The organism is Mesorhizobium sp. LSJC285A00 (genome assembly GCF_000503155.1).
GTDB lineage: Bacteria > Pseudomonadota > Alphaproteobacteria > Rhizobiales > Rhizobiaceae > Mesorhizobium.
In genome coordinates this window covers 171,143-283,665 of record NZ_AYVK01000001.1, presented here as the reverse complement: position 1 = coordinate 283,665, position 112,523 = coordinate 171,143, and the positions used below count along the sequence as shown (strand labels likewise).

Genomic DNA, 112,523 nt, shown 5'->3' with positions numbered 1-112,523 from the left:
CCCAGGCGACGCTCGGCAATCTTCTGTTCCAGAGCGGCAAGATCGTGCGCGGGCTGGCCATGATGACCGCCGCGCTCGAACGCGCCTCGCCGAGCGACCAGCCGTGGATCCGCGGCATGCAGGAAGAGGCATTTGCCGCCGCCGGCGAAGCCGACCGTCGCACTGCCATTTCGCTTGCCGACGACATCCTGACCAAGGGCGGCGGCGACCAGTGAAATTGCCAATCTCCCCCCTTGAGGGGGAGATGCCCGGCAGGGCAGAGGGGTCGGTTCGACTAGGCGCGGCCTTCTCTCTTGCGACAGTGGAGGNGATGCCCGGCAGGGCAGAGGGGGGCGCTGTCCCGCTGGCATTTCAGTTGACTAAAGTTTGCCCGGGTTGGACTGAGAGGGTGAGCTTGTTTGACCGAAAGGTCGCGTTTCTTCGCGCCCCCCTCTGGCTTGCCGGCCATCTCCCCCTCAAGGGGGGAGATTAGCTCACATCCATCAGTTCTCGGTGAGTTCCGCCGGCGCCGCTCTGTGTACCGGCATCGAGATCGGCGTGACGTGCAGATGCGGCTTCATCGTGCTGTCGGGGCAGCTGTCGCCGATCTTGGTCCATGAGGTGTTGTTGAGCACCAGGTCGCAGCGGGCCATATGGCTCTTGTCTGAAACCGTCAGGCAGGTGACCTGGCCGACCTGGTAGGACTTGCCATTGGCCAGGCACTGCTGGTCGGCAAGTGCCGCTGCAGGGGAGGCCATGGCAAATGCCAGGCCGATTGGACAAAGGAGGAATCGTAGTGCCATGGAACCCCAGCCGCCATGCTGATCTCTGACTGAATGGCGCGATTGTGGCGACATCAGGGTTTCGGCTGATATCAAGCCGGCAGCAGCGCCAGATCGATCGCCACCGGCACGTGGTCGGAAGGCTTTTCCCAGGCGCGCACATGCTTTTCGATCGAGGCCGAGGAAAAGCGGTTGGCCGCTTCGGGTGACAACAGCAGATGGTCGATGCGGATGCCGTTGTTCTTCTGCCAGGCGCCGGCCTGGTAATCCCAGAAGGTGTAGACGTCGGCGGCATCGGTGACGGCGCGCACCGCCTCGGTAAAGCCGAGATTCTTCAGTCGCCGGAAGGCCTGCCGGGTCTGCGGCTGGAACAGCGCATCGCCAAGCCAGTTCTCGGGGAAGCGCGCATCGACCGGCTCGGGGATGACATTGTAGTCGCCGGCCAGCACCAGCGCCTCCTCCAGAAGCAGCCGCTGCTCGGCCCAGCGATGCAGCCGCTCCATCCAGGCCAGCTTGTAAGGAAATTTCTTCTCGTCATCGATGGGATTGCCGTTGGGCAGATAGAGCGAGGCGACGCGCAGCGCGCCCTGGTCGGTCGAGAACACGCCCTCGATGAAGCGCGCTTGCTCGTCGGCGTCATCACCGGGCAGGCCTCTGATAACCTCGTCGAACGGAAGTTTCGACAGTAGGGCGACGCCGTTAAAGCCCTTCTGGCCATGGGTTTCCACGTTGTAGCCAAGCGCCTCGATCTCGGCGCGCGGGAACTGCTCGTCGACCGACTTGATCTCCTGCAGGCAGACGATGTCGGGCTGGCTTTCGCTCAGCCAGTGGGTGAGGTTGCCGATGCGGGCGCGAATGCCGTTTATGTTCCAGGTAACGATTTTCATGGGCGGCCTCAGGGATGTTCGGGCGAAAGACGTTCGACAAGCCCGATCGTATTGCCTGCCGGGTCCTTTAGAAAGGCCATCCACTCGCTTTCCCCCGCCGTTCCGAACGTGCCTTCGGTGTCGTTGTGGACGAGCGCCGGCGGTGCGGTGAAGGGAACGCCGGACGCTTTCGCCTCGGCGTGGAAGGCTTCGAGCCCGGCTATATCGAGATAGACGGTGCCGGCCGGAACGCCATCGGTGAACAGCAACCTGATATCACCGGCCATGATGAAGGCGATGCCCGGCGGATCGTAGCGGGCGTGAACGTTGAGGCCGAGCACATCGCGCCAGAAGGCCAGCGTGACGTCGAGGTCGCGCCCGGCCGACAGTGCTACCTGACGGACCGGGCCGACGCCGGACATCTGCCTAGATGGAGAAACTGGTGCCGCAGCCGCAGGAGGCGACTGCATTGGGGTTGCGGATCTGGAACGATTGGCCCATCAGATCGTCGACGAAGTCGATCACCGAGCCGCCCATATAGACCAGCGACAAATCGTCGATCAGCACGGTGGCGCCGTCCTTTTCGATGGCGACGTCGTCGTCATTGCGCGTATCGACCAGGTCGAACTTGTAGGAAAAGCCGGAGCAGCCGCCGCCCTCTACGGAGACGCGCAGCGCCGTCTTGCCGGCCTCGCCAGAGACGATTTTCGCAATCCGCCTGGCGGCGGCGCCGGTCATCTCGACTTTCATGGCAGTCTTGGCATCAGCGCCCATGGGCGTCACCTTGCTTTCGGTTTCACATGATAGGTATGAAGCGGGAAGGGGCAAGTCAACTGCGGCGGCATCAGCCATGACAAATGAGCTTGGCGACATTGGGTTCGGCTATCGGCCGCGCGCGGCCTATGCCAGCGACCCAGCCAGGTCGCGCGGGCGGCTCTATGACGAGGTCGAGAGCCCGACTCGCACGCCATTCCAGCGCGACCGCGACCGTATCATTCATTCGACTGCCTTCCGCCGCCTGAAGCACAAGACGCAGGTGTTCGTCGCCCATGAAGGCGACCACTATCGCACCCGGCTGACGCATTCGATCGAGGTGGCGCAGATTGCGCGGGCTCTGGCGCGAGCGCTGCGCGGCGACGAGGATCTGGCCGAGGCGGTCGCCTTGGTGCACGATTTCGGTCACACGCCGTTCGGCCATACCGGCGAGGACGCGCTGAACGAGCGGATGGCCCAATGGGGCGGCTTCGACCACAATGCGCAGTCGCTGCGCGTGGTGACGCGGCTGGAGCGGCGTTATGCCGAGTTCGACGGGCTGAACCTGACCTGGGAAACGCTGGAAGGCCTGGTGAAGCACAATGGCCCGCTGACCGACGCCAAGGGAAAAGGGCTCAAAGGCCCGGTGCCGCAGGCGATCCGCGACTATTCCGAGCTGCACGACCTCGAACTCGACCATTTCGCCGGCATCGAGGCGCAATGTGCTGCGATCGCCGACGATATCGCCTACAACACCCATGACATCGACGACGGCCTGCGCTCCGGCTTCCTGACCTTGGACATGCTGGAAACGGTGGCGCTGCCGGGATCGATCCTGGCAAGCGTGCGCGCGCGCTATCCGGGCCTGGACGATGTGCGCACCGGCCATGAGCTGATGCGCCGGCAGATCACGATGATGGTCGAGGATGTCATTGTTTCCACCACCGCCAATCTTGAGCGCATCAAGCCTGACAGCGCCGAAGCGGTGCGGGCGGCGGGCGAAACGATGGTGACCTTTTCCGCTGACGTGGCGGCGACCGAGAAGGAATTGAAGACCTTTCTCTACAAGCACCTCTACCGGCATGACGAGGTGATGCGCGTTCGCACCCAGGCCGAGCAGATCGTGCGCGACCTGTTCGATGTCTATTTCGCCGATCCGCGCGCCATGCCGGACGGCTGGCGGGAGGGGCTCGACCGGGCGGAGGACCGCATCAGGGCGCGCAGCGTCGCCGATTTCCTGGCGGGGATGACGGATACCTACGCCTTGAAGGAACACCGCCGTCTGTTTGACCATACGCCCGATTTAAGCTAGGGCGGGCGCGATTTGCCGGCCAATGAGCCGGTTCCCCTGCACAGTCCGCCAGAGCAAGACCCATGAACATCTTCGCCGATTTCAGCGCGCGAATCACAAAAGCCGTCGAAGCGCTTGATTTGAAAGACAGTAATGGAGTTTCGCCCGACCTGTCGCGCATCGCCGTCGAGCCGCCGCGCGACGCCAGCCATGGCGATCTCGCCACCAATGCGGCGATGGTACTGGCCAAGCCGACAGGGCACAACCCGCGGGCGCTGGCCGAGCGGCTGGTGGAAGTGCTGCGCAGCGACGCCGATGTTGCCGAAGCCGACGTCGCCGGTCCCGGCTTCGTCAATCTCCGGCTCAAGGACGCTTTCTGGCAGGCACATCTGACCGCGGTGCTCGGCGAGGGGCAAAACTACGGCCGCTCGACCATTGGTGGCGGCAAGAAGACCAATGTCGAATATGTCTCGGCCAATCCGACCGGGCCGATGCATGTCGGCCATTGCCGGGGCGCGGTTGTCGGCGACACGCTCGCCAATCTGATGGCCTTCGCCGGCTATGACGTCACCAAGGAATACATCATCAACGACGCCGGCGCGCAGATCGACGTGCTCGGGCGTTCGGCCTTCCTGCGCTACCGCGAAGCGCTGGGCGACGACATTGGCGAGATACCGGCCGGCCTCTATCCCGGCGATTACCTTGTGCCGGTCGGTCAGGCGCTGGCTGCCGAATTTGGCCGCAAGCTCTTGCAGATGCCCGACGATGAGTCGCTGGCAATCGTCAAGGACCGCACGATCGACGCCATGATGGTGATGATCCGCGAGGATCTGGCGTTGCTCAATGTGCATCACGACGTTTTCTTCTCCGAGCGCACTCTGCATGCCGACAATGCCAAAAAAATCCGCTCGGCGATCAACGATCTGACGCTGAAAGGCCATATCTACAAGGGCAAGCTACCGCCGCCCAAGGGCGAGAAGCCGGACGACTGGGAAGACCGCGAGCAGACGCTGTTTCGCTCGACGGCGGTCGGCGACGACATGGACCGGGCGCTGGTCAAGTCCGACGGCTCGTTCACCTATTTCGCCGCCGACGTCGCCTATCTCAAGGACAAGGTCGACCGCGGTTTCGTCGGCCTGATCTATGTGCTGGGCGCCGACCATGGCGGCTACGTCAAGCGGCTGGAAGCGCTGGCGCGGGCGATTGCAGGCGATGATCTGAAGCTGCAACTCACGGTGCTGCTGTGCAATCTGGTGAAGCTGTTTCGCGATGGCGAACCGATTCGGATGTCGAAGCGGTCGGGCGACTTCGTGACCTTGCGCGAAGCGGTGGAGGAGGTGGGCCGCGATGCGATCCGCTTCATGATGCTCTACCGCAAGAGCGACGCGCCGCTCGACTTCGATTTCGCCAAGGTCACCGAACAGTCCAAGGACAATCCCGTGTTCTACGTGCAGTACGCTTCGGCGCGCTGTCATTCGGTGTTCCGGCAGGCGAGCGAGCAACTGGGCGAGGCCAATTTCGACCGCAACAGCCTGGCCGCGGCCTCGGCGTCGCTCACCGATGAGGGCGAGATCGGCCTGATCCGGAAGCTGGCTGAATATCCCCGGCTGGTCGAATCTGCGGCCCTTGCGCTGGAGCCGCACCGGCTGGCATTCTACCTCTACGATCTGGCTTCCAGCTTCCATGGACACTGGAATCGGGGCACCGAGAATGCCGACTTACGTTTTGTTAAGGTTAACGACCGACAATTGACTCATGCCAGACTAGGGCTGGTGCAGGCTGTTTCGGATGTTTTGACCTCCGGCCTGACGCTGATTGGGGCTGATGCGCCCACTGAGATGCGTTAGGTTTAACCAAAACACCTGTCACCATTTGCCCACATTGCGCTGGTAAGGGCCAACCCTACGCGACGTCCATGGCGTCCGAATGAGTGCGAGTTCGGGAACAATAATGGCAGACAGAACCCAGCTGAGAGTAGCCGACAACAACGACATCGCCGAAGATGATCCGTTCGCTGAACTGACCAGGATCATGGGTTTCGATCCGCGCCAGCCGGTCAAGCCGCAGGCGCCAGCCGTCGAGACGGCTGCGGACGAGGGCGATTTCGACATCGACCTCGAGAAGGAGTTGATGGGCGAATTCGGCGATGAAGTCGGTTCCATGGAGGCCAGCCAGCCAGCTCCCGAGGTTCACCAGCCTGCCGCTGAGCCCTACGAACCTGCTGCCGAGATTCGCGAGCCGGCTTTCGAAACCACCGATGCCGCGATGGACGATGCGCTGGCTGCTTCGCTGGAATATGATTTCGTCTTCGACGATGCCGCCGATCTGGATTTCGGCGCTGCCCCGCAGGCTGCGGCTGCTCGCGTTGAACCCTCGGTTGCCGAACCTTGGTTTGCCGAGCCCGCATTCGACGAAGCTGCATTCGATGACGATTTCGACAATGCCGTGGCCAGTTCACTGGAAAACGTATCGCCGCTCGAAGACGACCTGCCGATGGATGACGAGCTTGCCGCTTCGCTCGAGCAGGGGTTGCTGCTCGATGACGATGCGACCGTCGCCCATGCCGCAGATGTCGCGCAGGTTGCTGCTGCGCCTGCCGACGATCTCGCGTTCGACGATGATTTCGACAATGCCGTCTCGATGTCGCTGGAAGACGAGCTGACGCTGGACGGTCCTGCGCCGGCGCAGGACCAGTATGCCGCGCCAGTAGCCGAGGCGCCGATCCATACCTTCGACGCCGTCGGCTCCGCCGACCACGCTGTTGCCGACGAGGATTTTGCGGGTCATTTCGATGACGCGATGGCCGATGTCGACATGGACTTTGCGGCCCAGGATTTTGCAGCCCAGGATTTTGCAGCCCAGGATTTTGCGGCCGAGCATTTCGAGCCTCAGGCTTTCGAGGCTCAGCCTGTTGAGGCCGAGGATCCGGAAGAGCGCGATCTGGATGTCAGCGATCTGCAGGCCAGCGCGCCGGTTGAGATGGATGCGCCGGAAGTGGACGAGACGCCGGCCTGGACCGTGGAGGCCAGCCCCTCTCATGAGACTGCGCACGAAGCATTCGACGATTTCGATCTGAGCATCGATGATGCGCTTGCCGATCACGAGCCGGTGGCCGAGACCGCACCCGCTCCGGTTCAGCCAACTTCGGTCGCACCAACCTATGTGGCGCCTACCAATATGGCGACCCCGGCCGCTCCGGTCGCTGACGAACGGACGTTGGAAGATGAACTCAACGCGCTGCTTGGCGCCATGACCACACCACGCCCGGCGCCAGTCGCCCCGATTCCGGTGGTCACCGAGCCCACCAGGGCTGCCGCCATCGAGCCCACCAGGACTTATGAGCCGGTTGCCCCGGTGCAGCGGTCCGTCGCGACGCCGGTCGCTCCGGTCGATAATCTCGACTGGGACCTGGACGAACACGCGCCGGCTCCTCAGGAGGCCCAGGCGGACGATGCCGATTTCGACGATCTGCTTGCCGGCGAACTTGAAGGCCATGTGCCCGAGATCGAGTTCGATGATCACGCCTTCGACGCGGCGCTGGCCAAGGGCATCGATCTCGGTCATGACGATACGGCAGCACCGGTCGCTGGCGATTGGCGCTCGTCGCCGCCGGAGCCGGCGCGTTCGTGGAGCCGCGTGACTCCCACCCCGGCCCAGCCTTCCTTTGCAGCGCAGCCGCAACCTTCTTTTGCAGCGCAGCCGCAAGCTTCTTTTGCAGAAAAGCCGTCCATGCCGCCGGCGGCAGCGCCAAGCTATCGCGACCAGCCGGTTGCCGCTGCTGCCTATGTGGCGCCGACGCCATCGCGCCAGGCGCCGCCTCAGGCCTATGACGAGATGCCGGATGTCGAGACGGTCGATGTGCCGGAGCGTGTGGTGGCGATTGCCGACGACCTCGACATTCCAGAACTCAGCTTCGAGCAAGACGAGCCGGCCGCCTATGACGACATCGACGCCGAATTCGCCGGCATGCTCAACGACATGAACGCGGTGGAAGTGGCGCCGCCCACTGCCGCACGCAGTGCCGGCTATGATGACGATTCCTACAGTTCCAGCTTCAGTTCGGGCCACGAGCTCGACCAGCGCGCCTATGCGGCGCGGCCAGCCGAAGTGCTTGCAGCCACGCAAGCTCACCACGCCGATGCCGCCGGCGGCTTCGACATGGACGATCTGCCCGGCAGCCAGCCGGTTTCGCAGGCCGACGATTTCGCGGTCGACGAACTCGACTACGATCCGGATCTGGACGAGGCAATGGCGGTGCCGGGCCTCGCCGAGCAGGAAGCCGCACGGCCGCGCAGGAGCGGCCTGCTGGTCGCGGGGGTCGTTGCTGCGGTTGCGATTGCCGGCGGCCTTGGCGCCTTCGCCTTGTCGTTCGGCGGCAAGGGCGGCAGCGATGCGCCGGTCATTGTCAAAGCCGACAACAGGCCGATCAAGGTCAAGCCCGAAAATCCGGGCGGCGCCGTGGTGCCGAACCAGGACAACAAGGTTTATGATGCGGTCGCCAAGGGCACCAAGCCGGCCGAGCCGGTTCAGGAGAAGCTGGTCACCAACACCGAAGAGCCGGTCGATGTGAAGGCGCAGGAGCCTGAAAGCCGCGTCGTCGATCTGTCGCCCGACGATACTGCCCCAGGCCCCGACGCTGCCGGCAACCCCGAAGCTGCCGTCAACCCCGACGCTGCCGGCAACCCCGACGCGGCTGTCGCGCCGGCGCCAAAATCCGAGGACCGCATTGCGCAGGTGCTGCAGGAAGCCGAGAAGAACCCCGATACGGTCGCCGTTGCCCCGCGCAAGGTGCGGACCATGGTGGTCAAGCCCGACGGCTCGTTGGTGGCACGCGAGGACTCGACGCCGGCCGCGCCGCAGGTTGCGGCGACTGAGCCGCTTGACCCGGCGCCGCAGCACGTCGCCCCTTCGGCCGATGCCGAGCAGACCGGCACCGTGGCGCCTGCCGATCAGGCAAATAGCGACCAGGCAAGTGCCGAGACCGCCAAGCCGGTCAAGCCGGTGAAGCCGGCGGCTGCGCCGAAGGCTGAGACCCAGTCCGCCAACACGCCGCAGACGGTTGCCGTGGCGCCGCAGCGCCCGTCCGACCAGCCGGTCGACGTGGTCGGCGAGGTCAAGCCCGACCAGGTTGCCTCCATCCCGGCGACGGCTTCGACATCGGGCGGTTCGTGGTCGATGCAGATCGCTTCGCAGCCGACTGTCGAAAGCGCCCAGGCCAACTACGCCGACCTGCAGCGCCGCTATGGAAATGTGCTCGCTGGTCGCACCGCCAACATCGTCAAGGCGGAGATCGCCGGCAAGGGCACCTTCTACCGTGTCCGGGTGCCTGCGCAATCGCGCAACGATGCGATCAATCTGTGCACCAGCTACAAGGCTGCCGGCGGCAACTGCTTCGTGTCGCGGTAAGGCCGGATCCAATTATCAGAGCCGGTGCGTTCCCAAGGGTCGCGCCGGCTTTTTCATGTGGATGGGCGAGAGGTTGAGGCGCTTGCCGTCCGGGGAGATTCCCTTTGCCGGCGCGAAGCCCTAAACTGGTGGAATGACCGAATCAAAATCCATGATCCTCGGCTGTGCCGGGAAATCGCTGACCCGCGAAGAAATCCGTTTCTATCGCAATGAATGCCCGTGGGGCTTCATCCTGTTTGCGCGCAATATCGGCGAAACCGAGCAGATCCGCGATCTGGTCGCCGAAATGCGCGACTGTATCGGGCGGTCCGATGCGCTGGTGTTCATCGACCAGGAAGGTGGCCGGGTGCAGCGCCTGCGGCCGCCGCTGGCGCCGAACTATCCCGCCGGCGGCGCGCTCGGCGCATTGTGGCGCAAGGACCATGATGCCGGCACCCGCGCTGCCTGGCTGATGGCGCGGCTGCACGCGTTCGACCTGTTGCGCTACGGTATCTCGGCCGATTGCCTGCCGGTGCTGGACGTGCCGATCGAGGGCGCCAGCGACGTCATCGGCGCGCGCGCCTATGGCAAGGAGCCGCGCCCGGTCATCGAACTCGGCCGCGCGGCAGCGGAAGGGCTGATGTCGGGAGGCGTGCTGCCGGTCATGAAGCACATCCCGGGCCATGGACGCGCCTTTGCCGACACGCATTTCGAACTGCCTGTGGTCGATGCCTCCCTGAGCGACCTGCAGCGGCATGATTTCGCCCCTTTCCGCGAGCTTAGCCATCTGCCGATGGCGATGACGGCGCATGTCGTCTACAGCGCCATCGATCCGAACAACCCAGCGACCACCTCAGGCAAGGTCATCGACGAGATCATCCGCCGCGAGATCGGCTTCGACGGGCTGTTGATGAGCGATGACACCTCGATGAAGGCACTTTCTGGGGATTTCCCGACAAAGGCGGCCTCGATCCTTGCGGCGGGCTGCGATCTGGTCCTTCACTGCAATGGCGTTTTCGAGGAGATGGCGGGCATCGCATCGCGAACCACGGGACTTGAAGGGACGTCGCTGGAGCGCGCCAAGCGGGCGCTGACCTATATAAGGGATCGCGACCGGGCCGACGAAACCGAGATACGCGCCGAGTTTGCCACCTATTTCGATGCGGTAGCCTAGAGACGGATGATTTCAGGTCTGTTCGACCTGAAATCTGAATCCGTCTCTAAATTAGACGGAGAGAGCATGATGTCGTCCGAAAACCGCTTCACACTTTTCGGCATCATGCTCTAACCAGAGGTAAAGGAACAAGTGGCGGAGACATTGGACAGCAAGGCTGCGAAGGCCGCACCGATGGACCGTCTGTGGGCCGAGAACGACGATTCACGGGTCACCGGCGACCCGTCGCTTGTCGTCGACGTCGCCGGGTTCGAAGGTCCGCTCGACCTCTTGCTGCATCTCGCCCGCAACCAAAAGGTCGATCTGTCGCGGATTTCCATCTTGGCGCTGGTCGAGCAATATCTGACCTTCGTCGAGACGGCGAGGGCGCTGAGGCTTGAGCTTGCCGCCGACTACCTGGTGATGGCGGCGTGGCTGGCCTTCCTCAAGTCGAAGCTCCTCATCCCCAAGCAGCCCGGCGAGGAAGGCGAAAGCGGCGAGGAACTGGCCGCGGTGCTGCAGTTCCGGCTGAAGCGTCTGGAGGCCATGCGCGACGCCTCGGCAAGGCTGGTCAACCGCAACCGGCTCGGCCGCGACGTGTTTGCACGCGGCATGCCTGAAATGGTCATCGTCGAGAAGCGTAACGCCTATTCGGCCTCGCTCTACGATTTGCTCACCGCCTATGCGCAGCAGCGCCAGAAGCAGGCGATCACCAATGTGACAATTGCCCGGCGTGGCGTGTGGTCGCTCAAGGATGCGCGCGATATCCTGACCCGGCTGATCGGCTCGCTGCGCGACTGGACGGCGCTGGACAGCTATCTGATCAATTACCTGACCAGCCCGGACGAACGGCGTACCGCGATCGCCAGCTCGTTCGCGGCGTCGCTGGAACTGGTGCGCGAAGGCAGCATCGAAATGCGGCAGGACCAGGTGTTCGCGCCGCTCTATCTGCGCGGCCGCGCGCAGCCAATCAAGGCAGTCGAGGTGGCATCATGAGCGAACGCGCCAACGCTTCGGTCATTCCGTTCAAGGTTGAAGAAGAGACCGAGGAGGGCATTATCGCCCAGGACCCGACTGATACCCTGCTTCTGAATCCTGGCGAACGGCTGCACATGGCCGAAGCCATACGCATGGCCGAGGCGATCGTGTTCGCCAGCGCCGAGCCGGTCAGCGAAAAGCAGCTCGCAGCCAGATTGCCCGACGGCATCAGCATTGCCGCTGCCATGGCTGAGCTGCAGCAGATCTATGCGCGGCGCGGCGTCAATCTGGTCCGGGTCGGCGATGCCTGGGCTTTCCGTACCGCCGGCGATCTCGCCTTCCTGATGAGCCGCGACACGGTGCAGCAGCGCAAGCTGTCGCGCGCGGCGCTCGAAGTGCTGGCGATCATCGCCTACCACCAGCCGGTGACGCGCGCCGAGATCGAGGACATCAGAGGCGTCGAGACCTCGAAGGGCACGCTGGATACGCTGCTCGAAACGGAATGGGTGCGCATGCGCGGCCGCCGCCGCACGCCCGGCCGTCCCGTCACCTACGGCACGACAGACACTTTCCTCGACCATTTCGCACTGGAGGAGATCCGCGATCTTCCCGGCATGGACGAACTGAAGGGGGCAGGGCTGCTCTCCGGCCGCATGCCGTCGAATTTCGCCATCCCGTTGCCGCCGGCCGATCCGGACGCGCTGACCGAAGACGAGGATGCGTTGACCGACATCGATCTCGAGGAACTCGGCCTGCTGACGCCGCGCGTCACGGAAGATTGACCGCAAGCCGCTGTCAAAAAGCTGCATTGCTGCGGTAGATGCGCCGATTGGTAGCGGGCGGCTTTGCCGAAAATGCGTGACATAAGCCGCGCCTTCATAAACTTTGTCGCTGTTGTGTTTGAATCCCAACGCGAAAACGCATAGATCATCGCCAGGGAAAACATTCGAGAGAGAGTTACAATGGGTTCATTTTCGATTTGGCACTGGATGATCGTGCTGGTGATCGTGCTGCTGGTGTTCGGCCGCGGCAAGATTCCCGAGCTGATGGGCGACATGGCCAAGGGCATCAAGAGTTTCAAGAAGGGCATGGCCGACGACGACACCGCCGATGACAAGCGCACCGTCGAGCACCGCCCCGACGAGACCGTTTCGGCAGTGAAGGAAAAGGCCAGCAAGAGCTGAGCCGAAGGTTGTTGCTTTTGTGCAAGTCGTTGTCCCAAAACCGCTTCGCACTTTTGGGCGACAAGCACTAGTCGGAACTGATTGCCATGTTTGAAGTCGGCTGGACCGAAATGCTGGTGATCGCGATCGTCATGATCGTGGTCGTCGGACCCAAGGATTTGCCCAATATGCTGCGCACCTTCGGCCGCACGACGGCGAAGCTGCGTGCCATGGCCTCCGACTTCCAGAAGCAGTTCAACGAGGCGTTGAAGGAAGCCGAGCTCGACGACGTCAAGAAGTCTGTCGATACGCTGCGCGGCCTCAATCCGGCGGCCGAAATCCGCAAGCAGCTCAATCCGTTCGAACAGGCGGCAGCCGAGGTTCGCTCCGGCGTCGATGCGGTTATGAAGCCGAAGCCCGCCGTCGACCCCTCAACGCCGGCGGCAGAAACACCACAGGCGGCCGAGCCGCTCAAGAACGGCGCAACGGTGATGCCGGGTGTCAACGGACCGGAAACAGCGCCGGCGGCGCCGATCCTTCCGGCGATGACCGACGAGGCGGTGGTGACACCGGCTGCAGCAACGGCAGCGCCACGAAACGCGCGCGCCAAGGGGGCTGCGATATCAAAGGCCCCGGCAACCAAAACAGCGGCAGCCAAGGCAGCACCGGCAAAGCCGGCGCCTGCGGCGAAGGTTGCGGCCAAGCCGTCAGCGGCGCCCGCCAAGGCTGCACCTGGAAAAGCCGCCACCAAGCCCGCTGCTGCACCGAAGGCAGTCGCAAAGGCTGAGCCGAAGCCTGCGCCGGCCACGAAGCCCGCGTCCAAGAAGACGGCGGGGGCCGCCAAGTGAGCATTACGGACAGCGAAAAGGACGAGATCGAGAAGTCGTCGGCTCCGCTGATGGAGCATCTGATCGAACTGCGCCGGCGGCTGATCTGGTCGATAGGCGGTTTCTTCGTCGCCTTCCTCGTCTGCTTCTTCTTTGCCAAGAAGCTGTTCAATCTTTTGGTCGTTCCGTTCAAGTGGGCCACGCAGTGGGCCGGGCTCGATCCGCACAAGGTCGAGCTGATCTATACGGCGCCGCAGGAATTCTTCTTCACCCAGGTCAAGCTCGCCATGTTCGGCGGCATGGTCATCGCCTTTCCGCTGATCGCCACGCAGATCTACAAATTCATCGCGCCAGGCCTCTACAAGAACGAACGCAACGCGTTCCTGCCGTTCCTTATCGCATCGCCGATCCTGTTCCTGATGGGAGCGTCGCTGGTCTATTTCTTCTTCACGCCGATGGTGATGTGGTTCTTCCTCGCCATGCAGCAGGCCGGCACCGACGACCAGGTGCAGATTTCGCTGCTGCCGAAAGTGTCGGAATATCTCAGCCTGATCATGACGCTGATCTTCTCCTTCGGCCTGGTGTTCCAGCTGCCGGTGGTGACCAGCCTGATGACGCGCGTCGGCATGCTGTCGTCGAAGGCGCTGGCCGAGAAGCGCAAATGGGCGATCGTCATCGCCTTCGTCGTCGCGGCGGTGCTGACGCCGCCTGATCCGATGAGCCAGATCGGTTTGGCCATCCCGACCATCCTGCTCTACGAGGTGTCGATCTGGGCGGCCCGGCTGATCGAGCGCGATCAGGTCAAGCAGAAGCTGGCGCGCGAGAAGCAGGAAGCCGCCGAAGCCGTGGCCGAAAAGGCGGCGGACGCGTCCTCAAAGCAGGCTCGTTCATAGGCTGTCGCGTTCGGGTATCCGCGTTAGCGGAAAAACGCGACAGCCGCCATCTTGCATCGATGAAGGATGCGGTTTACGCCCTCAGGCCTTAGCTCGAGGACGACCAACTATGCTTGATATCAAATGGATTCGCGACAACCCGAAGGCCCTTGTCGAGGCGCTGGCCAAGCGCTCGTGGTCGGCTGACGAGGCGCAGTCCACGGTCGATGAGCTGATCAAGAAGGACGAAGCGCGGCGCGAGCACGTCACCGAGCTGCAGACCAAGCAGGAACGCCGCAACGCCGCCTCGAAGGAGATCGGCAACGCCATGCGTTCGGGCGACACGGCACTTGCCGAAAAGCTCAAGGCCGAAGTCGGCGATATCAAGACCTTCATCCAGAATGGCGAGGCGCGCGAGCGCGAGCTCGACAAGACGCTGAACGATGCGCTGGCGGTGCTGCCGAATGTGCCGCTCGACGACGTGCCGGTCGGCAAGGACGAGCACGACAATGTCGTCAAGCATATCGTCGGCGAGGTGCCGACCCGGCCGAACTGGGTGAAGGAGCATTTCGAGATCGGCGAAGCGCTCGGCATGATGGATTTCGAGCGGGCGGCAAAGCTGTCGGGATCACGCTTCACCGTGCTGAAGAGCGGGCTGGCGCGGATGGAGCGCGCCATCGGCCAGTTCATGCTCGATCTGCACACGACCGAGCATGGCTATGAAGAAGTCATCCCGCCACTGATGGTGCGCGACGAAGTGCTTTTCGGGACCAACCAGCTGCCGAAATTCGAGGACGACCTGTTCTTCGTGCAGCATGGCGATGGCCGGCTCGGGTTGATTCCAACCGCCGAGGTCCCGCTCACCAACCTGGTGCGCGAAGAAATCACGGCCCATGAAAAGCTGCCGCTGCGCTATACGGCGCTGACGCCGTGCTTCCGCTCGGAAGCGGGCTCCGCCGGCCGCGACACGCGCGGCATGTTGCGCCAGCACCAGTTCTACAAGGTCGAGCTGGTCTCGGTCACCGACCAGGAGTCTTCGCTCGCCGAGCACGAGCGGATGACGCAGTGCGCGGAAGAGGTGCTGAAGCGACTGGAGCTGCCGTTCCGCACCATGGTCCTGTGCACGGGCGACATGGGGTTTGGCGCGCGCAAGACCTACGACATCGAGGTCTGGCTGCCCGGCCAGAACGCCTATCGCGAAATCTCGTCCTGCTCGGTCTGCGGCGACTTCCAGGCCAGGCGCATGGATGCCCGCTACAAGGACCGGGATGGCAAGGGCAACCGCTTTGTGCACACGCTGAACGGTTCGGGCACCGCTGTCGGCCGTGCGCTGATTGCCGTCATCGAAAACTACCAGAATGAGGATGGCAGCGTAACCATTCCTGAAGTGCTGCGGCCTTATATGGGCGGTCTGGCGAAGATCGAATCGAAGTAATGCGCATCCTTCTGACCAATGATGACGGCATCCATGCCGAGGGCCTGGCGTCGCTCGAACGCATCGCCCGCACGCTGTCGGACGATGTCTGGGTCGTGGCGCCGGAGCAGGACCAGTCCGGCTACGCGCACTCGCTGTCGATCTCGGAGCCGCTCCGGCTGCGCAAGATCGGCGAGAAACACTACGCCGTGCGCGGCACGCCGACCGACTGCGTCATCATGGGCGTCAAGAAGATCCTGCCTGGCGCGCCGGACCTGATCCTGTCCGGTGTCAATTCCGGCGCCAACATCGCCGACGACGTCACCTATTCCGGCACCGTCGCCGGCGCCATGGAAGGCGCGCTGCTCGGCATCCGCTCGATCGCACTCAGCCAGGGTTATTCCTATGTCGGCGAGGACCGCGTCGTTCCCTATGAGACCACCGAGGTGCTGGCGCCGGCGCTGCTGAAAAAGCTCGTCGCCATGCCGCTGCCGGACGGCGTGCTGCTCAACGTCAACTTTCCCAACTGCCTGCCTGACGAGGTCGCCGGCACCGTCGTGACGTCGCAAGGCAAGCTGGTGCACAGCCTGTGGGTCGACGAGCGCCGCGACGGGCGCGGCCTGCCTTATTACTGGCTGCGCTTCGGCCGCGAGCCGGTCGAGGGCAAGCAGGGCACCGATCTCCATGCTCTGCGCAACCGGCTCGTGTCTGTGACGCCGCTGCAGCTTGACCTCACCGCGCATGAAATCCGTGACCAACTGACCAAGGCGCTGGCTGAATAAGGTGTTCGCATGAAGAAGGTTCTGGCATGAACTTGCCGCTCGACGATCGCGAGGGTTTTGCCGCTTTCCTGCTGCGCCTGCGCGGCCAAGGCGCGGTGCCGAAGGCGTTGATCGCAGCCTTCGAGGCGACGCCGCGGCGCGGCTTCCTCAACGGCCAGTTCCATTCGATCGCCTGGTCGGACGGCATGCTGCCGATCGAATGCGGCGAGGCGATCGAGGGCGCCGATCTGCAGGCGGCGGTGATTGCGGCCTTGGCAATAGAGCCCGGCAACCGGGTGCTCGAGATCGGCACCGGCTCGGGCTACACGGCAGCGGTGATGTCGCGGCTCGCGGCTCGCATCGTCAGCGTCGACCGCTACAAGACGCTGGCCGAGCAGGCCAGGCAACGCTTCGAGGCGCTCGGCATCGGCAATGTCATCGTGCGCCAGGCCGATGGTTCCAACGGCCTTGCCAACGAAGCGCCGTTCGACCGCATCGTAGCCTGGGCGGCTTTCGACAGCCTGCCGCGCTTCCTGCTCGACCAATTGTCGAGCGGCGGCATCGTCATTGCCCCGATCGGGCCGGAGGAGGGCGAGCAGGTGCTGGCCAAGCTGACCAAGGTCGGCAGCCGCTTCGAGCGCGAGGATATCGGCACCGTGCGCCTGCAGCCGATCCTGCGCAGCGTCGCGGCGGTTATCTGAATTCTGCCTGTCACGCGCTTCGAAGGTAAGCCGAAGCCGATCGTTTCGTCATCCACGGGCGAAGCAAGGAGCGTAGCGACGCAGCGCAGACCCGAGGATCCATGCCGCGCCATCAAGGCGTAGCTACGGCGCAGAATTCTGCTCTGCTGCATTCTTCGGCCAATGTCACGGAATGGATCCCAGGGTCTCCGCGACGGCGCTTCGCGCCTGCTTCGCCCAGGGATGACGACGTTGGTGAAGGCGCCTTACAAAATGTTTTAAGAAAATTTGCGTCCGATTCTATGGGGTTAACCCGCCAGTAACATTAACGCGCTTTAATCATGACCAGTGTGTACCGGGTCTGTGCGGGTTAGTGCGATGCAATTCAGTGTTTTGAAGGCAAACGGGCGTACTCTGTCGCGGGGCTGCGCTGTCCTCATGCTAGCCGGAGTGGCGGCGGGGTGTAGCTCCCAAGTCTCGCGGTTCAATGGTGTCGACGACGTCTTCACCTCCTCGACCAACAATCAGCGCGCCATCATCGACAAGCAGAGCACTGCGCAGCCCTATCCGGGCGATGTGGCGGCCGAGCCGATCGCTGCGGCACCTGTCGATGGCAGCCATAACCAGTCGGTCAGCCGCTCCAGCCTGGAGCCAGTCACCGTCCAGCAGCTGCCGCCGCCGAGCGCGCCCAAAGCTGCTCCGATGCGCACCGCTTCCGCGCCGGCGCTTGCACCGGCACCGCATGTCGACAGAACGACTACCGGCACCGTCCAGCCGGCGAGGCCGTTCAAGAATGCCGGTGACTCCGATCCGAAACCACTTGCGGCTGGTACGCCGCATGCGACCGAGATCGTGGTCAGCGACGGCGAGACCATTTCCGGCATCGCTCATCGCTATCATGTGCCCGCCGACGTGATCATGAAGGTCAACGGCTTGAGCGCCACCAAGGGGCTGAAGACCGGTCAGAAACTGGTCATCCCGGCCTATGCCTATTCAAGCAAGGGGACAGAGCCGAAACTTGCCGACGGCAAGCCGGCAAACAGCCCCAAGGCGCCGGCGCCGGAGAAGGTCGCCGTACTGCCGCAGCAGCCGAAACTCAAGGACGGCAAGTCCGCCGCGCAGGTTGACGCTTCGGCAGCGAACAAGCCGAAGACCGACAAGCCGGCGCAGACTGCCTCGGCCGCGCCAAAAGCCGGCGCGGGCACCTACACGGTCCAGTCGGGCGACAGCCTGTCCTCCATCGCCAGGAAGACCGGCGTTGGCGTCGTGGCGCTGAAGCAGGCGAACGGCATGCAAGACGGCCTGCTCAAGATCGGCCAGACGCTGAAGGTTCCGGCAGGTGGCACCGCAACGGTCGCCAGCGCCAAGCCGGCCAAAGTTGATCCGGTGACGACCGCGACCACCCAACCGGCGGCAAAGCCGACGGAGACGCTCGCCACCTACACGCCGCCGAAGAAGGACGCCAAGGTCATCCAGCAGGCCGAGGACGACGATGCTGTTGCGCCCGATGCCACCGGCATCGGCAAGATGCGTTGGCCGGTGCGTGGCCGCGTCATCTCCAATTTTGGTGGCGGCAAGGATGGCGTCGACATCGCCGTGCCTGAGGGGACGCCGGTCAAGGCGGCCGAGAACGGCGTGGTCATCTATGCCGGCGACGGCCTCAAGGAATTCGGCAATACGGTGCTGGTGCGCCACGAAAACGGGCTGGTCACCGTCTATGGCCACGCCAGGTCGATCGAGGTGCAGCGCGGCCAGAAGGTCAAGCGCGGCCAGGAGATCGCGCTGTCGGGCATGAGCGGCACCACCGACTCGCCGAAACTGCACTTCGAAGTGCGCAAGAACTCGGCCCCGGTCGATCCCTCAGGTTATCTCGAATAGTCGGGAATAGAACAATAAACGTTTTGCAGGCCGTCTGACCTCCAGTCCGGCCCGCCGGCTCAGCCCGCTCCGCAAGGGGCGGGCTTTTTCAGTGACCTGACGGAAATCAATCAGTCGTTCAGCGGCTTGCCGAGCCGGCCGGCCAGATCCTGAGTGAATTGCCAGGCGACGCGGCCCGAGCGGCTGCCGCGTGTCGTTGCCCATTCCAGGGCGTCGGCGCGCAGCTGCTCCGGGTCGATCTTCAGTCCATGATGGGTGGCATAGCCGTTGACCATATCGAGATATTCGTCCTGCGAACATTTGTGGAAGCCGAGCCACAGGCCGAAGCGGTCGGACAGCGAAACCTTTTCCTCGACCGCCTCGGACGGGTTGATGGCGGTCGAGCGCTCATTGTCGATCATGTCGCGCGGCAACAGGTGCCGGCGGTTCGACGTGGCGTAGAAGATGACATTGGCCGGGCGGCCCTCGACGCCGCCTTCAAGGGCTGCCTTCAGCGACTTGTAGGAGGTGTCGTCATGGTCGAAGGAGAGGTCGTCGCAAAACAGGATGAAGCGAAACGGCGCCGCCTTCAGCAGGCCCATCAGCCTGGGCAGCGTGTCGATATCCTCGCGATGGATCTCGATCAGCTTGAGCGGCAGGTCGGATTTGGCCTGGGCGTTGATCTGCGCATGCACGGCCTTGACCAGCGAGGATTTGCCCATGCCGCGCGCACCCCACAACAACACATTGTTGGCGGCATGGCCGGCGGCGAAACGTTCCGTGTTTTCGACCAGAATGTCGCGCACGCGGTCGACGCCGCGGATCAGGCCGATGTCGACGCGGTTGACCTTGCGCACCGGCTCGAGATAGCCGGGGTCGGCCTGCCAGACGAAGCAATCGGCAACCGCAAGATCGGTTTGCGGCACCGGCGGCGGGGCGAGGCGGGTGACCGCCTCGATCAGGCGGTCGAGCTTTTGGTTCAGGGCCTCGATGGTGCTGTCGGTCATGTCTCGTCTTTTATGTTTCCGCACGAACGTGCGTAGGGGCCGAAATCGTCTTGATCCGGGCGAGATAGAAACTGGTTCCAAGCTTTTGTTTGGGCATGATCTTTTGCGAAAACCACGCCCGTATTCCGGGAGCATGCTCTAACACGGGTCAACCGGCCGGAAAAGCAGCTGAAAGCCCGGCCGCGCAGTTGCATTGGTAACTTTACCCACTATATTCCGGCCAAATTTGGCGAGGCCGCCCTACGGCCTTCTTCGTAACCAGGAGTTCTTGATGTTCGTCACACCGGCATACGCCCAAGCTACCGGAACTCCGCTTGGTCCGTTCGGGGATATCGGCATGATACTCCCGTTCGTTCTGATCTTCGTGATCATGTATTTCCTCATCATCCGGCCGCAGCGCGCCCAGTTGAAGAAGCGCCAGGAGATGATCTCGGCCGTGCGCCGTGGCGACACGGTCATCACCGGCGGCGGCTTCGTCGGCAAGGTGACCAAGGTGATCGACGACAATGAGCTTGAGATCGACCTTGGCGGCGGCACCAAGGTGACGGCGCTGCGCTCGACGATCGCCGATGTTCGGGTCAAGGGCGAGCCGGTGGCCAACCAGAACGCCAAGAAGTAAGCCAGTTTCCCAAGCGGAGCGATCCGCGGGCAGAGCTCTGACAAAAGACGGCGTATGGTCCATTTTTCGCGCCTGAAAATGATCCTGATCTGGCTTGCTATGGCCACAATGCTCGTCGACGCGCCCAGTCTTCACGCTGCCGGCGCGGACGTGCTGCTTCGATTGGACGCGACCGATGTGATCGATCGCCGGTTGGAGGCGACGCGTGACGAAATCAGGACGCTGCTGCGCGATGCAAGGATCGGCTATACTGGTCTTGCTAAGTCGGGTCGGGCCGTTCAGGTGCATATCACCGACGCCGCTCAGGTCGGCGCGGCCAAGATGGCATTGGAGGCGGTGACTGATCCTGTCCTTGGCAGCGCTGGTCCGGTCCAGGAAGTGATCCTGGATGATACCGGAGCAGCGTTGCTCAAGTTCACGGTAACAGACACAGGTATCAAGTATCGGATGTCGATCGCGCTTGCGCAGTCGATCGTGGTCATTAAGAATCGCCTGCGTGATCTTGGTGTAGCCGACCCAGTAGTGCGGCCAGAGGGCGAAGACGGTATGCTGGTCCGGACCTCGGGCGTTGCGGATTTGCAAAGGCTGAGGAGAATTCTCACCCGAACCGGAATGCTGACTTTTCAGTGGGTTGATGAGTCGATGCCGGTCGCTGATGCGATCAATGGCCGGACGCCCGCTGGCTCGGTGGTGGTTTATTCGAAGGACGATCCACCGGTTCCCTATCTGGTTGAGAGCCGAACGATCGTTTCCAGTGACGACATTGTCAATGCTCAGGCGACTCCCAACTCCGTCACAAATGAGCCGGCGGTTTCGTTCACCTTCGATTCCAGGGCAACGGCACGCGTTGCGCAGGCGACCTCGCAGAATGTCGGCAAGCTATTTGCGATGATCCTCGACAACCAAGTGCTTTCGGTGCCAGTCGTCCGCGAGCCAATTCTTAACGGCCGCGGCCAGATATCGGGCAACCTCACCAAGGAGAACGCCGATGATCTGGCCTTGCTTTTGCGTTCCGGACCGATGCCTGCACGATTGAAAATAGTCGAGTAGCGCACGATAGCGCCCGGCGGTGATCAGAATTAGAATGGAACCGACAGAGGCGATTGACGCCGAAACCGCTGCCGGCGGCAGCGCCAAATTGACCTCAGCGCGCTCGACAATCGGCGAAGTGCGGGTTAAGGGCGAGCCGGTGGCAAATAAGAACGCCAAGAAATAACCGAATTGTCGGCGGAACGATCCGCCAGTACGCCCTGACGGACAACGCCATATGCTGTATTTTTCGCGCCTGAAGATGATCCTGATCTGGATCGCCGTGGCCGTCACATTCATCCTTGCCGCGCCAAATCTCTTCCCGGCCAGCACATTGGCGCAATTGCCCAACTGGGTGCCGAAGCGGCAGATGACGCTTGGTCTCGATCTGCAGGGCGGTTCGCACATCCTCTTGCAGATGGACCAGAACGACCTGGTCAAGGCGCAGCTGGAAACGACGCGCGACGAGATCCGCACGCTGCTGCGCGATGCCAAGGTGGGCTATACCGGCCTTGGCGGCACCGGCAGGACCGTACAAGTGCGCATCACCGATCCAACCCAGATCGATGCCGCCAAGGCGGCGCTTAAGCCGCTGACCGATCCGGTCGCCGCCGGCCTGTTCACCGGTGGCTCCATCCAGGAAATGTCCCTGGATGATTCCGAAGCCGGGCTGCTCAAATTCACCGTCACCGACGCCGGCATCAAATACCGCACCTCAGCCGCATTGGCGCAGTCGATCGAAGTCGTCGAGCGTCGCGTCAACGAACTCGGCACCACCGAGCCGATCGTGCAGCGGCAGGGCGACGACCGTGTGCTCGTCCAGGTGCCGGGCCTGCAGGATCCGCAAAGGCTGAAGGAGATCATCGGCCAGACCGCCAAGATGACCTTCCAGATGGTCGATACCTCGATGTCGGTGCAGGATGCGCTGAACGGCCGCCCGCCGGCAGGCTCCTCGGTGCTTTATTCGCAGGACGATCCGCCGGTTCCGTATCTGGTGGAAAATCGCGTCATCGTGTCCGGCGAGGATCTTGCCAAGGCCACCGCAACTTATGATTCCCGAAACAACGAGCCAGTGGTTTCGTTCGTCTTCAACTCGCGCGGTGCGACACGGTTCGGCCAGGCGACGCAGCAGAATGTCGGCAAGCCGTTCGCCATCATCCTCGACAATCAGGTGATTTCGGCGCCGGTGATCCGCGAACCGATCCTCGGCGGCAGCGGCCAGATTTCAGGCAATTTCACCGCCGAAAGCGCCAACGACCTCGCCGTGCTGCTGCGCGCCGGTGCGTTGCCGGCAAAGCTGACCGTGATCGAAGAACGCACGGTGGGCCCGGGCCTCGGCCAGGATTCGATCCATGCCGGCAAGGTCGCCGGCATCATCGGCTCCATTCTCGTCGTCGCCTTCATGTTCGTCGCGTACGGACTTCTCGGCTTCCTCGCCAACATTGCGCTCGCCGTGCACGTGGCGATGATCGTCGGGGTCTTGTCGCTGCTTGGCGCGACGCTGACCTTGCCCGGCATTGCCGGTATCGTGCTGACCATCGGCATGGCGGTCGATTCCAACGTGCTGATCTATGAGCGCATCCGCGAGGAGCGACGGGCCGGCCGTTCGGTCATCCAGTCGATCGACACCGGCTTCACCAAGGCGTTGGCGACCATCGTGGATTCCAACGTGACGTCGCTGATTGCCACGGTCGTGCTGTTCTATCTCGGCACCGGACCGGTGAAGGGCTTCGCCATCACCTATGCCATCGGCATCCTGACCACGGTGTTCACCGCCTTCACCTTCACCCGTCTGCTGGTGTCGATCTGGCTGCGCCGTGCGCGTCCGAAGGAATTGCCGCGTGCGCCGGTGACCTTCGTTCCGGCCGGCACGAAAATCCCGTTCATGGGCATCCGCCGCTGGACGTTCGCACTGTCCAGCCTGCTGTCGATCGCGTCGGTTATCGGATTCCTGACCATCGACATCAACTACGGCATCGACTTCAAGGGCGGCTCGATCATCGAGGTGCAGTCCAAGCAAGGCGACGCCGATATTGGCGATATCAGAAGCCGGCTGTCGGAGCTCAATATCGGTGAAGTGCAGGTCCAGCAATTCGGCGCGCCGAACGACGTGCTGATCCGCGTCGGCACCCAGGATGGCGGTGAGAACGCCGAGCAGACCGTCATCGACAAGGTGCGCGGCGAGCTGCAGGACAATTACGATTTCCGCCGCGTCGAGGTGGTGGGTCCCACCGTTTCGGGCGAACTGGCCAAGCAAGGCACGATTGCGATGATCATCGCGCTGATCGGCATCCTGGTCTATGTCTGGTTCCGCTTCGAATGGCAGTTCGCGGTCGGCGCAATCGTGGCGACGGTGCACGATGTGGTGATGACGCTGGGCTTCTTCGTCATCACCGGGCTCGAGTTCAACCAGTCTTCGCTGGCGGCGATCCTGACCATTATCGGCTATTCGCTCAACGACACGATCGTCGTCTATGACCGTGTTCGAGAAGATTTGCGAAAATACAAACGAATGCCGCTCCCACAATTGTTGAACAACGCCATCAACGAGACGCTGTCGAGAACGACGCTGACTTCGGTGACGACCATCCTGGCGCTGCTGGCGCTCGTGTTGTTCGGCGGCGAGGTGATCCGCTCGTTCACCATGGCGATGCTGTTCGGCGTCGTCTTCGGCACCTATTCGTCGATCTTCATCGCAGCGCCCTTGCTGATCCTGTTCAGGCTCAGGCCGCAGGGAGCGAGCGCCGATGAGGAGAAGCCGGTTGGTGGCGGCAAGGCCATGGCGACCTGACGGCTGCGCTGGTGGCAAAAGGGATCGTCATCCGCGAGGCGCATTTCCCCGGACGGGCGCCGATCGAAGCCTACGGCAATGGCGGCTTCCGCTTCGCCGACATGTCGCATCGCGGCTCGCTTCTTTGCCTGCCCTCCGGCATCCATGGCTGGGAGCCGGCCGATCCGCTGGCCCTGACGGCGGCGGACTTTGACCTGCTGCTGGCCGAGGCCGACAAGGTCGAGATCCTGCTGGTCGGCACAGGCAAGGATTTGCGGCCCTTGCCGGCAGCACTTCGGGCGGCGCTGAAGGCGGCTGGCATTGGCTCCGACCCGATGTCGACGGGGGCAGCGGTGCGGACCTACAATGTGCTGCTTGCCGAAGACCGCGCCGTGGCCGCGGCGCTCATCGCCGTCGACTGACGTGACCGATACAGCTGACATCGTCATGGAGACGGTGCGCGCGGGCGACCATGACCGCTATGTCTGCGCACTCTATGCACCGGCCGACAAGCGCGCGGCGCTGTTTTCGCTTTACGCGTTCAATGCCGAGATCGCCTCTGTCCGCGACCGCATCCACGAGGCATTGCCGGGCGAAGTGAGGCTGCAATGGTGGCGCGATGTCATCGCTGCTGAAGCCGCAGCCACAGGCAACCCGCTCGCCGATGCGCTGAAGGCGACGATTTCTGCCCATGGCCTGCCCAAAACTGCCTTCGACAACATGCTCGAGGCCCGCATCTTCGACCTCTATGACGATCCGATGCCGTCGCGCACCGATCTCGAGGGCTATTGCGGCGAGACGGCGGCCGCGCTGATCCAGCTGGCGGCGATGGTGCTCGATCCCAATGAGGCGCCGCCCTTTGCCGAACTGGCGGGCAGGGCCGGCTGCGCCCAGGCGATGACCGGCCTGTTGCTGCTGTTGCCGCTGCATCGCCGGCGCGGGCAATGCTTCGTGCCGGCGGATATCCTTGCCGCGGTAGGCTCATCGCCGGAAGAGTTCGTCGGCGGCGACGGCGGCCCCGGCGCTCAGCGCGCGGTGGCTGCGATGATTGCATTGGCGCAGGAGCATCTCCGCGCTTTCGAGCAAGGGGCGTCCGCACTTCCGCAAACGCTGCGTCCGGCGTTCCTGCCGCTGGCGCTGACCAGCGCCTATCTCGGCAAGATGGCGAGTGGTCGTCGCTCGCCGCTTGGCGGCGCAGCCCGGCTTTCGGCTCTGCGTCGGCATTGGCTGTTGCTCAGGCGCGCAACGCGGGGATGGACAGCGAGTTGACGTAAACGTCAATCGCGTTAGGACTCTGAGACTTGGCTATTCAGCAGCTTCCGCTGTTTGCGCCGGCAGCCCTAGCCACTCCCGACAATCTGCCCGCGCGCGTGAGGTGATCGCGTGGCGCTTGGCCACCGTCTTGTCCTTGCCGCGCAGGCGTTTGCCTTCGGTCTTCGGTGCTTCCACCGGCGGGAAAAGGCCGAAATTGACGTTCATCGGCTGGAACGAGCGTTTGCCCGGCTCGTCGTCTGAGACGATGTGGCCGCCGGTGATGTGGTTGAGCAGGGCGCCGAAGGCGGTGGTGAGCGGCGGCAGGGACGGCGCGTGGCCGAGACGCTCGGCGGCGGCGAAGCGGCCGGCGAGCAGGCCGATCGCCGCGCTCTCGACATAGCCCTCGCAGCCGGTGATCTGGCCGGCAAAGCGCAGGCCGGGCCGCGACTTCAGTTGCAGCGAGGCGTCAAGCAAGGTCGGTGAGTTGATGTAGGTGTTGCGGTGCAAGCCGCCGAGACGGGCGAACTCGGCGTTTTCCAGGCCCGGAATGGTGCGGAACACGCGCACCTGCTCGGCATGCTTCAGCTTGGTCTGGAAACCGACCATGTTGTAGAGCGTGCCCAGCGCATTGTCCTGACGCAGCTGCACCACGGCATAGGCTTTTACCGTCGGATTGTGGGCATTGGTCAGCCCCATCGGCTTCATCGGCCCGTAGCGCAGCGTCTCGACGCCGCGCTCGGCCATGATTTCGATCGGCAGGCAGCCGTCGAAATAGGGCGTGCCTTCCCACTGCTTGAATTCGGTCTTCTGGCCGTCGACCAGCGCCTGTACGAAGGCGAGATACTGGTCCTTGTCCATCGGGCAATTGATGTAGTCCTTGCCGGTGCCGCCGGGCCCAACCTTGTCATAGCGCGACTGGAACCAGCAAATGTCCATGTCGATCGTGTCGAAATGGATGATCGGGGCAATCGCGTCGAAGAAGGCCAGCGCATCGGCGCCGGTTGCCTCGGCAATCGACTGGGCGAGCGACGGCGCGGTCAGCGGTCCCGTGGCGATGATCGCCTGGTCCCACTCCGCCGGCGGCAGGCCCGGCACTTCCTCGCGCTGGATGGTGATCAGCGGGTGGGCTTCGAGCTTCTTCGTCACCGCGTCGGAGAAGCCGTCGCGATCGACGGCCAGCGCGCCGCCGGCCGGCACCTGGTTGGCGTCGCCGGCGCTCATGATCAGCGAGCCGGCCAGTCGCATTTCGGCATGCAGCAGGCCGACGGCATTGTTCTCGGCATCGTCGGAGCGGAAGGAATTGGAACAGACAAGTTCGGCAAGCCCATCGGTCTTGTGCGCATCGGTGCCGCGCACCGGGCGCATCTCATGCAAAATGACGGGAACACCGGCTTGTGCTGCCTGCCAGGCGGCTTCGGAGCCGGCGAGGCCGCCGCCGACGATGTGGATAGGATTTTTGCTCATGAGCGCCGGAATAATCGCTTGGCGCGCCGTTTGCAATTGGCCGGTGCGAGCGTGGGTCATTGTCGTGCAACGACGGAGCTCGAGTTTCTTATGTCCGCGGCGACGCTTGGATGGCGGCGCAAAGCGCCTCGATCGACCGCAAGCACAGCCGCAAACCTGCCCCAAAAACAACAACACCCGCCGCGGGAGGAGGTGCGGCGGGTGTCGTTTTTGGGGCCGATCCTCGGGAGGAGGTGGGGATCGGCCGTATTCGCCATCGCCGGGGAGGAGGTCGGCTTTGACGAAATTCTTTTCGCCGGATCGAGGGAGGCGAAATCCCTGGAAGGCGAACTGCGTTCACTTTGGAGACGAACTGCGTTCGCTTTGGAAACAGCGCCCGCCGCGGGAGGAGGTGCGGCGGGCGCCGTTTTGGTGGTCAACCCTCGGGAGGAGGTGAAGGCTGACCGTATCCGTCAGGGTCGGGGAGGAGGTCGACCCTGGCGAAATTCTGGTTAGATCGTCGCCCTGCGGGCGATGATCTTGATCTCGTCGCGGACGATGCCGAGATCATGGAGCTGACGGTTCGAAAGGCGACCCAGCTCGGTAACGGTGTCGCGGTAAACGCGCCAGTTACGATAGTTGCGGATCAGGTTCATTGTCGTTCTCTTTTTCAAAACTGGTTCGGACCATTTGCGATCCGAAGAGGATTAGACCGCCTTGCGGGCGACGTAGTGGATGTCGCTGCGGCTGATGCCGAGGTCGGTCAGTTCACGGTTCGACAGGCGGCTCAGCTCGGAGACGGTGTCCCGGTAGCGGCGCCAGTTGCGGTAGTTGCGGATCAGGTTCATGGTAGTGCTCGTTTCGTCTTTCTTCGGATCATTCCGTTTGTGTACGAACAGTAAATAGGCTGGGTTATATCGATTTAAAAGTGCTGTTGGCGCATGGCAGCAATGCAAATTGTGCAATGCAACATTAACGCGCGTTCACGGCTTCGTCATGAAGAAACCCGAATCGGAAAATGACGTTGCGTCAACGATTTGAGCGGATCGGCTGTCAGAAAGACCAAGCTGGGGGAGAAGCGGCATGGCGAGTTATTCGTCACGGGCGAGGGCCGATATCGGGCGGTGGCTGCAGGCTGGCCTGATCGACGCGAAGACGGCCGATGCGCTTAAGCGCGACATCGACGCAAACGAGCGCAAATCGCTGAGCTTCGGCACTATATTGGCCATGATGGCAGCGCTGCTGTTCGGCGCCGCGATCCTGCTCTTCGTCGCCGCCAACTGGGACGCGATCCCGCGGCTGGTGCGGGTCGCGGCGCTGTTTGCCGTCATTCTCGCCGGCTATGTCGGCGGCGCGGTGTTGAAGATGCGCGACCATGCGGCGATCGGCGAGGCGCTGTGGATCGTGGCCGCCGCGGCCTTCGGCGGATCGATCGCGCTGATCGGCCAGATGTACCATCTCACGGGTGACGAAGCCTCGGCCATCGTCACCTGGGGCATCGGCACGGCATTAGCCGCGGTGGCGTTGCGCTCGAACCCGCTGACGGTCGCTGCCGTCGGCATATCCGTTGCCTGGCTGTTCGTGCGCGCGTTCGACTTTTATGACCGCCCCGTATTTCCGGATTTCTTCGTTATCATGGCGCCGGTGCTTTTTGTCGTCTCGTTGTGGACGCGCAGCCAGCCGGCACGCCACCTGATCATTCTCTCGGTCATTTTCTACATCGCGGTGCGCGGCCTGGACCAGAACACGCTCGCCCTGGCTATTCCTCTCGTCGTGGTGTCGGCGCTGCTGTTTGCGGTTTCGATCTTCGCCGCTGGGCCGGCCGACCGGATCTTGCAACTCGGCGGGCGGTTGCCTTTGCACGCCTTGATCGGCTTTCTCACCGGGCTGGCGATGATGCAGATCGAACTGGGCGATGACAACGCCTTCAGCAACGGCTTTGCCATTGCGTCGGTCATCGCACTGGCCGGCATTGCCGCGGCGATCATGCTGGGCGGGCGCGAGAGCAGGGGGCTGCGCTGGGTTGCCTATGCCGGCTTTGCCTTCGAGCTCGCCATTATCTATGTCGTGACCTTGCAGACGATGCTCGGCACGGCCGGCTTCTTCCTGGCTGCCGCAGTGCTGTTCGGCATCCTGGCTCTCGTCATCATCCGTGTGGAAAAACGCATGAAGGCCCCGGAAGGAGCGGCAGCATGATGTCGGGAAAGAAACTTGTCATCTCGGCGCTGGTCCTGGCGCTCGTCCAGATCGGCTTCCTGAGCTGGATCATCGCCGGCCGCGCGGCGATCCTGCGCAACGGCAAGGAGGTCTTGCTGAAAGTCGAGCCGGTCGATCCGCGCGATCTGCTGCGCGGCGACTATATTATCCTCGGCTATGAAATATCGCGCTTTCCGGTGAAGCTGATCGCCAACATCCCGGCCGGCCAGCTCGTGAGCGAGAACACGCCGATCGTGGTCCGGCTGAAGCCGGGTGCCGACGGCTATTGGCATGCGACCACGGCCTGGTTCGGCAAGGCTCCGACGCCGGCGACCGCCGACGAAGCCGATATTGTCGGCCAGGTCGCGCCGGGCTGGACGCTTGATCCTGAATCCACGATCGCACCGCAATACGGCATCGACCGCTTCTACCTACCTGAGGGCCAGGGCATGGCGATCCAGAACGACATGCGGGTGCGGCCATTCGGCGTGCGCATCGCGCTCGCCGCCAGTGGCCAGGCACAGATCAAGGCGCTGATGGACGGCGACAAGACATTGTTTGAGGAACCGCTCTACTAGAAGACATTACCCAGGGCATGGATTTCGGCAACGATCGATCGCTTCGCCTTCATGCAAACCAGACGGGCGAAGACAATGCCGATTACGGTGACGACGCGCGAAGATATCAATCTCGATGCCGTTTTGCGCGTCGCCTGGAGAAACGACACGGTCGAAATCGGCGACAAGGCCTTGCAACGCATTGCCGAATGCCGCGCCTCGTTCCTGAAACTCATTGAGTCCGATCCGCCGCCGGTCATCTACGGCGTCACCACCGCCATGGGCGAGCTGGCAAGCCGCAAGCTCGAACTTGACGAGCGCGACCGCCATGCGCGCATCAAGGCGTATGCCGCCGCCACATCGTTCGGTGAGCCATTGCCTGAGCGCGTCGTCAGGGCGATCGTGCTGGCACGGCTGACCAATTTCATCGAAGGCAATGCCGCCACCACGCCGCGCATCGCGCTAGCCGTTGCGGCGATGCTCGACGGTGGACCGATGCCGGTGGTGTCGTCGCAGGGGCAGGGCGGCGCCGGCGAGATCCTGGCGCTCTATCCGCTGTTTGCCGCGCTTACCGCTGGCCTGGAGCTCGAAGTGAAGGAGCGGGGCTCGCTGATCAACGGCTCGCCCTGCGCTGCCGCCCTTGTGGCGGACGCAGCACTTGCCGCACGCCGTCGCGTCGCGATGGCGCACAAGGTGTTTGCGCTGTCGATCGAAGCCTTTCGTGCGCCGCTCGAGCATTATGATGCCGCGCTCGACGGGCTGTGGGGCGACGCGCACGAAGCGGCCGCCTTGCAAGGGTTGCGGCAATACCTGGTTGGCGCCGGCGACGGCCGGCGCAACTATCAGGCGCCGGTCAGCTACCGCATCGTGCCGCGCGTGCTCGGCCATGCGCATCGGGCGCTGGCGGGCGCCGAGCAGGCGGCGACCGTGTCGCTGGCCTCGATCTCGGACAATCCGGTCTATATCCCGCCCGACGATGCGCATCCGCTGGGACGCTGCATCTCCACCGGCGGCTACCACAATGCCATGGCGACACCGGCATTGGACGATCTGGCGGCGATCTGGGCCGATCTCTGCCTGCTTTGCGACCGGCACGCCTCAAAGCTGCTGAACGGCAAGGTGTCGCTGCTGCCCGACCTGTTGATGACCGGGCGGCATTGGGCCGACAGCGATGGCCATGGCAATGTCGGCTATGTCCCGATGGCGATCACCGGCTATCTCGAACAGGCCAAGGTTGCGGCGCAGCGCACCTTCATCCCGGGAACCGAATCGGCCGGCGCCGGCCAGGACGACGTCGCCACCACCGCATTCTTCGCCTGGACCAAGGAGGCGACGGCCGGCCGCTGCCTCGACGCGGCGATGGCCATGCTGGCCATGATCGCCTCGCAGGCCCTGTACGTGACTGAACGCGCCGCGCCGCCGGCATTGCAGGGTTTTGTCGCGGATATCAGGAAGATCGTGCCGCCGGTCGACGCCGACCGGGTGCTGGGGCCGGAGCTGGCGAAATTGGCGGAGTGGTTTACCGGTCAAGTGTTTGAAGTGTAGGCCGTCGCCGCCAGTCCTCCTACGCCACGGCTTCGGAGGACACCCTTCGCTATATCAAGCTCTCAGGTGGCCTGCCACCCGAAGCTCGATAGAGTGAAGGGTGGTGCGGATGAAGGGACTCGAACCCCCACGCCTTTCGGCACTGGAACCTAAATCCAGGGCGTCTACCAGTTCCGCCACATCCGCATTTGTCGGCAATCCCATGTAGCCATCATTCTGTCAATGTCGGGGCGAAAATGTCTGCCGTTGGGGCGGTCATTCGCTGCAACGCGAAGATGGTTGAAAATTGGCCTCGCCTGTGACAAAAGGCGTGTCAAATGTGACGGGACGCGCCGATCCGCTTCTGCAGAATGTGATAAGAAGTAGGAAAAACAAGAACTTATTCACATCTTGGAACGCAGTTTGGAAGAATTTGAGCCGTAATTTCGGTCAAATCGCCAGGTTCCGTGCCAAAAGCCATTCCCGGCAAGATTGTACCGGCAGGCTGTGAACGGCAAGACGCCGTGGCAGCCTCTTTGGTGAAGATAAAGGTTTTACGATGCAGGTCACCGAAACGCTCAACTCCGGTCTCAAGCGCGAGATCAAGATCACCGTGCCGGCCGGTGATATGGAAGCCAAGCTGATGGCGCGGCTGTCCGACGCCAGGAACAAGGTCCGCATCAACGGCTTCCGTCCCGGCAAGGTGCCTGTGCAGCATTTGCGCAAGGTCTACGGCAAGTCGTTCATGGCCGAAGTGGTCAACGAGATCCTCAACGATTCGACCCGTTCGATCATCACGGGGCGCGGCGAAAAGGCCGCCATGCAGCCTGAAGTGATCATGACGGAAGACGAGAAGGAGGCCGAGAAGATCCTGGCCGGCGGCGCCGACTTCGAATTCCGCCTCAACTACGAGGTCATCCCGGCGATCGAGATCAAGGATTTCTCCGACATCAAGGTGACGCGCCAGGTATTCGAAGTGCCGGACAGCGAGATCGACGAACAGGTCCAGCGCGTTGCCGAATCGGCGCGAAGCTTCGAGCCGAAGACCGGCAAGGCCGCCGAAGGCGACCGCGTTTCGATCGACTATGTCGGCAAGATCGACGGCGAGGCCTTTTCCGGCGGCGCCGGCACCGACCAGCCGCTGGTTCTGGGGTCCAAGGAATTCATTCCGGGCTTCGAGGACCAACTGATCGGCGCCAAGGCCGGCGACGAGAAGCAGGTCACCGTCACTTTCCCGGAAAACTACCAGGCAGCGCATCTGGCCGGCAAGGAAGCCACCTTCGACGTCACCGTCAAGGAAGTGTCCAAGCCCGGCGCGCTGGAAATCAACGACGAGATGGCCAAGAATCTCGGCCTGGAATCGCTGGAGCGCCTGCGCGACGTGGTGCGCGGCCAGATCGAGAACCAGTTCGGTTCGATGACCCGCCAGAAGGTCAAGCGCCAGCTGCTCGACCAGCTTGACGCGGCCTATTCGTTCGAGGCGCCGTCGAAGCTCGTCGATGCCGAGTTCAACAACATCTGGACCCAGGTCAACCGCGATCTCGAAGCCGCCGGCCGTACCTTCGCCGACGAGGAGACGACGGAAGAAGAGGCACGCGCCGAATATCTGCGGCTTGCCGAGCGCCGCGTGCGTCTCGGCCTGGTTTTGGCCGAGATCGGCGAGAAGGCCGGCGTCACCGTTTCCGACGAGGAACTGCAGCGCGGCCTGTTCGAGCAGGTGCGCCGCTACCCGGCCAACCAGCAGCAGGAAGCCTTCGAGTTCTATCGCAGCAATCCGGAAGCCCTGAACACGCTGCGCGCGCCGATGTTCGAGGAGAAGGTCGTCGACCATCTGCTCAGCCAGATCTCGGTCACCGACGTCAAGGTCAGCAAGGAAGAGCTGATGGCTGACGACGAAGAGGATACAGCCAAGGCCAAGCCGGCGAAGAAGGCCGCTGCCAAGAAGGCCGACAAGGCTGAAAAGGCCGACGACGCGGAAGAGCCGAAGAAGAAGGCAGCCCCGAAGAAGAAGGCCGCCAAGGACGCCGAATAAGCGCCTGACGACAAGATCAGAAAAGGCCGCCCTCGAGGCGGCCTTTTTCGTTGTGGCGGATGTGCCTTGAGCCACCGCAGCCCACCTGAACCTTTGTACGGTCGACCTGTTCTACCTACCGGCCAGATTCTGTGGTACACAAGTGCCGCAATTCCATCTGGGGAGGAGCGGAGAATCTATTCTGCCGTGCAGGGCGCATGCTGGTGCTACCGGCATGTGCAGACCGTCTCAGGCAAATTTGACGATCAGGGAGGAATGCCATGCGCTTGGTTGCGTTTTTCGCCGTCGTTTCCGTTGCAACTTTCATCGCCAATCCATCGCGGGCACAGGACGCCGCGGCGGGCGAGAAGGTCTTCACCAAATGCAAGGTCTGCCACGTCGCAGACCAAGATACCAACAAGATAGGCCCTTCGTTGCATGGCGTTATCGGCCGGACGGCCGGCACGCATCCGGATTTCAAATATTCCGAAGCCATGATCGCGGCCGGCACATCCGGCGTCAAATGGGATGAACCGACACTGACGACGTATCTTCACGACCCCAAGGCAATGGTCAAAGGGACGAAGATGGCGTTTCCCGGTCTCAAGAAGGACGAGGACGTCGCCAACGTCATCGCCTATCTGAAGCAATTTTCCCCGTAACCTGGCTCGTCGGCCGGCCAGAGCGTTTCACCGTCTCACGGAAACGGCGATCCGCTCGATCTCTTTGTTCTTACGCAATTCCGGACGGAAAACCGCATACGCTCTTTCTGGAATTGCTCTAGGCTGCCCGGTTTCCATCGATGGTCGTCTCAAATGTCGGTCAAGGAAAGCCTTAAGGATACCGGCGTCCGCCTCTCGGAAGCGACGGCCAGTGATTTCTTTGCGCTCTTGAAGCCTCGGGTCATGGCCCTTGCCGTCTTTACCGCCTTCGTCGGTCTGATGGTGGCGCCCGGCGCGATGAACCCGGTCATCGCCGTGATCGCCATAGGTGCGATTGCGGTTGGAGCGGGAGCGGCCGGCGCGCTCAACATGTGGTACGACGCCGACATCGACGCGCTGATGTCGCGCACGTCAAAGCGGCCGGTTCCGTCGGGCCGCGTCACGGCGGGCGAAGCCCTCGGCTTCGGCCTGGTGCTTTCCGCACTTTCGGTCATGACGCTCGGCGTGCTGGTGGGCTGGCTTGCCGCGTCACTGCTGGCCTTCACCATCTTTTTCTACGTCGTCATCTATACGATGTGGCTGAAGCGCTCGACGCCGCAGAACATCGTCATCGGCGGCGCGGCGGGTGCGCTTCCTCCGATGATCGGCTGGGCAGCGGCCACCGGCGCCATCGGCATTGAAAGCCTGATCCTGTTCCTGATCATTTTCCTGTGGACGCCGCCGCATTTCTGGGCGCTCGCACTGTTCAAGGCCGGCGACTATGCCGCTGCCGGCATCCCGATGATGCCGAACGTGGCCGGCCAGGCCTCGACCAGAAGGCAGATCTTCGCCTATTCACTGCTCCTGGCACCAATCGGCGTGCTGCCCTGGGCGTTCGGATTCACGAGCGGGGTCTATGGGATTGTTTCGGCTGCATTGGGCTCGGGTTTCATCTGGCATGCCTGGAACGCCCTGGTCGTCCTCGACAAGGAGATGAAGCCGGCCAAGGCGCTGTTTGCCTATTCGATCTTCTATCTTTTCGCGATCTTTGCCGTGCTGCTTGCCGATACCATCGCGATACGCGCGTTCATGTCAGCCGGAGGGTGACGGCATGACGCTGTGTTCGGAAACCTCGCCTTCCGGGAGCCTTTTGTAAGAACGGGCGACAAGCTCCAGTCAATGGAGTATATTGATTGCGGTGCAGGTCGCGGTTCGCGTGGCCAGTCATGCAGAACGGCAGCACCGTGAAACCGCGACCTTGCCGGACCTGATCTGGAGGAACGGGCATGACAAGTTTTCACGTGATTGCAGGCGCCAGCGAAACGCTGGAACACACCAAAATCCGAAAAATCAGCGTTTCCGATCTATTCGATGCGCTCAAGCGCGGTGTTGACGATTTTATGGTCAAACCGTCGCACATCGTCTTTCTCTGCCTGATCTATCCGCTTGTCGGCGTGGTGCTCGCTGCCTGGACTTCGGGCGCCAATGCGTTGCCGATGTTGTTTCCGCTGGTGTCCGGCTTTGCGCTGATAGGTCCATTCGCGGCGATCGGCCTCTATGAGATCAGCCGCAGACGAGAAGCCGGGCTCGACACCTCCTGGACGCACGCTTTCGAGGTCAGGAATTCTCCGGCCCTGCCAGCCATCGCCGCAGTCGGGATCATGCTGGTTGCAATCTTCATCGCCTGGCTTTTGGCGGCGCAGGTGTTCTACGAATATCTCTTCGGCCCGGCTCCGCCTGTATCGATTTCGGGCTTCATCAATGAAATATTTGCCACCGGACGCGGCTGGTCTCTGATTGTCCTGGGGCACGCCATCGGCTTCGTCTTCGCCGCGGTGGTGTTGTGCACGACGGTTGTCGCCTTCCCATTGCTGCTCGACCGCGACGTCGGCGCCTACGAAGCCATCCACACATCGGTGCGAGCGGTGCTGGCGAACCCGATCCCCATGGCTGTCTGGGGACTGATTGTCGCCGTCGCCCTGATCATAGGCTCGCTGCCGGTGTTTGCCGGGCTGGCGGTCGTGCTGCCGATCCTGGGTCACGCCACCTGGCATGTCTACCGCAAGGTTGTGGAGCCGCCATCGTCCCCGACGCGGGTCGGCCTCTGACCCTGCAGATCAGCTGATGGGAAGCTTCATCTCCGGTCTTTGACCGGAGATGAAGCTGTGCGTCAGGGCCCCGGTCCGAAGAAGGACAACCGGGTGAGAAGCGTGTAGTCCGCTTCGAAGAGCATCATCGCCACGAACACCAATATCAGAAGCGGCGGCAGGATGATCGCATAGGTCAGGGCCAGCCGCTCCCAGGCCATGTGCATGAACACGGCGACGATCAGCCCGGCCTTGAGGATCATGAAGATCAGGATCAGAGACCATCTGAGATAGCCGTGGATGCCGAGATAATCGACCATGTAGGAGCAGGCGCTGAGGATGAACAGCCATGCCCAGACCACCAGATAGAGCTTGATCGGATGTTCCTGATGAACCTCCGCGACGCCGGTCGATGGCCCTTCATGCGCATGATCAGAGTGCAGCGCGTGTTGCCCGAGGCCGTTTGCGGTTGCTTCAGCCATGTCAGCCTCTCACCAAAGATAGAAGAATGCGAAAATGAACACCCAGACCAGGTCGACGAAATGCCAGTAGAGCCCCATGATTTCGACGTTCTCGTAGCGACCCCTGCGGCTGGTGAAGAAGCCGGGACGACCGACGTCGTAGTCTCCACGCCAGACCTTTCGCGCCACGATGATGAGGAAGATCACCCCGATCGTCACATGCGTGCCGTGGAAGCCGGTGATCATGAAGAAAGTCGAGCCGAATTGTGCCGCGCCCCAGGGATTGCCCCACGGCCGTACCCCTTCGGTAATCAGCTTGGTCCATTCGAAGGCTTGCATGCCGACGAAGGTGGCTCCTAGCGCTGCCGTCAGAAGCATGAGGATTGCGGTTTTGCGGCGGTCGCGGCGATAGCCGAAATTGACCGCCATGGCCATCGTTCCGCTGCTCGATATCAGCACGAAGGTCATGATGGCAATCAGGATCAGTGGAATGTCCGAACCGCCGATGCGAAGCGCAAAGACCTCGCTCGGATTGGGCCACGGCACACGTGTGGAGACGCGCGCGGTCATGTAGGAGAGCAGGAAGCAGCCGAAGATGAAGGTGTCGCTGAGCAGGAAGATCCACATCATGGCCTTGCCCCAAGACACGTTCTTGAACGCGCGCTGATCCGAGGACCAATCGGCGGCGATGCCTTGCCAGCCTGCGGGCCGCGTCTCCGTTTGGCCGGTATGCGTCAGTGTCGTTTCTGCCATGCTCCTCGACCTCCTAGGTCAGCAACTGCCGGCAAATATCGATGAACGTCGCGGCCCAGCCGGCTAAAAGAGCGAAGATGGCGAGCCAGACGAAAAGCAGGAAATGCCAGTACATGGCGCATAATTCGACGCTGAGGCGAAGCCGTTCCGGCCGTGCCCCGTTCCAGGCGCCGGCGGTTGTCCTGCCCAGGCCCACCAGCCCTCCCACTATATGCAGGCCGTGCATCCCGGTTATCAGGTAGAAAAAACTGTTGGCCGGATTGGAGGCCAGAAAATAGCCATCGGCGGTCAGGTCCCGCCATGCCATGAGCTGCCCGATGAGGAAGGCGATCGCGGTGAGCCCAGCCGCGGCAAGGCCGAGCCTGACCGTGTCCATCCGGCGCTTGCGCGCCGCGATCGAGGCGCATTGCAGCGCAACGCTGCTCAGCACCAGCATGCCGGTGTTGAGCCAGAGCAGGCGTGGGATGGGCAGCGGCTGCCAGTCCGACAGCGCCATACGCATGAAGTAGGCGCTGGTGAACAGCGCAAACAGGCAGCCGACGACGGCGAGGAAGACACCGAGGCCGATCTTGGCGGTGGGCAGGCTCGATCGGTCGAAGGCGACAAAATCTCCTGCCACACCTTGCTCGAGCCATGGTTTCGCCATCAGCCGCTGATGCGAGAGCCACCAGCCGGCAAAACCGGCGATCACGAGCAGGAAGACCAGGATGACGCTCATGCCGGCTCCCTGGAGGGGCCGAACGTGCCCGGCATGTTTTGCGGAATGAAGTCCTCCTTCGCGCCCGGCACGCTGTAGTCATAGGCCCATCGATAGACGATCGGCAGATCCTTGCCGAAATTGCCATGCGCCGGTGGCGTCTGCGGTGTTTGCCATTCGAGTGTCGTGGCTCGCCATGGATTGCCACCGGCCTGGCGCCCATGGCGGATGCTCCAGATAAGATTGAACAGGAACACGATCTGGGCGAAGCCGACGATGAACGCCATGATGCTGATGAACGAGTTGAGGTGATGCGCCGACTCCGTCATGACCGTCACGTCGGTCAGTTCGGCATAGCGCCGCGGCACGCCCATCAGGCCGATGTAATGCATGGGAAAGAAGATCAGGTAGGCGCCGAGGAAAGTGACCCAGAAATGGAACCGGCCGAGCGTCTCGTTCAGCATCCGGCCGGTGACCTTCGGGTACCAGTGGTAGATCGCGCCGAAGATGACGACGATCGGAGCAACACCCATGACCATATGGAAGTGAGCGACGACGAACATCGTGTCCGACAGCGGGACGTCGACGACGACGTTGCCGAGAAACAGCCCGGTCAACCCGCCATTGACGAAGGTGACGATGAAAGCCATGGCAAACAGCATCGGTATGGTGAGATGGATGTCGCCCCGCCACAGCGTCAGGACCCAATTGTAGACCTTGATCGCCGTCGGGATGGCGATGATCAGTGTCGTGGTGGCGAAGAAGAAGCCGAAATAGGGGTGCATGCCGCTGACATACATGTGGTGCGCCCAGACCACGAAGCTCAGCGCGCCGATGCCAACGATGGCCCAGACCATCATCCGGTAGCCAAAAATGTTCTTGCGCGCATGCGTGCTGATCAGATCGGAGACGATGCCGAAGGCCGGCAGCGCCACGATGTAGACTTCCGGGTGGCCGAAGAACCAGAACAGATGCTGGAACAGGATCGGGCTGCCGCCATTGTGCTGTAGCTGTTCCCCCATCTCGACGACCGCGGGCATGAAAAAGGAGGTTCCAAGCGCGCGGTCAAGCAGCATCATCACGCAGGCGACGAACAGCGCCGGAAAGGCGAGCAGCGCCATGACGGTGGCGGTGAAGATGCCCCAGACGGTCAGCGGCAGGCGCATCATCGTCATGCCGCGCGTGCGGGCCTGCAGCACCGTCACGACATAGTTCAGACCGCCCATGGTGAAGCCGATGATGAACAGGATCAGCGAGACGAGCATCAGGATGATGCCCCATTCCTGGCCGCCAGGTGTACCGGTCATGATGGCTTGCGGCGGATAGAGCGTCCACCCGGCGCCGGTCGGTCCGCCGGGCGCAAAGAAGCTCGACACCAGCACCAGCACGGCAAGGAGGTAGATCCAGTAGCTCAGCATGTTGACATAGGGAAAGACCATGTCGCGGGCGCCGACCATCAGCGGGATCAGGTAGTTGCCGAAGCCGCCGAGGAAGAGTGCCGTGAGCAGGTAGATCACCATGATCATGCCGTGCATGGTGATGAACTGGTAGTAGGCCTCGGGGGTGATGAAATCGAACGTGCCGGGGAAGCCGAGCTGCAGCCGCATCAGCCAGGACAGCACCAGCGCGACCAGGCCGATGGCCGTTGCGGTCGCCGAATACTGGATGGCGATGACCTTGGCGTCCTGCGAGAAGACATACTTCGTCCACCAGCTGTGCGGATGGTAAAGCTCCATTTCCGCGACTTCGGCGGGCGGGACGGCATCTGCAGGCGTGATATCGACCATAGGCGGAGCACCTCCGTGCCCTTCAGCGGGACCCGACAGTTTCGAGTTTTGCCGCAACTTCTAGAGCTGACGCCGTCGCGTTGCCCGGCGCCTGTTCCACCGAGCCCGTCTGCTGCGGCGCCGACAACTGCGCGAACGTCTGCTGCTGGTCGAGCCAGGCCACATAGTCCTGCTCGGTATCGACCATGACGATGCCATGCATCATCGGGTGCCCCTGGCCGCACAGTTCGGCGCACAGAACCTGGAAGGTCCCGGTCTTGGTGGGGGTGAACCAGAAATAGGTGACCGAGCCCGGTATCATGTCCATCTTGGCGCGGAATTCCGGAACGTAGAAATCGTGCAACACATCGATCGAGCGCAGCAGCATCTTGACCGGCTTGCCGACCGGCAGATGCAGGTCGGCCGCTTCGACCACGACGTCGTCCTGGCCGCTGGGATCCTTGGCGATCACGCCCAGCGGATTTTCAGCGGTGACGTCGCGGGTGTCGGATGTGCCGAGTTTGCCGTCCTTGCCGGGCAAGCGGAAGCTCCACTGCCATTGCTGGCCGACGACTTCGACCACGGTTGCGTCGCTTGGAACGTTGACGAACCGGCTCCAGACAAACAGGCCGGGAACCAGCATGGCGGTAACACCCACTCCGGTGACGATCGTCAGCCACCATTCGAGCCGCTTGTTCTCCGGTTCGTAGGCCGCCTGGTTGCCTTCGCGGTGACGGAAGCGGAAAACGCAATAGGCCATGAATAGGACGACTGCGGCGAAGACGACGCCGGTAATCCAAAAGGTGATGATGATGGTGTTGTCGATATAGTCCCAATTCGAGGCAATCGGAGTCCACCACCATGGGCTCAGGAAGTGGAACAACACCGAGCCCACGACGATCAAAACGAGTACAACCACTATGGGCATGTCCCGTTCCTCCCGGTATTTCAGGGGGCGCGAAGCCGTCCCGGGAAAATACCAAGTGCATCATGCGTGATTTGCGATCGAAATTCTAGAGCCGGTTGTGGAAGGAGCGAAAAATTGCTTCTGCGGCGCCCGGACCTTGCTTCGTTGGTGACGCCGGAGCGACACCTGACCCCCCAAATCAGGGAGGGCAGGGGCTGGCTTGATTCGGCTTGCCTTGTTCCAGCGGGATCAAAGCGCCTTGATGATGATGCAGCCGGCCAAAAGCAGCACGACGCCGGCGAGCCGCATGCCGGAGACAAGCCGCTGCGGCAGGCGGAACCAGCCGAAGGTGTCGACGAAGATGCCGGCGACCTGCTGGCCGGCCACCGTCAGGCTGACGGCAGCTGCCGCTCCGATGACGGGGATGGCGGTGAACACGGTCGTGACATAGGTGGCGCCGGCAAAACCTCCGAGCCAGCCCCACCAGGGCATCGACGACAGGCCGGCGAGGCGAGGGCGGGGCGTCTTCGTCAGGGCAAGCGCGATCAGAAGCACCGCGGCCATGGCCAGCATCGCCACCAGGAACGAGATGGTGCCGACCGCAAACGGCGCGCCGCCAAGGTCGTGCCGAAGCAAGGCGTTTACAGCGCCTTGCACCGGAAGCACGGCGCCTGCCAGCAGCGCCAGTCCGATCCACCCTGGTCTTGAGGATGCGGTATTGTCGGCCGCGCCCTTCTGTCCCAGAACGATGAGGGCAGCCCCGGCAAGCAAGACGAGCATGCCGAAGGCAGGCCCGGCTCGCAGTCCGGCTTCGGGGATCCCGAGCCAGCCGAACGTGTCGAGGGCGAAGGATGCAAGCATCTGCCCAGCGATGAAGAGCCCGACGGACACGACGGCGCCAAGGCGAGGGAACAGAAGAATGGTCGAAACAACGTAGAAGGCCGAAGCCATGCCGCCGATCGCATGCCACCATTCGGCTTGCCGAACGGCAAGCAGAGCCGGTGTCGTTCCGGTGAGGGCCGTGATCGACAACAGCACGATGGCGCCGACCGCGAGCTGAAGCGTGGTCGCGGCAAAGGGTGAGCCGACCGCCTTTGAAAGTTGGGCATTGGCGCCGGCTTGCACCGCAAGCAGGCCACCGGCGACAAGCGCCAGAGGGACGAAGAGGATTTCCACGATCGTATTCCTTGAATGCGGGGTGCGGCGGCTAGGGCATGATCCCAAAAAGTGGGTGCCGGTTTTTGGAAAAGATCATGCTCCAACAAAGGGTTAGATCATGATGAGATTTCAACCAAATCTCATCATGATCTANCGCAACCCGATCCTCGGTCGCGCCATGCACGCCCAAGAACAACGCTTTCTCGATGAAGGTGGATTTGCGGGTTAGAGCATGATTCCAAAAAGCGGGTCCGGTTTTTGGAAAAGATCATGCTCCAACAAAGGGTTAGATCATGATGAGATTTCAACCAAATCTCATCATGATCTAAGCGGCAGCCGATGCTTCGGGCAGGGCGGGAACGGCAATGCCTCTGACAACTGCGGAGCGTCGGCCTATGGCGGCATACCAACGCGCCAGGTCTGGCGCGTCATCGAGGCTGAGGCCGAGCCTGGTGACGGCCGCGTTGATCCATGGCCATGTCATCACATCGGCGATGCCGTAGCTTTTGCCGACGATGTGCTCATAGTTCTTGAGCCGGCTATTGAGCACTCGGAAGACGCGTCCGGTTTCGCGCTCAAAACGCTCGATCACATAAGGGATTTTTTCCGGCGCGAAGATTTTGTAATTCCACAATTGGCCAAGCGTCGGGCCGACATGGGCCGCCTGGAACAAGGTCCAGGTCAGAGTATCGTCCGCCTCCTGCGCGCCCACCGGCTGAAGCTTGCCCGACCGTCGCGCCAGGTAGTGTAGGATGGCGCCGGATTCGAAGACCGTGCGGCCGGCGTCCCGGTCGACGATCACCGGGATCTTGTTGTTGGGATTGAGCGCCAGGAAATCAGGCTTGGTCTGGTCGCCCCTTTCGATGTCGACCAAGCGGACCGAGTAGGGCAGGCCGACCTCTTCCAGCATGATCGAGGCCTTGTGCCCGTTGGGTGTCTGGCAGGTGTAGAGTTCTATCGGCGTCATGGCTCTTCTCCGCGACTGTTTCTTTTGTCGTCGGACTCCATATGGCGTGCGTGCATGCGCAGATCGACATGCCGATTCGCCCGCTTGCTCTGCGTTTTTGCACAGCGAAGCGTCATTTTGACTCGCAGAGCGCAGCGCTTTCTTTTATCTTTCTGCAAGAATGCACAGCTCACGCGATATCGACTGGGAAGATCTGCGCATGGTGCTGGCCGTCGCCGATGGCGCTTCGCTGGCGGCGGCGGCTCGGATCCTAGGCGTGAACCACACGACTGTGCTGCGGCGCGTCAACGCCTTCGAGGCGCGGCTGGGTATCCGCCTTTTCGATCGGCTGCCGACTGGCTATGCCCTCACCGCGGGCGGCGAGGAACTGCTGGGCGCGGCACGCACAATGGCCGAGACGGTCAATGAACTGGCGCGCAAACTGTCGGGGCAGGATCTCAGGTTCGAAGGCAGGTTGCGGGTCACCACCACCGATACGCTGATGGCGTCGGTGCTGCCGCCGATCCTGGCGGCGTTTCATAAGCTCCATCCCGGCATACGGGTCGAGGCGATGACGCAGAATTCCATCGCCAACCTGACGCAAAGGGATGCAGACGTGGCGATCAGGCCGGTGTCGCAACCGCAGGAAATCCTGGTCGGCCGGCGCATTTCGGGCGTCGCCTTCGCCGCCTACGCGACACGTTCCTATGCCGAAACGCTACCCCCGGAGCCGAGATTGGGTGCGCTGCGCTGGATCGCGCCCGACGACAGCCTGGCCAACACCGGCGTCGCCCGCTGGATGCGGTCGTCGCTGCCCGATGTCGAGATCGCCATGCGCGCCGATTCCCTGGTGACGATGTCGCATGCGGCGGGCGCCGGAATCGGGGTTGCGGCGCTGCCCTGTTATCTCGGCGACAGCCTGCCCGGGCTTGTAAGGGTCGGAGGGCTGATCGAGGAGATCGGCTCGGCGCTGTGGGTGCTGGTGCACGACGATTTGCGCCGCACGGCGCGCGTCCACGCCTTCACCAAATTCGTCTCCGGCGAATTGCAGCAGCGGCGCGACCTTCTTGAGGGCAGGCTCGGCGCCGGAGCTTGAGACGCACGCCAGCTGACGCTGGGGTTCAACTCCGCAACAGGTTCCCAAGCTCGGCAACCGTCATCACGCGCCCGAACACCTTGCCTATGATGTCGAGGGTTGCATTGTGCGATGCCTCGTCCAGTCCGCCATTGGCGTCGCTGATGAAAGCCACCTTGTAGTCGCGCATGAAGGCGCTCCGCGCGGTGGATTCGCAGCAGATGCTGGTCACGGTGCCGATGATGATCACCGTGTCGACCCGGCCTGCGCCACGGATGTTGCGCAACACGGTCTCGAGCTGCGTGTTGTGGAAGGCATCGTAGCGGTGCTTCTTGATGACGACATCCCCAGGCAAGGGCGCAAGCGCGGCGACGATTTCGGCGCCGGCGCTGCCTTCCCGCATTCCTTTGGTTTTCAGCTTCGGCTGATAGCCGGTTTCCAGCGGCGAGATATCGAAATGGTCGCTGAGCACATGCTGGGTGTAGATAACCGGGACGCCTTGCGCGCGGCAAAGCTCGACCACCTGCCGCATCGCCGGAATGCGATGGCGGGCCATGGCCACTTCCATGACGGCGCCCTCATCGACAAAGTCGCTTTGCATGTCGATGACCAGAAGGGCTGCGCGTTGCTTGTCGAACGGCCATGGTTCGTCGCCGGGCTGGGGCATTGCGTGTTTCCTGTTTCCGACGTTGATCAGGTGAGCAGCAGGCTCTTCATCGAGACATCGCAATTCCTGCCGATGACGATGTGATCGTGGATGGATGGAGAGATCAAAGTCGTGGCAATCTCGCAGCGAGCTCCGGGATTGGTTTGGGCGACTTGACGCGTCCTCGCTTGGCCTACGGGTCGATGACCGCGATCGCATCGATCTCTATCAGGTAGCCGGGAGACATCACTGCTATCCCGACCACTACGTTTGCCGGCTTGTGATCGCCGAACAGCTCGACCTGGGCCGCTTCGATGATCGGCACGTGTTCGTCGCGTTTGTAATCGACGATGTAGATCGTGATCTTGCAGACTTGCTCGGGCCGAGCGCCGGCGGCAGCAAGCGCTCGGCCGAGATTCCCGAACGCTAGGCGCGCCTGGACTGCGAAATCACCATGGCCAACGAGCTTGCCGTGTATGTCTTCTGGCTGCTGGCCCGAGACGAACACCAGCTTGCTTCCTGTCGCAACGACGACCTGGGAGTACATTTCCGGAATCGGCAGATCATTTGGATTTATGCATTCGAGCGTCATTGAATAGATCTCCTGCAATGGCTGACGGGAACTGGCTGCTTCGTATTCGCGAGTCTACGACATTGTCGCCGAAGCGGGCGCTTCCGTCGCAATATCACTTCTACACCGCAAGCGTGGGCGTTTGAGCCAAGCCGGAATGTTGCTGATTGGCTCGCGAGCGGTGGCGTTTGGGATGACGGCACCGGCGCCCATCAGGCTCAGATCAGCAGCAGGCCCTTCATCGAGGCGTTGCCTTTCTTGCCGATGATGATGTGGTCGTGGACGGCGATGCCGAGCGGCTTGGCGCTGTCGATGATCTGCTTGGTCATTTCGATGTCCGCACGCGATGGTGTCGGATCACCTGATGGGTGATTATGCACCAGGATGACGGCGCTGGCCGACAGTTCGAGCGCGCGCTTGATCACTTCGCGCGGATAGACCGGCGTGTGGTCCACGGTGCCGACCTGCTGTACCTCGTCGGCGATCAGCACGTTCTTCTTGTCGAGGAACAGGATGCGGAAATGTTCGCGGTTCTCGAACGCCATCGCCGAGCGGCAGTACGCAAGAAGCTGCGTCCAGTTGGACAGCACCTCGCGGTCGCGGACCTCGGTCCGCGCCATGCGCTGCGCGGCAGCGGCAATCACCTTCAGGTCGACCGCCACGGCGGGGCCTATGCCCTTCACCTCCTGCAGCAGCGCCACCGGTGCGCCAAGCACTTCGCCAAAAGTGCCGAAGCGCGCCAAAAGCGCCTTGGCGATCGGCTTGGTGTCGACGCGCGGGATCAGACGAAACAGCAGCAGTTCGAGAAGTTCGTAGTCGGGCAGGGCGTCCGCGCCGCCGGCAACGAAGCGCTCGCGCAAACGGTCGCGATGGCCGTGATAGTGTGGCGTCTCGGTCAGTTTGTCCTTGGGCGTCTTGTCCTTCGCCGGCGGTTCAAGCCACCGCTCGGAGAAGAACCCCCGTTCGTCGTCACCGCTCTTCCCCATCGACCCCACACACTCCCCGAAGGCTTCGACGGCAGATTAGAGCGGTAAGCAGCGCGCGGTCGAGTTTTTTCGGCGACGGCGCCTCAAAGCCGCGGCTTGAGGCGATCTTGTTTTCAGCTGACCGCCGGCAGGCCGGGGCGGTCGAGCTTGTTTGGCGACAGGGTGAAAATCTCGCAGCCAGTTTCGGTGACGCCGATCGTGTGTTCGTACTGCGCCGACAGCGAGCGGTCGCGCGTCACCGCCGTCCAGCCGTCCGACAGCACTTTCACATGCGGCCGGCCAAGATTGATCATGGGCTCGATGGTGAAGATCATGCCCGGCCGCATCTCGACGCCTTCCGAGGCGGTGCCATAGTGCAGGATGTTGGGTGCGTCGTGGAACAACTGGCCAACGCCGTGGCCGCAGAAATCGCGCACCACCGAGCAGCGCTCTGCCTCGGCATAGGTCTGGATGGCGGCGCCGATGGCGCCGGTGCGAGCGCCGGGCCGGACCGCCGCGATGCCGCGCATCAGGCACTCATGAGTGACTTCAAGCAGGCGTTCGGCGGCGCGCTTGATGGTGCCGACGGGATACATGCGCGAGGAATCGCCGTGCCAGCCGTCGAGGATGTAGGTGACATCGATGTTGACGATGTCGCCATCCTTCAACGGCTTGCTGTCTGGAATGCCGTGGCAGACGACGTGGTTGATCGAGGTGCAGGACGATTTGGTGTAGCCGCGATAATTGAGCGTCGCCGGCAGCGCGCCTTGGTCCATGCCGAATTCGAAGACGAAACGGTCGATGGTCTCGGTGGTGACACCCGGCTGGACCATCGGCACCAGTTCATCGAGGCAGCGCGCGGTGAGATCGCAGGCCTTGCGCATGCCGGCAAATCCTTCCTGGCCATAGAGGCGGATCTGGCCGGTATTCCTAAGGGGTGCCGTGGTGGCGTCGAGATAGGTGACCATAGTGTCGGTTTGCCTGTAAGCGGGCGGCGCATACCAGCCCGTTAGAAAATTTCCCCAGATTTGGCACTGCAAGCCGCAAGGTTCAAGGAAGAACTGCCGGCAATGGACTGATACTGGCGATATTCCTGGCTTGCGCGGCCGCTCAGATGACATCCAGGTGCGCGATCTCCTCCGAATGCCGAGATCGCACTGACGACACATTTTCGCGCAAAAGCAGCCAAAGCAACTTTTGACGACGAACGGCGTTGCTGTGGTCGACGCCAGTTCGGGAGATATAGAATGGACAGATTGCAATTCGAGGTGCCGGTGCGCATCGCGCCCGCGCCCGGGCTGCCGGTAGAGGAAATATACAGCGTCGAACAGGCGCTGGATATCCTGCATGACTGGCCAAAGAAGCGACAGGGCAAGGTCTATGAAGCGGCGTTCAATGCCTGCTTCGGGGCCACGGTGGATGTGGTCAAGACTGAGGACGCCTGGCGCGCCTTCATGGCGTTTTGCCGGGTCAGTGGCCTGCTGGCCAGGGATATGATGGTTACGGCCAAGCGCGCCGGCGAGGCGAGGGGCCTGAGGGTCTAGAGTTCTGCTTGGCCTGGAGGCCGGCCAACCGACTCGTTCCAATCGGCGCGGACTCCGCGGCGTTAAGGTTCCGTTTCCGACTTCACAGCTAGGCATGAGCCATAGAGCAGCGTCTGATTCGTTGCGTCGGTTTCATGGTGCAGAACATGTCTTCAGCCAATGTGCGTACCTTCCCGCTAGATCGGCAGACCGTGCTGGTGCGCGAGGTCGCCGCAAGGCTGGGCAGACTGCACGGCGACACGGCCACGTCGTTCTGGAAGGCCACGGCGCGCGAACTCCTCGACAAGGCGGTCGCAGCCGGCAGCGATGCAGCTTCGGCGGCCAACGATGTCCGCCGGTTTTTTGCCGCGGTCCAGGACGAGATGAATTTCAAGGCGGACGATGCCGCACCGGGGCAGCGCCGGACGCGCACCCGCCTCTAGCTTCGAACAGAGCACCGACACGCGCTCACTGTGGCCAACCGTGGACCGGTCTTGGCGTCGACGATCTCGGGCCTTGCGCTGTCGATCGTGCCGTCCCAGCCACGGCGAGCGCCTTGTTGAACGCGGACCGTCACGCCGGAGAACCTGCCTGACGGATGGCTTTTGCAGATGGTGGGATCGAGGCGGTTTAGCGCAAGGCGTCGGCCTCTCGGCGATCCCTGTGCCGGTCCGGTCCGAATCGGCTATGCCTGCGCGATGCAGGAAACGTCTCTCTATATCCCGGTGAAGCGGTTTCTCGAGAGCCTGGAATTCACGGTCAAGGGCGAAGTCGGCCACTGCGATATCGTGGCGGTGCGCGACGGCGAGCCGCCTGTGCTGGTCATCTGCGAACTGAAATTGCAGTTCAACCTCGAACTGGTGCTGCAAGGTGTCGATCGCGCCGCGGCATGCGACGAAGTGTGGCTGGCGGCGCGCATGTCGGCGCGTGGCAAGGGCCGCGAGCACGACCGCCGTTTTCGCGCGCTGTGCCGGCGGCTCGGCTTCGGGCTTCTGGCTGTCAGCGGCAAGGGGGAGGTCGAAGTGCTGCTCAGCCCGGCGGCTCTGCCGCCGCGTCGCGATCCGAAGCGCCGCTCCCGACTGATGGAGGAACACCGTCGCCGGCGCGGCGATCCGGTGGTCGGCGGTGGCTCGCGCGCCCCGATCATGACCGCCTACCGGCAGGATGCGCTGGCCTGCGCCGCAGCCATGACCGACGGGCCGAAACGCCCGCGCGATCTGAAAGCGATTTCGCCACGCGCGCCCAGCATCCTCTTGGACAATGTCTATGGCTGGTTCGCGAGGGCCGAGCGCGGCGTCTACGCGCTGACCGAAGGCGGCCATGCGGCGTTGCAGCGCTGGCCGCAGGTAGCCCACGACCAAGGGTGAGTGGCCGGAGATTGCCGCGAGCAGGCGCCGAGGGAAACCTCGGCACGGCAGCCGCTGTTCGCCGTCTCAACCGATTCGCCGCGCCACCGTTCCAGCCGCTGCTAGTACGGCGGCGGCCGCGAGGCTTCTTGTTTTCCTGAAAGATCTGGTACGCCCAAGGGGAATCGAACCCCTGTTACCGCCGTGAAAGGGCTTCTAAGGCGTCCAACGCGGTCCAGCCATATTTCCTGAACCCCTTGCGGTGCATGGTTTCTTGCCCAGTTGCGTTTGTGCTTGTCCAATGTCGTCCACGCCGGTATATTGGACAAAGTGTTGGACACGGCAGGGCAGGGGCATGGCAAAGAGAGTTCGTGACGCGACGCTCGACAGCAAGGAAGCTCGGGCGAAACTGAAGGCGCGCGGGAAGCCGTACTACAAGAGCATCGGGCCGGGCCTTCATGTCGGATACCGGAAGGGCAAGGAAGCTGGCCGGTGGGTTGTCCGGATGTATGTCGGCGATCAGGACTATCGCGTCGAGACGATCGCCAGCGCCGACGATAGAGCAGACGCCGACGGCAAAGCCGTGCTTTCGTTCTGGCAGGCTCAGGACAAGGCGAGGGAACTTCACAAGCGGCTCTCGGGCGACAGCGGAGCGGTTGCCGGCGCCTTCACCGTCAAAGATGCCATGGACGACTATCTGCTGTGGATGGAAGGTAACCGGAAGTCATCCAAGGATGCCCGATATCGTGCCGAGGCGCTGATCCTTCCGGAGATCGGCACCGTCGACGTCTCCAAGCTGACAGCCACCCAGATTCGGAAGTGGCATAGCAAGGTTGCCGCGACAGCGCCGCGCCTCCGCAGCAAGAAGGATGCGGAGCAAAAGTTTCAGGAACTAGGCACCGATGCGGAGTCGATCCGGCAGCGCCGTGCGACCGCAAACCGCGTCCTGACGATCCTAAAGGCAGCCCTGAATTATGCGTGGCGGGAGGGCAAGGCGGCTTCGGATAAAGAATGGCGCCGGGTCGAGCCCTTCGAAGATGTCGAGAGCGCCCGCGTCCGCTATCTGACTATCGCCGACGCCCAACGGCTGGTGAACGCCTCCAGCGGCAGTTTCCGGGATCTTGTCCAGGCAGCCCTGCAGACTGGCGCCCGCTATAGCGAGCTCGCACGGGTCCGGGTCGAGGACTTCAATGCCGATGTCGGCACCCTGACAATTCGGGAGAGCAAATCCGGCAAAGCCCGTCATGTCGTGCTGACCGACGAGGGCAGCGAACTGTTCGGCCAACTGGCAGCCGGCAAGAGCCGCGATCAGTTACTGCTGACGGCGCCGGCCGGCGGCACGTGGGAGAAGTCGCACCAGTTCCGGCCGATGAACGAGGCGTGCAAGAACGCCAAGATCATCCCGGCGATCGGCTTCCACGGGTTGCGGCACACATGGGCCAGCCTGTCCGTAATGAACGGCATGCCGCTGATGGTCGTTGCCAGGAACCTTGGCCACACTGACACGCGGATGGTCGAGAAGCACTATGGGCATCTGTCGCCGTCCTACGTCGCCGATGCCGTGAGGGCAGGGGCACCGCGATTCGGCACGGTCCCGAAAAGCAACGTCGTTGCCATGCAGAAGGATGCTTGAGCGATGGCGTCTTTCTGGAAATCACCGGCCGAGATTTATGAGATCACTTTGGACAATGCGGGCGACTCCGAGGGCAAGCGGGCCAAGGCCAATATTTACGAATGCGAAAGGGAGATCCAGCATCTAACCGCTGATTGGGACCACTCGGAGCGGATGCGCTTGAAGCATTACCCAGACCTGTCCGATGAGGATCGCGCCTATATCGCAGCCGAGAGAGAGACGTTTGAGGTGCGAGTAGCGAACCTGCGCCAAAGGATAGAAAACGCACGGGCTGGTGTTTTCCAGCTCATGATGGCCAATGCCGTCAAGGGAAGTTGGTTCGCTGTCGGGCATAGAGCCGCAGAGAAGGGCGAGGAGGTCATTCCTTGCCGCTATTGGCCGTTCCTGACGCTCGATATGACGAACGACGCAGCCAAAGGCGAGCAGGGCGAATATAGGGCCATACGCTGCGCGTTTTGGAAGGACGTGCCGGCCGATAATCCTCTGCGCGCCACAGTGCTCCAGGCCAACCGTCAGCCAACTCACACGGTTGGTCCGAAGGAAAGAATACCAACCCGCCGCTCATCGCGGGCCGTTCAGACGCGAGGCCCAAAGCCGGCAGTCACCGAAAGGGTTAAGGATGCCATGCGAGTTTTCGGCGTGGATAACATCAAGGGGATGAAGCAGATCGCGATGGCGGAGCAGTTCGGCGCGTCCCGCGAAACATGCGTGAAAGCTCTGCAGGAATTGCTGTCGGAGTTTTAATCCGACAAACTCCGACCAGCGACAAATAGCGACATCAAAAACAAGCGTCCACCTTGGCCCCGTATCAACACGGGAGAACCGACATGGACCTTGTTTTTGAAGCCTACAGCATTCCGGAGTTTTGCGCCGCGCATAGGATCAGCCGGGCAAGCTTCTACAATCTGATCAACGACGGGAAGGCGCCGCGCACCATGAAGGTGGGCACCCGGGTTCTGATCTCCAAAGAGGCAGCCGCCGACTGGCGAAAAGCCTGCGAGGCAATGTCGAAGTCGGAGGCCGCATAAATGACCGGCCGCCCTGCAACCGAAGATCACGTCGAGTCCGACAACGTCGAGCGCGGCGTGCTCTTCCTCGCCGACACACCGCGTCATCTTCGCGGGCCCGCGGTTCCCGCACTCAAGGCGATCGGCCTGACCGCGAAGGAAAGCTGCGAGGCCCTTCGTGTTCACGGCCTTAAGATGGCGAGGTCGACATGACCTGGCAGCAGATGGTCGACAATCCGGACAAGTATCTGCCGCTGATCGCGCGCCTCATCGGCTATTACCTGATGAGGGACTATCGGTCGGATCCCGATGTGCCCCGGCTCGAATGGGAAACGATCATCCCGGAAATGGCGACGCTCACGAGCGACGAGCTCGAGTTTGTCGAAGCTGGTGCCGGCAACGTCTACTTCCAATCTGACCCAACCCACATGCTGAAGGGAATGGCCAGGGAGTGGCTGAGCGAGGGCGCTCCACAATGACCGATCTCGCCTGGATGAAAACCTACATCGGCACCGAGACCGCTTTGACGGCGCACCTTACGGCCGAGGAGTTCGGCGCCTACGAACGCTTGCGCCGGCATTACTGGCAGCACGGCTCGATGCCTTCAGATGACGCTCGCCTTGTGCGCATCAGCGGGATTGATCCAGAGAGGTGGGAGGCCGTCGCACAAGCCATCGGGCCGCTGATGTCGGAAGGGCTTCAACGTCTCGACGCAGAGCGATCCGACGCCACCATCAAGCGCGAAAAGAAGGTGGCGGCGGGGCATAGAGGGGCGGAAGCTAGGTGGCGCATCAATGGCAAAACCAATGCGCTTGCCAATGGCACAACCATGGCAGACGCATCGGAGGAAATGGCAGAACCATCCGTTTGCCAATGGCCATCAGCATCAGCATCAGCATCAGACAGTTCTGCTCTGGATGAAAAGGAAGAAGGGTTAGAGCCTGCGCGCGCGAAGCCCAATGTCTTGACGATGTCCATGGCAGAGGCGCGGGCTCACCTTGAGAAGGAGGGAAAGCTCGAAAACTCCTATGCTGCCGCCAAGGGAATTACTGCATGAGCCCGGCCTACCGATCAGCCGCCGCATGGATCGATCAGGCTCTCGGCCATCTCGCCGAAGCGGTGGAGCAGATGCCAGACGATCGGTTTCTGTCTGAGCACCAGGCCGCGCACGATGAGCCGCGCTCGGCCTCCGTCGACATGGTGGCCACGGTATTCGAGCGGGAGTGGTGGCGGCGCTACCCGGGAGGCCGGGACGAATGAAGCGCGAAATTGTCATCTACCCGTTGCGCGACTCGACCGACTGGTACGCCATTGTCGTGCAGCCAGGCCGGATCTACGGCCGCGGTCCCTTCAGCTACGAGCGCGCGCTGACGGAAGCGCTTCGCCTTCAGCGGGAGCAATGGCCCCATGCGCGGATCGTCGACCAGGCTGGGCATCAGGACGGCATATAGCCCATGTTCGAGGTGCTCCTCGCCGAGATGGTCGTCGACCTGATGCTGGCCAAACTGTCGCCGGCAGTGCGTGAAGCGTTTCGGCGCGGCGACCTTGAGGCCCAGGCGGCATTTGCAAGGCAGTATTCGCCAGCGCTGGAGAAACGGGCCGTGCGCCTGGTGCGCGCCAGAGCCCTCAACGAACTGCGCAGCGAGGGATACTCGGACGCGGCAATCGCTGCTGAAATGGGCCGATACGCCTCGAACGGCTGGAAACGGGATCGAACGAAGGGCGACTGCCCTGAAAGCTACGGTTGGCCGGCGGCCATGATTTGGCTGGCCTTTATGGCGCGGCCGCACCCGCTGACCCGGCAGGGTGTCGCCGAAGTCCTTGAAATGATTGAGGTCGCCCGCAAGTAAATTCGTGTTTTTTCCTGCAGGCCCCTCGGCGATGATTGTCGCAACGAAGGAGCTTTGAGATGTCTCACCCGCACGACCAACTCGGCGCCGCCATGCTCGGCCAGAGCCACCCGGAAAGCACTCAGCCGCACGCATCGGCCTGGGCGGACTTCCGGGCAAAGCATTCGCCGAGCCCGCAACCCGCAGCCCGCGCGCCTGGCCAAGACAGCCTGGCTGCCGCCAACATCCCAGCCGCAGGCGGCCATGATGCCGGAGTAGCTGGCCGAGCCGCGGATCTTGCTGCCGGTATCATGCCCGATCTCGTCAGCAACCCGATGTCCAGGCTGACCAAGCCAATCGACTTCGAAAAGGTTCTTCCTCCGGATGCAGCTGAACGCCTTCGGCGCTTGCGGGAACTGAAGGCTGATAGTCACGCGGTCTCGACCCTCATCGGCAATGACGCTGACGAGGCAAGAATCGAGGTGCAGAAGCAGCGCGCCAACCTTTCCCAGGCAATAGCCGATGCCGAGTTCACCCATCGCTATGCAGAACGGAAGGCGGCCGGCGAGCCTTTCCCGATCGTCGACGCGGCACAAGCCAAGTTCGACCAGGTGAACGAAACGCATGAACGTCTGCTTGAGCGCCGTCGACCATATGTCGAGAGATCGCAAGGGATCGATCGCGTGCTTCGCGCCGCCGAGAAGTACATCCTTCCGAATGCTGGCAGGCTGACCGCTGGTCCCAAGCTAAAGCCCGGCAAGTCGGACACCATCGACGTTGTTGCCGAGCGCATCGCTCAGTTCCGAGCCGACATCACCGAGACGACCAGTGCACCGTGGCCGGCGGATGATGCCAAGCGCCGCGCAACGCTGGAGGTCGACACACTCGCCAGCCGCGGGCGCATCCGGGTTTCGCAATCCATCGATCACGGGCAGCAGTTGCATTGGCCGAGTGAGAAGACGATCTTGCGCGGGTTCGGTCGATTGGACGCTCTCGGCCGCTCGGACAACTACAACGAGTTCGAGGTCAGCGCGGACGTCGCCATCGTCACATGGCTGCACCGCGACGCGCTGCTCGCCAAACTCTTCGAAGAGATCGACGCCTTCGCCGATGATGCGCGCGCCCTAACAGCCGACCAGCGCAACAGCGCTCTGTCCAAGCTCAACAGCAACATCCTCGCCGAGCAACGGCTGATTGCCGAGATCGTATGGCGGGAAGACGCTCATGATCGCTGGCCGGCCGACTGTGATCCGCGTGCCGTGCTCGGCATAGACGGACCAGAGCCGAGACAGGACTAAGCCAATGCTTCACGCTTCCTTGCTGGGTTTCGTGATGCTGAACGGACGGCGGCAACTTGCGAGGTTGAGCCGTCCCGTGGTCGGCGACTGTGTTCTCCGGTCGCCGACCACCACCCCACCCCCCATTAAGGTTCCGAACGGTCATCTCCCCAGTGTATGCGGGGCTGCAAAGCCCACGGCCTCCGGATTTTTGCGTCGTTCACAATCGCACTTTCACTTTCACATGGACGTTCGTAAATGCTGAACGCCGACGAGCTCGTTTCCACCGGGTTCCTGGCCGATTTGCTGGGCATTTCGAAACAGGCAATCGCGCGTCTGGCGCGGACAGGCGTGCTGTCCAAGGCCTCCCGAGGACTGTTCCCGCTCGGCGAATCCGTCCGCTCATATCTCGACTTCAAGGTGGCCGGCGAGGCGGCCCGCCGCGGCACCGGCTCATCCGACCGCGTTCGCGATGCCAGGGCGACCGAGATCGAACTCAGGATCGCCCGAGAAGAGCGAAAGCTCATCACCATGGACGAGTGCAACGGCTGTCTCGACCAGGTGGTCGGCGGCTTCATCACCATGCTTTCCGTGCTGCCCGCGCAAATCACGAAGGACATTCGCGAACGCCAGCGCATCGAAACGATCATCGATGCCGGCCGGCAGCGGCTTTCCGACAAGTTCGACGAAATGTCCAACAACCTTCGCGCCGGCCTTCCCGACGACGAGCCAGACGACGAGGAGGATTCCTGATGCCCTACATTCTCGACCAATGGGGCCAGCCCATCTTGATCAGCGAGCAGCGAGCGTTCATCGGCGACGACGACGTGGCCCCGGTGCAGATCGACCACAATCTCATTGCAGCCATGGAGCGCCGCCATCTAGCCTCTTATGAGCAAAGCGGCATTGATGCCGACCGAATCCGTAGTGAGCCGCCTTCCTTCGACTGGAACGCGCACAAGGCTCAGAACGCGGCCAGACAGAAGGCCGAACGGGAAGCCGAGCGCGCCGAACTCGAACAGGCCAAGGCGGCAGGCTATGCCGAGGGCAAGGCCAGCGGTCTGGCAGAGGGCAGGAAGATCGGCCGCAAGGCTTTCTACCAGCGCATGAACGACATCGTGCGCGGTGCCCACGGCAACGGTGCACTGGCACAGGCCGCGCTCGATCTTGCCCTCGATGCTCCCGACCTCTCTGCCGCCGTCGCGCTTTCCATCGCCGGCCGTGGCGCTCGCGGCTCGGCCTCGCTGGCAAATCGCGATTCGCTGCCGGACAGCCTGGCAATCGCAAAATCTCAACTCGCTGGGGCATAGCCATGGCCGGAACGATCAAACAACGAATCGAGTTGGACGGCGGGAAAGAACTCAAGCGCGAGCTTGAAGAGTTCGGCGCCGCCGGCCGCAAAGCGTTCAGGGATTTGCAATCTGCCGCTGCGCAGACGAAAGGTCTTTCGCCAGGGTTTTTCAACTCGCTGAAACAGGCGCAAGTCCAGCTTCAGAGCCTTGGCAAACAATTTGGCGATGTCGGCAAAAAAGCCCAGGATCTTGGCAAGACGTTTTCGACGCATCTGACGCTGCCGATCGTGGGGCTCGGCGCCGGCATCTTGAAGCAGGCCGCCGATTTCCAGACTGCGATGAATTCCTTCGTTGCCAACACCGGAGCGGCGGGCGACGCATTCGACCAGGCCAAGGCCAAGGCGATCGAGCTCGGCAATGCCTCAGTTTTCAGCGCCACCGATTCCGCCAACGCGATGACCGAGTTGGCCAAGATCGGCCTGGAATATTCCCAGATCATGGATGGCGCGGCCAAGGCGACGCTGGACCTTGCCGCGGCCAATGGCGGCCAGTTGGTGCCGGCGGCTGGCATTGCTGGCGACCTGATCAAGCAGTTCAACCTACAGGTCAAGCAACTGCCTGGCGTCGTCGACAACGTCACCGGAACCTTGATCAAGTCGAAGCTCGGCTTCGATGATTATCGCCTGGCGATTGGCCAGACCGGCGGCGTAGCCTCGGCGCTGGGCGTCTCGCTGGCGGACATGAACACCGCGCTTGCCGGCACGTCGAACCTGTTTTTCAGCGGATCCGATGCGGGCACTAGTTTCAAGACGTTCCTGCAGCGGCTAACGCCCGGCACCAAAAAGGCGGCAGAGCTCTTCAAGGAATTGAACCTTCAATTTTTCGACAGCAACGGCAAGATGAGAAGTCTGGCAGACGTCGCAGAGGAGCTGCACGTTAAGCTTGGCAAACTGTCGCAGGAAGACCTCAACAGCAAGGGCGGCGAGATCTTCGGCACCGATGCGCTGCGCACCGCAATCGGCCTCATGAAGCTCGGCGGCGCTGGCTTCCGGCAACTGGCGGCCGATATCGGCACGGTTGGCGCCAGCAAGCTGGCCGAGGTGCGTGTGCAGGGTCTCACCGGAGAACTGAACAAGTTCAACAGCGCAGTTGAAACGCTATCGATCGCCATTGGCGATTCCGGCCTGCTCGAATTCGTCACCGGCATGGTGGTCAAGCTCACGGATTTCACGACTGCCCTGTCGAAGCTCAACCCGGAGACGCTCAAGCTCGGAACTGTGATTGGCGGCGTTGTAGCCGCGATCGGGCCGGCGCTGATCGCTCTCGGGCTGTTCGGCCGTGGTATCGGCTTTATCATTGGCGGCATCGGCAACCTGATTTCGGCCGTGCTGCTGCTGCGCAACGCTTTCCTGTTCCTGACGCCATGGGGTCGCGCCATCCTGCTCGTAGTGGCGGCCTTTGACGGTCTGAAGCTCGTGCTGGGCTTGGTTAAAAACAAGCAATACGACGCCGCCGCCGCGACATCAGCGCACCAGACAGCTTTGGCCGACCTGAATGCCGCAGTTGCCGCAGTCAAGAACGGCGTTCCGGGTGCGGAGGGCGCGCTGAAGCGTCTCGGCCAAGCTCATATTGACGCCGCCAAGGCGGCAATTGCGGACGCCAAGGCGCAACTCGCGCATCAGCAGGCTGTGTTCGATGCGACCAAGCTCTCTGCTGATCAGAGCGCGCTTGGCCCGATGGAAAAGCGCCTCGGCGTCGACATAGATCCGGCGATGGACGCGCTTGTCAGGGCGAATATCCGACTTGCGCAGACTGAGCGCCAACTCGAAGACATCCAGAACACAATTGCCGGCAAGGTCGTCGGCAACATCATCGATCTTCGTGAGAACGCTGACGGCGCAGCAAAAGGTGTTGCTGCTGTCGGTGCTGCTTCCGCTACGACCGCCGGCCAAGTGGAAAACCTCGGTCACCAGATCACGGTTATTCGCGGCGGTGGTGGGGAACTGACGAAGCAAATTTTCAATGTCGTCGACGGTGTGGCCCGCGCGGCCGACGATGGCAAGCAAGCTCTCGACGGCCTCAAAGGCAGCGTCGACGCGACCAGCGGCGCCGTGGATGGCGTCAGCAACGAAATCACCAACAGCATCAGCACGATCGCGCCGGCCGCACAGGAGGCCGCCAGCGGCTTCAACAGTTCGCTCGGCAATCTCGACTCCGGTGCAGCCCAGGCGGCCGCAGAGGCCATTGTGGCGCCGTTCGAGACACTACCGGGCAAGCTCTCGGCGATCCTGTCTGGAATGCGCGCCTTGTTGCAGGGCGGGTTCTCCGGTCTCGCCGGCATCGTCAACAGTTTGGCGGCCCAGGTGGAGTCGGCAATCGCCCGCATCTTGGCTTCGCTCAGGGCTGCTGCCGCGGCGGCGCAGTCTCTCCGCGCGGCTGCCGGCTCGAGTTCATCTTCCGACGGCGGCGGCTCGCATGGTGGTTTCGCCCGTGGCGGGCATCTCGCCCATGGCCCCGGCACCGGTACGAGCGACAGCATCCTGGCCCGGCTGAGCGTCGGCGAGTTCGTGATCCGGGCCAAGGTTGTGAAGGCTCTCGGTGCTGATTTCTTCGCTGCGCTCAATGCCGGCGTCATGCCCGACGTCGACGCCTTCCGCAGCCTGTCGAAAGGCTTCAGCCTGGGCGGGATCGCCGACGGTCTCACTCGTGGCATGGCCATTCCGCGCTTTGCCGGTGGCGGCTTCGCCAGGATGCAGCTGGCGCCAGCATCGAAGGGCAACAACCGCACGCCCATCATCCTGCAACTGCCGGGCGGCGAACAGATCGACGATCTGACAATCGGCGAGATTGCGCTGACCCGGTTGCAGCGGCACCTGCAGTCTGAGAGGACCACGAGCAACGGCCGGAGGCCTGGAGGCAAATGACCGACAAGCCCCCCGAAGCATGGTGGCGGCCGACAACGCCCGAGGAAGCCGCCGATCTCGAACAGCAACAGGCTGATTTCAAGGCGCAGTTCGGCGACTTCAAAGCCGTAGCCGCCGACGGCTTTTGGCTGGGATGTTCGCCGGACGGCCAGCGCCTCGCCTTCCAGTTCAAGGGGCTCGACGGATCGATCCATCGGCACACCCTGCCGTGGCACATCGTCGACGTGTTCTTCACGCAGTTCTCGGTCGCGGTCGACGAGATGGGGCAACGGCAGTTCGCGTTGGCTAAGACGAAGGGAGCCGCATGATGCTCGCACCATATATGCTCGGCGGATCTCCACGAGGCCGCGCCATTGTCATCGGCGGCGGGGCCGGGGATAGCGATGGCGGCTTTGTCGACGATCCTGTCGTCACCATCACATCGACCGGTGACGCCACGGTCAAGGGCAAGGTCAAGCCGGGGTCGTTCGGCAAGTTCGTCTTTCCGCTCATCGGATGGTGGCGCTGCAGCAGCCGGAACACAGGCAGGGCCGAATTATATCAGGCTGATCACCTCGGCGGACGGCACAACCTACAAGTTTCAGACCAGCACCAACGGCACGGTTTGGAACACCGAATATACGGGCGCTGCGCCGACTCCGTTCACCAACGTCTCTGGCGTCACTACTTTCGGCATGGCGCTTTGGTTCAACAATGCCGATGCCGGGCCATTCTCGATCGACATCGACCAGTTCGCGGATGCCGCTGCTCCCGTCGAGATGGTGTACAGCTACGAAGGCGCCACCGTCGATAACACCAACGCAACGGCCTATACGTTCACGGCCAAGAACATTGGAGCCGCTGGCGCGGGGCGCCTAGTCCTGGTTGGTGTCAATGGCAACGTTAATAATACCGGGACGTCCAGAGCCGTGAGCGGCATCACCGCCAATGGCAACGCCATGACCAAGGGGCCGGAAGTCGTCGGCGGCACAGGCCACGGCTCTGTCTCGTGGTTCTATCTGCCAATCGCTGCGGGGACCACTGCCACGTTTGTCGTCACTTTCGCCGGGGCGGCTCCGACCAACTGCACGATTGCCGTCTACAGGCTCTTTCCGGTCAGCAGCACGCCTGTAGACAGCGCAAGCATCAGTGGAGGCACACCACAAACGCTGACGGACCTCGAAGTCAAAACCTCCGGCGTTGCTTTCTTCCTTTCGGGCACGATCACCGGCAGTGGCGCAGTCGGCTCATGGAGCGGGGGCGACAGCCCAATTCATGACGAGATTGCTTTGACCAACGATCGGCCTGTTGCGACCGACGCATGGTCGATACCCACAACAGAGAACNATTCATGACGAGATTGCTTTGACCAACGATCGGCCTGTTGCGACCGACGCATGGTCGATACCCACAACAGAGAACGATGCGACCAGAGATTTCACCGTCACCCTGTCCGGCTCGATCATCAAGGCTGTGGGCATCTCGTTCCAGTAGCTGCGAGACAGCGCGCGCGGCTTGCCGATAAGCCGCGGCTTATGCAATATCGGGCATCCTTCAGCGTGAGGTGCGCCCTTTTGCAAGACCACGAGCTTATCGAGCGACCTGGCAAGGGATGGACCCCATGGAAGGAAGGCCCGGTCGACCTCGAAATCGATCGGGTCTGGTGGGCGGCTCGAGTTCTCCACTTCGCCAAGCTGAACGTGTCGTGCTGGTTTGACGGATCAGATCTCGTCGCGATCGAGCACTGGGGATGCCGCCGGCCGAAGTGGTGCATGAAGAACAAGCCAAAGGACTGGCAGCCATTGCCCGAGATCTACCGGAAAGCCCGTGAGGAGGAGAAACAAGCCCAGGTCGATCTTTTCCGGGCAAGGTCGAATGCGCGCGCCCTGCGGGCCACAGCGAGCCGCCAAGAGACGCACGGGCCGCACACGGTGCTTTAGGGATTCAGGGCCTTGTACGCATCGATTTCATTCTCGAAGCAGAGCTTTGCCAGAGACCACTGATAGCCGTCGCCTTTTTTGTATCGTGTCATGCAGTGCGCGGCCATTTTCCCGTATTCGGCACTTTGCTCCGCTTGATCGGCCACAAACCTCATTCCGTCCATCTCGTTATCGTAGCAAAGCTTTTGGAGGGAGTAGCTATCCGGGTACCGCGAGGCGCAGAGGGCCTTGGCTTGATCCCTATAGTTCTGCGCGGATGCGCCGCTAATGCCGACAAACAGCGCCAAGCCGACTGTCAGCGCCTTCCAACCCAACCCAGGCATGATGTCCCCTCCCACTTTCCCCAAGGGCAGCATCGCGCAACTGGCAGGCGCGCGCAAGCGGGCTCCCCCCGAAGGGAGCGGCTTGACGATTTCAGCGAACAGGAACATCGTGCCAGGCGGAGCGTGACAACTCCCGCCGATGGCCTTGCCGGGCCTGAGGCAACCAGAGCGTAGGCGAGGCGATCCTTGCCGGGATCAATCCGTCTACGAAATCGACCGTGCTGACAGCCGTCGGCGCGACCGGCACCACTATGTCGGGAGAGCGGCGGCTATACAAGACCCGCAAGGGAAAAGCCGTCGCGCATGGTCTCTGGCCATGTTGTCACCCTCCCGGCGCCAGTGCTGTTCGCTGGCAACCGGCCGTGACAAGCCGAAATCCAGAGAGACCTCAACCATGAACACGATAGCAACGACATTCGACCGGCGGCGCTTGCTGCTGGGCGCAGGGGCAACCGCATTTGCACTTGCCGCCGCATCAACAACAACACGCGCCGGACCTACGGCGCTCGCACGCGCTCGCCATCACTACGACCAGTTTGCCGCGGCCATGGACGAACTGACGATCGGCCATCACGGCTGGCTCATTGGAGGCGGTCACCGTCGCGAGTTCGCGGCGCTGGGCTGCCGCACGATTGAAGATGCTTCGTGGCTCGGGCCGAAGCTGGTCACCTACGAAGCAGGCACAGACCCGCGCTGCCCTAGCGGTGTTATCGAGTGGAACCACGACATCATCGGCCTGCAGAAGCAGCCATCGGGCTGGCTGGATGAGCCGCTGTACCGCGACGGGAAGGGGGTGCGGCTATGAACGCGCATGTTCGGACGCTGAAGCCACTGGGCTGCCCTCAGGGCGTGGATCCGCGCATCTGGCGCCAGTCGGTCGAGAAGCGCCTGAACGACCTCCTAGACCGTGCCATGAGCCTCATAACGGCGCTGGACTGCATGGAAGCCGATTGCGATCTGGAGGAAACCGCAGACGACGAGCCGTCGCTAGGCTGCCTTGATGATCTAGAGCTAGACAACGCCGACGACGAGGAAGGCGCGGACGCCGAGCCATGCCCGGATACCTATGGCGAAACTGTCATGTGGGGCGAGGATCTCAAATCGCAGGAAGTGCTGGCCGGTTCTTAAAATTGTCTGGAACAAGAGCCGCCTCTGCGGGTTTATGTCGTGCAGCGGCTTTCTCAGGAATATGGCCGCTCTATTCAAGGTGCAGAACCCGCCGCCCTGGGCCCCCCTCACAGCGGCGGGTTTCTTGTGGCCAGAGAGTGCCTCCCGAAAAGCCCGCCGGCTCACGGTGGCGGGCTTTTACGTTGTGATCCAGCCGGCGGCGCGTCCAACTTCAATAAGGGCCAAGACGACGGTGGCAATCGTTACGGCCAGCGCCATTCCCCGTTCGAAGTTCGCGAGCCGCTTCACCGTCGCCAGTTCCTGGCCATCCCAATACAGTTGGTTCGTGACCGGGTGCATCCCCAAGAGGGTTAAGCCTTCAAGGCTGGTCACCTTGATACCGGCGGGCCATTCAGGAGGTGGCGGCGCCGAAGCGTACCGATTTGCTCTGATTTCCGCCCAGTCGACTTCCATTGCTGCCTCCCTCCAAGCCTGATTCGAGTGTGACAGGAGTCGCGACGCTCGACAAACGCCGGATGGATATTGGCCAAATATTGGACAGGGAAGGGAGGAAAGTCGCTAAGTGCTTGATTAGTCTGGTACGCCCAAGGGGAATCGAACCCCTGTTACCGCCGTGAAAGGGCGGTGTCCTAACCGCTAGACGATGGGCGCGCTCAGACGAAGCGGCTTATAATTGCGTTGTTGCCAACCGGCAACCCATCAGCCGCCAGATGCGGAAACTTTTTTCAAGAGGGGCGAAAAGGGCCAGTTTGTGAGCCAGCCCAGGTTTTCTGCCCTCGCGTCATTGCACATCTTTGGAGATTAGCCTGAACGCCCCGCGCAGTCGTCATCCTATGGTCTGCGCTGCGTCGCTGCGCGCCTTGCTTCGCCATAGGATGACGAAGTCGCGGGTGCCTCGGCTAATCTCGAACGTCGCTGATAGCTAATCGGGAAAAACGGCAGGCTGCTAACGGCCCCTCGGCCCGTTTGCCGAATGGGGATGCTAACCCCGCCGGCGGCAGCGCCAATTCCAGTCGCGCTCGGGGCCGACGTCGACGTGAACGGATTCGGTATGGCAGTAGGTGCCGACGCCGCCGCGGCCGGGCATGGTTCGGATGTAGCTCGCCAGTTCCCATTTGGAGACGCCGGGAACCTGGATGTCGGCGGCGGCGCAATACATGTGCAGCGAATTCTTGGCGCCGTTGGCGCGCCGGTTGCGGGCCGGGTCGCGGTAGCCTGATGTGACCATCATCTTGCGGCCGTAATGGCCTTCGATGGTCTTCAGCACACGCACCAGCGACGGCTTCAGGCAGGCGACGTCGACGCTCTCGTTTTGCTTCAACAGGCCATTGGGCGCCAGCCGGGCGAGGCCGGCGGCGGAGGCCACCTGATAGGCGCCGCCCGAACCCTCGTCCTCGTTCAGGTCGACGTCGCTTTCGTCGTCGAGGCCGGATTTGCGCTTGATCTCGAACAGCGCCGTCTGGCGCACCCCGGGCAAGGCATCGCTGCCGGTGATGTGGTTGCTCTCGTTGCCAAGCGAGGCAAGCTGCAAGGGCTTGTCGGCGGAATTGGCTGACGCTAGCGTGATGATCGGCTTTGCCGGGACGGCCTTCTGGGAAGCAACCGCAGGCTGTTCGCCCGAGCGCGAGTTGACCAGCGGAGCAGGTGCCGCCGAGGTTGGCGTGGTGCTGAACAGTGAGGCCAGGAAGCCCTTCTTCGGCGTGTCGATCTGCTGGGGCGCGGCGGTCACGTATACCTCGTTGGTCGCGGGTGCCGCTGCCGTCGCTTTCGGTGCGGTCACGCCGGCATCGGCGGCGGCGATCTTCTGCGCCACGGCGTCCGTTGCGGCCGCGGTCTGTGCTGACTGCTGCAGCGACTGCGGCGTCTGGCCGACAATGGTTTCGGAGCCGGCGGGAACATTGACCGGGAAGCCGGTGCCGGGCTTGGCCACCGGCACATAGGCGACCTGCTCGGGCAGTGTCGCATCGCCCGCTGCCGTCATCATCATCTGCGGCCCGGTGGATGTGACCTGCACGGTCGAATCGCCCGGCGCCGCAGGGCTGGCGCCGGAAGCCGCGGCGATGTCAGAAGCGGTCGCGTTGTAGCCAGGCATGCCGACGGACATTGTGGGGTCGCCGGCGGAGGTGCAGGACGCCAGAAGCACGGAGAAAAGCGCTGCCGCTATAGTGCGACCTTCTCTCCCCGCGAGACGCGATCCTGCTGATTTCAAAACTAAATTCCCCCTCGGTGTCCGGTCGGCCTGCTATTGGTGCGGCGTCGAAACGTTCACATCCAATAACCTTGTGTTCCCAAACCGGAAACGAGACTTGTGTCAATTCTGCAAGCCTCTGAATTATTTGCTCGTTGGAGGCCAATTGAGGCTTCTTGAAGGTTGACGACACCATTTCGCCCCGTTTTGCCGGCTCGTCAACTCACCAGACATTACATTCCGTTACACACAGGCACCTGCAAAAGGTGCCGGCCGTTACACGCGCACCTTCACATAGGTGCCGGGGGCATCACCCAGGGTTTTCATATGCTTGCCCGGTTTGCGGGCCGGAACGAGGGTGTCGTCCTGGGTTTCGATCCAGTGCTGCCAGTGCGTCCACCAGGAGCCGGGATGCTCCACCGCGGAGGCGAGCCACTGGCCAAAATCGCCTGTCGGTTTGCCGCCGGTCCAGTACTGGTATTTCTTGGCTGCCGGCGGGTTGACCACACCGGCAATGTGGCCGGAACCAGCCATCACAAACTCGACGTCGCCGCCGAAATATTGCGAGCCGAGAAACACCGAAAGGGCCGGCGCGATGTGATCTTCCTTCGACGCCAGGTTGTAAACCGGGATGGTGACGTCGGCCAGCGACACAGTGCGGCCGGCGAGTTCCATCACGCCACGAGTCAGATTGTTCTCGAGATAACAGTTGCGCAGGTAGAAGGAGTGGTTGGCGGCCGCCATGCGGGTGGAATCGGCGTTCCAGTAGAGCAGGTCGAAGGGAAGGGGATCCTTGCCGCGCATGTAATTGTTGATGACATAAGGCCAGATCAGGTCGCCCGAGCGCAGCATGTTGAAGGCGGTCGCCATCTTGGTGCCGTCGAGGTAGCCCTTTTCGTTCATCGATTTCTCGACCGCTGCCACCTGGTCCTCGTCGACGAAGACTTTCAGGTCGCCGGCATGGGTGAAGTCGACCTGCGTGGTGAAGAAGGTCGCCGATTTGATGCGGTTGTCGCCTTCCTGTGCCAGCAGTGCGAGTGCGGCCGCCAGCAGCGTGCCGCCGACGCAATAGCCGATGGCGTTGACCTCTTTCTCGCCGGTCGCCTTCTCGATCGTGTCGAGGCCGTATTGCAGGCCTTCCCGTATGTAAGCTTCCCAGCCCTTGGCGCCGTGCCGCTCGTCGGGATTGATCCAGGAGATGACGAACACGGTATGGCCTTGCTCGATCGCCCAGCGGATGAAGGACTTTTGCGGGTTGAGATCGAGGATGTAGAACTTGTTGATCCAGGGCGGGCAGATCAGCAGCGGGCGCTTGAGCACCGTCTCCGTCGTCGGATCGTACTGGATGATTTCGGCGACATCGCTGCGCCCGACCACCTTGCCGGGAGATGTCGCGACGTTCTTGCCGATCTCGAAGGGCGAATAGTCAGCTTGTCTCAGCTTCAGGTCGCCCTTGCCGGCGGCGATGTCTTCGGCCAGCATCTTCATGCCGCGCACCAGGTTTTCGCCATTCGAGGCAACGGTTTCTCGAAACAGCTCCGGATTGGTCAGGATGAAGTTCGACGGCGAGATGGCATTGGACACCTGCTTGACGTAGAAGCTGGCCTTATGGCGGGTGTGATCGTCGAGGCCTTCGGCGTGCTCGACCAGGTCGGCCGCCCAGCGCGAGGTGACGAGATAGGCCTGTTTGAGGAAATCGAAGAAAGCGTTGCGACCCCATTCGGGGTCTTGAAAACGCTTGTCGCCGCGCTCGGGCTTGACCGCATCTTCGGGCGCCTCGGCATTCGGGCTAACCTTCTGGATGGCGTTGCCCCAGACCGTCATGTAGCCGGCGAACAGTCGCGTCTGCGCTTCCAGCGCGCGTTGCGGGTCGGCCAGCCAATATTCGCTGAGCTTGGAAAAGGTTTTTACCATGTCGACCACGGGTTCGGCGACATGATCGCGCACCTCGCCCTTTTCGCGCGGCTCGGCCCAGGCGGAGGCGGCTTTGCCGGCCTGCTCGACCATGCGCGCCATGTTCAACGCTAAGCGTTCCGGGTCTTTCACCAGATATTGCTCGACGGTCGAAGATTGATCATCTTCCGCTTTGCTCGAATCAGGTGTTTTGGACATGGCTCGCGGGGTTCCTCCCGAGGCGTTTTCTTGACATATTATCATGGGACATCTGACCGGGTCCAATGCGCTGTACCCCGGCTGCCAGGAAAACAATATGACGATTAACACCGGCGAGACCATTTTTTCGGGGGCAGGCCGCTTTTGCCGCATCGCGGTTGCAATCGCCTGTCTGGCGCCAGGGCTGCTGGCGGCAAGTGGCTGCACGAGCGCCAACACCGGCAACGGGATGAATGTCGGCCTGACCCAGGGCGCGCAGGACACCGGCTCTTATCCCAATCTCAACATCCCACCGCAGGTGGCGGCAAAGCAACTCACCCCTGAGGAGACGCAGGCCAAGCTTGCCCAGTTGAAGGGCGAACAGCAGGGGCAAGTGGCCAAGGGCGGCGGCGGTGCCCCGTCCACCAGCCCGGCGGCGCTGAATTCGCTGGCGAAGAACCATGGCAAGGACACGCTGAAGCAGATCGAAGCCAAATGCGATCCCGCCCTCGACCCTACCTGCAAATAAGGCTATATCGCGCGCCGAAAGCGGTCTTTGCCAAGGGCGCCTAGCCAAGCCAACTGTGCTGAAGCCAATCTTAAATCGTCTGGAACTGACATGGAAGAATTTCACAAGGTCCGCCGGCTTCCGCCCTACGTGTTCGAGCAGGTCAACCGGCTGAAGGCAAGCGCCCGTTCGCGCGGCGCTGACATTATCGACCTTGGCATGGGCAATCCCGACCTGCCGACTCCGAAGGCGATCGTCGACAAATTGTGCGAAGTGGTGCGCGATCCGCGCACGCATCGCTATTCCTCCTCGCGCGGCATCCCAGGTCTGCGCCGCGCCCAGGCCGCCTATTATCAGCGCCGTTTCGGCGTGAAGCTCAATCCCGACACGCAGGTGGTGGCGACGCTCGGTTCGAAGGAAGGCTTCGCCAATATGGCGCAGGCGATCACCGCGCCGGGCGACGTGATCCTGTGCCCCAACCCGACCTATCCGATCCATGCTTTCGGCTTCATCATGTCGGGCGGCGTCATCCGTTCGCTGCAGGTCGAGCCGGATGACGGCTTCATCCCGGCGCTCGAGCGCGGTGTCCGTCATTCGATCCCGAAGCCACTGGCATTGATCCTCAACTATCCGTCGAACCCGACGGCGCTGGTCGCCTCGCTCGATTTCTACAAGGACGTGGTCGCCTTCGCCAAGAAGAACGACATCATCATCCTTTCGGACCTTGCCTATTCGGAGATCTATTTCGACGGCAATCCGCCGCCTTCGGTGCTGCAAGTGCCGGGCGCCATCGATGTCTGCGTCGAGTTCACCTCGATGTCGAAGACCTTCTCCATGCCCGGCTGGCGCATGGGCTTTGCCGTCGGCAATGAGCGGCTGATCTCGGCGTTGACGCGGGTGAAGTCCTATCTCGACTACGGCGCCTTCACGCCGATCCAGGTGGCGGCGGCGCATGCGCTGAATGGCGACGGCGCCGACATCGCCGAAGTGCGCGAGGTCTATTTGAAGCGCCGCGACGTCATGGTCGACGCCTTCAGCCGCGCCGGCTGGACCATTCCGGCACCGGCTGCCTCGATGTTCGCCTGGGCGCCGATCCCGGAGCCGTTTAAGCATCTCGGCTCGCTTGAGTTTTCCAAGCTCCTGATCGAGCACGCCGACGTGGCGGTGGCGCCGGGCATCGGCTTTGGCGAGCATGGCGACGATCATGTTCGCATCGCGCTGGTCGAGAACGAGCACCGGATCCGGCAGGCGGCGCGCAACATCAAGCGCTTCCTGGCGTCCAGCGCCAAGCAGCCGAACAATGTGGTGCCGCTTTCCGCGCATCGCTAAAGTCGCCGCACATCTTATTCGAGTAGATTTTTTGAGGGGCGTCGCCGGGCATGGCTGAAGCGTTGCGTGTTGGAATTGCGGGTCTGGGTACGGTTGGCGCCTCGGTGGCGCGCGTGCTGCGCGACAAGGCAGCGGAACTGACGCGCCAGTGCGGACGCGATGTCATCGTCGCGGCCGTTTCCGCGCGCGATCCCAAGCGCGACCGTGGCGTCGACCTCAGCGCCGCCAAATGGTTCGACGATCCGATCAAGATGGCGCAGGCCGCCGATATCGACGTCTTCGTCGAACTGATCGGCGGCGACGAAGGGGCAGCGCGCGCGTCGGTCAAGGCAGCACTTGAAGCCGGACGTCATGTCGTCACCGCCAACAAGGCGCTGTTGGCCAAGCACGGCGTGGCGCTTGCCGAAATCGCCGAGAAGAAGGGCGTGCTGCTCAACTACGAGGCGGCAGTTGCCGGCGGCATCCCGGTCATCAAGACGATGCGCGAGGCGATGGCCGGCAATTCGGTCACCCGCGTCTTCGGCATCCTCAACGGCACCTGCAACTACATCCTGACCCGCATGGAGGCCGAGGGCATCTCCTTCGACGAGTGCCTGAAGGACGCGCAACGGCTGGGTTATGCAGAGGCCGACCCGACCTTCGATATCGAGGGCCATGACACGGCGCACAAATTGTCGATCCTGACCAGCCTGGCCTTCGGCACCAGGATCGCGGCCAACGACATCTACATGGAAGGCATTTCCAACATCAGCCAGGCCGACATCCGCGCTGCCGCCGATCTCGGCTACCGGATAAAACTGCTCGGCGTCGCGCAGCGCACCGACAGCGGCATCGAGCAGCGAGTGCACCCGACCATGGTGCCGACCGCGTCGGTGATCGCACAGGTGCATGGCGTCACCAATGCGGTGGCCATCGAAACCGACATTCTGGGCGAGCTGCTGCTCTCCGGCCCCGGTGCCGGCGGCAACGCCACCGCGTCCGCCGTGGTCGGCGATATCGCCGACATCGCAAAGAGCCGGCCGGGCTTCCAGCACGGTCCGGTGTTCGGCCTGCCGGCCAAGGAACTGCGCCCCTACAAGAAGGCGCAGATGCGCAGCCATGCCGGCGGCTATTTCATCCGGCTGACCGTGCACGACCGCATCGGCGTCTTCGCCGCGATCGCCAAGCGCATGGCGGACAACGACATTTCGCTGGAATCGATCGTCCAGCATGCCGTCAGCGGCGAGACGGACGCGCAAAAGACGGTGATCCTGGTCACCCACGAGACGACGGAAGCAGCGGTGCGCAAGGCTGTCGACGGCATCACCAAGGACGGCCACCTCACAGACAAGCCGCAGGTTATCCGCATCGAGCGTGCGGGCTAAGCCAAGTCATTTTTCTCCTTTAACCGATTGATGCTGCTGCTGAAAAGTGGTTCAGACGCCATAATGCTCTATCTTTTTGATTTGGAGCCGGATTGAGATTTCAGGTCGAACCCACCAATCATCATCGGGCTCGGGCGGAGGCGTGAGCCGCGAGATCAAGGCGCGTCACCAGGATGTGGAAAAGTTTTGAGACTTTCCTGTTTAGCCGTCGCATATTGCCGGAAATGACAATCTATAGATTACGCCTCCTATGACGGGCGACAAACGCTTCTTCCTCGATGTCAGGCAGTCGGCGACCGGTGTTTCCTGGGAACACCGGTTGAGCGAGCGGCAGGACATGACTGCGCTCGCCATAGCGCAGGGCCACGGCGTGCCCGACATTGTGGCGCGCGTGCTCGCCGGGCGGGGCGTCACCGCGGACCAGGCCGAGCGCTTCCTCGATCCGACGATCCGCAATCTGTTGCCGGATCCGGCTTCGCTGACCGACATGGGCAAGGCTGCGACCCGCATCGCCGAAGCGGTCATGGCCAAGGAGAAGGTGGCAATCTTCGGCGACTACGATGTCGACGGCGCCGCCTCTTCGGCGTTGCTCAAGCGCTTCCTGACGCATTTCTCGGTGCCTTCGGAGATCTACATTCCCGACCGCATCTTCGAGGGCTACGGCCCCAATCCGGAGGCTATGCGCGAACTGGTCTCGCGCGGCGCGACGCTGATCGTCACCGTCGATTGCGGCACCAACAGCGCTGTCTCCATCGATGCCGCCAAGGCCGCAGGCGCCGATGTGGTGGTGCTCGACCACCATCAGGTCGGCGGCCCGCTGCCGGAGGCGACCGCGGTCGTCAATCCCAATCGCGAGGACGACCTTTCCGGGCAAGGCCATCTGTGCGCCGCCGGTGTCGTCTTCCTCACTCTGGTGCAGACGGCGAGGGTCCTGCGCAGCCGATTGCCCGACGCAGCGCCACCGGACCTGTTGTCGTTGCTCGACTTGGCGGCGCTGGCCACGGTTTGCGATGTGGTGCCGCTCATCGGCGTGAACCGCGCTTTCGTCGTCAAGGGACTACAGATGGCGCGGCAGCAGAAGAATGAGGGGCTCGCCGCACTGGCGCGGGTGTCCCGCATCGGTGAGCCGATAAGCACCTTTCATCTCGCCTATCTGATTGGGCCGCGCATCAATGCCGGCGGCCGCATCGGCGATGCAGCACTTGGCAGCCGGCTGCTCGCCACCGACGATCCGGTTGAGGCCAGGACCATTGCCGAGACACTCGACCGGCTCAACCAGGAACGCCAGCAGATGGAACTGGAGATGCTGGCAGCGGCGCGCGCCGAGGCTGACGCCGAACTTGCCGGCGGCAACGGGCCGGCCATCATCGTCACCGCCAGCACCAATTGGCATCCCGGCATTGTCGGCTTGATCGCCTCGCGGCTGAAGGACCATGCGCGGCGGCCGGCCTTCGCGATCGCCTTCAACGCCAATGGCATCGGCACCGGCTCTGGCCGTTCGGTGTCGGGCTTCGATCTCGGACGGCTGGTGCGCGCAGCCGCCGATGCCGGGCTGATCGTCAAGGGCGGCGGCCACGGCATGGCCGCCGGCATCACCGTGGAACGCGCCAAGCTCGGCGAACTCCGTGCTTTCTTCGAGGAGCGCGCGGCGGCCGAAGTGTTCCGGCTGCAGGACGAAGAAAGTCTGGCCGTCGACGGCGCGCTCGCCGCCGAGGGCGCGACGATTGCTTTGCTCGATGCACTGGAAAAGGCCGGGCCTTTCGGCGCCGGCCATGTCGCGCCGGTGTTCGCGCTGCCGCGCCATCGGCTGGCCGACNGTCGGCACCAACCACATCCGGGCTGATCTGCAGTCGGAAAGCGGCGGCCGCATCCAGGGCATCGCCTTTCGATCCGTCGATACCGCGCTGGGCGAATTCCTGTTCAAGAACAGGGGCAACACGATCCATGTCGCCGGCTCGCTGTCGGGGAATTATTGGAACGGCAACCGCACGGTGCAGTTCCGCATCACCGATGCGGCCAAAGCCTGACATTGCCGAACTGGTTTAAGCGAGAACCGTCTGCAGCCGCTTCAACTCGCTGATCTGCGCCATCGTCGCCTGGTAACCGACGCTGATCGCCTCATCCGCGCGGTGGAATTCGGTCAAGCCGATATGGCTGAGTTTCGGTTGGAGCGACATGTCGGGCGGATCGCCCGCCAGCCTTGCGCGTGAAATCCGGTCCTGGATGATGTTGAAGGCTTCGACCATGACGCCGGTGATGCCGAGACGGCTCTGGTGCGGCTGGTGGTCGGGGCTGGCCTGGCCTGGCCGGGGAGCGTCCTTCTCGATGAGCAGTTCCCCGGCGCTGTGCTTGATGACGGCGGCGCGGCCGAACAGATCGTAGTGAAGGTTGACCGCGACGACCAGCGGCTGCTCGTAGGCGCGGCAGACCGAGACCGGAACCGGGTTGACCAGCGCGCCGTCGACCAGGATGCGCCCGTTGCAATTCACCGGTTCGAACACGCCGGGCAGCGCATAGGAAGCGCGCATCGCGGTGATCAGGGAACCGCTGGACAGCCAGATCTCATGGCCGGTGCGAATTTCGGCGCCAACGGCGACGAAGGGTTTCGTCAGATCCTCGAAGCGGATGCCTGCCATGTGCTCGCGCAGCCTGACGTCCAGTTTCATGCCGCCGAAAAGGCCGCTGCCGCGCAGATTGAGATCGAGCAGGCCGAAGATGCGCCGCTTGGTCAGGCTGCGGGCGAACTCCTCGAGTTCGTCCAGCTTGCCGGCGAGATAGCAGCCGCCAACCAGCGCGCCGATCGAGGTGCCGGCGATCATCGAGACTTCGATGCCGGCTTCGTCGAGCGCGCGCAGCACGCCAATGTGCGCCCAGCCGCGTGCGCAGCCGCCGCCCAGCGCGAGCGAAATGCCTGTCTTGCCCGCGGGTTGCGGGTCAGGCACGCCGCCGGACGATGAGGGGCCATTGGCCTCCCGCACGTCCGGTCTGCTACGCAATGACGCCCACTCGAGCATCATGATCTCCCTTGTCCCGCGTCCGTTCTACAGGAAGGACGTTTGAGAATAGTGAATATGAGTGGTTTGCGACTGTTGAATGGTTCACGCGGGCTTCCGATACGTTTTTTCCGCATCGAACAGCGGCGTGCTGCCATCGCCGGCAAGCGTTGCCTTGCCGCCGATTAGCCCCACCGTCCGATAAAAACATGAACGCCGGCCGGTGTGACAAGTTGCGTCGTGGCCCAACACTTTGACGCGCAACCATATGGCGTCCTGGTCACAATCCGTGAGCATCTCGACGACGGTCTGAAAATTGCCTGATGTTTCGCCCTTCTTCCACAGCGCCTTGCGCGAGCGCGACCAGTAGTGCGCGATGCCGGTTTCGAGCGTCAGCGCCAGCGCCTCGGCATTCATATGCGCGACCATCAGCAGCATACCGTCAGCGGCGTCGGTGACGACGACGGTGACCAGCCCGGCAGCATCGAAGCGCGGGGAAAACACCGCGCCTTCTTCGAGGGCCTTCTTGTCTGATGGAGCCTTGGGAAATGTTAGTGCCGACATCGCCGGTCCTTGATCTAGCGATGCCGGCGAGGGGCTTACGCCCCGAGGCCGCGCACCATGGTGACGAAACGGACCTGTTCCTCGGGCGTGTCCTTGAACACGCCGGTGAAGGTCGAGGTCAGCGTGGTGGAGCCCTGCTTGCGGATGCCGCGCATGGCCATGCACATATGCTCAGCCTCGATCATGACGGCGACACCGCGCGGATTGAGCACGTCCTGGATGACGCCGGCGATCTGTGCGGTCATGGCCTCCTGAGTCTGCAGGCGATGGGCGAAGATATCGACCACACGGGCAATCTTGGACAGGCCGACGACCTTGCCGTCCGGGAGGTAGCCGACATGCGCCTTGCCGATGATCGGCACCATGTGGTGCTCGCAATGCGAGTGGAACTGGATATCCCTGACGATGACGAGATCGTCATAGCCGGCGACTTCCTCGAAGGTGCGGCCGAGCTCTTCGGCCGGGCACATGTCATAGCCGTTGAACATTTCGAGAAAGGCCTTGGTGACGCGCTTGGGCGTGTCGATCAGGCCCTCGCGGTCCGGATTGTCGCCGGTCCAGCGCAACAGCGTGCGCACGGCGGCCTCTACCTCGGCTTCGCTCGGCCTGTCGGTGACCGGCTTGTCCAGATAGTCGGAAGGGGGCATGATTTTCTTGATGACGGCATCCATAAAGGCGTCTCCCGTAGTTCCTCTCTCAGAAGGAACGAGTTGAACGGACCACGACCTTTCGGGTGCTGAAAACTCGCCCTGTTTCCAGCCCGCAAGCGGCGTGAACGAAATGGGCAAGGACGATGGCTTTGCAGTGCCTTGTCGATACCCGACTGCCACCATTATATATGGTCGTACGCAGCGAATGAAAGACGCCACAGCGGCAATCGCTGTTCGCTTGGCGGCGACGGATTGGAAAAATATGATTGACGACGTCTACAATGCGAAAATTCTGGGTTTTGCCGGAAACATCGCACGCATCGGCCGGCTCGATCATCCGGATGCGACGGCCAAGGCCCATTCCAAATTGTGCGGCTCGACGGTGACCATCGACCTCAAGATGGACAATGGCGTCGTCACCGATTTCGCGCATGACGTGAAGGCCTGCGCCCTCGGCCAGGCCTCGTCCTCGATCATGGCTCAACATATCATCGGCGCCAGCGCCGACGAATTGCGGGCGGTGCGCGACACCATGCTGAAGATGCTCAAGGAAAACGGCGCGCCGCCGCAAGGCCGCTTTGCCGATCTGAGATATCTGGAGCCGGTGCGCGACTACAAGGCGCGTCATGCCTCGACCATGCTGACCTTCGATGCGGTCGTCGATGCCATAGGCCAGATCGAGAAGAAGCGCGCGGAAGAAGCGGTGTGACATAGCGCAGACTTCGCGCAGGACATGACGGAGGAAGTGTTTGCATTGGTTGATGGTGGCTTCGGGCCTTGTGGTTTCGCTGGTCACGAGTGGCTATGCTGCCGGCGCAGAAAACGCCTCGCAGCAGAAGGCTGCCGCCTACCTCGCTGACAAGCTGGCTGGCTGCTGGATTATCCCCGTCGGCGACGAACTTGTGGCCACACGCGTCAAAATCAGCTTTAACCGGGATGGTTCGCTGGCGGCGCCGCCGAAGGTACTCAATCTTGCAACAGAACCACAGGGCAAGAAGTTCGATGACAGCGCAGTTCGGGCGATTACCCGTTGTGCGCCCTTCATTGGCCTTGCGATTTATGCCGATAGCTACCAGGCTTGGCGCGAGACGACGGTCAATTTCGACGGCCGAGTGATGTCATCCGGCGCGCAGCAGAAATAGAACCGAGGGCTTAAGAAGCACGACGGCTTAGGTCTGCTGTTCCTGCGCCCGTCTGCTTTCGGCAAATTCGCTTCTCACCCAGTCGGCAAAGGCCTTAGCCGGCTCCGGCAGGTCCTTCAAACTCCTGGCCACCAGCCAGTAGGCGCCGGATGCGACGTCGATGTCGAACGGCTTGATCAGCGCGCCGGACGCAATCTCCTCGCCGATCTGCAAGAGGTCGCCCAGCGCCACGCCGTGGCCGAGCAGGGCGGCCTGCTTCGACAGCGACACATCCGCCAGCATAGGGCCGCGCGCCGGAATGGCGTCGGCGGCGACGCCAGCCGCTTCGAACCAGCGCGCCCAGCCCTGACGATTTTCCTCGTGCAACAGCGTGTAGCGGGCAAGGTCGAGCGGCTTTTCGAGGGCAGGGCCCGATCCCAGCAAGGCCGGCGACAGGACCGGTGAATCGACGGTCGAGGCTAGCCATTCGGCCTCGCTGCGCGGCCATGAGGTGGCGCGCGCGCTGAAGCGCAAGGCGAGTTCGGGCTGATCGCTGCGGAACTCGATCGGCCTTGGGTCAACTTCGAGGGAAACGTCGATATCGGGCCGCAACTGGCTGAAGCGGTTGAGCCGCGGCAACAGCCATACCGAGGCCAGCGACGGCTCGACACTGACGCGGACCACCGACTGCGCCGGAACAGCCACCAGGTCCGAAAGCAGCCTGTCGATGTCATCGAAACTCCTGACCAGCTGATCGAGCAGGCGCTGGCCGGCCTCGGTCAACTCGACGCGGCGGTGATGACGGTGGAACAAGGGCTGGTGCAGGAACTGCTCGAGTTCGCGGATCTGCCGACTGATGGCGGCCTGCGAGACGAACAGCTCCTCGGCGGCCCGGCTAAAGCTCAATTGCCGGCCGGCTGCCTCGAAACTTCGCAACGCCGTCAGGGGCAACCGTCCGCGCTTCATTTCGCATAACCCGAAGTTATCCGAACCGGAAATTATACTCGTTTGAAGGCGAAGGCCAGCGGGCGTCTAATCCGCTCTTAGAGGAGACACGGACATGATCCAGTTTCTGGAAATCTTTGGCGATGTGATGCGGATCGCGACGTTTCAATGGCGTGGCGACAGGCAGCATCATGTGCAGCGCACCGAGCAAAGGCCGGCCACCCGCTGGGCGGCTCCAGCGGAGCGGCATCCCTTTCGCCGCTCGCGACCCTGAAGCCGACAAAGAGGCGAGTGAGTGAAGAGGATTGCGTTTGCCGGCCGAAGCTCACATCTATCGGTTTGGAAACGCAAGCTGACCCGGAAGCCGGTTTCGGGTCGCGTTCGGAAAGAGACTGCGGTGGGCGACCAGCATCGGCATGTGCATGCCGCCGGACGGACCCGGCGCGGGCGCAACTGGCCCGGTCCCTGGCGCAAAACACCCGGCCGCATTTTCGGCACGTCGCTGGTGCGCCTCTATCAACTGACGCTGTCCGGATTTGTCGGCAATTCCTGCCGGCATCTGCCGACCTGTTCCGAATACGCGCATGAGGCGATCGCCCGCCATGGTCTGTGGGCCGGCGGCTTCATGGGGCTGTTCCGCGTGCTGCGCTGCGGCCCTTTCGGTTCGCATGGCATCGATCGCGTGCCGGAGGTACTCGATCAGCGCTATGTCTGGTTCATGCCATGGCGTTATTGGCAGATCGGCAGGAAGCGCGGCGAGGCCTGACGGCGGGCGCGCTGGTCCCTGATCCAGATCGCCAGCGCGGCATTTCTTTACAATCCGGTAAGGTTAACAACGGGCTGCACAAAGACTGCGCATTTGAGTCAAAATCGAGCCAAGACACTTCGCTAAGCGCCTCCTGTCATTCCCAGGAGAGCCCACATGCGTCGGATCGAAACCCATCCCTTCATCATTGCCGCGGTCCTCTTCCTGCTGGCCTGGTTTCTGGGATTTCCGATGCGGGCGCAATCGGCGCCGCTTGGCGATGTCGCCTGTACGCTTATCCAGGACGCGGCGAGCGGCGAGACGCTCTATCAAAGCGGCGTCTGCGACCAACGCGTCAGCCCGGCGTCGACCTTCAAGGTGCCGCTGGCGCTGATCGGCTACGACAGCGGTATCCTGAGCGATGCGCATACGCCGACCTGGGACTACAAGCCTGAATTCAGGGCCGTGAGCCGCGACCACAAAGCCGTCGACCCGACTATCTGGGAGCGCGACTCGATCGTATGGTATTCGCGCGAGATCGTGCGCCGGCTCGGCGCAAAAAGCTTTGCCGGCTACGTCTCGAAATTCGGCTACGGCAACATGGATGTCTCGGGCGATGCCGACAAGGACAACGGGCTCACGCAATCCTGGATAAATTCCTCGCTTGAGATATCGCCGGTCGAACAGACAGCCTTCCTGCGCCAGCTGCTCGCCGGCAAGATGCCGGTTTCTGCCAAGGCGCATGAGATGACCCGAGCCATCCTGCCGACTTTCCAGGCCGGCGGCTGGACGGTGCGGGGCAAGACCGGCAGCACCAGGCTGGGAAACAGCAAGGACAAGCGCGCGCTGGGCTGGTTCGTCGGCTGGGCCGAAAAGGGCGGCCGCCGGATCGTCTTCGCCCGGCTGGTCGTCGACACCAAGCCGATCGACATGCCGAAAGGCCCGGCGACACGCGCGGCGTTACTGAGGGAGTTGCCGCAACTGGTGAAGTGAACTTGCTTTAGCTTCAAGTGCTCCGGCGGGCACGAAGGAAGTGGCCGCCGGAATTCCTTGTATCCGCCTTTGGCGTCCTGGAGAAGCGGGCGGCGATGTCGCTGCTTTCCAGATCTTCGATCTCATCGAAGCCGAGCTCGCGTAGCGATTGCGCCAGTGCCGCGGGCACGAAGAAGCTGATCCAGGGCTCTCCGGCAGCGGCGACGCGCGCCGCATGGAAAGAGAGGGCAGCCTGTCCAGCCGCATCGCGGTTCTCGGCCGGCTCGCTGTAGTCGAAGACGACCTCCGAACCGGGCATGCCGGCAATCCAGGACAGGGTGCTGAAGATTGCGTCCTGGCTCAGATACGGAACGACACCCAGCCAGATGAAGAAACTGGGCTCGGTCTGCCGCAAACCGGCCGATGCCAGTTCATCCGCGGGGCGCTGGCGCTCGAAGTTGACCGGCACGAACATGGTGGCCCGCGGTTCAGCAAGACCAGCATCGGCGATGCATTTCCGTTTCCAGGCCTGTGTCGCCGGGTGATCGACTTCGAACACCGCGACATCAGGGTACGGATTGCGCAGCGAGAAAGTGTCGAGGCCGGCGCCGAGCACCACCACTTGCCGGACGCCCCGGCGCACCGCCGCAGCCAGCCAGTCCTCGGCGAGGCGGGCGCGCGCTGCCACGAACAGGCGCATGCGCCGGCTGCGCTCACCTTCCTGCTCGAGCTCCTGCACCGTCGGTGCGGCATCGCCCAGTATCGCACTCGCATATGGGTCGCGAAACAGCGCCGCCTGCTGCGAGAACTGGTGGAGGGCCCGCATGCGCGCGACGCCCAAGGCGGTTCGGCTGGGTTTTGCGTCTTCCATGCCGGGGATTCCAACCTCGTGTCGGGGAAATTCGCAAGCCTGTGCGACTGGCCTGCGACATCTGTCGCGCCATTTCCTGACAGCTGCGCCAACGACGGCTCTTTACCTGATGCCGCGTGGCCTCTAAAACCCGCCCGGTGCCGGATGCCTCCGGCTTCACACCACGACCACCCGCGCTCGTTTGCGGGACTGGATAGGAGATACCCGATGCTGAATTCCGTTTCCCTGACATTTCCCGATGGCTCCGTCCGCGACTATGACGCGGCGATGACCGGTGCGGGCCTCGCCGAATCGATCTCGAAGTCGCTGGCCAAGAAGGCTGTCGCCTATGCCATCGACGGCACCGTTCGCGATCTTTCCGACCCGCTTGGCAAGTCCGGCAAGGTCGAGATCATCACCCGCAGCGATCCGCGCGCGCTGGAGCTCATCCGTCATGATGCAGCACACGTGCTGGCGGAGGCCGTGCAGGAACTGTGGCCGGGAACGCAAGTGACCATCGGGCCGGTGATCGAGAACGGATTCTATTACGACTTCGCCCGCAACGAGCCGTTCACGCCTGACGATTTCCCGGTGATCGAAAAGAAGATGCGCGAGATCATTGCGCGTAACAAGCCGTTCACCAAGGAAGTCTGGTCGCGCGACAAGGCGAAAAAGGTCTTTGCCGAGAAGGGCGAGCGCTACAAGCTCGAGCTGATCGACGCCATTCCCGAAGACCAGGATCTCAAGATCTATTCCCAGGGTGACTGGTTCGACCTCTGCCGCGGCCCACACATGGCCTCCACCGGGCAGATCGGCAACGCCTTCAAGCTGATGAAGGTGGCCGGCGCCTATTGGCGTGGCGATTCGAACAACCCCATGCTGACCCGCATCTACGGCACGGCCTGGGCCGAGCAAGCTGAACTCGATGCCTACCAGACGATGCTGGAAGAGGCAGAGAAGCGCGACCACCGCAAACTCGGCCGCGAGATGGACCTGTTCCATTTCCAGGAAGAGGGGCCGGGCGTCGTCTTCTGGCACGCCAAGGGCTGGAAGATGTTCCAGAATCTGGTCAACTACATGCGCCGCCGCCTCGACGAGCAGGGCTACCAGGAGGTCAACGCACCGCAGGTTCTCGACAAGAGCCTGTGGGAGACGTCGGGCCACTGGGGCTGGTATCGCGATGCCATGTTCAAGGTGACGGTGGCCGGCGACGACACCGACGACGACCGCGTGTTCGCGCTGAAGCCGATGAATTGTCCGGGCCACGTGCAGATATTCAAGCATGGGTTGAAATCCTATCGCGATCTGCCCGTAAAGCTTGCGGAATTCGGCAATGTGCATCGTTACGAACCGTCCGGCGCCTTGCACGGGCTGATGCGCGTGCGCGGCTTCACGCAGGACGATGCGCACATCTTCTGCACCGAGGAGCAGCTGGCCGCGGAATGCCTGCGCATCAACGATCTAATCCTGTCGACGTACGCCGATTTCGGCTTCGACGATGTCAGCGTGAAGCTGTCGACGCGGCCGGATAAGCGCGTCGGCACCGACGAGGCCTGGGATCATGCCGAGGCGATCATGGGCAACGTGCTGGATACAATCAGGACGCGCTCGGGAAACCGCATCAAGACCTCGATCAATCCGGGCGAGGGCGCTTTCTACGGGCCGAAATTCGAATATGTGCTGAAGGACGCCATCGGCCGCGAATGGCAGTGCGGCACCACGCAGGTCGACTTCAATCTGCCGGAACGCTTTGGCGCCTTCTACATCGGTTCGGATTCCGAAAAGAAGCAGCCGGTGATGGTGCATCGCGCCATCTGCGGTTCGATGGAACGCTTTCTCGGCATCCTGATCGAGCATTATTCCGGCCATTTCCCGCTGTGGTTCGCGCCGCTGCAGGTGGTTGTGGCGACGATCACCTCGGATGCTGACGACTATGCGCGAAAGGTTGTCGCACAGTTGAAGGCGGCAGGACTTTTGGCCGAACCGGATCTGCGCAACGAGAAGATCAACTACAAGGTGCGTGAGCATTCGCTGGCCAAGGTTCCTGTGATCCTCGTCTGCGGCAAGCGCGAGGCGGAGGAGGAGACGGTCAACATCCGCCGGCTTGGCTCGCGCGATCAGGAATCGCTCAAGCTGGCCGACGCGCTGAAGCTGCTTTCCGACGAGGCTGTTTCGCCCGACCGAAGGCGCAGCGCGGCCTGAGCAATCAATATTTCGGAGAAATGGCGGTGGAGCGATCCACCGCCATTTTCACATGCCTGTCACGCCAACCTTGTAACGAGCCCCCATGCTCAAGCTGAAGATACGGGAAAGACCGTTTCCCGAACTCTCCTACGCCAATGCGAGCCAGCCGGCGCTGAAGCGCTGGTTCATCCATTCCATTGAAGGTCTGTCGGGGCGCGACCGTTATGCCGCGCTCTATGATTTCTGGCGCCGCCAGGTGGCGCCGACCGGCGAGCGGGTGTTCAGCCGCATGCTGCAGCTGATCGACGTCAAGGTGCGCAGCACCGATCAGTGGCCGCCGGCGGGGCTGCCCGACACGCCGCTGGTGATCGTAGCCAACCACCCGTTCGGCATTGGCGACGGCATTGCCGTGCTGTCGCTCGTCGAGCAGCTCGGGCGTCCGTTCCGCGTCATGATCCACAAGGATCTGCTGAAGATCCGCGAGATGGAACCGTATTCGCTGCCGATCGACTTTTCCGAGACCAAGGACGCGGTGAAGAACAACTTGGCGGTACGCCACGAGGCGGTGCGGCTGCTCAGGGAGGGCGTCACCATCGTGGTATTTCCGGCCGGCGGCGTCGCCACCGCGCCGAAAGGCTTTGGCCGGGCGCGCGACCTGCCGTGGAAGATGTTTCCGGCGCGCCTCGTTCAGGACGCCAAGGCGTCGGTGGTGCCGATGCATTTTTCCGGGCAGAACGGCCGGCTGTTCCATCTGGTCAGCGGCCCGATGAACATGGGGGAGCGCGAAGGAAGGCTGGCGAAATTCGTCGGCAAGGCGTCGCTGACGTTGCGCCTTTCAATGCTCATCCGCGAATTCGCGCGGCTGTCCGGCAAGACGATCGACGTGCGCGTCGGCGATGTGCTGAGCTGGGATGAGTTGGAGCCATTGCGCGACCGCAAGACCTTGCTTGATCGCCTTCATCGCGGCGTCTTCGATCTAGCGCCCGACGCGCCGCGCGGCCGGGTCCACTTCCTGCAGCGCCGCCTGCACAAGGCCGCCTGACGTAGCCCTGAACTACCACTTCAACTGAGAGCCAAACCGAGGCCAATGGGCGCGCCGGTCAGTCGGCGCCTTCCTCGGGATCGATGGCCGACGCCTCGGTGGCCAGGACCTCGATCTCCTGGTTCTGTCCGGCAACGACGGTGAAATCCTTCTGGTAGATGCGGTCGCGGTTCTTGGCGATGATGGTGTATTGGCCTTCGGCCAAGACCATCGAGGCGAAGGCGCCGACGGCCTCCTTGATCGGGTCGCCGGATTCGTTGAGCAGCGACCAGGATGTATCGGCGATGGCCTCGCCGCCGGTCTCGCGCACCAGCTTCATGGTCTCCTCCGCCGCGCGATGCTCGACGGTGGCTTCGGTCAGCTTGCCGGCCTCGACGCGGATGTCGGAGCGAATGACGGCATTGACCGCGCCATAGGTGGAGACGACATGATAAACGCCGGCGTTGAGCCGCACGACGCTGTTCGGCTCGACATCGGGAATGATCAAAGCGCGGTCGCCATTGGCCTCGGCGGTGCCCTCATAAATGGAGAAGCGCAGTTTTTTCGGCGGAATACGCACGCCGCCCGACAGCACCGCGTCGAGCTTGAGGCCGCCGGCATCGAGCACCAGGCTTTCGCGCCTGGCGTCCTTGCCGACGGTGATGCGCTTGGTGGCGCCGGCGCGTCCGTAGGAGGCGTGGACCAGATAGCTGCCGGGCTCGAGCTGGAACACAGCGCTGCCGCCACGCGCGGAAGCCACCATCGGCAGCTTGCCGTCGCCGGCGGCCTCGGGCTTGAAGACGCGCCAGACGATGCCGCGCGTGATGTCGGCGCCCTTGTCGGTCAACTGCGCCGACAGCGTTATGGCGCCGCCGCCACTGAGCGCCAGCGGCGTCTCGCCCTTGGGCGTCGCATAGCTCGAAATATCGGGAAGTTTCAGATTGCCGATGCCGTCGGCATTCTGCGCCATGGCCATCGAGGCCGGCGCAAACAGCGCTACGGCGAGCCAAATCAGGAAAAGGCGCGATGTCCCCTCAAACATGCCTTGCGTTGAAGCCCAAGGCGGTGGCAATTTCAAGGCTTAAGAGTCCGATCCGCCTTGGCAACGGCTCTTTCGTTCGGCGCGTCCGCGCCAATGCACGAGCCGCCCCACCCGCAATGGCGCGCTTCAGCTCAAAATCGAGTGCTTTAGGAGACCTGGCCCCATGGCGTCGCCGATCATCGACTTCCTGCTGACCCGAAACTCCGCACCGATTCCTGAATTGAAGGAACCGGCGCCCAGCGATGCCGATATCGCGACCATGATCGCGGCTGCAAGCCGTGTGCCCGATCACGGCCGACTGGAGCCGTGGCGCTTCATCCTTTATCGCGGCGAGGCGCGATTCGAGATCGGCAGGAAGCTGGCGGCGCTCGCCGAACAGCGCGAAGGGCCGCTGCCGGAAAACCGCCGCAACCAGGAGCTTGCGCGGTTTTCCCGCGCGCCGCTGGTGATCGGCGTGGTGTCGGTTCCGAAGGACAATCCAAAAATCCCGCAATGGGAAATGTTCCTGTCCGGCGGCATGGCGGCGCTGAACCTGATGATCGCGGCCAACGCGCTGGGCTATGGCACCAACATGATCAGCAACTGGTATTCCGACGTCGCGGAGGGCAGGGCGATCCTGGGGCTGGCGCCGCAGGAGCGCGTCGTCGGCTTCATCCATGTCGGCTCCTACCAGGGCCCGGCGCCGGAACGGCCGCGGCCCGATCCGGCAAAGCTCTATGCCGATTATACTGGGCCGTGGAACGGCTGACACCCGAAAGCGATTCCCCTTTATTTAAACACAGGCTAAGACAGCGGCTTCGGCGATGCGTTGGGGGTTGGCGCATCGACCATGGGGATTTTTTTGGGGGTCGCCGGCGACATGAAGAAACGAGACTCGCTGCGAACCCGGCTGCGCTATGGGTTTGACAAGAGCATGGCGGCCGGGCCGATCGCGCTGATCGGCTGGCTCGCCGTCGCTTCGCTGCTGATCATCATCGCCGCCGCGGCTTTTCTTGCGGTGACCCGCATCGCGCCGGAGGGCGGCGAACCACTGAACTTCTTCGAAGCATTCTGGGAATCGCTGATGCGCACGCTCGATTCCGGCACGATGGGCGGCGACACCGGCTGGGCCTTTCGTCTCGTCATGCTCTTTGTCACGCTCGCCGGAATTTTCGTCGTGTCGGCCCTCATCGGCGTGCTCAGCGCCGGCGTCGACAGCAAGCTCGATGAATTGCGCAAGGGCCGTTCGCGGGTGCTGGAGAGCGACCACACCATCATCCTCAACTGGTCGCCGTCGATCTTCGACGTCATCTCCGAACTCGTCATTGCCAATGCCAGCCGCCGCCATCCGCGCATTGTCGTCATGGCCAATATGGACAAGGTGGCGATGGAGGACGAGATCGCCGCCAAAGTCGGCAGACTGGGCAATACACGCATCATCTGCCGCAGCGGCGACCCGACCGACCTCTACGATCTGGCCATCGTCAACCCGCAGACCTCGCGCTCGATCATCGTGCTGTCGCCGGACGGCGACGATCCGGATTCGCAGGTGATCAAGACGGTGCTGGCGCTGGCCAACGACCCGAACCGGCGCACGGCGCCCTATAACATCGCCGCCGAGATCCGCGACGGAAAGAACGCCGAGGTCGCCCGCGTCGTCGGCGGGGCCGAGGTACAGCTTGTCCTGGCCGACCAGCTGATCTCGCGCATCGTCGTGCATTCGAGCCGGCAGTCGGGTCTCAGCGGCGTCTATTCGGAGCTGCTCGATTTCGACGGCTGCGAAATCTACACCACCGAGCAGCCTGATCTCACCGGCAAGACCTTCGGCGAGGCAGTGATGGCGTATGAGCATTGCACGCTGATCGGGCTCTGCGACCAGCAGGGGCGCGTCAATCTCAACCCGCCGTCGGAGCTGGTAATCGGCAAGGACATGCGCGCCATCATCATTGCCGAGGACGATGCCGCCATCAAGCTGGGAAGCGCCGGAGCCAAGATCGATGCCGCGGCGATTCTTCGCCATCAGCCCATCGAGGCGAAGCCGGAGTGCACGCTGATCCTTGGCTGGAACCGGCGCGGTCCGATCATAACCTATGAACTGTCGCGCTATGTCGCGCCTGGTTCGATCCTGACCATCGCCGCCGATACGCCAGGCCTCGAGCAGGAAGTTGCCGGGCTGCCGGTCGTCGGCGACAATCTGTCGGTTTCCTGCCGGATCACCGACACGTCGAGCAGCACAGCACTGGCAAGCCTGGACGTGCCTTCCTACGACCACGTGCTCGTCCTCGGCTACAGCGAGACCATGGCAGCGCAGCCCGCCGATACGCGCACGCTGGTGACGCTGCTGCATTTGCGCAAAATCGCAGACGATGCCGGCACGCATATCTCGATTGTCAGCGAAATGATCGACGTGCGCAACCGCGAGTTGGCGGCGGTGACCAAGGCCGATGACTTCGTCGTCAGCAACCGGCTGGTCAGCCTGATGCTGGCGCAGGCATCGGAGAACCAGCATCTCGCCGCGATCTTCGATGACCTGCTCGACGAGGAGGGCTCCGAAATCTACATGCGTCCGGTCGGCCACTATGTCGCCACCGATCAGCCGGTGACGTTCTGGACGATCGCGGAATCGGCGCGGCTGCGCGGCGAGATCGCCATCGGACATAGGCGCGTTCGCGCTGCGCAGAGTGATGAGCGGGCTCTGGGCGGCGTCACCGTCAACCCGTTGAAGTCGCAAGCGCTGGCCTACCTGCCTGAGGACCGGGTCATCGTGCTGGCGCGGGACTAAACCCGGACTGCCTTGGCGCGAGCCAGAAGCCGTTCGGCGAGCCTGAGATGCGGCCGGTCATACATCTTGCCGTCAATGCCGACCACGCCGGGATTTCCGGCCGCCTCGAAGGCCGCGACGATGGCCTGCGAGCGTTGCACTGCCTCCGCCGATGGCGTGAAGGCGGCGTTGATGACCGGCACTTGCGCCGGATGGATTGCCATCTTGCCGGTAAAGCCGTCACGCTCGGCCTCCGTGCATTCGGCTTCGAAGGCGGCCATGTCGCGAAAGGCAGGGAAGACCGTGTCGATCGCCGCGACTTCGGCTGCGCCGGCGGCGAGGATGGTCATGGTGCGGGCAAGGCGGAAGACATCGGTGTATCGACCGTTGTCGTCGCGCGCAGCCCGCGCACCGATCGCCGCGGACAGATCTTCGGCACCCCAGGTGAGGCCGGCAAGCCGGGCGCTTGCCCCGGCATAGGTCGCGGCGGCCAGCAACCCAGCAGCGGTCTCGGTAATGATCGGCAGGATCTTGATCGCGCCATCCGGCAATCCGTTTTCGGCCTCATGTACGCGGAGCTTTACGGATAGCTGCTGGACATCCTGGCCGCTGTTCGACTTCGGCAGCATGATACCGTCGGGTTTGACCGGAACCAGGGCGGCCAGATCATCGTCGGTCAACCCGGTCGATAGGTCGTTGACTCTGATATAGATGGCGGAGCTTGTCTGCTGCCTGTTGCCGGCAATAAAGCGTGCTGCGATGTCGCGTGCCGACGGCTTGTTTTGTGGCGCCACGGAATCCTCAAGGTCGACGATGACCACGTCGGCGCCGGCGCCAAAACCCTTCTCAAGTTTCTTTTTGGAATCCCCGGGCACAAACAGCAGCGAGCGCATCAGGCCGCCTTTTTCATCATCATCGCCTGGCGCGTGCATTTGGCAACGAGGACATCGTTCTGATTGTAGGCGTGATGCTCGAACTCGACGATGCCGCGGTCCGGCTTCGATTTCGAGTCCCTGACTGAGAGCACCGTCGTTTCGACACGGATGGTGTCGCCGTGGAAGACCGGGTGCGGAAACACCGTCTCCTTCATGCCGAGATTGGCAATTGTGGTGCCGACGGTGATGTCATTGACGGAAATGCCGATCATCAGGCCGAGCGTGAACAGCGAATTGACCAGCGGTCTGCCCCATTCGCTCTTGGCGGCGAAGTCGAAGTCGATGTGCAGCGGCTGCGGGTTCAGCGTCATCACCGAGAACAGCATGTTATCGCTTTCGGTGACGGTCTTGCGCAGCGTGTGCCGAAAGACATGTCCGACGACGAACTCTTCGAGATAAAGCCCGGGCATCGTTTTTCTCCTCCGCTGCCTGACGGTTGATAGGCGCTGCCCATGCCACCCGCAAGCCAGTTAATAAACATGGTGAACCGTTCGTAAACCATTTCTGCCTAGGGTCATTCCTGGGGCCGGAAGCTTTCCGGCAAGGGGCGTAGCAGGCAGTATGGTTGTCTCGCATTTTCTCAAATGGATCTACACCGCGAGAGTTTCGGAGCGCGCCGCGGCGGCGAGCGCGCTGGCCCGCGCCTACGTCAATTCCGACCTGCCTTTCGAAGACCGTTGCGCGGCCGAAGCGGCGCTGACGCTGCTGCTCGACGACGCCTCGTCGAAGGTGCGGCTGGCTATGGCCGAAGCGCTGTCGATGAGCCATCACGCGCCGCTGCAGATCATCAGCGCGCTTGCCTCCGATCAGCCGGAAGTGGCAGCCCTGGTGCTGGCGCGCTCCCCGCTGCTGACGGACGCCGACCTGATCGACCGCGTCGCGGCCGGGCACAAGGCGACGCAAAAACTGATCGCCGACCGGCCGGTCGTTTCGATGGCGGTTGCCGCGGCAATCGCCGAGATCGGCGAACCGGAAGCGTGTGCGGCGCTGCTCGCCAATGACGGCGCCGATATCGCGTCGCTCAGCTTCCGCCGCATGGCCGAGCGGCATGGCCATATCGCTCATTTGCGCGAGGCAATGGTCACGGATGTGCGGCTGCCGGCCGACTGCCGGCACATGCTACTGGTCAAGCTCGGCGAAACGCTGAAGGCTTCGCCGCTGGTGATGGCGCTGATGGGGGCGGCCAGAGCCGAGCGCGTCACGCGCGATGCTTGCGTCAAGGCTTCGGTGCGGCTGGTCGAAGGCACGCGCGCGGAGGAACATGCGGCACTTATCGAACATCTGCGCCTGCGCGGCGACCTGACCGCAAGTTTCATCATCCGTGCCATTGCCCACGGCAAGGTCGACTTTTTCGGCTCGGCCCTGGTTGCGCTCAGCCAGCAGTCGGAGCAGCGGGTGCGGGCCTTGCTCGCCGGCGGCCAGGACGTTGCGTTGCAGGCGCTGTTCCGCAGCGCCGGCCTTGCCGCTTCCACCCATGGCATCATGCTGCGCGCGCTCAAGATCTGGCGCGAAGTCGCCAACGGCAAGCGCCTCGCCGGCGTGCAGGAAGTCAGCTGGCTGATGCTGAAGGAACTCGGAGGTCAATCCACTGAGGGCGATCTCGCCGGCCTGGTCAAGTCGATCCATCTCGACGCGCTGCGGGAAAACGCGCGCGGGCATGCGCTGGCGATAGCCGCGGCCTGACGCCCTAGCCACGATCCCTGGTGAAGAAATCCGGGAAATCCTCGATCGCGGCGGCGATGATGCGCAGCGAGGCTGCGATCTGCAGCATATCCGCACCGCCGCTGCGCTCTGAAAGGCTGGCTGCATATTGCCGGGCCACAGTGACAGTTGCTGTCTGTGGATCGCCGGTTGCGCGAAAGAGCAGTTCACGCGCGAGGCCGCGCAGGAAATTGGCGATCGAGAGCGCGGTGTCGGTAGGAGTGGACGGCCTCTGCTGCGCGGCGCGCAGGCGCAGGATTTCGAGGCCGACGGTAACGGCGGCGACCCCGCCGCCCAGGATCGCATCGCCTTTCCTGCCGGCATTCTGCAAGAGCGGCATCAGCTGGTTGATGCGGTCATAGGCCAGGCTCTCGAAGGCCGAACGCCGCGGTACCCGCTCGTGCAGACACAGCCGCGCCAGATCCTCGCGCATGGCGCGCACGATGCGGTTGGCCGCGCGCCATGGATCGACCGGCAGCACCACGATGAAGACGCCGATGGCCAGCAGGATGCCGACCAGCACCGACGCCGAGCCGGCGAAGAACGGGCCTGGGGCATAGGTCATCGCCTGATGCGGGCTGAGGAAGGCGAGGAAATTGATTGCAAACGCCGTCGCCACGCCGACGGTGCGTGGATTGGCCATGCCCAGCGCCGTCGGTACCAGGATCGGCACGACAAACAGCGTGAACCAGCCGAAGCCGGGCAGGGCAGGCAGCGCGACCTGGCCGACAAGGAAGGCAAAGGGCAAAGCCAGCAGCGTTCCCTTGAAGAAGCCCCAGGACACCCGCACCGGGTCAGGCCGCGCGGCGAAAAGACTGGAGACGACGGCAACGAGGATGACGGTGCCGGCCGCGTCGGACCATTTCGTCGTCAGCCAGAAGGCGGCGACCGCCAACGTGGCAAGGCCGGCGCGTATGGCATTGCGCGAAGCCCCGGGATAATCGCGGTGCACCACCAGCGCAGGCGGCTGCCTGTTGCTCCGGCTGGGGCCCGTCACCGGTGCGCGCAGGGCGTCGAGGCCGCGCAGCACCTGCTTGAAGGCTTCGGCGAAATCGGCGGCGATGGTGAGGCGGGTTATGGTGCCGACCCTGTCGTCGCCCTGATCGGTCGAGGCGTCGGGCATTTGCCGGGCCTTGCCGGCAATCGCGTCGAGCCGCGTCACCCAGGGCGACGTGTCGTCCAGCGCCTCGGGCGTCGCTGCCAGCTCGCTGACCAACGACTGCAGTTCGGAGCGTACCGGAATGAGCGCTGCGTTTTTCGGCGCGGCATGCGAATGCAGCGCGCGCGCCGCCGACAGCGCCGAGAGAAGCTGACCGATGGTTAGGCGGACCGGATGGGCGCGGGTGGCGAAGCTCGGTGCTTCGAGCCGGGCATAGGCGCGCATCTCGGCCAGCATCTGGGCGTCGGTGATCAGCTTGCGGTGCAGGCCGGCCAGCGTCGCCGGGTCGCCACCGGAAAAAGCGCCGCCTGCATAGGTTGCAAGGTCGAGGATGCTGCGCTTCAGCCTGGAGATGATGGCGTCAGCGGCCAGCTTGGGCAGGATCAGCCGGCTGGTCAGGCCGGCGCAGACGATGCCGAGCACGATCTCGGCGCAGCGCGCGACAGCGAGATCGACGACCACGTGCGGCTGGCCGAAAGCCGGCAGCCCAATGATCATCGCGGTATAGCCGGCAAGTGCGGCGCCATAGGCTTCCGGATTGCGCAGCAGCGACGAAACCAGCGTGCACAGCCCAATCCAGACGGATAGCGCCGTGACCAGCAGCCAGGGATTGGTGCCGAAAACCGAGGTGATGCCGATCGCCGCAAGTCCACCGGCCAGCGTGCCGAGCAGCCGGTAAAAACCTTTCGCCAGCACTATGCCGGCGACCGGCTGGGCGACGATGAAGACCGTCATCATCGCCCATTGCGGGTGGTGGAGTTTCAACGCGTAAGCAGCGAGAAGCGCGATCAGACCGGCCGAAACCGTGCGCAGGGCGAAAATCCAATCCGAGCGCGTCGGCTGCGTCAGGCCCGCCAAACTGGTTTCGAAGTAGCTCTTCAGCCGCGCCCGGATCACAAGCTGGTCTCCGTATCGGAAGTGCAGGCTAGAGCAGTTCCAGGAAAAGTTTGAAACGGTTTTCCGCCCGGAACTGCGTCAAAACGAAGAGTCGGCCGGCGCTCAGATATCCAGCACTTCCGTCGCGGCGAATTCGGCGCGTTCCTGGATGAAGCGGAAGCGGGCTTCCGGCTTGGTGCCCATCAGCGCGTCGACAGCATCCTTGGTCGCCGCCACGGCGTCGATGACATCGACCCGGAGCAGCGTGCGCTTCCTCGGGTCCATGGTGGTTTCCTTGAGCTGCGCGGCCATCATTTCGCCCAAGCCCTTGAAACGGCCGATCTCGACCTTGGCGCGGCCGGTGAATTCGGTGCGCAACAGCTCGTCCTTGTGCGCATCGTCCCTGGCATAGGCAACCTTGCCGCCTTGCCGGATCGAATAGAGCGGCGGCACCGCCAGATAGAGATGGCCGCCATTCACCAGGTTCGGCATTTCCTGGTAGAAGAAGGTGATCAGCAGCGAGGCTATGTGAGCGCCGTCGACGTCGGCGTCGGTCATGATGATCACGCGGTCGTAGCGCAAATCCTCGTCGCGGTATTTCGAGCGCGTGCCGCAACCGAGCGCCTGAATCAGGTCCGAAATCTGCTGATTGGCGGCGAGCTTGTCGTTGCCGGCGCTGGCGACGTTGAGGATTTTTCCGCGCAGCGGCAGCACCGCCTGGCTCGCACGGTCGCGCGCCTGCTTGGCCGAGCCGCCGGCCGAGTCGCCTTCGACGATGAACAGTTCGGCGCCCGCGGCGGCATTCTGCGTGCAGTCGGCGAGCTTGCCGGGAAGGCGCAGCTTGCGCACCGCGCTCTTGCGCGACACTTCCTTTTCCTGGCGCCGGCGCACCCGCTCGTCGGCGCGCGCAATCACCCATTCCAGCAGCTTGGAGGCTTCCTGCGGATTGTCGGCCAGCCAGTGGTCGAAGGGATCGCGGATGGCGGTCTCGACAATGCGAATGGCTTCGATCGTTGCCAGCCTGTCCTTGGTCTGGCCGACGAATTCCGGCTCGCGAATAAACACCGATAGCATGCCTGCCGCCGAGATCATCACGTCTTCGGAGGTGACGATCGAGGCGCGCTTGTTGCCGACCAGGTCGGCATAGGCCCGAAGCCCGCGCGTCAGCACATTGCGAAAGCCGGCCTCATGCGTGCCGCCTTCGCCGGTCGGGATTGTGTTGCAGTAGGAGTTGACGAAGCCGTCACCGCCGAACCAGGTCACCGCCCATTCCAGCGAACCGTGGCCGCCCTGCTTCTCGCTCTTGCCGGCGAAGATTTCGCGGGTCACCTGGAAATCATCGCCGAGCGATGCCTTGAGATAGTCCTTCAAGCCGCCGGGGAAATGGAACTCCGCCTTGGCCGGCGTCTGGTCCTTTTCCTTGATCAGCGATGGGTCGCAGCTCCAGCGGATCTCGACGCCGCCGAACAGATAGGCTTTCGAGCGGGTCATGCGATAGAGCCGCGCCGGCTCGAAGGCGGCGCCCTTGCCGAAAATCTGCTCGTCGGGATGGAAGCGGATTTTGGTGCCGCGCCGGTTGTGCACTTCGCCGAGCTGCTCCAGCCCGCTCACCGGAACGCCGCGCGAGAACCTTTGGCGGTAAAGCTGGCGACCGCGCGCGACCTCGACTTCGAGATGGTCCGACAGCGCATTGACGACCGAGACGCCGACACCGTGCAGACCGCCGGAGGTCTCATAGACCTTGCTATCGAACTTGCCGCCCGAATGCAGCGTCGTCATGATGACTTCGAGCGCCGGTTTCTTGAATTTCGGATGCGGATCGACCGGAATGCCGCGGCCATTGTCGGTGACGGTCAGAAACCCGTCGGCCGACAGCTCGACATCGATGAAGGTGGCATGGCCGGCGACCGCCTCGTCCATCGAATTATCGATGACCTCGGCAAACAGATGGTGCATCGCCTTGTCGTCGGTGCCGCCAATATACATGCCGGGACGGCGCCGCACCGGCTCCAGCCCCTCCAGCACCTCGATGTCGGCGGCACTATAGCCCTCGCTGCCGTCCTTGGTCGCAACGGAACGTTTCGTGGCCTGCAGCAGCGGGTCGGCCGGCCGCGCCGGTGTCCGAGCCGATTGGGGCTGCTTTTCCAGATTGCCGAAAAGATCGTTGTTGTCGTCCATGCCTGCCATAGAATCCGGTGCCGCGAATCACCCGTCGATACTGCCACGCTTTTCGGCGCCAAGCGACGGAAGTTCCTGTTACGTTCGGGGATTAAACCCTTCTTATCCTAAAACCTTTCGATAACCAAGCCGGCGGAAATAGGTCCGTGCGGAGCGGGCGCGATTCCTGAATCTTTAACAAAGCGGCCTAGCGTCGCCTCAACAAAACAAAAGACCACGAATGTCAGGGGTTGGTTGTGAGGGGCAAGGCCATAACGATGATTGGCATCGCTGCCGTCTTCGGCGCGATTTCAATCTTTGCCGCGGATTTCTGGGTGAAAAGCCAGGCCAAGGCCGATGCCGAAGAGAAAACGGCGTCGATCCCGGCGCCCGCCGTCCCCAAGATCGTCTTCAAGACCATCGTGGTGGCCAACGCGCCGCTGCGTTACGGCATGGAGCTTGACCGGGCGCAGCTCAGCGAAATCCCATGGTCCGAGGATTCGGTGCCGCAGGGCGCGTTCACCACAGTCAATGCATTGCTCGCCGAAGGCAGCCGCGTGGTATTGTCGCCGATCGAGATCAACGAGCCGGTGCTGATCAGCAAATTGTCGGGGCCGAACGGCCGCGCGACGCTATCCAACATGATGACGCCCGGCATGCGGGCGGTGACAATCCGCACCGACGAGATCGCCGGTGTCGGCGGCTTCGTCATGCCGGGCGACCGGGTCGACGTGGTGCTGACACGCGATGCGGGCGAAATCCAGGAAGTGGCCAAGAACGCGCAGGGCGCTGCCGGATCGACCGTTACCTCCGAGATCGTCGTCTCCGACGCCAAGGTGCTGACCGTGGGGCAGGGCGCCGACGAGCGCCAGACCACACCGCAGATCGCCAATTCCGTCACCATCGAGGTGACGACCGAAGGCGCGCAGAAAGTGGCGCTTGCCCGCACCGTCGGCACCTTGTCGCTGTCGCTCCGCTCGGCCGCAGACGGAGGGGCCGCCAAGGACGGCGTCACCACCATCTCGTCCTTCGGCGGATCGGTCGCCTCCGGCGTCCAGGCCGCTGCCGGCGCGCTGTTCACTGCCGCGACCAAGGAGCCTGAGAAGCCGAAATTCAAGACGATCATCGTGACGCGCGGCACGCAGGTCGAAGAATACCAGGTTCCTGCGCGGGACCAGCAATAACTGCCGGTGGGGACCGGGCGAGGGACGGGACAGATGTCGGGACTTCATGCATTTCGAACTACGAAAGGGCTGCGCCCAATGCGGGCGCTTGCGGTGGGGGCTTGCCTGGCCGCGGCCGCAATGCTCGGCCTCAGTGCGCCAGCCAAGGCCGACAACGATATCGTCCATGTCTCGTCGACAACGAATGCGTCGATCAAGGTAGCCAAGGGCAAGCCGAAGACGGTCATGACCAATGCCGCCTNTGTCTCGTCGACAACGAATGCGTCGATCAAGGTAGCCAAGGGCAAGCCGAAGACGGTCATGACCAATGCCGCCTTCTACCAGATCGTCATCGGCGATCCGGAGATCGCCAACGTCAATCCGCTGACCGACAAATCCTTCTATGTGCTGGGCAACAATCTCGGCACCACCGGCATCGCGCTGTTCGACGAGAACAAGCAGTTGGTCGGCACCGTCGACATCGAGGTGACGCTGGACACCGACCAGCTGGCCAGCACCATTCGCGCCAGCGTGCCGGACGCCAAGATCAAGGTCGGCTCGGCCAATGGCCGCGTCGTGCTGTCGGGCGAGGCCGATGACGCGGTCGCCGCCGAGAAGGCAAGCAAGATCGCCAGCCGCTTCTCCGGCAATGAAGAAGTGATCAATTCGGTCAACATCTCGTCCTCGCAGCAGGTTCAGCTCAACGTCCGCTTCGTCGAGATCAATCGCCAGGCCGGACAGGATCTCGGCGCCAAATACAGCGCCAATTTTGCTTACGGCATTGGCGGGCGCGACGTCACCATCGAGCCGGGCTCGGTGCCGGGAGCCGGCAATGGCGAGATCATCGGCCGGCTGCTGTCCAACGGCCTGTCGATCGACGTCGCCATCAAGGCGCTGGAGGAACGTGGTCTTGCCAGGCGGCTGGCCGAGCCGAACCTGATCGCCCGCTCGGGCCAGACGGCAAGCTTCCTCGCCGGCGGCGAGTTCCCGATCCCGGTCTCCGAGGACAATGGCAAGATTTCCGTCAGCTACAAGAAATACGGCGTCAGCCTCGACTTCACGCCGACGGTTCTCAAGGACGGGCTGGTGAGCCTCGACATAGCGCCGGAAGTGTCCTCGATCGATGCTTCGGCCTCCTATAATATCGGCAATATCTCGGTGCCGGGCTTTATCGTGCGCCGCGCCAAAACATCGGTCGACCTGAAGAACGGCCAGAGCTTCATGATCGCCGGCCTGCTGCAGTCACAGAACGACATCACCACGTCGCGTCTCCCCGGCCTCGGCAAGCTGCCGGTGCTCGGCTCGCTGTTCTCCTCCAAATCCTATCAGCGGCGCGAGACCGATCTGGTGATCATCGTCACCCCCTATCTGGTCAAGCCGGTCGATCCGTCGAAGAAGCTGCTCGAGCCGACCGACGGCACGCAGCCGGCCAGCAATGTCGACTATTTCCTCAACAACACCGAGGAAGTGAAATCGTCCGAAGCCAATCGTGCAGTGGCAATGGCCAGCGGCAGTACGGCACAGCCGGCCGCGGTCACCACCGTCGGGCATTTCCTCGACCTGCCGAAGGATTGAAGCCATGCGCGTGGAATCATGCATCGCCCTGCTGATCGCCGGCCTCGCCGGCGGCTGCACCAGCGATGACTATGTCCGCTCCGAGGGACCGACGATTGCCGCCGGCAACGCACAGGCCGCCAATACGGCCATGCAGATGGTCGATCCCTGGAAATACGGCGTCCAGAACACCAGGCTGCTGGTGCCGGCGCAGCGCAGTGAGGCGGCGGTCAACGCCGCCGACCAGGCTGCTGCTGCCAAGGCCGTGCAACCGACAGCGACAACCGATTGATTTGCCCGGTGATTTGACCGGGAATGACCTGACAGGCTGACAAAATGGCAAGCGGCATCAAGACCAAGAAGATCCTGCTGGTGTCCAGCGACCGGACCTTTGCGCAGGATACGCGCACCGCGTTCGCGGCCTCGGAGGTGATCCAGCTTTCGACCGTCGAGAAGAACATTACCGAACTGCGCGGCGAGGTCCAGGAAGCCGATTTCGGCGCGCTCATCGTCGACATGGATGCGGCAAAGCTGGAAGAGATCGAGTCGCTGCAGCGCATCATGCGCCGGCTTGAAGGCCGCGTTCCGGTGGTCGTCGTCACCCAGGAATTCAACGCAGCCGCAGTGCGTATCCTGGTGCAGCTCCAGGTCGCCGATTTCCTGGTCAAGCCGATCACCACCGCCGATCTGGTGCGGTCGGTCGTGCGCGCGCTGCAAGGGCCGGGGCGCGAGGAAAACACCGAGTCGCAGATCTATACCTTCATGCCGGCCGCCGGCGGCGTCGGCACCACGACGCTGGCGCTGCAGACCGCCTTCCAGCTGCATCATTCGGTGACGCGCGGCGCGTCGACCTGCGTGGTCGACCTCAATTTCCAGCAAGGCGCCTGCGCCGAATATCTCGACCTCGAGCCGCGCTTCGACATCACCGAAATCGAGAACCAGCCCGAGCGCCTCGACCGTCAGCTGCTGGATGTGATGCTGTCCAAGCATGCGAGCGGGCTCTGCGTGCTGGCGGCGCCAACGCATCCGTCGGAAATGCGCTCGTTCAAGACCGATGTCGTGGTGCGCATGCTCGATCTCGTTTCGGCCTATTTCGACAACGTCGTCATCGACATGCCGCGCACCTGGTTTCCGTGGACGGAAACGGTGCTGCTCGGCTCCAACAAGCTTTACATCGTCGCCGAAATGACGGTGCCGTGCCTGCGCCATACGCAGCGGCTGATCCAGGCGGTCTACGAGACGGCAGGCAAGGAAGTGAAGCCGAACGTGATCGTCAACCGTTTCGAGCAGAAGATGTTCGACAACGGCATAAAGCAGGCGGATGTCCAGGAAATCCTCGGCGAGCATTTCGTCGGCGGCATCTCCAACAATTACCGGCTTGTGCGTGAAGCGGTCGACCGCGGCGTGCCGCTGCATGAGATCGACCCGAACGCCAATGTCGTCAACGATCTGAAGAGGATCATCCTGCCGGAAGAAGCCGTGGTGACGCCGGAGAAATCGCGCTCGCTGTTCGGCATCGGCAGGGGCCTCCTGAAGAGGAAAGCCGGATGACCAGCCGCTTCTCGACCCTGCAGAACCGTGACGTCCGCGCGCTGAAGCCGGCCGAGGCGGCGCCGGTCGCGCATCACGCCGTGGTCATCCCGACGAACCGCAAGGCCTTGCCGCCGAAGCCGGAGACAACACCGGGAAAAAGCGCCAACAAGGTGCTCGATGCCCGCGTGCGCATCCACCGGCTGCTGCTCGAGGAAATCAACCTGGTCGCGCTGGAGCGCCTGCCCAAGGATGAGATGCGCCGGCAGGTGCAGGAGTTCGTGTCGGAAAAGACCCGCCAGGAGCGTATGGCGATCAACACCGTCGAACTTGAAGCGCTGGTCGATGACATCGTCGATGAGATGGTCGGCCTCGGCCCGCTGGAACCGCTGCTCAAGGACCCCGACATCAATGACATCCTGATCAACGGCCACCAGAACTGCTTCGTCGAAAAACGGGGCAAGCTGCAGCAGGTCCATATCCCGTTCAAGGACGAGGCGCACCTGTTGCGCATCGTCAACAAGATCGTCGCCGCCGTCGGCCGCCGGGTCGACGAATCGCAGCCGATGGTCGATGCCCGCATGCTCGACGGCTCGCGCTTCAACGCCGCCATTCGCCCGGTCGCCGTCGACGGGCCGCTGGTATCGATCCGCAAGTTTTCCAAGAACAAGCTCGGCCTGCACAAGCTGGTCGAGTTCGGCGCCATCACCCAGAATATGGCCGAGGTGCTGGCGGCGGCAGTCCACGCCCGCAAGACGACCATCATCTCGGGCGGCACCGGCACCGGCAAGACGACGATGCTCAACGCATTGTCAGCCTTCATTCCGGAAGACGAACGGTTGATCACCATCGAGGACGCGGCCGAACTGCAGCTGCAGCAGCCGCATGTCGCGCGCATGGAAACGCGCCCCGCCAACATCGAAGGTCATGGCGAGCTGAAGCAGCGCGACCTGGTCAAGAACGCGCTGCGCATGCGCCCTGACCGCGTCATCCTCGGCGAGTGCCGCGGCGAGGAGGCCTTCGACATGCTGCAGGCGATGAACACCGGCCATGAAGGCTCGATGGCGACCATCCACGCCAACACGCCGCGCGACGCCATTTCGCGCCTCGAGCAGATGCTGGGCATGACCGGCATGCCGATGACGGTGCAGTCGATCCGCAGCCAGATCGCCAGCGCGCTCGACCTTATCGTCCAGCTGACGCGACTGTCGGACGGCAAGCGCAAGGTGACCAGCGTCGCCGAGGTGACCGGCATGGAAGGCGACGTCATCCAGATGCAGGAGATATTCCGCTTCGTGCGCACCGGCATGGAAGCCGACGGCAAGATCCTCGGTCACTACGAGGCGACCGGCATTCGCCCGCGTTTCCTCGAGGACCTGCGCAATATGGGCATTGAATTCCCCGGCAAATATTTCGAACCCGGCCGGCCGCAGGAGTAAGCCGGGTGTTCGAGAATTTCAGCCCGATCTATGTCGTCTATGCCGCGGCAGCGCTGACCGGCATCATGATCGCCGAAGGCTGCTATCTGCTCTATGCCGGCCGCAGCGACAAGCGCCTGGCTATCAACCGGCGCATGAAGCTGCAGGAAAACAAGATCAGCCAGGAACAGGTGCTGATCCAGCTGCGCAAGGAACGCGGCCTCGATTCCGGCACGTCATCCTTCTCGCCCGACCGTTTTCGCGCGCTGCGCACGCAGTCTGGCATGGTGATGCCCTTGCCGAAATTCCTGACGATGACGACGGGCGTGGCGCTGGCGATGATGCTCGTCGCGCTCTGGTACGGCCTGCCGCTGTTGCTCGCCATTTTGCTGTTTGTGGTGCTGACAGCGCTGCTGCCGGTAATTGTGCTGCGCTCCAAGCGTGCCCGGCGGGTGAAGCGTTTCGGCGTGCAGTTGCCGGAGGCGCTGGAATTGATCACGCGCGGCTTGAAGGCCGGGCATCCGGTTCCGGTGGCGATCTCGATGGTGTCGCGCGAGATGCCCGATCCGATCGGCACCGAATTCGGCGTTATCTCCGACGAGGTGACTTATGGTTCCGACCTGGTTTCGGCGTTGAATTCACTGTTTGATCGCGTCGGCCAGGAGGATCTGCCGCTGTTCGTCACCGCGGTTTCCATCCAGACGAGTTCGGGCGGCAATCTGCGCGAGATCCTCGACGGGCTGTCGACGACGATCCGCGAACGCGGCAAGCTGCGCCGCAAGGTGCGCGCCATTTCGACCGAGGGTCGTATGTCGGCCTATATCCTGACGGCGGTGCCGGCGCTGCTGTTCGCCGCCATCATGGTGATGATGCCGCAATTTTATCAAAGCGTCTGGGATGTGCCGAAGACTTGGTATCTGCTGGGCGGTTCGGTGACATGGCTGATGCTGGGCAACATCATCATGTTCAAGATGTCGAACTTCCGGTTCTGAGATGGAGCAGGTGATCCAGTTTCTTGCCTCGCTGGCGCCGACGTCGCTGATGCCGGTAGCCGCGATGCTGCTGGCATTGGGCGGCAGCGCGGTGGCATGGCCGCTGGTGGTGGCCAAAGGCGACCGCAACGATCTCAAGCGCCGGCTCAAGATCGACGACAGCAAGACTCCCCAACAGGCCGAGGTGGCGCCGAAGAAGAACCAGAGCGTCGTGCGCGAGAAGGCGGTGAAGCGGGCGCAGGAATTCTACGCCAAGAGCGATCCGGAAAATGTCGCCCGGTTGCGTATGAAGCTGATCCAGGCGGGCTATATGGAGCCGCGCGCGGTCGGCACATTCTTCCTGATCCGCTTCGCCTGCCTGGTGGGCGCAGCGATCGGCGCGTTCCTGGTCAACCATTGGATGGGCAGCGCCGATTCCACCGCGACCAGCCGCTGGACCTTCATCATCCTGTCGGGAGCCGCCGGCTATTTCGTGCCCGGCCTGGTGCTCAGCCAGAAGGTGCGGGAAAAGATGCGCGAATACCGCAACGGCTTTCCCGACTTCATGGATTTGATGATCGTCTGCTCCGATGCCGGCATGAGCATGGAGGCCGGCATCGAGCGCGTCTCGAGGGAACTGGCCAAGACCTATCCGTCGCTGAGCCAGAATCTGCAGCTGGTGTCGCTGGAACTCAGGGCCGGCCGCAGCCTCGACGATGCATTGAAGGCGCTCGCCGACCGCCTCAGCCTGGACGAGGTGCGCTCCTTCGCCACGCTCTTGCAGCAGTCGAAGGAACTCGGCACCAGCCTCGCCGGGGCGCTGCGCGTGTTCTCCGACGAAATGCGCCACAAGCGCATGTCGTTGGCCGAGGAGAAGGCACATGCCTTGCCGGCCAAGATGTCGGTGCCGGTGGTGGTGTGCATCCTGCCGGTGGTGTTGATGATCGCCGTCATCCCGATCATCGTCAAAATGACGGCGGTTCAGTAGATACCAAGGCAGTAGATACCAAGTGGCCGCCCGGCGGCTTTCTGCGGTTACTCACTTCAACTACGCTTCGCCTGGATGTCATATCCGGCCGGTTTGGCCGCTCTCCTTCGGCAAAATCCGCAAAAAGCAAAATGAGTGAGCCGTCCATGCGAATAGTCTTGTGCACCGCCTTCCTCGGCCTCGCCGCGGCCAGTCTGTCGCCGGCCTCGGCCGCGGCCGACGATTGCGGCGACGCTGCCGCTCTGGTGCAGCAGGCATATCCCAAGGCCCAAAAGAGTGCCGATGGCGCCTCCTTCACGCTCGAACCTCATACCAGCATCGCCCAGACGCTTTGGGATGGCGATGCGCCATTCGGCGTGGTCTGCAAGATCTGGCCCGCCCATGACGACCTGTTGTTGGTCGCCGTGCCGCTGATCGACAGCTCCCAATCCAGCGACGACGGGCATTTCGGCGATGTCGAGCTTCTGGTCGTCGACAGGAAGACCCGGCAGGTGCGCCAGCGCCTGCTCCAGCCCGGGCTGATGACCGATGATGCCGTCGGCATCCGCGAGATCGACTTCGATACCGGGCGCTACAGATTGGCGCCCGATGTCGGCGCCTTCGGCCTGCGCATCGACATGGCAACCCATTCGCAGCCGAATCCTTTCAGTGAAACCGACCTGCGGCTCTATGCCCTTGACGGCGGTGCTCTGCGCCTGGTGCTCGACGGCATCATCGTGGCCGGCTTTGGCGGCGAAGGCGACACCAATTGCGCAGGATCCTTTCAATCCAACCGGGTCAGCCTGGCGATGAGCCCGGCGAGACATCACGGCTATCACGACATCACAGTGTTCGAGCGGTTGGACACCGACAATCCGTCTGTCGACAAGAATGGCGAGTGCCAGTCCCATCCCGGCAGGTCCATGAAACGAACCTACCGGCTGCGCTACGACGGCAGGCGCTATCAGTTTCCGGCGGGGCTCAAGGCGCTGGAGCCGGAATAGGCTTCGGCTGGTTAATGGCTTCTGTGCCCGAAACCAAATTTTAGGCGCGTTTCCGCACTGAAGTTTAATCGCCCTGTTGTAGTCTGCTTCCTCAGAGAACGACCCGGTAAATCGGGCGATTGGGGCCAGGGGCATGCGTCACAGAAGTTTCACGGCAATGGCCGCGCTAGCGGCGGTCTTGATGGTCGGCGGCTGCACGACCGACAACGTCGACAAAACCAAGACCACATCGATCCAACCGGTGGCAAAAGACGTCAGCACCTCCGACCTTGCGCAAGGCAAGGCGCAGTTCCGCGAGGCCAATTACGGCCTTGCCGAACAGCATTTCCGCAAGGCCGTGGAACTGAAGGCCGACAGTGCCGAGGGATGGATGGGGCTTGCCGCCTCCTATGACGAACTCGGCCGCTTCGACTTCGCCGACCGCGCCTACGACCAGCTTTTGAAGGTTGCCGGGCGCAAGCCGCAGATTGTCAACAATATGGGCTATTCGCAGCTGCTGCGCGGCAACAAGAAGAAGGCGAGAGCGCTGCTCATGGAAGCAAGGGCCGGCATGGCCGACCCGAGCGTGATCAACGCCAATCTGGCGCTGCTCAACAAGGGCTGAGACTAGGGACACTCGCGTGCCGAGCTTCGCGGGACGGCAGTCGACGCTTTGTAAACCCTGTCGGCAGGTTGCTTTGAAAACCGGCCGAAAACGGTATCTCCGGCCGGTTGCATGCCTATGATGCGCCACAAATCGAAGATCCCAAAGGTTGCCGCTCATCCATGCTGGATTTCAGTTCGCTATTGCTGGCGGCTGCGCTGTCGGGCACATGCCTGAGCGTCACCATGTTTGTGATCTGGTTCACGGCGCCGCGTGCACGCTTCGTGCTGACGGTTGCGTGCGGCATTCTCGTCCTTGTCGCCCACGTCATCGTCTTCTGGCGCTACACGAGGGAGGCCCAGTCCGTTGCTTTGTCAGGCAGCGTCGGCGCTGCTCAGCCTCGGTTTCCTGGCGCTTTCACTTTCGGCCATGCAATATCTTGGTGTGCGCAATTACAGCCGCGCTGTCCTGCCGGCCATGCTCGCGATCGCTGTCTGCGCCGGCGTGACCTATCTCGGTTTCGATGGTGTCGGCTTCATCCTCACCTATACGACGGTAACAGTGCTGCTCGCCTCGATCGGGGTGATGTTCTGGATCAAGGGCGGTCAGGATCGCGGCATTCTGCTGGTCGTTTCGGCGCTAAGCGGCGTCTGCGGCGTATCCTTCGGGCTCTGCGGCGCCGTGCTTCTGGTCAAGGGCCCAGTGGGTGCTCGGCGTCGCACCCGACAATTGGGCCGAGCGGTTGAATTCGGTCGTGGCGGTCGCCTGCATGACGGCTCTCGGCGCGCTGACGCTGTCGCTGCATCATCTGCAGGCACAGATCGAACTGAAGGCCGAGACCCTGACCGACCCGTTGACCGGTCTGATGAACCGGCGGGCTTTGAACTCGCTCTATCGCGAGCGCGTCTTCGGCCCGTTCATGTCGGTCGCCATGTTCGACCTCGACCACTTCAAGCGAACCAACGATGTCTATGGCCATCCCGTCGGCGATCGGGTGCTCTGCCGTTTCGCCGCAGTCGTCAAGAAGTATGACAGGGTTGGCGTCGACGCCTTCCGGCTGGGCGGCGAGGAGTTCGCGTTGGTCATGTCTCGGATGACCGAAGACAAGGCCTACGATTTCGCCAGCAGGATCGGCGTCGCCTTCGGCACGGAAGTGGTGCCGACGCCGCGCGGGCCGTTGCGCAGCAGCGTCAGCGGCGGCATTGGCTTTGGCAAGGAAGACGGCAGCAGCCTGGATGAAGTGCTGGCCGAGGCCGACCGGGCGCTCTACGCGGCCAAGAACGCCGGGCGAAATCGCGTGCTTGTCCTCAACGGCAAAGCCGACGGACCGGCCCTGCGCTCAGCCTGACAGGCCAGAGTGTTATTCGGCGGCGCCGAGATATTCCGACAGCGGCGGGCAGGAGCAGACGAGGTTGCGGTCGCCGGCGACATTGTCGATGCGCGAAACCGGCGGCCAGTATTTGGCCGCCGTATCGACATCGCCGGCGGGGTAGGCCGCTTCCAGCCGCGAATAGGGGTGGGTCCACTGGCCGGCAAGGGTTTCGGCCGCCGTGTGCGGGGCATTGACCAGCGGGTTGTCCTCGAGCGGCCATTCGCCCTTCGCCACTTTCGCTGCCTCGCCGGCAATGGCGATCATCGCCTCGCAGAACCGGTCGAGTTCGCGCTTGGGCTCGGATTCGGTCGGCTCGACCATCAGCGTGCCGGCGACAGGGAACGACATGGTCGGCGCGTGAAAGCCGTAGTCGATCAGCCGCTTGGCGATATCATCGACGCTGATGCCGGCGCTCTCCTTGAGCACGCGCGTGTCGAGGATGCATTCATGCGCGATGCGATCGTGCCTGCCCTTGTAGAGAAGCGGGAAGTGCGGCGCGAGCCGCGTCGCCACATAATTGGCCGAGATGATCGCCGTCTCCGTCGCCTGCTTCAGGCCGGCGGCGCCCATCATGCGGATGTACATCCAGGTGATCGGCAGGATGGAAGCGCTGCCGAACGGTGCGGCCGACACGGCATGCGCCGAGCCTTCGGTGACATGACCCGGCAGATAGGGTTTCAGATGCGCCCTGACGCCGATCGGACCGACGCCCGGACCGCCGCCGCCATGCGGGATGCAGAAGGTTTTGTGCAGGTTCATGTGGCAGACATCGGCGCCGATATCGGCGGGCCGCGCCAGGGCGACCAGCGCGTTAAGGTTGGCGCCGTCGAAATAGACCTGGCCGCCATGCTCGTGAATGAGAGCGCACAGGTGGCGCGCGCCTTCTTCGTAGACGCCGTGCGTCGAGGGATAGGTGAACATCAGGGCTGCGAGATTCTTCGAATGCTCGTTGGCCTTGGCCCGCATATCGTCCATGTCGATATTGCCGTCCTCCAGGCAACGCACGACGACGACGCTCATGCCGGCCATCGCCGCACTCGCGGGATTGGTGCCATGCGCGGACTGGGGGATCAGGCAGATGGTGCGATGGCCTTCGCCACGCGAACGGTGATAGGCGCGGATGGCGAGCAGGCCGGCATATTCGCCTTGGCTGCCGGCATTGGGCTGCAGGCTGACGGCGTCGAAGCCGGTGATCTCCGCCAGCCAGCCTTCCAGCTCGCCGACCATGGCGCGATAGCCGGCCGAATGGCTGGCCGGCGCGAAGGGATGGAGGTTGGCGACAACAGGCCAGCTGACCGGCATCATTTCGGCCGCCGCGTTGAGCTTCATGGTGCAGGAGCCCAGCGGGATCATGGTGCGGTCGAGCGCCAAATCCTTGTCGGCTAGCCTGCGCAGCAGGCGCATCATGTCGGTCTCGGAGTGGTTTTCGCGGAAAACCGGCTGGGTCAGAAACTCCTTGCCGCGCGGCTTGCCGGGCATCGCGCCGGCCTCAGTAGCGCCGGACTTGGCGCCGAACAGGGCGGCGATAGCCTCGAGATCCGCCTCGGTCGAGGTTTCGTCGAAGGCGATGCTGATGCGGTCGGCATCGATGACGCGCAGCAGCCGGCCACCTTTTTCAGCGGCAGCGGCGATCGAAGCTGCCTTGCCCTTCACTTCGGCCGTCACCGTGTCGAAACGGCTTGAGCCGAGCACGGAAACACCAGCGGTTTTCAGGCCTGCTGCGAGGCGGTTGGCGAGCTCATGGATGCGCGCTGCGATCGCCTGCAAACCAGTGGGGCCGTGCCAGATCGCATAGGCGGTCGCCATGTTGGCAAGCAGCGCCTGCGCGGTGCAGATGTTGGAGGTCGCCTTGTCGCGGCGGATATGCTGTTCGCGCGTCTGCAGGGCGAGGCGATAGCCGGGACGGCCCTTGCTGTCTATCGACTGCCCGACGAGGCGGCCGGGCATCAGCCGGGTCAGCTTGTCGGAGACGGCGCAATAGGCGGCGTGCGGGCCGCCAAAGCCCATCGGCACGCCAAAGCGCTGCATCGGGCCGACGGCGATGTCGGCGCCAAGCCTGGCCGGCGCGTCGGTCAGCGTGAGACCAAGCGGATCGGCGATGAAGACGACCACGGCGCCGGTGGCGCGAGCCTTCTCGATCGCCGCCTTGTGGTCGCCATAGACGCCAAACGTGTCCGGCCAGGAGACCAGCAGGGCGGCGGTGTTGTCGTCGATGGTCTCGCCATCGATCTCGATGCCGAGCGGCTCGGCGCGGGTGCGCACGACGTCCAGCGTCTGCGGATGCGGCGTGCCGGCCAGCGCTACCTTGGTGCGCTTGTCGCGATGATGGCGCAGCGCGATGCCGACCGCTTCGGCCACCGCCGTCGCTTCGTCGAGCAGGGAGGCCGAAGCCACCGGCAGGCCGGTCAATTCGGTGACCAGGGTCTGGAAGTTGAACAGCATTTCCAGGCGGCCCTGGCTGATCTCGGCCTGGTAGGGCGTATAGGCGGTGTACCAGGCCGGGTTCTCGAACAGGTTGCGCTGGATGACCGGCGGCACGTGGACGCCGTGATAGCCGGCGCCGATGAAGCTCTTCAGCACCGTGTTTTTTGCCATGATCGCCGACAATTCGGCCAGCGCTTCGGCTTCGCTCGCCGGCGCGGGAAGGGTCAGCGGCAGATCGAGGCGGATCGACTGCGGCACAGCCTGGCTGATCAGCGTCTCGACGGAGGGAACGCCGATCACGGCAAGCATGGCTCTGACATCGTTTACATCAGGACCGATGTGGCGGGCCGAGAAGGGGGTAAGTGCTGCGCTCATGGCAATAGGTCCTGATATCAACCGATATGGGCTTTGTAGGCAGCCTCATCCATGAGGCCTGCGAGCTGGCCTTCGTCGGCGAGCTTCATCTTCCACAGCCAGCCGTCGCCGGTCGCCGCGGAGTTGACCAGCGACGGGTCCGAGGACAGCGCGCCGTTGGCGTCGGTGATCTCGCCGTCAGCCGGCGCATAGACGTCGGAGGCCGCCTTGACGGATTCGACGACCACGGCGGTATCGCCCTTGCTGAGCTTCGTGCCGATTTGAGGCAGTTCGACGAAGACGAGATCGCCAAGCTGTTCCTGCGCATAGTCGGTTATCCCGACGGTGGCGATGCCTCCCTCGACGCTCAGCCATTCGTGATCTTGTGTGAAATAGGTTTTTGCCATCGGAATTATCCTTTGCGGTAGCGATGAGGAGTGAAGGGCAAGGAACTGATATCGACCGGGATTTTCGTCCCGCGAACATCGGCGAAGAGTTTCGTGCCCGGGTTGGCCAGGGGCGTTGTGGCGTAGCCCATGGCGACGGGATGGCCGGCCGAGGGGCCGAAGCCGCCTGATGTCACGTGGCCGGCCGGATCGCCGTCGGCATCGAACAAAGCAGCGCCGGCGCGCACCGGCTGGCGGCCGTCCGGCTTCAGGCCGACGCGCTTTTGCGACGGCCCGCGCTCCAGGATGGACCGCAGCGCATCGGCGCCGATGAAGGACCCGCCGGCGCGGAGATCTTTGGGGATCGCCCACATCAGGCCGGCACTGGCCGGATCGATCTCCGGCGTGATGTCCTGGCCGTGCAGGCACAGGCCGGCCTCCAACCGCAGCGAGTCGCGGGCAGCAAGGCCGATCCACAACACACGCTCGTCCTCGAGCAGTTTCGTGACCAGAGCGCGCGCATCCGCCTCCGGCAGGCCGATCTCGAAGCCGTCCTCGCCGGTGTAGCCGGAGCGGCTCATGAACCAGTTTTGCTTCGGCTCGATGCCATGCATGAACAAGAGTGAGCCGGTCTCGATGCCGGCGCGGGACAAGGCAGCCCAGGCTTCCGGCCCCTGGATCGCCAGGAAGACGCGGTCGAGCGCATCGACTTTGACGTCGAAGTCCGCGGCCAGCGCACGCAAATGCTTCTCGTCCTCGACCGCATTCCCGGCGTTGGCGACCACCATGAAGCGCTCGGCGCCGAGCCGGGTGACGATCAGATCGTCGATGATCCCGGCGGCCTCGTTGAGGAAGAAACTATATTTGGACTGTGAAATCTCAAGCGCGCCGGCATCGAGCGGACTGGCGCGGTTGAGCAGTGCCGCAGCGCCCGGTCCGCTGACAGCGAACAGCTTCATATGCGAAATGTCGAACAGGCCGGCATGTTCGCGGGTGTGAAGGTGCTCCTTCATCACGCCGGCCGGATAGGTCAGCGGCATCGACCAGCCCGCAAAGGCGCCAAAGCGTGCGCCGGCGGCGGTGTGCAGATCTTCGAGAGGAAGGTGTTTGGTGTCGTCGCCCGTCATGTCATCTCCAGAGTCGCACGCAATCGGCCGCTGCTGGCGACCAGTCCGTGCCCCTCTGTCTGAAGCCTGAGAGACTCGCGCAACCGGAACTCTGTCGGCGACGCTTACACCTTCGGCGCGGGGGCAAGCCCCGACTTTCCAGAGTGTCTTTCCCGTCTACGGTTCTTTTGCCTGAGAGATTTCGGGCGATTTCCCCTTCGGCGGCAGCTCGCGCTGCTCTCTCCCGCAAACAGGTAGGACTCAAAACTTAAGCCCTCGACGCGCCATCCATAGCTTGTCGGCGACACCTTGTCACCTGCCAGCGACACGTAAAGCGCGTCGTCTTTACAGTCTTCGCTAACCACGCCGTTTGCCGGTTTTTCAAGACAATGGCGATATTCTGGGCTGACGGTTTGGCCGGCAATTGCGTTGGGCACGGCGGATGGGGATTGACAGATGGGCGAACGGATCGGGAGCGCGCCGGTGGCGGGGCTGGCCTCGAAGGACCGCATCACGGCGGAAGATGTCGTCATGCTGCGTCGCGAAGTGTTCGCCGACGGCGTGGTGACGCGCGGCGAGGCTGAAGCACTGTTCGCGCTCGATGCGACAGCGACGGACAAATGTCCGCAATGGCCTGAATTCTTCGTCGAGGCCGTTACCGACTACATCGTCCACCAGGAAAAGCCGGCAGGCTATATCTCTGAAGACAATGCCGGTTGGCTGATCCAGACCATCTCGCGCGACGGAATGGTCGACAGTGTGACCGAACTGGAGCTGCTGGTGCATGTGCTGGAAAGGGCGAAATCATCGCCCGGCCGGCTCTCCGCCTATGCGCTCGAGCAGGTCGCCAACGCGGTGGTCGACGGCAAGGGACCACTGATGCTCGGCGGCGCGCTGGTTCCCGGGCTGGTCGCCAAGGCAGAGGTCGATCTGTTGCGCCGCATTCTCCATGCCTATGGCGGCGACGGTAACATCGCCATCACACGGGTTGAGGCCGAGGTGCTGTTCCAGATCAACGAGCAGACCGCAGCGGCCCACAACGACCCGTCTTGGAACGACCTGTTCGTCAAGGCGCTCGCCAATTTCGTCATGTGTTCGGCCGGCTACGAAGCGCCGACGCGCGATGTGGCGCTGCGTCGTGACAGTTTCTTGGACCAGGTCGAGCCCGAAATTGGTGGCTTCTTCAGCCGCATGGTGTCGGGCGGACTGGCCGGCATCATGGAAGCCTATCGTTCGCCCGGCGATATCGAGGCCGAATGGGAGTCGAAGAACCGTGCCGCCGAGGCACTCGCGCGCCGCGCCGAGACGATCGACGCCAGCGAGCCGAAATGGCTGGCCGATCGCATCGGCACCGACCGCCCGCTGCGTGACAATGAACGCGCGCTGCTGACGCTGATCAAACTCGCCTCGCCGGAGATACATCCGGCGCTCAAGCCACTGCTCGACAAGGTTGCTTAAGCCGCGCCGTTTTCTGCGACCGTTTTGCAGAGGACGATATTGGAGTGTCTTCAGGCCAATCGCCAAGTTCGGCCACGCGCTCGAAACCGGCTTCCTCAGGCAAGCTCGGTTCGGTCGGAGTCAGATCGTGCTCGGTCAGAATGCGAGGCCATCAAATCCCGCCATACCAGTCATAGCCATTGTCTTCCCAATAGCCGCCGCGGCTGCCGCCGATATTGGCAAAACTGTCGACGAGCTCGATCTTGTAGAGATACTTCGGCATCTTGTAGCCGAGCTGTCGTTCGACGCGCACGCGCAGCGGCGCGCCGTTTTCGACCGGCAGCGGCTTGCCGTTGAGGCCGTAGGCGAGGATCGTCTGCGGGTGGCGGGCATCGATCAGGTCGATGGTGCCGTAATATTTGATTTCCCCGGAGAGGCTGCGATCGATCGTATCGAGGCAGTGGAACATGACATAGCGGGCCTGCGGCTTGACCACAGCCTGGTCGAGCACCAGCGACAGCGGGGTGCCGGTCCATTTGGCGATGCAGCTCCAGCCTTCGACACAGTCGTGGCGGGTGATCTGCGTGCGGCTCGGCATGTTCTCCAACTGCTCGCGGCTGAGCGACAGCGGCTTTTCGACCAGGCCCGTTACCTCCAGCCGCCAGTCGGCGAAATTGTTGGCGAGCAGGCCCTTGTAGGTGTCATCGTCGGGCGCGGTGACGCCGTTCGGCCGCTGCGGCTGGCGGATGTCGGCCTCGGTGAATTCCGGCGCCAGAGCATCGCGGCCGGCAAGCCAGCGTTGCGCGCGGTAGGTCAGGCCATTGGCGTTTTCGAGGAAACTGCGCAGGCCGTCGCCCATGCCGAGCTGGCTGTCGAAGGCATCGCAGCCCGACAACATGATGCCGGAAACGCCGAGGCCGGCGCCCGTCAGGAACTTTCGGCGGCTGATCTGGAATTTGGCCATCTCACGCACTCCTCTCGGTGTCGCCATGCCTTGGCGGATCGGTGCGGTACCAGCCGGTGATGATCGAGCGCAGTTCGTTGATCGGGCCGGCGGCGAGGATCATCATCATATGGACGATGAAAAAGCCGACCAGCAGCACCATCACCGTGAAATGGATGGTGCGCGCCGTCTGCCTTCCGCCGAGCAGTTCGTTGAGCCAGGGCAGCACCGAGTTCATGCTCGGCGACATGGCAAGGCCGGTGATGATCATGAGTGGCAACAGCACGAACAGTACGCCGCCATAGGCCATTTTCTGCAGCGTGTTGTATTCGCGTGTGTGGTGGAACCTGAGCTTGGCGTGCTCGATGATGTCCTGCGGCAGCCGCTTGAGATCGTCAAGGCGCGGCGCCAGATCGCGGCGCAGATGGCCGTTGACCAGGCTGGCGACCAGCCAGACAACCAAGGTGGTTGTCAGTATCCAGGCGAAGAAGAAATGCACAACGCGGGCGGTGCCGAGATCGTAATAGGACGGGATTGTCGCCCAGGACGGGAAGGCACGCGACGTTTGCTGCCGGGCCGGGCCCGACCAGCCGAGCACGCCTGTGGTGTCGAAGCGATGGCCGAAGATTTCGGTATAGCCGCGCGGGCCGGTGGCGGTGTTTTCGGCGCCGATGGCAAAGACGGTGTTGTTGTACTCGAAGCCGGATTGCTTGCCGATGTAGAGCTGCGGCCGGGCATTGAAGATCTGCAGGCCGGACAAAAGCATGAAGAACAGCGAGATCGCCCACAGCCAGTGCGTCAGGCGGGTCCAGCGCGATTGCCGGTAGATCAGCGTCGCATCCTTCGTTGAGGCGGCATCGACGCCTGCGCCGGGCTGACTCATGGTAATGGTTTCCATCTTTTCCTCGCCTCCGGCTGCGCGATCCTGGGATGGCCGCGCTCGTCCTTGTCCTCCCAATACGTCGCTATCGAAAGCGATGTTTCATGCGGTCACGTTTTTATTACGGGCACGGGTTTATCGCGGGCACGGATACTCAATTGCCGAGGCTCACCGCGAGATTGACGACGGCGGCGACGATGACGGCGTTGAAGAAGAACGACAGGATCGAATGGACAAGCACCACGCGGCGCATATGCGAGGTCGTGATCGCGGTGTCGGCGGTCTGCGCGGTCATGCCGATCACCGTCGCGAAATAGAGAAAGTCCCAACCGTCCGGCCGTTTGCTGCCGGGAAAATCGAGGCCGCCGACCGGTATCTTCTTCTTGGTTTCGGTATCGATCGCGTCGCCGTCCATCCAGTAGACATGCGCATAGTGGAGGGCGGCCATGGCATGGATGGTGAACCAGCCAAGCGGGATCGACAGCATGGCGAAGCCGAGTTCGATGGGGTCGCGATCCTTGTGATTGATCAAAAGGAACAGCAGGACGATGGCCATGGCGACGATGCCGAGCGTGATGGCAAAGATGCCCAGCACTGGGAGGTCCAGTTCGCGCGCGTTCTTGCTGAGATAGCGGCCGGACAGCAGCGGCATCTTGGCGATGACGAGCGCGATGAAGACGACGAAGAAGGAATCGGCGGCAATCGAGATCGAATAAGCAAGCCGCGTGGAGACGGGGAGCGATCCAATCAAAGGGAATACCGCGGCAAATACGACCAGACCGACGGCTAGCGACACAAAGAACTGCTTGTGCCGCTGCAAGGGGATATTCGGCGATATGTCGGCCATACCCGACCTCGGATGGTGCTTCACGTCTGGTCGGGTGTGACGGATTTCAGGGCGCGCCGCAAGATACGGTCGAGCTCACCCAGGAAACGCGAGCGATCCTGTGGCGCAAAGCTGGCATTGTAGCCCTTGCTCTCGCCGGTTTCGCGCAGATGCTGCTTCAAATCGCGCATTGCAACCGCCATGCCGATGGTCTCCGGCGTGAACGGCCGGCCGGTTGGCCCAAGCACATGCGCGCCGAGCGCCACGGTGCGAGCGGCAAGCGGGATGTCGGCGGTGATCACGATGTCGTTGGGTTTTGCGTTCCCGACGATCCAATCGTCAGCGGCATCGGCGCTTTTAGAGACGACGACGTTGCGGATCATAGGATCGCGCGACGGACGCAGCCCGCCATTGGAGACGTAGGTGACGACCACGCCATGGCGCTCGGCGACCTTCTCGACCTCGGCTTTCACCGGGCAGGCGTCGGCGTCGACGTAGATGGCGGGTGCGGGCATTATCTCTCCAAAACGGACATGGGGCCGGCATGTTACCCGGCCCCATGCCAGAAATCTCGTACTGTCAGGCCGGCAGCGCGCCCGACTTCTTCGCCGTCCAGGTGGCTATGTAATCCATCAGGCCGGGGTTGAGACAGTCATAGGGTTCGAGGCCGATCGACTTCAACTGGCCGCGGATGCCGTCCATGCGCTTGGGGTCGACACCGGATTCGATGATCGACGAAACGAAAGCGGTGAAGCCCGGCGGTGACCAGCCGTCTTCCTGGAAGCGCTCGGGATGGATGAAGGACAGACCCTTGAACGGATGGTCGCGCTCGACCGGGCCGTGCATGTGGACGCCGCAACCGGTGCAGGCATGACGCTGGATCAACGCTGCCGGATCGACCACCTTCAGCTTGTCGCCATTCTCGGTGACGGTGACGTCGCCAGTGCCGGCGACCGCCACGACCGAGAACACCGCGCCGTCCGGTTTCCAGCATTTGGTGCAGCCGCAGGCATGGTTGTGGGCGATCTGGCCCTTGACCGTCACCTTCACCGGCTTGCTGGTGCAGGCGCAGACCAGCGTGCCGCCGGCAAAGCTTGCGCTCTCCTTTGGCAAGCCATTGTCGATTTTGGGATGCAGTTTCTCAGGCATTGTCTTCCTCCCTTGTTGAACCTGTGCAACTTCAGTCGCTGGCCCTTCGGTCGGCGGCTTGTTCTTCCTCCGTTTGGTGTGCGATCGGACGCAAAACCGGGCGCCACTTTTGCTGATCGCACTTAGTAAACGACGACGCTCCTGATCGACTTGCCCTCATGCATGAGATCAAAACCCTTGTTGATGTCCTCAAGCTTCAGCAAATGGGTGATCATCGGGTCGATCTGGATCTTGCCGTCCATGTACCAGTCGACGATTTTCGGCACGTCGGTGCGG

At 62.9% G+C, this 112,523-nt stretch carries 114 protein-coding genes, 2 tRNA genes, 1 pseudogene and 1 riboswitch (2 of these 118 running past the window's edge); of the genes and pseudogenes, 72 read left to right on the top strand and 45 right to left on the bottom strand.

The window, feature by feature from the left end; all coding sequences use genetic code 11:
- Positions 1–215 carry the 3' end of a tetratricopeptide repeat protein gene (locus tag X726_RS165210; protein WP_023667701.1) on the top strand. The gene continues 610 nt to the left of window position 1, outside the view, so the window shows 215 of its 825 coding nt (coding positions 611–825); its start codon lies off the left edge, out of view; its stop codon occupies positions 213–215.
- Positions 216–482: 267 nt separating this feature from the next.
- Here X726_RS165210 and X726_RS165220 read toward each other — a convergent pair whose 3' ends face one another.
- From X726_RS165220 to erpA, 4 genes are all read right to left on the bottom strand, one after another.
- Positions 483–737, bottom strand: coding sequence for a hypothetical protein (locus tag X726_RS165220; RefSeq protein ID WP_245260192.1), 255 nt, complete (start codon positions 735–737; stop codon positions 483–485).
- A gap of 116 nt (positions 738–853) precedes the next feature.
- Positions 854–1,648 (bottom strand): exodeoxyribonuclease III, encoded by a 795-nt coding sequence (gene xth / locus X726_RS165225; RefSeq protein ID WP_023667698.1) that lies wholly within the window; start codon positions 1,646–1,648, stop codon positions 854–856.
- An 8-nt stretch (positions 1,649–1,656) separates the two neighbouring features.
- On the bottom strand, positions 1,657–2,049 hold the full coding sequence (locus X726_RS165230; protein ID WP_023667697.1) for a VOC family protein: 393 nt from the start codon (positions 2,047–2,049) through the stop codon (positions 1,657–1,659).
- 4 nt (positions 2,050–2,053) lie between these two features.
- Entirely contained in the window at positions 2,054–2,401 is a 348-nt protein-coding gene (erpA, locus tag X726_RS165235; RefSeq protein WP_031196640.1) for an iron-sulfur cluster insertion protein ErpA, read from the bottom strand.
- A 76-nt stretch (positions 2,402–2,477) separates the two neighbouring features.
- Here erpA and X726_RS165240 point away from each other — a divergent pair, with 76 nt between their 5' ends.
- The 13 genes from X726_RS165240 (at position 2,478) to X726_RS165300 (ending at position 18,782) form a co-directional block, all read left to right on the top strand.
- Positions 2,478–3,692 (top strand): deoxyguanosinetriphosphate triphosphohydrolase, encoded by a 1,215-nt coding sequence (locus tag X726_RS165240; RefSeq protein WP_023667695.1) that lies wholly within the window; start codon positions 2,478–2,480, stop codon positions 3,690–3,692.
- A 62-nt stretch (positions 3,693–3,754) separates the two neighbouring features.
- Positions 3,755–5,518, top strand: coding sequence for an arginine--tRNA ligase (gene argS / locus X726_RS165245; protein ID WP_023667694.1), 1,764 nt, complete (start codon positions 3,755–3,757; stop codon positions 5,516–5,518).
- A gap of 103 nt (positions 5,519–5,621) precedes the next feature.
- A complete protein-coding gene (locus tag X726_RS165250) occupies positions 5,622–9,077 on the top strand; it encodes an SPOR domain-containing protein (RefSeq protein ID WP_023667693.1) in 3,456 nt (1,151 codons plus the stop codon).
- A 133-nt stretch (positions 9,078–9,210) separates the two neighbouring features.
- A complete protein-coding gene (gene nagZ, locus X726_RS165255; protein WP_023667692.1) occupies positions 9,211–10,230 on the top strand; it encodes a beta-N-acetylhexosaminidase in 1,020 nt (339 codons plus the stop codon).
- 174 nt (positions 10,231–10,404) lie between these two features.
- A complete protein-coding gene (locus X726_RS165260; RefSeq protein WP_023667690.1) occupies positions 10,405–11,205 on the top strand; it encodes a ScpA family protein in 801 nt (266 codons plus the stop codon).
- A complete protein-coding gene (gene scpB, locus X726_RS165265; RefSeq protein ID WP_023667689.1) occupies positions 11,202–11,969 on the top strand; it encodes an SMC-Scp complex subunit ScpB in 768 nt (255 codons plus the stop codon). Before X726_RS165260 ends, scpB begins: the two co-directional genes overlap by 4 nt.
- A 180-nt stretch (positions 11,970–12,149) precedes the next feature.
- Positions 12,150–12,371, top strand: a complete 222-nt coding sequence (locus X726_RS165270; protein ID WP_023667688.1) for a twin-arginine translocase TatA/TatE family subunit — start codon at positions 12,150–12,152, stop codon at positions 12,369–12,371.
- Positions 12,372–12,457: 86 nt separating this feature from the next.
- On the top strand, positions 12,458–13,198 hold the full coding sequence (gene tatB, locus X726_RS165275; RefSeq protein ID WP_023667687.1) for a Sec-independent protein translocase protein TatB: 741 nt from the start codon (positions 12,458–12,460) through the stop codon (positions 13,196–13,198).
- Positions 13,195–14,070, top strand: a complete 876-nt coding sequence (tatC, locus tag X726_RS165280; RefSeq protein WP_023667686.1) for a twin-arginine translocase subunit TatC — start codon at positions 13,195–13,197, stop codon at positions 14,068–14,070. Before tatB ends, tatC begins: the two co-directional genes overlap by 4 nt.
- Positions 14,071–14,179: 109 nt before the next feature.
- Complete coding sequence (serS, locus tag X726_RS165285; protein WP_023667685.1) at positions 14,180–15,484, top strand: serine--tRNA ligase; 1,305 nt, start codon at positions 14,180–14,182, stop codon at positions 15,482–15,484.
- Positions 15,484–16,245, top strand: a complete 762-nt coding sequence (gene surE, locus X726_RS165290; protein ID WP_023667684.1) for a 5'/3'-nucleotidase SurE — start codon at positions 15,484–15,486, stop codon at positions 16,243–16,245. Before serS ends, surE begins: the two co-directional genes overlap by 1 nt.
- 26 nt (positions 16,246–16,271) lie before the next feature.
- The gene (locus X726_RS165295) at positions 16,272–16,925 is read left to right on the top strand and encodes a protein-L-isoaspartate(D-aspartate) O-methyltransferase (protein WP_023667683.1); all 654 of its coding nucleotides are present in this window, start codon (positions 16,272–16,274) and stop codon (positions 16,923–16,925) included.
- Between the two features lie 357 nt (positions 16,926–17,282).
- A complete protein-coding gene (locus X726_RS165300) occupies positions 17,283–18,782 on the top strand; it encodes a peptidoglycan DD-metalloendopeptidase family protein (protein ID WP_023667682.1) in 1,500 nt (499 codons plus the stop codon).
- A gap of 110 nt (positions 18,783–18,892) precedes the next feature.
- Here the strand turns inward: X726_RS165300 and X726_RS165305 are convergent, their stop codons facing one another.
- The gene (locus tag X726_RS165305) at positions 18,893–19,768 is read right to left on the bottom strand and encodes an ATP-binding protein (RefSeq protein ID WP_023667681.1); all 876 of its coding nucleotides are present in this window, start codon (positions 19,766–19,768) and stop codon (positions 18,893–18,895) included.
- Positions 19,769–20,039: 271 nt separating this feature from the next.
- On the opposite strand from X726_RS165305, the gene yajC reads away from it, so the two are divergent.
- The 5 genes from yajC (at position 20,040) to X726_RS165330 (ending at position 25,455) form a co-directional block, all read left to right on the top strand.
- Complete coding sequence (gene yajC, locus X726_RS165310; protein WP_023667680.1) at positions 20,040–20,387, top strand: preprotein translocase subunit YajC; 348 nt, start codon at positions 20,040–20,042, stop codon at positions 20,385–20,387.
- A 54-nt stretch (positions 20,388–20,441) separates the two neighbouring features.
- The gene (locus X726_RS165315) at positions 20,442–21,437 is read left to right on the top strand and encodes a hypothetical protein (RefSeq protein ID WP_023744782.1); all 996 of its coding nucleotides are present in this window, start codon (positions 20,442–20,444) and stop codon (positions 21,435–21,437) included.
- A 217-nt stretch (positions 21,438–21,654) separates the two neighbouring features.
- Complete coding sequence (gene secDF, locus X726_RS165320; protein WP_023667677.1) at positions 21,655–24,207, top strand: protein translocase subunit SecDF; 2,553 nt, start codon at positions 21,655–21,657, stop codon at positions 24,205–24,207.
- Between the two features lie 11 nt (positions 24,208–24,218).
- The gene (locus X726_RS165325; protein ID WP_023667676.1) at positions 24,219–24,608 is read left to right on the top strand and encodes an Mth938-like domain-containing protein; all 390 of its coding nucleotides are present in this window, start codon (positions 24,219–24,221) and stop codon (positions 24,606–24,608) included.
- 1 nt (position 24,609) lies between these two features.
- Positions 24,610–25,455 (top strand): phytoene/squalene synthase family protein, encoded by an 846-nt coding sequence (locus X726_RS165330; protein WP_031214505.1) that lies wholly within the window; start codon positions 24,610–24,612, stop codon positions 25,453–25,455.
- Between the two features lie 36 nt (positions 25,456–25,491).
- Here X726_RS165330 and trmFO read toward each other — a convergent pair whose 3' ends face one another.
- The 3 genes from trmFO to X726_RS1000000168385 all read right to left on the bottom strand — a co-directional run bounded on the left by trmFO (position 25,492) and on the right by X726_RS1000000168385 (position 27,731).
- Complete coding sequence (gene trmFO, locus X726_RS165335) at positions 25,492–26,904, bottom strand: methylenetetrahydrofolate--tRNA-(uracil(54)-C(5))-methyltransferase (FADH(2)-oxidizing) TrmFO (protein WP_023667674.1); 1,413 nt, start codon at positions 26,902–26,904, stop codon at positions 25,492–25,494.
- A 491-nt stretch (positions 26,905–27,395) separates the two neighbouring features.
- Complete coding sequence (locus tag X726_RS1000000168390) at positions 27,396–27,539, bottom strand: DUF1127 domain-containing protein (protein WP_023667673.1); 144 nt, start codon at positions 27,537–27,539, stop codon at positions 27,396–27,398.
- 51 nt (positions 27,540–27,590) lie between these two features.
- On the bottom strand, positions 27,591–27,731 hold the full coding sequence (locus X726_RS1000000168385; protein ID WP_006335194.1) for a DUF1127 domain-containing protein: 141 nt from the start codon (positions 27,729–27,731) through the stop codon (positions 27,591–27,593).
- Positions 27,732–27,966: 235 nt separating this feature from the next.
- Here X726_RS1000000168385 and X726_RS165340 point away from each other — a divergent pair, with 235 nt between their 5' ends.
- The 3 genes from X726_RS165340 (at position 27,967) to X726_RS165350 (ending at position 31,181) form a co-directional block, all read left to right on the top strand.
- Positions 27,967–29,079 (top strand): DUF2157 domain-containing protein, encoded by a 1,113-nt coding sequence (locus X726_RS165340; protein WP_023667672.1) that lies wholly within the window; start codon positions 27,967–27,969, stop codon positions 29,077–29,079.
- Positions 29,076–29,657 carry a GDYXXLXY domain-containing protein gene (locus tag X726_RS165345; RefSeq protein WP_023667671.1) on the top strand — a complete coding sequence of 194 codons (582 nt, stop codon included), beginning with the start codon at positions 29,076–29,078 and terminating at the stop codon, positions 29,655–29,657. Before X726_RS165340 ends, X726_RS165345 begins: the two co-directional genes overlap by 4 nt.
- Before the next feature lie 75 nt (positions 29,658–29,732).
- Entirely contained in the window at positions 29,733–31,181 is a 1,449-nt protein-coding gene (locus tag X726_RS165350; RefSeq protein ID WP_031214504.1) for an aromatic amino acid lyase, read from the top strand.
- Positions 31,182–31,282: 101 nt separating this feature from the next.
- On the opposite strand, the gene X726_RS165355 is transcribed toward X726_RS165350, so the two are convergent.
- Positions 31,283–31,367 (bottom strand) — tRNA-Leu (locus X726_RS165355).
- A gap of 352 nt (positions 31,368–31,719) precedes the next feature.
- On the opposite strand from X726_RS165355, the gene tig reads away from it, so the two are divergent.
- The 4 genes from tig (at position 31,720) to X726_RS165375 (ending at position 35,920) form a co-directional block, all read left to right on the top strand.
- Positions 31,720–33,192, top strand: coding sequence for a trigger factor (gene tig / locus X726_RS165360; RefSeq protein WP_023667669.1), 1,473 nt, complete (start codon positions 31,720–31,722; stop codon positions 33,190–33,192).
- 260 nt (positions 33,193–33,452) lie between these two features.
- Positions 33,453–33,833 carry a cytochrome c family protein gene (locus tag X726_RS165365; protein WP_023667668.1) on the top strand — a complete coding sequence of 127 codons (381 nt, stop codon included), beginning with the start codon at positions 33,453–33,455 and terminating at the stop codon, positions 33,831–33,833.
- A 153-nt stretch (positions 33,834–33,986) separates the two neighbouring features.
- Entirely contained in the window at positions 33,987–34,919 is a 933-nt protein-coding gene (locus tag X726_RS165370; protein ID WP_023667667.1) for a heme o synthase, read from the top strand.
- Positions 34,920–35,098: 179 nt separating this feature from the next.
- On the top strand, positions 35,099–35,920 hold the full coding sequence (locus X726_RS165375) for a DUF2189 domain-containing protein (protein ID WP_023667666.1): 822 nt from the start codon (positions 35,099–35,101) through the stop codon (positions 35,918–35,920).
- Positions 35,921–35,982: 62 nt separating this feature from the next.
- On the opposite strand, the gene X726_RS165380 is transcribed toward X726_RS165375, so the two are convergent.
- The 7 genes from X726_RS165380 to X726_RS165410 form a co-directional block, all read right to left on the bottom strand.
- Complete coding sequence (locus tag X726_RS165380) at positions 35,983–36,381, bottom strand: cytochrome C oxidase subunit IV family protein (RefSeq protein ID WP_023667665.1); 399 nt, start codon at positions 36,379–36,381, stop codon at positions 35,983–35,985.
- A gap of 9 nt (positions 36,382–36,390) precedes the next feature.
- A complete protein-coding gene (locus X726_RS165385; RefSeq protein ID WP_023667664.1) occupies positions 36,391–37,113 on the bottom strand; it encodes a heme-copper oxidase subunit III family protein in 723 nt (240 codons plus the stop codon).
- A gap of 13 nt (positions 37,114–37,126) precedes the next feature.
- Positions 37,127–37,831 carry a cytochrome c oxidase subunit 3 gene (locus X726_RS165390; protein ID WP_023667663.1) on the bottom strand — a complete coding sequence of 235 codons (705 nt, stop codon included), beginning with the start codon at positions 37,829–37,831 and terminating at the stop codon, positions 37,127–37,129.
- On the bottom strand, positions 37,828–39,597 hold the full coding sequence (gene ctaD, locus X726_RS165395; RefSeq protein ID WP_023667662.1) for a cytochrome c oxidase subunit I: 1,770 nt from the start codon (positions 39,595–39,597) through the stop codon (positions 37,828–37,830). The genes X726_RS165390 and ctaD overlap by 4 nt, the downstream gene beginning before the upstream one ends.
- A 22-nt stretch (positions 39,598–39,619) precedes the next feature.
- The gene (locus tag X726_RS165400; RefSeq protein ID WP_023667661.1) at positions 39,620–40,504 is read right to left on the bottom strand and encodes a cytochrome c oxidase subunit II; all 885 of its coding nucleotides are present in this window, start codon (positions 40,502–40,504) and stop codon (positions 39,620–39,622) included.
- A gap of 228 nt (positions 40,505–40,732) precedes the next feature.
- Positions 40,733–41,659: a DMT family transporter gene (locus X726_RS165405; RefSeq protein ID WP_023667660.1), complete on the bottom strand. Its 927-nt coding sequence runs from the start codon at positions 41,657–41,659 to the stop codon at positions 40,733–40,735.
- Between the two features lie 307 nt (positions 41,660–41,966).
- Positions 41,967–42,608, bottom strand: coding sequence for a glutathione S-transferase N-terminal domain-containing protein (locus X726_RS165410; RefSeq protein ID WP_027050354.1), 642 nt, complete (start codon positions 42,606–42,608; stop codon positions 41,967–41,969).
- Between the two features lie 160 nt (positions 42,609–42,768).
- Here X726_RS165410 and X726_RS165415 point away from each other — a divergent pair, with 160 nt between their 5' ends.
- Positions 42,769–43,683, top strand: a complete 915-nt coding sequence (locus X726_RS165415; RefSeq protein WP_023667658.1) for a LysR family transcriptional regulator — start codon at positions 42,769–42,771, stop codon at positions 43,681–43,683.
- 25 nt (positions 43,684–43,708) lie between these two features.
- On the opposite strand, the gene X726_RS1000000168380 is transcribed toward X726_RS165415, so the two are convergent.
- From X726_RS1000000168380 to map, 4 genes are all read right to left on the bottom strand, one after another.
- Entirely contained in the window at positions 43,709–44,329 is a 621-nt protein-coding gene (locus X726_RS1000000168380) for an isochorismatase family cysteine hydrolase (RefSeq protein ID WP_023667657.1), read from the bottom strand.
- A gap of 172 nt (positions 44,330–44,501) precedes the next feature.
- Positions 44,502–44,900, bottom strand: a complete 399-nt coding sequence (locus X726_RS165420; RefSeq protein ID WP_023667656.1) for a RidA family protein — start codon at positions 44,898–44,900, stop codon at positions 44,502–44,504.
- A gap of 197 nt (positions 44,901–45,097) precedes the next feature.
- Positions 45,098–45,865, bottom strand: a complete 768-nt coding sequence (gene radC, locus X726_RS165425) for a DNA repair protein RadC (protein ID WP_023667655.1) — start codon at positions 45,863–45,865, stop codon at positions 45,098–45,100.
- 113 nt (positions 45,866–45,978) lie between these two features.
- On the bottom strand, positions 45,979–46,812 hold the full coding sequence (map, locus tag X726_RS165430; protein ID WP_023667654.1) for a type I methionyl aminopeptidase: 834 nt from the start codon (positions 46,810–46,812) through the stop codon (positions 45,979–45,981).
- 279 nt (positions 46,813–47,091) lie between these two features.
- On the opposite strand from map, the gene X726_RS165435 reads away from it, so the two are divergent.
- From X726_RS165435 to X726_RS165500, 15 genes are all read left to right on the top strand, one after another.
- Positions 47,092–47,388, top strand: coding sequence for a DUF982 domain-containing protein (locus X726_RS165435; protein ID WP_023667653.1), 297 nt, complete (start codon positions 47,092–47,094; stop codon positions 47,386–47,388).
- 146 nt (positions 47,389–47,534) lie between these two features.
- Complete coding sequence (locus X726_RS165440; protein WP_023667652.1) at positions 47,535–47,810, top strand: DUF6074 family protein; 276 nt, start codon at positions 47,535–47,537, stop codon at positions 47,808–47,810.
- 255 nt (positions 47,811–48,065) lie between these two features.
- Positions 48,066–48,734: a DUF2161 family putative PD-(D/E)XK-type phosphodiesterase gene (locus X726_RS165445; protein ID WP_023667651.1), complete on the top strand. Its 669-nt coding sequence runs from the start codon at positions 48,066–48,068 to the stop codon at positions 48,732–48,734.
- Between the two features lie 280 nt (positions 48,735–49,014).
- Positions 49,015–50,346, top strand: a complete 1,332-nt coding sequence (locus X726_RS165450) for a site-specific integrase (protein WP_245272023.1) — start codon at positions 49,015–49,017, stop codon at positions 50,344–50,346.
- Positions 50,347–50,349: 3 nt separating this feature from the next.
- A complete protein-coding gene (locus X726_RS165455) occupies positions 50,350–51,090 on the top strand; it encodes a hypothetical protein (protein ID WP_023667649.1) in 741 nt (246 codons plus the stop codon).
- An 83-nt stretch (positions 51,091–51,173) separates the two neighbouring features.
- Positions 51,174–51,374: a helix-turn-helix domain-containing protein gene (locus X726_RS165460; protein WP_023667648.1), complete on the top strand. Its 201-nt coding sequence runs from the start codon at positions 51,174–51,176 to the stop codon at positions 51,372–51,374.
- Complete coding sequence (locus tag X726_RS165465) at positions 51,375–51,566, top strand: hypothetical protein (protein WP_023667647.1); 192 nt, start codon at positions 51,375–51,377, stop codon at positions 51,564–51,566.
- On the top strand, positions 51,563–51,832 hold the full coding sequence (locus X726_RS165470) for a hypothetical protein (RefSeq protein WP_023667646.1): 270 nt from the start codon (positions 51,563–51,565) through the stop codon (positions 51,830–51,832). The genes X726_RS165465 and X726_RS165470 overlap by 4 nt, the downstream gene beginning before the upstream one ends.
- Positions 51,829–52,410 (top strand): DUF1376 domain-containing protein, encoded by a 582-nt coding sequence (locus tag X726_RS1000000167895; protein ID WP_023667645.1) that lies wholly within the window; start codon positions 51,829–51,831, stop codon positions 52,408–52,410. Before X726_RS165470 ends, X726_RS1000000167895 begins: the two co-directional genes overlap by 4 nt.
- Positions 52,407–52,613: a hypothetical protein gene (locus X726_RS165475; protein WP_023667644.1), complete on the top strand. Its 207-nt coding sequence runs from the start codon at positions 52,407–52,409 to the stop codon at positions 52,611–52,613. Before X726_RS1000000167895 ends, X726_RS165475 begins: the two co-directional genes overlap by 4 nt.
- The gene (locus X726_RS165480) at positions 52,610–52,804 is read left to right on the top strand and encodes a hypothetical protein (RefSeq protein ID WP_023667643.1); all 195 of its coding nucleotides are present in this window, start codon (positions 52,610–52,612) and stop codon (positions 52,802–52,804) included. Before X726_RS165475 ends, X726_RS165480 begins: the two co-directional genes overlap by 4 nt.
- A gap of 3 nt (positions 52,805–52,807) precedes the next feature.
- Complete coding sequence (locus tag X726_RS165485) at positions 52,808–53,203, top strand: hypothetical protein (RefSeq protein WP_023667642.1); 396 nt, start codon at positions 52,808–52,810, stop codon at positions 53,201–53,203.
- A 59-nt stretch (positions 53,204–53,262) separates the two neighbouring features.
- Positions 53,263–54,480 (top strand): hypothetical protein, encoded by a 1,218-nt coding sequence (locus X726_RS165490; RefSeq protein WP_023667641.1) that lies wholly within the window; start codon positions 53,263–53,265, stop codon positions 54,478–54,480.
- Between the two features lie 237 nt (positions 54,481–54,717).
- Positions 54,718–55,212, top strand: coding sequence for a hypothetical protein (locus X726_RS165495; RefSeq protein WP_023667640.1), 495 nt, complete (start codon positions 54,718–54,720; stop codon positions 55,210–55,212).
- Entirely contained in the window at positions 55,212–55,769 is a 558-nt protein-coding gene (locus X726_RS165500; protein WP_023667639.1) for a hypothetical protein, read from the top strand. The genes X726_RS165495 and X726_RS165500 overlap by 1 nt, the downstream gene beginning before the upstream one ends.
- Here the strand turns inward: X726_RS165500 and X726_RS1000000171005 are convergent.
- Positions 55,751–56,023 carry a hypothetical protein gene (locus X726_RS1000000171005; protein WP_198037264.1) on the bottom strand — a complete coding sequence of 91 codons (273 nt, stop codon included), beginning with the start codon at positions 56,021–56,023 and terminating at the stop codon, positions 55,751–55,753. The genes X726_RS165500 and X726_RS1000000171005 overlap by 19 nt on opposite strands.
- 15 nt (positions 56,024–56,038) lie before the next feature.
- Between X726_RS1000000171005 and X726_RS165505 the strand changes: the two genes are divergently transcribed.
- From X726_RS165505 to X726_RS165520, 3 genes are all read left to right on the top strand, one after another.
- On the top strand, positions 56,039–58,675 hold the full coding sequence (locus X726_RS165505) for a phage tail tape measure protein (RefSeq protein ID WP_280940447.1): 2,637 nt from the start codon (positions 56,039–56,041) through the stop codon (positions 58,673–58,675).
- Positions 58,672–58,983, top strand: a complete 312-nt coding sequence (locus X726_RS165510) for a hypothetical protein (protein ID WP_023667637.1) — start codon at positions 58,672–58,674, stop codon at positions 58,981–58,983. Before X726_RS165505 ends, X726_RS165510 begins: the two co-directional genes overlap by 4 nt.
- Before the next feature lie 1,245 nt (positions 58,984–60,228).
- Positions 60,229–60,594, top strand: coding sequence for a hypothetical protein (locus X726_RS165520; RefSeq protein ID WP_156940605.1), 366 nt, complete (start codon positions 60,229–60,231; stop codon positions 60,592–60,594).
- On the opposite strand, the gene X726_RS165525 is transcribed toward X726_RS165520, so the two are convergent.
- Positions 60,591–61,025 (bottom strand): hypothetical protein, encoded by a 435-nt coding sequence (locus X726_RS165525; protein WP_023667633.1) that lies wholly within the window; start codon positions 61,023–61,025, stop codon positions 60,591–60,593. The genes X726_RS165520 and X726_RS165525 overlap by 4 nt on opposite strands.
- 286 nt (positions 61,026–61,311) lie before the next feature.
- Between X726_RS165525 and X726_RS0134395 the strand changes: the two genes are divergently transcribed.
- Both X726_RS0134395 and X726_RS165530 read left to right on the top strand, forming a co-directional pair.
- A complete protein-coding gene (locus tag X726_RS0134395; protein WP_031214503.1) occupies positions 61,312–61,722 on the top strand; it encodes a hypothetical protein in 411 nt (136 codons plus the stop codon).
- Positions 61,719–62,045, top strand: a complete 327-nt coding sequence (locus tag X726_RS165530; protein ID WP_023667631.1) for a hypothetical protein — start codon at positions 61,719–61,721, stop codon at positions 62,043–62,045. The genes X726_RS0134395 and X726_RS165530 overlap by 4 nt, the downstream gene beginning before the upstream one ends.
- A gap of 177 nt (positions 62,046–62,222) precedes the next feature.
- On the opposite strand, the gene X726_RS165535 is transcribed toward X726_RS165530, so the two are convergent.
- From X726_RS165535 to phaC, 4 genes are all read right to left on the bottom strand, one after another.
- Positions 62,223–62,498, bottom strand: coding sequence for a hypothetical protein (locus X726_RS165535; RefSeq protein ID WP_023667630.1), 276 nt, complete (start codon positions 62,496–62,498; stop codon positions 62,223–62,225).
- Positions 62,499–62,621: 123 nt separating this feature from the next.
- Positions 62,622–62,696, bottom strand: a tRNA-Glu gene (locus X726_RS165540).
- 331 nt (positions 62,697–63,027) lie between these two features.
- Positions 63,028–64,149, bottom strand: coding sequence for a YcbK family protein (locus tag X726_RS165545; RefSeq protein WP_245259993.1), 1,122 nt, complete (start codon positions 64,147–64,149; stop codon positions 63,028–63,030).
- A 360-nt stretch (positions 64,150–64,509) separates the two neighbouring features.
- A complete protein-coding gene (gene phaC / locus X726_RS165550) occupies positions 64,510–66,345 on the bottom strand; it encodes a class I poly(R)-hydroxyalkanoic acid synthase (RefSeq protein ID WP_023667628.1) in 1,836 nt (611 codons plus the stop codon).
- 97 nt (positions 66,346–66,442) lie between these two features.
- Between phaC and X726_RS165555 the strand changes: the two genes are divergently transcribed.
- The 4 genes and pseudogenes from X726_RS165555 (at position 66,443) to recJ (ending at position 71,552) form a co-directional block, all read left to right on the top strand.
- Positions 66,443–66,853: a hypothetical protein gene (locus tag X726_RS165555; RefSeq protein WP_023667627.1), complete on the top strand. Its 411-nt coding sequence runs from the start codon at positions 66,443–66,445 to the stop codon at positions 66,851–66,853.
- Between the two features lie 90 nt (positions 66,854–66,943).
- Positions 66,944–68,161: an LL-diaminopimelate aminotransferase gene (locus X726_RS165560; protein ID WP_023667626.1), complete on the top strand. Its 1,218-nt coding sequence runs from the start codon at positions 66,944–66,946 to the stop codon at positions 68,159–68,161.
- Between the two features lie 50 nt (positions 68,162–68,211).
- Positions 68,212–69,525, top strand: coding sequence for a homoserine dehydrogenase (locus X726_RS165565; protein WP_023667625.1), 1,314 nt, complete (start codon positions 68,212–68,214; stop codon positions 69,523–69,525).
- A gap of 250 nt (positions 69,526–69,775) precedes the next feature.
- Positions 69,776–71,552 (top strand): annotated as a pseudogene (gene recJ, locus X726_RS01000000166580) (single-stranded-DNA-specific exonuclease RecJ).
- 15 nt (positions 71,553–71,567) lie between these two features.
- On the opposite strand, the gene X726_RS165570 reads toward recJ, so the two are convergent.
- The 3 genes from X726_RS165570 to folE form a co-directional block, all read right to left on the bottom strand.
- Positions 71,568–72,539, bottom strand: coding sequence for a patatin family protein (locus X726_RS165570; RefSeq protein ID WP_023667624.1), 972 nt, complete (start codon positions 72,537–72,539; stop codon positions 71,568–71,570).
- A gap of 84 nt (positions 72,540–72,623) precedes the next feature.
- Positions 72,624–73,082, bottom strand: a complete 459-nt coding sequence (hisI, locus tag X726_RS165575; RefSeq protein ID WP_023667623.1) for a phosphoribosyl-AMP cyclohydrolase — start codon at positions 73,080–73,082, stop codon at positions 72,624–72,626.
- A 35-nt stretch (positions 73,083–73,117) separates the two neighbouring features.
- Positions 73,118–73,753 carry a GTP cyclohydrolase I FolE gene (gene folE, locus X726_RS165580; RefSeq protein ID WP_023667622.1) on the bottom strand — a complete coding sequence of 212 codons (636 nt, stop codon included), beginning with the start codon at positions 73,751–73,753 and terminating at the stop codon, positions 73,118–73,120.
- 241 nt (positions 73,754–73,994) lie between these two features.
- Here folE and X726_RS165585 point away from each other — a divergent pair, with 241 nt between their 5' ends.
- Entirely contained in the window at positions 73,995–74,441 is a 447-nt protein-coding gene (locus tag X726_RS165585) for an iron-sulfur cluster assembly scaffold protein (protein ID WP_023667621.1), read from the top strand.
- A 40-nt stretch (positions 74,442–74,481) separates the two neighbouring features.
- The gene (locus tag X726_RS165590) at positions 74,482–74,874 is read left to right on the top strand and encodes a hypothetical protein (RefSeq protein ID WP_155923149.1); all 393 of its coding nucleotides are present in this window, start codon (positions 74,482–74,484) and stop codon (positions 74,872–74,874) included.
- A 27-nt stretch (positions 74,875–74,901) separates the two neighbouring features.
- Here X726_RS165590 and X726_RS165595 read toward each other — a convergent pair whose 3' ends face one another.
- Positions 74,902–75,819 carry a LysR substrate-binding domain-containing protein gene (locus X726_RS165595; protein ID WP_023667619.1) on the bottom strand — a complete coding sequence of 306 codons (918 nt, stop codon included), beginning with the start codon at positions 75,817–75,819 and terminating at the stop codon, positions 74,902–74,904.
- A 94-nt stretch (positions 75,820–75,913) separates the two neighbouring features.
- On the opposite strand from X726_RS165595, the gene X726_RS1000000171000 reads away from it, so the two are divergent.
- The 3 genes from X726_RS1000000171000 to blaOXA all read left to right on the top strand — a co-directional run bounded on the left by X726_RS1000000171000 (position 75,914) and on the right by blaOXA (position 77,536).
- A complete protein-coding gene (locus X726_RS1000000171000; protein ID WP_023667618.1) occupies positions 75,914–76,072 on the top strand; it encodes a hypothetical protein in 159 nt (52 codons plus the stop codon).
- A gap of 123 nt (positions 76,073–76,195) precedes the next feature.
- Complete coding sequence (gene yidD / locus X726_RS165600; RefSeq protein WP_023667617.1) at positions 76,196–76,564, top strand: membrane protein insertion efficiency factor YidD; 369 nt, start codon at positions 76,196–76,198, stop codon at positions 76,562–76,564.
- A 156-nt stretch (positions 76,565–76,720) separates the two neighbouring features.
- Positions 76,721–77,536 carry a class D beta-lactamase gene (gene blaOXA, locus X726_RS165605; protein ID WP_023667616.1) on the top strand — a complete coding sequence of 272 codons (816 nt, stop codon included), beginning with the start codon at positions 76,721–76,723 and terminating at the stop codon, positions 77,534–77,536.
- 13 nt (positions 77,537–77,549) lie between these two features.
- On the opposite strand, the gene X726_RS165610 is transcribed toward blaOXA, so the two are convergent.
- Complete coding sequence (locus X726_RS165610) at positions 77,550–78,356, bottom strand: SAM-dependent methyltransferase (RefSeq protein WP_245272021.1); 807 nt, start codon at positions 78,354–78,356, stop codon at positions 77,550–77,552.
- 237 nt (positions 78,357–78,593) lie between these two features.
- On the opposite strand from X726_RS165610, the gene thrS reads away from it, so the two are divergent.
- Entirely contained in the window at positions 78,594–80,567 is a 1,974-nt protein-coding gene (thrS, locus tag X726_RS165615; RefSeq protein WP_023667614.1) for a threonine--tRNA ligase, read from the top strand.
- An 85-nt stretch (positions 80,568–80,652) separates the two neighbouring features.
- Positions 80,653–81,591, top strand: a complete 939-nt coding sequence (locus X726_RS165620; protein WP_023667613.1) for a GNAT family N-acetyltransferase — start codon at positions 80,653–80,655, stop codon at positions 81,589–81,591.
- Positions 81,592–81,649: 58 nt separating this feature from the next.
- Here X726_RS165620 and X726_RS165625 read toward each other — a convergent pair whose 3' ends face one another.
- Positions 81,650–82,612, bottom strand: a complete 963-nt coding sequence (locus X726_RS165625) for a hypothetical protein (RefSeq protein ID WP_023667612.1) — start codon at positions 82,610–82,612, stop codon at positions 81,650–81,652.
- Between the two features lie 163 nt (positions 82,613–82,775).
- On the opposite strand from X726_RS165625, the gene X726_RS165630 reads away from it, so the two are divergent.
- Positions 82,776–83,360, top strand: a complete 585-nt coding sequence (locus X726_RS165630; RefSeq protein WP_023667611.1) for a nitroreductase — start codon at positions 82,776–82,778, stop codon at positions 83,358–83,360.
- A gap of 111 nt (positions 83,361–83,471) precedes the next feature.
- A complete protein-coding gene (locus X726_RS165635; protein WP_023667610.1) occupies positions 83,472–85,373 on the top strand; it encodes a hypothetical protein in 1,902 nt (633 codons plus the stop codon).
- Here X726_RS165635 and X726_RS165640 read toward each other — a convergent pair.
- Both X726_RS165640 and X726_RS165645 read right to left on the bottom strand, forming a co-directional pair.
- The gene (locus X726_RS165640) at positions 85,370–86,245 is read right to left on the bottom strand and encodes a CoA ester lyase (RefSeq protein ID WP_023667609.1); all 876 of its coding nucleotides are present in this window, start codon (positions 86,243–86,245) and stop codon (positions 85,370–85,372) included. The two genes, X726_RS165635 and X726_RS165640, sit on opposite strands and share 4 nt — an antisense overlap.
- Positions 86,245–86,697 carry a MaoC family dehydratase gene (locus X726_RS165645; protein ID WP_023667608.1) on the bottom strand — a complete coding sequence of 151 codons (453 nt, stop codon included), beginning with the start codon at positions 86,695–86,697 and terminating at the stop codon, positions 86,245–86,247. The genes X726_RS165640 and X726_RS165645 overlap by 1 nt, the downstream gene beginning before the upstream one ends.
- Before the next feature lie 151 nt (positions 86,698–86,848).
- Between X726_RS165645 and X726_RS165650 the strand changes: the two genes are divergently transcribed.
- Positions 86,849–87,970, top strand: coding sequence for a DUF2336 domain-containing protein (locus tag X726_RS165650; RefSeq protein WP_023667607.1), 1,122 nt, complete (start codon positions 86,849–86,851; stop codon positions 87,968–87,970).
- Positions 87,971–87,974: 4 nt separating this feature from the next.
- Here X726_RS165650 and X726_RS165655 read toward each other — a convergent pair whose 3' ends face one another.
- Together X726_RS165655 and parE are read right to left on the bottom strand one after the other, a co-directional pair.
- Complete coding sequence (locus X726_RS165655; protein WP_023667606.1) at positions 87,975–90,044, bottom strand: FUSC family protein; 2,070 nt, start codon at positions 90,042–90,044, stop codon at positions 87,975–87,977.
- 102 nt (positions 90,045–90,146) lie between these two features.
- On the bottom strand, positions 90,147–92,201 hold the full coding sequence (gene parE / locus X726_RS165660; RefSeq protein WP_023667605.1) for a DNA topoisomerase IV subunit B: 2,055 nt from the start codon (positions 92,199–92,201) through the stop codon (positions 90,147–90,149).
- A 257-nt stretch (positions 92,202–92,458) separates the two neighbouring features.
- On the opposite strand from parE, the gene cpaB reads away from it, so the two are divergent.
- The 10 genes from cpaB (at position 92,459) to X726_RS1000000171430 (ending at position 102,718) form a co-directional block, all read left to right on the top strand.
- Positions 92,459–93,364: a Flp pilus assembly protein CpaB gene (cpaB, locus tag X726_RS165665; protein WP_023667604.1), complete on the top strand. Its 906-nt coding sequence runs from the start codon at positions 92,459–92,461 to the stop codon at positions 93,362–93,364.
- A gap of 78 nt (positions 93,365–93,442) precedes the next feature.
- Entirely contained in the window at positions 93,443–94,918 is a 1,476-nt protein-coding gene (locus tag X726_RS165670; protein WP_031214502.1) for a type II and III secretion system protein family protein, read from the top strand.
- Between the two features lie 4 nt (positions 94,919–94,922).
- Positions 94,923–95,189 (top strand): hypothetical protein, encoded by a 267-nt coding sequence (locus X726_RS165675; RefSeq protein WP_023667602.1) that lies wholly within the window; start codon positions 94,923–94,925, stop codon positions 95,187–95,189.
- Positions 95,190–95,233: 44 nt separating this feature from the next.
- Positions 95,234–96,448, top strand: a complete 1,215-nt coding sequence (locus X726_RS165680; RefSeq protein ID WP_023667601.1) for a response regulator — start codon at positions 95,234–95,236, stop codon at positions 96,446–96,448.
- Positions 96,445–97,866, top strand: coding sequence for a CpaF family protein (locus X726_RS165685; protein WP_023667600.1), 1,422 nt, complete (start codon positions 96,445–96,447; stop codon positions 97,864–97,866). The genes X726_RS165680 and X726_RS165685 overlap by 4 nt, the downstream gene beginning before the upstream one ends.
- 5 nt (positions 97,867–97,871) lie before the next feature.
- Positions 97,872–98,837, top strand: a complete 966-nt coding sequence (locus X726_RS165690; RefSeq protein WP_023667599.1) for a type II secretion system F family protein — start codon at positions 97,872–97,874, stop codon at positions 98,835–98,837.
- Position 98,838: 1 nt separating this feature from the next.
- Positions 98,839–99,804 carry a type II secretion system F family protein gene (locus X726_RS165695; protein ID WP_023667598.1) on the top strand — a complete coding sequence of 322 codons (966 nt, stop codon included), beginning with the start codon at positions 98,839–98,841 and terminating at the stop codon, positions 99,802–99,804.
- Positions 99,735–100,787, top strand: coding sequence for a hypothetical protein (locus tag X726_RS165700; protein WP_245272019.1), 1,053 nt, complete (start codon positions 99,735–99,737; stop codon positions 100,785–100,787). Before X726_RS165695 ends, X726_RS165700 begins: the two co-directional genes overlap by 70 nt.
- Before the next feature lie 133 nt (positions 100,788–100,920).
- Positions 100,921–101,391, top strand: coding sequence for a hypothetical protein (locus X726_RS165705; protein WP_023667596.1), 471 nt, complete (start codon positions 100,921–100,923; stop codon positions 101,389–101,391).
- A 685-nt stretch (positions 101,392–102,076) separates the two neighbouring features.
- Positions 102,077–102,718, top strand: a complete 642-nt coding sequence (locus tag X726_RS1000000171430; protein ID WP_245272017.1) for a GGDEF domain-containing protein — start codon at positions 102,077–102,079, stop codon at positions 102,716–102,718.
- 12 nt (positions 102,719–102,730) lie between these two features.
- Here the strand turns inward: X726_RS1000000171430 and gcvP are convergent, their stop codons facing one another.
- The 3 genes from gcvP to gcvT are packed head-to-tail and all read right to left on the bottom strand — an operon-like array spanning position 102,731 to position 107,033.
- On the bottom strand, positions 102,731–105,541 hold the full coding sequence (gcvP, locus tag X726_RS165710) for an aminomethyl-transferring glycine dehydrogenase (protein ID WP_023667595.1): 2,811 nt from the start codon (positions 105,539–105,541) through the stop codon (positions 102,731–102,733).
- 17 nt (positions 105,542–105,558) lie between these two features.
- Positions 105,559–105,927, bottom strand: a complete 369-nt coding sequence (gene gcvH, locus X726_RS165715) for a glycine cleavage system protein GcvH (RefSeq protein WP_023667594.1) — start codon at positions 105,925–105,927, stop codon at positions 105,559–105,561.
- A gap of 5 nt (positions 105,928–105,932) precedes the next feature.
- Entirely contained in the window at positions 105,933–107,033 is a 1,101-nt protein-coding gene (gene gcvT / locus X726_RS165720; RefSeq protein WP_023667593.1) for a glycine cleavage system aminomethyltransferase GcvT, read from the bottom strand.
- A 149-nt stretch (positions 107,034–107,182) separates the two neighbouring features.
- Positions 107,183–107,269, bottom strand: a riboswitch (glycine riboswitch).
- A 199-nt stretch (positions 107,270–107,468) separates the two neighbouring features.
- On the opposite strand from gcvT, the gene X726_RS165725 reads away from it, so the two are divergent.
- Entirely contained in the window at positions 107,469–108,470 is a 1,002-nt protein-coding gene (locus tag X726_RS165725) for a hypothetical protein (protein WP_023667592.1), read from the top strand.
- Positions 108,471–108,621: 151 nt separating this feature from the next.
- Here X726_RS165725 and X726_RS165730 read toward each other — a convergent pair whose 3' ends face one another.
- The 6 genes from X726_RS165730 to X726_RS165755 all read right to left on the bottom strand — a co-directional run.
- The gene (locus X726_RS165730; RefSeq protein ID WP_023667591.1) at positions 108,622–109,413 is read right to left on the bottom strand and encodes a molybdopterin-binding protein; all 792 of its coding nucleotides are present in this window, start codon (positions 109,411–109,413) and stop codon (positions 108,622–108,624) included.
- A 1-nt stretch (position 109,414) separates the two neighbouring features.
- Positions 109,415–110,290 carry a cytochrome b/b6 domain-containing protein gene (locus tag X726_RS165735; protein ID WP_023667590.1) on the bottom strand — a complete coding sequence of 292 codons (876 nt, stop codon included), beginning with the start codon at positions 110,288–110,290 and terminating at the stop codon, positions 109,415–109,417.
- 136 nt (positions 110,291–110,426) lie between these two features.
- Positions 110,427–111,119, bottom strand: coding sequence for a DUF1345 domain-containing protein (locus X726_RS165740; protein WP_023667589.1), 693 nt, complete (start codon positions 111,117–111,119; stop codon positions 110,427–110,429).
- Between the two features lie 20 nt (positions 111,120–111,139).
- On the bottom strand, positions 111,140–111,613 hold the full coding sequence (locus X726_RS165745) for a YaiI/YqxD family protein (RefSeq protein WP_023667588.1): 474 nt from the start codon (positions 111,611–111,613) through the stop codon (positions 111,140–111,142).
- Between the two features lie 64 nt (positions 111,614–111,677).
- Positions 111,678–112,247, bottom strand: a complete 570-nt coding sequence (gene gfa / locus X726_RS165750) for an S-(hydroxymethyl)glutathione synthase (protein ID WP_023667587.1) — start codon at positions 112,245–112,247, stop codon at positions 111,678–111,680.
- A gap of 122 nt (positions 112,248–112,369) precedes the next feature.
- On the bottom strand, positions 112,370–112,523 hold the 3' end of the coding sequence (locus X726_RS165755) for an S-(hydroxymethyl)glutathione dehydrogenase/class III alcohol dehydrogenase (protein WP_023667586.1). It continues 974 nt past the right edge of the window; the window shows 154 of its 1,128 coding nt (coding positions 975–1,128); its start codon lies beyond the right edge, outside the window; the stop codon is at positions 112,370–112,372.

Bases quoted from the DNA above. Each gene is read 5' to 3' on its own strand.
- X726_RS165220 (WP_245260192.1), bottom strand. From the start codon at position 737: ATGGCCTCCCCTGCAGCGGCACTTGCCGACCAGCAGTGCCTGGCCAAT.
- xth (WP_023667698.1), bottom strand. From the start codon at position 1,648: ATGAAAATCGTTACCTGGAACATAAACGGCATTCGCGCCCGCATCGGC.
- X726_RS165230 (WP_023667697.1), bottom strand. From the start codon at position 2,049: ATGTCCGGCGTCGGCCCGGTCCGTCAGGTAGCACTGTCGGCCGGGCGC.
- erpA (WP_031196640.1), bottom strand. From the start codon at position 2,401: ATGGGCGCTGATGCCAAGACTGCCATGAAAGTCGAGATGACCGGCGCC.
- X726_RS165240 (WP_023667695.1), top strand. From the start codon at position 2,478: ATGACAAATGAGCTTGGCGACATTGGGTTCGGCTATCGGCCGCGCGCG.
- argS (WP_023667694.1), top strand. From the start codon at position 3,755: ATGAACATCTTCGCCGATTTCAGCGCGCGAATCACAAAAGCCGTCGAA.
- X726_RS165250 (WP_023667693.1), top strand. From the start codon at position 5,622: ATGGCAGACAGAACCCAGCTGAGAGTAGCCGACAACAACGACATCGCC.
- nagZ (WP_023667692.1), top strand. From the start codon at position 9,211: ATGACCGAATCAAAATCCATGATCCTCGGCTGTGCCGGGAAATCGCTG.
- X726_RS165260 (WP_023667690.1), top strand. From the start codon at position 10,405: ATGGACCGTCTGTGGGCCGAGAACGACGATTCACGGGTCACCGGCGAC.
- scpB (WP_023667689.1), top strand. From the start codon at position 11,202: ATGAGCGAACGCGCCAACGCTTCGGTCATTCCGTTCAAGGTTGAAGAA.
- X726_RS165270 (WP_023667688.1), top strand. From the start codon at position 12,150: ATGGGTTCATTTTCGATTTGGCACTGGATGATCGTGCTGGTGATCGTG.
- tatB (WP_023667687.1), top strand. From the start codon at position 12,458: ATGTTTGAAGTCGGCTGGACCGAAATGCTGGTGATCGCGATCGTCATG.
- serS (WP_023667685.1), top strand. From the start codon at position 14,180: ATGCTTGATATCAAATGGATTCGCGACAACCCGAAGGCCCTTGTCGAG.
- surE (WP_023667684.1), top strand. From the start codon at position 15,484: ATGCGCATCCTTCTGACCAATGATGACGGCATCCATGCCGAGGGCCTG.
- X726_RS165295 (WP_023667683.1), top strand. From the start codon at position 16,272: ATGAACTTGCCGCTCGACGATCGCGAGGGTTTTGCCGCTTTCCTGCTG.
- X726_RS165300 (WP_023667682.1), top strand. From the start codon at position 17,283: ATGCAATTCAGTGTTTTGAAGGCAAACGGGCGTACTCTGTCGCGGGGC.
- X726_RS165305 (WP_023667681.1), bottom strand. From the start codon at position 19,768: ATGACCGACAGCACCATCGAGGCCCTGAACCAAAAGCTCGACCGCCTG.
- yajC (WP_023667680.1), top strand. From the start codon at position 20,040: ATGTTCGTCACACCGGCATACGCCCAAGCTACCGGAACTCCGCTTGGT.
- X726_RS165315 (WP_023744782.1), top strand. From the start codon at position 20,442: ATGGTCCATTTTTCGCGCCTGAAAATGATCCTGATCTGGCTTGCTATG.
- secDF (WP_023667677.1), top strand. From the start codon at position 21,655: ATGCTGTATTTTTCGCGCCTGAAGATGATCCTGATCTGGATCGCCGTG.
- trmFO (WP_023667674.1), bottom strand. From the start codon at position 26,904: ATGAGCAAAAATCCTATCCACATCGTCGGCGGCGGCCTCGCCGGCTCC.
- X726_RS1000000168390 (WP_023667673.1), bottom strand. From the start codon at position 27,539: ATGAACCTGATCCGCAACTATCGTAACTGGCGCGTTTACCGCGACACC.
- X726_RS1000000168385 (WP_006335194.1), bottom strand. From the start codon at position 27,731: ATGAACCTGATCCGCAACTACCGCAACTGGCGCCGCTACCGGGACACC.
- X726_RS165340 (WP_023667672.1), top strand. From the start codon at position 27,967: ATGGCGAGTTATTCGTCACGGGCGAGGGCCGATATCGGGCGGTGGCTG.
- X726_RS165345 (WP_023667671.1), top strand. From the start codon at position 29,076: ATGATGTCGGGAAAGAAACTTGTCATCTCGGCGCTGGTCCTGGCGCTC.
- X726_RS165350 (WP_031214504.1), top strand. From the start codon at position 29,733: ATGCCGATTACGGTGACGACGCGCGAAGATATCAATCTCGATGCCGTT.
- tig (WP_023667669.1), top strand. From the start codon at position 31,720: ATGCAGGTCACCGAAACGCTCAACTCCGGTCTCAAGCGCGAGATCAAG.
- X726_RS165365 (WP_023667668.1), top strand. From the start codon at position 33,453: ATGCGCTTGGTTGCGTTTTTCGCCGTCGTTTCCGTTGCAACTTTCATC.
- X726_RS165370 (WP_023667667.1), top strand. From the start codon at position 33,987: ATGTCGGTCAAGGAAAGCCTTAAGGATACCGGCGTCCGCCTCTCGGAA.
- X726_RS165375 (WP_023667666.1), top strand. From the start codon at position 35,099: ATGACAAGTTTTCACGTGATTGCAGGCGCCAGCGAAACGCTGGAACAC.
- X726_RS165380 (WP_023667665.1), bottom strand. From the start codon at position 36,381: ATGGCTGAAGCAACCGCAAACGGCCTCGGGCAACACGCGCTGCACTCT.
- X726_RS165385 (WP_023667664.1), bottom strand. From the start codon at position 37,113: ATGGCAGAAACGACACTGACGCATACCGGCCAAACGGAGACGCGGCCC.
- X726_RS165390 (WP_023667663.1), bottom strand. From the start codon at position 37,831: ATGAGCGTCATCCTGGTCTTCCTGCTCGTGATCGCCGGTTTTGCCGGC.
- ctaD (WP_023667662.1), bottom strand. From the start codon at position 39,597: ATGGTCGATATCACGCCTGCAGATGCCGTCCCGCCCGCCGAAGTCGCG.
- X726_RS165400 (WP_023667661.1), bottom strand. From the start codon at position 40,504: ATGCCCATAGTGGTTGTACTCGTTTTGATCGTCGTGGGCTCGGTGTTG.
- X726_RS165410 (WP_027050354.1), bottom strand. From the start codon at position 42,608: ATGACGCCGATAGAACTCTACACCTGCCAGACACCCAACGGGCACAAG.
- X726_RS165415 (WP_023667658.1), top strand. From the start codon at position 42,769: ATGCACAGCTCACGCGATATCGACTGGGAAGATCTGCGCATGGTGCTG.
- X726_RS1000000168380 (WP_023667657.1), bottom strand. From the start codon at position 44,329: ATGCCCCAGCCCGGCGACGAACCATGGCCGTTCGACAAGCAACGCGCA.
- X726_RS165420 (WP_023667656.1), bottom strand. From the start codon at position 44,900: ATGACGCTCGAATGCATAAATCCAAATGATCTGCCGATTCCGGAAATG.
- radC (WP_023667655.1), bottom strand. From the start codon at position 45,865: ATGGGGAAGAGCGGTGACGACGAACGGGGGTTCTTCTCCGAGCGGTGG.
- map (WP_023667654.1), bottom strand. From the start codon at position 46,812: ATGGTCACCTATCTCGACGCCACCACGGCACCCCTTAGGAATACCGGC.
- X726_RS165435 (WP_023667653.1), top strand. From the start codon at position 47,092: ATGGACAGATTGCAATTCGAGGTGCCGGTGCGCATCGCGCCCGCGCCC.
- X726_RS165440 (WP_023667652.1), top strand. From the start codon at position 47,535: ATGTCTTCAGCCAATGTGCGTACCTTCCCGCTAGATCGGCAGACCGTG.
- X726_RS165445 (WP_023667651.1), top strand. From the start codon at position 48,066: ATGCAGGAAACGTCTCTCTATATCCCGGTGAAGCGGTTTCTCGAGAGC.
- X726_RS165450 (WP_245272023.1), top strand. From the start codon at position 49,015: ATGTCGTCCACGCCGGTATATTGGACAAAGTGTTGGACACGGCAGGGC.
- X726_RS165455 (WP_023667649.1), top strand. From the start codon at position 50,350: ATGGCGTCTTTCTGGAAATCACCGGCCGAGATTTATGAGATCACTTTG.
- X726_RS165460 (WP_023667648.1), top strand. From the start codon at position 51,174: ATGGACCTTGTTTTTGAAGCCTACAGCATTCCGGAGTTTTGCGCCGCG.
- X726_RS165465 (WP_023667647.1), top strand. From the start codon at position 51,375: ATGACCGGCCGCCCTGCAACCGAAGATCACGTCGAGTCCGACAACGTC.
- X726_RS165470 (WP_023667646.1), top strand. From the start codon at position 51,563: ATGACCTGGCAGCAGATGGTCGACAATCCGGACAAGTATCTGCCGCTG.
- X726_RS1000000167895 (WP_023667645.1), top strand. From the start codon at position 51,829: ATGACCGATCTCGCCTGGATGAAAACCTACATCGGCACCGAGACCGCT.
- X726_RS165475 (WP_023667644.1), top strand. From the start codon at position 52,407: ATGAGCCCGGCCTACCGATCAGCCGCCGCATGGATCGATCAGGCTCTC.
- X726_RS165480 (WP_023667643.1), top strand. From the start codon at position 52,610: ATGAAGCGCGAAATTGTCATCTACCCGTTGCGCGACTCGACCGACTGG.
- X726_RS165485 (WP_023667642.1), top strand. From the start codon at position 52,808: ATGTTCGAGGTGCTCCTCGCCGAGATGGTCGTCGACCTGATGCTGGCC.
- X726_RS165490 (WP_023667641.1), top strand. From the start codon at position 53,263: ATGTCTCACCCGCACGACCAACTCGGCGCCGCCATGCTCGGCCAGAGC.
- X726_RS165495 (WP_023667640.1), top strand. From the start codon at position 54,718: ATGCTGAACGCCGACGAGCTCGTTTCCACCGGGTTCCTGGCCGATTTG.
- X726_RS165500 (WP_023667639.1), top strand. From the start codon at position 55,212: ATGCCCTACATTCTCGACCAATGGGGCCAGCCCATCTTGATCAGCGAG.
- X726_RS1000000171005 (WP_198037264.1), bottom strand. From the start codon at position 56,023: ATGCGTCGAAAACGTCTTGCCAAGATCCTGGGCTTTTTTGCCGACATC.
- X726_RS165510 (WP_023667637.1), top strand. From the start codon at position 58,672: ATGACCGACAAGCCCCCCGAAGCATGGTGGCGGCCGACAACGCCCGAG.
- X726_RS165525 (WP_023667633.1), bottom strand. From the start codon at position 61,025: ATGTTCCTGTTCGCTGAAATCGTCAAGCCGCTCCCTTCGGGGGGAGCC.
- X726_RS0134395 (WP_031214503.1), top strand. From the start codon at position 61,312: ATGAACACGATAGCAACGACATTCGACCGGCGGCGCTTGCTGCTGGGC.
- X726_RS165530 (WP_023667631.1), top strand. From the start codon at position 61,719: ATGAACGCGCATGTTCGGACGCTGAAGCCACTGGGCTGCCCTCAGGGC.
- X726_RS165535 (WP_023667630.1), bottom strand. From the start codon at position 62,498: ATGGAAGTCGACTGGGCGGAAATCAGAGCAAATCGGTACGCTTCGGCG.
- X726_RS165545 (WP_245259993.1), bottom strand. From the start codon at position 64,149: ATGTCCGTCGGCATGCCTGGCTACAACGCGACCGCTTCTGACATCGCC.
- phaC (WP_023667628.1), bottom strand. From the start codon at position 66,345: ATGTCCAAAACACCTGATTCGAGCAAAGCGGAAGATGATCAATCTTCG.
- X726_RS165555 (WP_023667627.1), top strand. From the start codon at position 66,443: ATGACGATTAACACCGGCGAGACCATTTTTTCGGGGGCAGGCCGCTTT.
- X726_RS165560 (WP_023667626.1), top strand. From the start codon at position 66,944: ATGGAAGAATTTCACAAGGTCCGCCGGCTTCCGCCCTACGTGTTCGAG.
- X726_RS165565 (WP_023667625.1), top strand. From the start codon at position 68,212: ATGGCTGAAGCGTTGCGTGTTGGAATTGCGGGTCTGGGTACGGTTGGC.
- X726_RS165570 (WP_023667624.1), bottom strand. From the start codon at position 72,539: ATGCTCGAGTGGGCGTCATTGCGTAGCAGACCGGACGTGCGGGAGGCC.
- hisI (WP_023667623.1), bottom strand. From the start codon at position 73,082: ATGTCGGCACTAACATTTCCCAAGGCTCCATCAGACAAGAAGGCCCTC.
- folE (WP_023667622.1), bottom strand. From the start codon at position 73,753: ATGGATGCCGTCATCAAGAAAATCATGCCCCCTTCCGACTATCTGGAC.
- X726_RS165585 (WP_023667621.1), top strand. From the start codon at position 73,995: ATGATTGACGACGTCTACAATGCGAAAATTCTGGGTTTTGCCGGAAAC.
- X726_RS165595 (WP_023667619.1), bottom strand. From the start codon at position 75,819: ATGAAGCGCGGACGGTTGCCCCTGACGGCGTTGCGAAGTTTCGAGGCA.
- X726_RS1000000171000 (WP_023667618.1), top strand. From the start codon at position 75,914: ATGATCCAGTTTCTGGAAATCTTTGGCGATGTGATGCGGATCGCGACG.
- blaOXA (WP_023667616.1), top strand. From the start codon at position 76,721: ATGCGTCGGATCGAAACCCATCCCTTCATCATTGCCGCGGTCCTCTTC.
- thrS (WP_023667614.1), top strand. From the start codon at position 78,594: ATGCTGAATTCCGTTTCCCTGACATTTCCCGATGGCTCCGTCCGCGAC.
- X726_RS165620 (WP_023667613.1), top strand. From the start codon at position 80,653: ATGCTCAAGCTGAAGATACGGGAAAGACCGTTTCCCGAACTCTCCTAC.
- X726_RS165625 (WP_023667612.1), bottom strand. From the start codon at position 82,612: ATGTTTGAGGGGACATCGCGCCTTTTCCTGATTTGGCTCGCCGTAGCG.
- X726_RS165630 (WP_023667611.1), top strand. From the start codon at position 82,776: ATGGCGTCGCCGATCATCGACTTCCTGCTGACCCGAAACTCCGCACCG.
- X726_RS165635 (WP_023667610.1), top strand. From the start codon at position 83,472: ATGAAGAAACGAGACTCGCTGCGAACCCGGCTGCGCTATGGGTTTGAC.
- X726_RS165640 (WP_023667609.1), bottom strand. From the start codon at position 86,245: ATGCGCTCGCTGCTGTTTGTGCCCGGGGATTCCAAAAAGAAACTTGAG.
- X726_RS165645 (WP_023667608.1), bottom strand. From the start codon at position 86,697: ATGCCCGGGCTTTATCTCGAAGAGTTCGTCGTCGGACATGTCTTTCGG.
- X726_RS165650 (WP_023667607.1), top strand. From the start codon at position 86,849: ATGGTTGTCTCGCATTTTCTCAAATGGATCTACACCGCGAGAGTTTCG.
- parE (WP_023667605.1), bottom strand. From the start codon at position 92,201: ATGGACGACAACAACGATCTTTTCGGCAATCTGGAAAAGCAGCCCCAA.
- cpaB (WP_023667604.1), top strand. From the start codon at position 92,459: ATGATTGGCATCGCTGCCGTCTTCGGCGCGATTTCAATCTTTGCCGCG.
- X726_RS165675 (WP_023667602.1), top strand. From the start codon at position 94,923: ATGCGCGTGGAATCATGCATCGCCCTGCTGATCGCCGGCCTCGCCGGC.
- X726_RS165680 (WP_023667601.1), top strand. From the start codon at position 95,234: ATGGCAAGCGGCATCAAGACCAAGAAGATCCTGCTGGTGTCCAGCGAC.
- X726_RS165685 (WP_023667600.1), top strand. From the start codon at position 96,445: ATGACCAGCCGCTTCTCGACCCTGCAGAACCGTGACGTCCGCGCGCTG.
- X726_RS165695 (WP_023667598.1), top strand. From the start codon at position 98,839: ATGGAGCAGGTGATCCAGTTTCTTGCCTCGCTGGCGCCGACGTCGCTG.
- X726_RS165705 (WP_023667596.1), top strand. From the start codon at position 100,921: ATGCGTCACAGAAGTTTCACGGCAATGGCCGCGCTAGCGGCGGTCTTG.
- gcvP (WP_023667595.1), bottom strand. From the start codon at position 105,541: ATGAGCGCAGCACTTACCCCCTTCTCGGCCCGCCACATCGGTCCTGAT.
- gcvH (WP_023667594.1), bottom strand. From the start codon at position 105,927: ATGGCAAAAACCTATTTCACACAAGATCACGAATGGCTGAGCGTCGAG.
- gcvT (WP_023667593.1), bottom strand. From the start codon at position 107,033: ATGACGGGCGACGACACCAAACACCTTCCTCTCGAAGATCTGCACACC.
- X726_RS165725 (WP_023667592.1), top strand. From the start codon at position 107,469: ATGGGCGAACGGATCGGGAGCGCGCCGGTGGCGGGGCTGGCCTCGAAG.
- X726_RS165730 (WP_023667591.1), bottom strand. From the start codon at position 109,413: ATGGCCAAATTCCAGATCAGCCGCCGAAAGTTCCTGACGGGCGCCGGC.
- X726_RS165735 (WP_023667590.1), bottom strand. From the start codon at position 110,290: ATGGAAACCATTACCATGAGTCAGCCCGGCGCAGGCGTCGATGCCGCC.
- X726_RS165740 (WP_023667589.1), bottom strand. From the start codon at position 111,119: ATGGCCGACATATCGCCGAATATCCCCTTGCAGCGGCACAAGCAGTTC.
- X726_RS165745 (WP_023667588.1), bottom strand. From the start codon at position 111,613: ATGCCCGCACCCGCCATCTACGTCGACGCCGACGCCTGCCCGGTGAAA.
- gfa (WP_023667587.1), bottom strand. From the start codon at position 112,247: ATGCCTGAGAAACTGCATCCCAAAATCGACAATGGCTTGCCAAAGGAG.